Source organism: Variovorax nitratireducens (genome assembly GCF_051216545.1).
Lineage (GTDB): Bacteria > Pseudomonadota > Gammaproteobacteria > Burkholderiales > Burkholderiaceae_C > Variovorax.
In genome coordinates, this window is record NZ_JBPJZO010000015.1 from 1 (window position 1) to 105,647 (window position 105,647).

Below are 105,647 nucleotides of genomic sequence, written 5' to 3' on the forward strand. Positions count from 1 at the left end.
GAGGGCTTCTACAACCGCGTGCGCATGCACACGGCCATCGGATACCTTGCCCCTGTCGAAAGGGAACGCAGCCTCCTGGCTGCGTGACTTGGTGTACGTGGAAACGAGGCAGGGTCAGTGTTGGTGGCTGCCTTCGCCGCGTCAACAGCTCGCGCCGCCAACTGCGCTGCATTCTCCGGCGTGGGGGGCAGCGGAAGACGCAGGGGTCGGTAGCTCAATGGACCGGGTTTTGGTTGGGCAATGCCCGCGAGCGGACTCATCAAAAAGAGCTTCGAAATCGTGCGGCGTAGCTTCATCATCGACGGATGTTACTTGTAGGCGTCGGAGAGAGAACAACGACGATTCCCCGACCGGCTACCGAACCGGAGATGCATGACGAAAGTCTGCTACTGGCCGGTATCAGCCGACGTAGATGTCGCCAGCCGCCGCGCTCCTGAGAAAGTCCAATAGCTCGGCGGACGTCGTCATTCTTGCCGAGTAGCCGTGTTGATCAGGTTCCGCAGTGAGGTGGTCGAGAGCCCGCTGCGCGGCTGCTCCGAACGCAACTCTTTCGTCCGGCGACATGGATTGGAGGTAGACAGGGATCGACTGGCTCAACGCATCGGCATCGTCTGGGTCCAGAGGTCCATCGAACATGAGCAAGCAGAAGTGGTCGAGCGCGATGTCTGCAAGAGTTTTCATGCGAATTGAATTGGATCCGTGAAGGTCTGCTTGTGGCCCGCATTCTGCCGTCTGACGTTCAGCCAAAGTCGATGGACCTGACGATCGCTCTCGCGTCGGCTAGCTCGGCAACGGCATCGCCGCTTGCGGCCGCTGCCACATAGGTGACGAGTGCCACATCGGAGCCGTTGGTCAGGTACCAGGCGCGAATCAGGTCGTCTCCATGCAGGAAGGTCCCGCCGACGTAGTGGCTTGCGGACTTGCCTCGCTCAAAGTCCCCGACCGCGCCAAGCGAACGGGTGTCGGCGAAGTCCTTGAGCAGCGCGGCTAGGTCGTCTGGGCTGACCTGTGGGTTTGCGCCGGAACGGTACCTTCCCACAGAAAACTGCAGCGCCCCAACCCCTTCCGGCTTTGCCAGGGTGGGCGGTGTTCCTTCGGGCATGTCGTCGCTGACATCGACCCAGCCATTGGGGAGGGAGATGCGGACGTCCGCGAAGGTACAGAGTTGGCTCATCGTTTGAGAATCAGAGGGTGGAGTCGCAGGTCCGCTTTTGGCCGCATGCAGGCCTCGTCAGACGGTAGCTGATGCCTCGCCAAAGAAGAAACGCAGAAACTCCAGGAACGACGGGTAGCGAGGCTCGAGTTGACCATTCTTGAGCAGAGTGTCGCCGCCTTCGAAGTCGACGTCGTAGACCTGTTCGGTCGAAATGTCGTAGACCATCACACCCCCACCCAAAAGGCTAGTCAACACCAAATATCGCTCTGGCCAGCCGTATTTGCTACGGACCAATGCTGTGGCAGCCTCGATGGATTCTTGAGGTCGTGCACCAACAACATCTAGCAGTTCGAAGCCCGTGTTCTGACTTGCCAATGGCCCGTTGTATCGAAGATAGAACGATCCAATCTGAGAATCCTCGGCAATGCCGAGACGATTCAATCCGGCCGCTGCATCAGCAACATCTGATCTGAGAAATCCTTCATCTTCAAGCGATGAGACGACGATTTGCATGGCGCCAATTTCTAAAAGTCCGCTTATGGCCGATGTCAGCCGCTCAGATGCTCTTCAAGAACGAATTGCCCTTGCAACCAAGAGACGAATTCATTCTCCGTCAGTGGATCTCGCACCAGTCCCCACTCGTTCCATCGTCTACTGATCATGTCTGTCCAGTCGGCGAGCACCTCTTGAGTCGAAATGGGAACACCTCGTTCTTCAGCGAGTGCGCGAAGACGGCCCACCGTCCCGTTGAGGCCGGCAATTGTTTCCTTTCCTTGGATGTACTCGCGCGCGACAAGGAAAAGATCTTTGAGTTCGGGCAGCGTTGGTGAGGTCATCGCTTCTAGGCTCGTTAAGAATCACACCTGAATGTCTGGTTGTGGCCGCTACCGGGCTCTTCTCGCATACCGTTCAACGAACAGCTCTGCCTCGACCAAGGTTGCTGGGTACTGCACAAGTGATCCGCTTGGCTGTTCGTGCATCGATTGGAAACGGAAGCCGTGATTGAGCAAAAACTCAACCTTGCGCCACTGATCAACATCGGTCATTTTGGGCGCTGCGAACTTGCGGCTAAGCATCACCATCGGTCCGTGACACTGTGGGCAGAGTCGGGTTAGGGTCCGCATGGGCTTCTTGAAGGACTTGCGACAAGCGAAGCAGACGTGCGGGAACAAACGCCGCTGGTCCTGCTCGGGCTTGGAAAAGTACGAATGGTGCGTGAACTTCTTCATGATTGGTGGGGGCGGCGGGAAGGACGGCTCATGGCCGTCTTCAGCCTTGTTGGTTGCTTACCGCCGCCTTCCAGTCCAGCAGGTTGCGGGCTATCGCGCGCTCATGATCCGGTCGCGGCGATAAACCCATGCGCTCGGTCGCGATGCTGCCCAGATGCTCGGCAATTTCGTCTTCGTTGCTTCCGCCCTTGAGCATCCCAAAGACACGGGGAAGATAACCGTGATACTCATCTCGAGCCTCAGGGACGGTGGCGACGCCGATGGGGTCCCATAAGTAGTGCAGTACCTCGTCCACAGCGCGGTAGAGCACGAGGTCGGATGGGCTCAGTCGACTCATGATTCGATGTTTGCTTTGCTTCGGTTCTGCCGCGACTCTGGACGTCGGCTCCTGGCCGACTGTAGCCTGTCGGCTATCAGGAGCTTCGGGCCCGAAGCAGCCAGCGAGCTTGCTTCGAAGCAGCAATTCGTCAGGTGGCGTTGGCTAAACGGCAGCCTCTTGTTCATGGAGGTAGTCCTGGTCAATCTATTCGTCATCAGGCACGCGGCCGGTAACCAAGCAATTTCGAATTCTTATACTGACTAGGCCTTCCTTAGAGGACTTCGTGGGCCTTCCTCGTGGTCACTGGCCGGGCGCCTGGCCTTTGCCACTTGCAGCATCTGCAACCTTGTCAACCAGGGACAGCAAGGCGAGCCTCAGTCTAGGCTGCGCCGATGGCAAGTCCGAGACCAGCCCTTTATAGAGGGGATACACCATTCCCCTCGGGCCATCGTAGACGACGGTCTGGCGCCCCAGAAAGGCCTTCGACTTTGCGTCGTACATGGCCATTCCTACAGAGACGTTCATGCGGTACTCATTCAGAGGACCTGGGGCATTCCAGAAGGCAAGCGGGCTGATCTGTAGCAGCAGGTCCGACTCGGCGGGTTCAACATCGTTGGGCGACTTGGAACGGTAAGGCGTCCCGTCCTCTTTGCTTGCGGGCCAGAGCAAAACGTTAGTTCTACGACTCGCAACCACGGGCTGTAGTCCGCGCTGTCGCAGTGCCGGCAACAAGGCATCAATGAATTCCTGCTGAGGATTCCAGTCCGGAAAGAGCCATCGCACCTCGCTGTCGAAGCCTTGTGCCTTTTTTCGCGTGTCTTCCGCGCTGGCCTGAATCAGTGCGCCGACGAGGCCGGCAGCCACAAGGGAAGACGCTCCGGCACTGCGACTTGCAGGCGGTGAGGCCGACTGTTGGTTCAGGGTGTTCGCGATCGCATCGCCGGCATAGTCACCTCCCATCACATAGTCAGCATCAGAAAAGAAAATGTCCGTCCTGCTCGAAAAATGAAAGTCGAAGTAAGGCGTCATCACGCCGATCAACGCCGCGTTCTTGAGTGGAGGGGTATCAACGATGGTGACAGTTTTCTTTCCACGCACCTTGTCCGATGCGATCTTGGGATGGACCGCACACCCTGTGAGGATGAGCATTGCGAGCAGGCAGAGGACAGCGCGCAGCGGGCCCAAGGTGACGTCGAATAATGAGGCAGGCGATGGTGTCATGACGTTGAGGGTGGTGTTCGGTGCAGCGGCTGTGGCGAAGCGACATGTGGTGCAGGATATGGATGATGCTGAAGTGGCGCGACGATGTTGAAGCTTTAAAGACAAGGTCGGCTCTTGGCCGCCACTGCCAAAACTTCCACCGCGACTTTGCCGGAGGCGACACCGGGGTCGGGCTGCGCTGGGGATACGTGAAGCTCGAGTTGGAAGAACTAAAATCGTTGGGCAAGGCGACCAATGCGCCGTCGGAATGTAACGGATTCTGGTCACGGATTCTCGGACAGAGGCCCTTCGATTCAACGCTTGGGAGGGCGCGGCAGAGAGTCGCTCTGGGCCGGAGTAGCGGCCATTGATGGAATCTGGAGGCCGGGCTTACGGAGAACTGAGAAGGTCATGGCCAACTTCCGGTTTTGGGCGACTGTAGCCTGTCGGCTACCAGGAGCTTTGGGCCCGTTGCGGTCTTACGCAACAGTAGAAGCTGACGTTCGTCAAAGCTGCTAAACGGCCACAAGCGGACGGTCGCGAGAGCGGCGTCTAGCGGCCGCTTGAGCAGAGCGCTGAGCTCTAGCAAGCATTTCCTCGACGACTACTTCGCTGCGCTTTCGCTCGTGACGGTCGAGGCTGGTTACGTTCCAAACGCGCCGCACCTGGCGCTGTACCCGCAAGGGGCGTAAAAAAGCGGGCTGGTGGGCCAAGACGGTTCAGGTCGATCCGGAGGCCAAGCGCGTCGTCGTGCACGAGAAGACACGCCGCCCCTGCGCCGGGCCCGACCGTCAGGGTGCGACGAAGGAGTCGCGCGCGAGCTTGCCGAGGTGCGGATGGTCGGTGAAGAATCCGTCCATACCGAGCTTGAGGAAGGCCTTGATCTGGCCGTCGAGCTTGCCGAAGGCCGCCGGGTCGGTGCCAGCGTCGAACTCGTTCGGCAGGAAGGCGTTCTCGGCGCGGAAGGTCCAGCCGTGCACGATCAGGCCGGCTGCGTGCGCGTCGCTGACGAAGCTCGTCGGCGTGCCGAGCGTGCCGGCTGCGGTGAGCGGAATCATCACGCTGGTGTTGGCGCCGACGCCGTTCGCGTAGCTGCGGATCTCGGCCAGGCCGGCGGGCTTGGCCAGATCGGCGTACGTGCGCGGATCGCCGCTCGCGACGAAATCCCACGGCTTGCCGCTCGCGCTGATGAGCTGGACCAGCGGCACCTGCGTCATGCGGTTGAGCTTGCGCAAGTTGGCGGTCTCGAACGACTGGATGAACACCGGCGCCTGCGGCCCCACGTAGCCGTGGCGCGTCAGCGTGCGCACCAGCGGCTCCTCGAGCGGCAGGCCGATGCCCTGGAAGTAGCTCGGGTGCTTGGTTTCCGGATACACACCGATCGGCCGCCACGCCGCCGGACGACCGCGCCCGGCGTGCACCTCGGCGCGGCGACGCTCGTTGGCCTGCGCGACGAGCTGCAGCACCTCGTCGAGCGTCGGCACCTCGAACATGCCGTCGAAGCGCGTGTTCGCGGTGCGCAGCGCGGGCAGTCGCTCGCGGGCGCGCAGCGTCTTCAGCTCGGCGAGCGTGAAGTCCTCGGTGAACCAGCCGGTCACTGTCACGCCGTCGATCGTCTTCGAGGTCTTGCGCGATGCGAACTCGGGACGATCGACCACGTCGGTGGTGGCTTCACGCACCGAGCCGTCGGCATTGAGGATCGCGATCGCGTTCTCGTGCCTGGCGACGAGCACGCCGTCCTTGGTGATCACGAGGTCGGGCTCGACGTAGTCGGCGCCTTGCTCGATGGCCATCCAGTAGGCAGCCAGCGTGTGCTCGGGCAGGTAGCCGCTGGCGCCGCGGTGGCCGATGACCAGCGGCGGCGCCGGCGGGCGGACGCCGTGCCGTTCACTTGGCTGGGCGCAGGCGGAGATCGAGACGAAGGCGAGAGTGGTGGCGGCGAGCAGCGACAGGAGCTTCATGTGCTAGTCCCATGGTAGGTGGAAAGCGCCAACCATAGGATCCGGCCGTGACTCCACCATGACGCCGCGTTCGTCAGGAGCACGCCGCGACACGTTTCAGATCGGCGAGGCCCCTCGAAGTCGCGGCCGATATGCGGTCCATGTCGAGGTGGTGGTGGCCCGGCTAACTGACCGTGTGGCGCTCAGGCCGCTGTACCTTGGCAGCGTGTTGCTGCAGTACCGGTGCCGCTCTGTCCTCGCGGGCCGACGGCGAGTGACTGCTACCTCAGATGTCCAAGGTCCGCGTTGGGTCGAGAGCGGCGCCGGGCGGCAGCTTTCTGCCATCCATATTGAATGGCTGGTGATGGCCGACTACGGACTAGCGCGGCCAGACCATCGAACCGTCGTGAGTATGCACACCACCTGGACGCCAAGGCGGCCCGGGCAGAACAAGGCTCTCCAAGTCAGGCGTCGCTCTTTCGGCGACGACCGAACAGCATGGCCGCGAGCGGGATGGTGGTCAGCACGCCAACGGCCACCAGCGTCCACCCGATATTCTTGCGTTGCTCTTCGCTGAGCCTGTCGGAAAGCAGCAGGCCCACGCCTGCCCCCAAGGCGCCGCGGGTCCCGGCCAACAAGGCGAGCTCGGGCAAATGAACTTCAGTTGTGAACACGACAGAACTCCTTTCGTGCCGGTAGCAGTCATTCAGTATGCCCTGCAGGGGCCCGTCATGTCTTCGTCCGTGCGCCGATTCCTCCAGGAGGTATCAAGCGCGCGAACCTCCAGAAGGCGGCTCAGCTCAGCAAGGACGCCGACAATCGCCACCTCTATGGTACTGATGAAAGGTGTGTCCCCCGCTGTTCAACTGCGCGGGTTGAACGGGCGAGCGTCCGCTATGAGGCGATTTCCACCGCATTCAAATGACTGGTCCTGGCCGACTGTAGCGGGTTGCGACCGGCGGAGCTTTGGGTCCAATCCAGTCCTCCGCATCTGGACGCTGACTGACCGCGATGTGGGATAGAGCGACCCATCGCCGCTAGCTCGGCTATCCCCGTCGCGACGAACCAGGAACAAGAACGAGGCCGCTCACTCCCTGATCGCAGCACTCCAGAATTCATTCGCCGCCTTCCCCAAGAGCTCGATATCTCGATAGAGCCTGATTTCCAGCGGAACGGCCCACTCGCTGCTCGCTGCGGCGACAAGGCGCCCTTGGCCGATGTCTTCCTCCACGAGGGTCTGCGGCAGCCATGCGATGCCCCTGCCGTCCAGTGCCATCGTCCTGAGGACGGAGGCGAGATGCGCCGTGAAGACGGTCTGTACCGCTTGCGACTCCAGCGGTCGGCTCACTACGGCACGCATGATGCGTCCCAGCCCGGATTCCTCGGTGTACAAGAGTACCGGTACGGCGGATGCGCCCTTGCGTGAAAGCTGATGCAGCGGATTGCCAGAGTCATTGGGTGCGGATACTGCGATCAGCATGTCCCCACCGATCCGGGCTGACTCGTACGTGTCTGCATCGAGCGCGCCATGCGCATCAGGATGTGCGTGGCATAGAACGAACTGAACCTTGCTTTGCAGCATCAGCGATTCGCAACGCTGAAGGACGTCAGACATGAGCTGCACCGGCCCCAGCGTGATGCTTGACTCGAGGCTCCGAATCCATCGCGGCAGGAAAGTCATGGAAAGCGCATGCGTGCACGCAATGCGCAGTGTGACCGAACTGGCCTCCGCGATCTTCCTGGCGTCCCCCGGCACGCGGGCCACCCTCGCGGTCAACTCCTGCGCCACGCCGGCAAACCATTCGCCAACTTCGGTGAGCGTGGCGGGCTGCGTGCTGCGGTCGAACAAGTCGGCACCGATCCACTCTTCCAGCGCGCGAATGCGACGGCTGAATGCGGGTTGAGAGCTATGGCGCTCATCTGCCGCACGCGAGAAGTTCCCCGTTGCCGCCAACGCCAGGAAGTCATCAAGCCAGATCAGGTTCATGTCCGGTTCGTCCAGCGCATAGAAGTTGAGAAATTGAACATTGGCCGAAAAAGACGGTGTAGCCGACCATTCAGTCTCCCACTCACCCCTTCTGGAGACAACCGTGAAGATCGTCGAAATCCGAGAGAAGACTATCCCCATCAGCTCGCCCATTCGCAACGCCTACATCGACTTTAGCAAGATGACGCTGAGCCTTGTAGCAGTGATCACCGACGTGATTCGCGACGGCAAGCCGGTCGTTGGCTATGGCTTCAACTCGAACGGCCGCTACGGCCAGGGCAAGCTGATGCGCGAGCGGTTCATCCCGCGCATCATGGAAGCGAATCAGTCGTCCCTCGTCGACGACAGCGGCAACAACCTCGATCCACACAAGATTTGGAACACGATGTTCACCAATGAGAAGCCGGGCGGCCATGGCGAGCGATCGGTGGCCATCGGCACCATCGACATGGCGGTGTGGGACGCGGTGGCCAAGATCGAAGGCAAGCCACTGTTTCAATTGCTGGCCGACCGCTACGGGGACGGCAAGCCCAATCGCAAGATATTCGTCTACGCAGCGGGTGGCTACTACTACCCGGGGCAGGACCATGGGAAGCTGAAGGACGAGATGCGCAGCTACATCGACCGCGGCTATACGGTCGTGAAGAAGAAGATCGGCGGAGCCTCTCTTGACGAAGACCTGCGCCGCATCGACTCGATCATGGAAGTGCTGCAGGACGGCCAGAAGCTCTGCGTCGACGCCAATGGCCGCTTCGACCTGGAAACCGCGATTGCTTATGCCAAGGCCCTGTCGCAGTACGACCTATTTTGGTATGAAGAGCCGGGCGATCCGTTGGACTTTGAATTGCAAGCCGTCCTGCGCAATTTCTACAAGAACCCGATGGCCACGGGTGAAGACCTTTTCTCGATGCAGGATGCGCGCAATCTGATCCGCTACGGCGGCATGCGCCCGGACCGCGACTGGCTGCAGTTCGACTGCGCGCTCAGCTACGGCCTGGTCGAGTACCTGCGTACGCTAGAGATGTTGAAGGAACATGGCTGGTCGGCCAGCCGCTGCATCCCGCACGGCGGTCACCAAATGTCGCTGAACATTGCGGCCGGCCTTGGCCTTGGCGGCAACGAGTCGTACCCCGACCTGTTTCAGCCGTTCGGCGGGTTCCCGGATGGCGTGAAGGTCGAGAACAGCTTCGTAACCCTGCCTGACTTGCCGGGGATCGGCTTCGAGGGCAAGGCCGATCTGTACCGCGAGATGCAAGCGCTTTCGGCCTGAAGCAGATGGCCCCCAAGGAGACACCACCATGAAAAGAATTTGGCGCTACGGCGCTGGTATCGGCCTGCTCGCTTCGGCCACGCTGGCCTGCGCAGACTTCCCTGACAAGCCGGTCACGCTGGTTGTCCCGTTCGCGGCCGGCGGCCCGAGCGACAAGATCGCCCGCGACCTGGCGGAGGCGCTGCGCAAGCCACTCGGCCAGACCGTGATCGTCGACAACGCTGCCGGTGCGGGCGGCACGATCGGCTCGGCCAAAGTGGCGCGCGCCGCGCCGGACGGCTACACGCTGCTGGTGCATCACATCGGCATGGCAACCGCGCCCGCGTTGTATCGCAAGCTCCCTTACAAGGTGCCCGATGACTTCGAAACGCTGGGCCTGATCAACGAAGCCCCTTCGGTGGTGATCGGCAAGCCGAGCCTGGAAGCCAACAACTTCGCGGACTTGCGCAAGTGGATTGCTGCGAACGGCGCAAAGGTCAACCTGGCCCACGCAGGGCTGGGCTCCGCGTCGCACCTGTGCGGCTTGATGTTCCAGAGCGCCTTGAAGACCACCATGACCCCGGTGCCGTACAAGGGAACCGCGCCAGCCATGACTGACCTCATTGGCGGGCAGGTCGATCTCATGTGCGAGCAGGCCACCAACGCTGTTCCGCAGATCGAGGGCAAGAAGGTCAAGGCCTACGGCGTAACGAGCCTCAAGCGCCTGACGCTGCCATCGCTCAAGGACACCGCCACGCTGTCAGAGTCCGGGCTCAAGGACTTCGACGTGCAGGTCTGGCACGGCTTGTACGCGCCCAAGGGAACGCCGCCCGCGGTGTTGGACAAGCTGAACGCGGCGCTTCGCAGCGCCTTGAAGGATCCGGAACTCATCAAGCGTGAAGAGGCGCTGGGCCTCACCGTGGTGAATGACGACCGCTTGACCGCGGCCGGCCACAAGAAGTTCGTGGAATCAGAGAAGGTCCGCTGGTCGAAGGTCATCAAGGACGCCGGCGAATACGCCGACTGAACGCGAGCTTCGCAGGCGCATGATGATTTTGGTGTCTCATGACGACCTGCGCGGCACGGCCATTACCGTGGCGGCGGCCATGCTCAATGGCCCGCAGGGTGGCGGGCAAGGACATCACCCAGGTCAAGCTGGTCACCTCCGGTGACGGGGGAAGGCTGACGCATCCCGCCACACACTCGACTCTTTGGTACGACCTCTTTTGGCGCTGAGCAGAGCACAGCCATTCATCACGCGACCACGCAAAAGGAGATACACATGAAGATCGGAATCATCGGCGCCGGCAATATCGGCACGCGTCTCGCCCGCAAACTCGCAGCCAGCGGCCATGATGTCAGGCTTGCAAACTCAAAGGGGCCACAAGCCATCCGGGATCTCGCCGACGAAGTCGGTGCCACACCAGTGACCAAGGAAAAGGCGGTTACCGACGCCGAGGTCATCATCCTTGCGATCCCTTTTGCAAGTCTTCAAGAACTCGCGAACTTGTTCGAGAACGTAGCGCCCGAGGTCGTGGTCATCGATACGTCCAACTACTATCCATCTCGCGATGGCGCGATTGCCGAGGTAGACGGCGGAAAGCCTGAAAGTGTATGGAGCCAAGAACAGATCGGACGTCCCGTGGTGAAGGCGTGGAACGCCGTTCTGGCTGCGACCTTGGAAGCGGGAGGGAAGCCAGCAGGTTCGCCCGGTCGTCTCGCGATCCCCGTGGCCGGAGACGATGCGAAGGCAACGGCGACGGCCCGGCAGTTGGTCGATCAAACAGGGTTTGACGCGCTGGACACCGGAAGCCTCAAGGACTCTTGGCGCCAACAGCCAGGGACGCCCGCGTACTGTACTGAGTTGACGATCGGCGATTTGAAGCTGGCGGTTGAAGCCGCAAAAAATAACCGCGCGTCTCAGAATCGAGATGCCTTGATGAAGGAGTTTGCATCAGCAGGCGCTACACTGACGCACGCACAAATCGTAGCGCGAAACCGTAGTGTTACGACATAGGTGCTTTCGTTCTCCGCGAAGGCGCCAGAAGTGTTTGGCTCATCGAGTACTATTTTTCAGGCGCGACATTTTCGATCGACTGGGTTGCGGCTGCGTTCACACGGGGCCAAGCACTGCCGGTACTCGCCGCGCTGTTGTCTGTGATGCGCTTGGCTGAGGTCTTGCAGCGCCTGAGGCGCAGGAAATTGGCGTAGAACGCGCCAAGTTCATCCGGTTCGCAGAAGCCAATGGCACGCACGGCAGCGTCCTGGGAATGCTCTCAAGCACACGTGAATGTGCCAGTCACTACTCGCGGATCGTTGCGAAGGAGTGTCATGGTTTCTGAAAGGAAATCTTCCAGCGGCATGGACTGCTCGTCGTTTTGCTGGCCCAGCAATGTTGTTCGCACGCCCGGTGGCGCTACTTCGATCACTTGGAGAGAAGCGTCGGCAACCTGGATGCGCAGGCTCTCGGTGAAGGGGTGAAGGGCGGCTTTCGTTGCGTTGTAGGTGGGCGTGGCCGGTAACGGGACGAATGCCAACGAAGAGGTGACGTTCATGATCACCGCGTCGCTTTTGCCCACTAGTTGCGGCAAGAAGGCGTAGACCATCCGAATCGCGCCAAGCAGGTTAACCGTGACGGTGTCCTCGGCGATTTGGAGGGAGGTCGGTTCGGGCAGTCCGTGGCGCCAGGAGCCTTGACCCGTCGTGCGGCACACCGCCATAGGCTTGCAAAAGCCGCCGCGCCCTCTTCGCGATGTCAGAGGCCTCCTACATCCGAGTTCTTAAAGCTGCCCGAAACTTCCGTGGGGCGGTGCATCCGAAGAACCGTCAAGACCGACCGCCTGCCAGGCCGAGCATGCTGCCCCGAGAGAACTCATGAATCATCAGACCCACTCGTCAGAGGCTCCACAGCTGACGGCCCCCACGCGCCCCGCAAAAACCCGCTCGGCGAAGCCGGCCGACCCGCTCCTGCAGGATCAGGCTGAAGCCCGTTCTCGACAGATTCTCTCGGCGCTTCAGGCCTTCTCCGCCGGGGATTTCCGGGCACGCTTGCCGCTTGAATGGGCCGGGACGGACGGTCGCATCGCCGAGACGTTCAACCAGACCATCGGGCAGGCGCAACGCCTGACGACCGAGTTCGGGCGTCTGAGCGTCACGGTCGGCAAGGAGGGCAGGCTGGCCCAGCGGATGTCGGCGCCGGGGGCGCAGGGCGCATGGGCAGCGCAGTCCGATGCCCTCAACACGCTCATCGACGATCTGGTGCGACCGACGACGGATATCGCGCGCACCATCGGCGCGGTGGCCAAGGGCGACCTCGGGCAATCGATGGAGCTGCAGGTCGACGGGCGCGCGCTCAAGGGCGAGTTCCATCGCTCGGCGCGACTGGTCAACACGATGATCGAGCAGCTGGCGGTGTTCACCTCGGAGGTCACGCGTGTGGCCCGCGAAGTTGGCATCGAAGGCAAGCTGGGTGGCCAGGCGCAGGTCAAGGGCATGTCCGGGGTCTGGAAGGATCTGACCGATTCGGTCAACCAGATGGCGGGGAACCTGACCGCGCAGGTGCGCAACATCGCCGACGTCACGATCGCCGTGGCGAATGGCGACCTGTCCAAGAAGATCACGGTCGATGTGCGCGGCGAGATCCTTCAGCTGAAAGAAGCCACAAACACGATGGTCGACCAGTTGCGATCCTTCGCTTCCGAGGTCACGCGCGTGGCCCGGGAGGTGGGCACCGACGGTCGGCTGGGCGGACAGGCGGTGGTGCCGGGCGTTGCCGGCACCTGGAAGGATCTGACCGACTCGGTCAACTCGATGGCCAACAACCTCACGTCGCAGGTGCGCAACATCGCCACCGTGACCACGGCCGTTGCACGGGGGGACCTGAGCCGAAAGATCACGGTGGACGTGAAAGGCGAAATCCTCGAGTTGAAGGAAACGATCAACACCATGGTCGACCAGCTCAACGGATTTTCCTCAGAGGTGACGCGCGTCGCGCGCGAGGTGGGAACCGAGGGCAAGCTGGGCGGCCAGGCCCAGGTGCCCGGCATTGCGGGCACTTGGAAGGATCTCACTGACTCGGTCAACTCCATGGCGTCCAACCTGACTGGGCAGGTGCGCAACATCGCGGGCGTCGCCACGGCGATCGCCAAGGGAGACCTGTCTTCGAAGATCACGGTCGAAGTGAAAGGCGAGATCCTGGCCTTGAAAGAGACCATCAACACCATGGTGGATCAGCTGAACGGATTCGCCTCCGAGGTGACGCGCGTCGCACGCGAAGTCGGCACCGAAGGCAAGCTCGGCGGCCAGGCGCAGGTTCCGGGCGTCGCCGGCACCTGGAAAGACCTCACCGACAACGTCAACTTCATGGCGTCGAACCTGACCGGTCAGGTGCGCAACATCGCGGAGGTGACGACGGCGGTGGCCAACGGCGACCTGTCCAAAACCATCACGGTCGACGTCAAGGGCGAAATCCTCGAGCTCAAGAACACGATCAACACGATGGTCGACCAGCTCAACGGCTTCGCCTCCGAGGTCACGCGTGTGGCACGCGAGGTCGGCACCGAAGGAAAGCTCGGGGGCCAGGCGGCGGTGCCGGGCGTCGCCGGAACCTGGAAAGACCTCACGGACAGCGTCAACTTCATGGCCTCCAATCTGACCGGCCAGGTGCGCAACATCGCGGAGGTGACGACCGCGGTCGCACGCGGGGACCTGTCCAAGAAGATCACGGCCGACGTGCGGGGCGAGATCCTCGAGCTGAAGAACACGATCAACACGATGGTGGACCAGCTCAATGGCTTCGCGGGCGAGGTCAGCCGCGTGGCGCGGGAAGTCGGCACCGAAGGCGCGCTGGGTGGCCAGGCGCAGGTGCTCGGCGTCGCCGGCACCTGGAAGGACTTGACCGACAACGTCAACTCCATGGCCTCCAATCTGACCGCACAGGTGCGCAACATCGCCGACGTGGCCACTGCCGTTGCCAACGGGGACCTGTCCAAGAAGATCACGGTCGACGTGAAGGGCGAGATCCTCGAGCTGAAGAACACGCTCAACACCATGGTGGACCAACTCAACGGCTTCGCATCGGAGGTGACCCGCGTCGCACGGGAAGTCGGTACCGACGGGAAACTCGGAGGGCAGGCGCAGGTTCGCGGTGTGGCGGGCACCTGGAAGGATCTCACCGACAACGTCAACTCGATGGCGAACAACCTCACGGGGCAGGTTCGCAACATCGCGGACGTGACCACCGCGGTTGCGCGCGGCGACCTGTCGCGCAAGATCACCGTGGAGGTCAAGGGCGAGATTCTCGAGCTCAAGAACACCATCAACACGATGGTCGATCAGCTCAACGGCTTTGCCTCGGAGGTGACGCGCGTGGCGCGCGAAGTCGGCACCGAGGGCAAGCTCGGCGGTCAGGCACAGGTGCCCGGTGTGGCCGGCACGTGGAAGGATCTGACCGACAACGTCAACTTCATGGCGTCGAACCTGACCGGACAGGTGCGCAACATCGCGGACGTCGCGACCGCGATCGCCCAGGGAGATCTCTCGCGCAAGATCACCGTGGAAGTCGAGGGCGAGATTCTGCAACTCAAGCAGACCATGAACACGATGGTGGATCAGCTCAACGCGTTTGCGGGGGAAGTCAGCCGGGTCGCGCGCGAAGTGGGTACCGACGGCAAGCTCGGCGGGCAGGCCGCGGTGGAAGGCGTCGCCGGCACCTGGAAGGACCTGACCGACAACGTCAATTCCATGGCGTCCAACCTGACGGGGCAGGTGCGCAACATTGCCGAGGTCACGATCGCCGTTGCGAACGGCGACCTGTCCAAGAAGATCACCGTGGACGTGCGCGGCGAGATACTGGAGCTGAAAGAGACCATCAACACGATGGTCGACCAGTTGCGCTCCTTCGCCGCGGAGGTCAGCCGCGTGGCGCGCGAGGTCGGAACCGACGGCAAGCTCGGGGGGCAGGCCCAGGTGCCGGGCGTTGCCGGCACGTGGAAAGATCTGACCGACAACGTCAACTCCATGGCGAACAACTTGACGGGCCAGGTTCGCAACATCGCCGATGTGGCCACGGCCATCGCGCGCGGCGACCTCGGACGCAAGATCACCGTCGATGTGAAGGGCGAGATCCTGCAGCTGAAGGAAACCATCAACACCATGGTGGATCAGCTGTCGGCCTTCGCGGCCGAAGTGACCCGGGTGGCGCGCGAGGTCGGGACGGAAGGCAAGCTTGGAGGCCAGGCGGCCGTGCCCGGCGTGGCGGGCACCTGGAAGGACCTCACGGACAACGTGAATTCGATGGCCTCGAATCTGACCGGGCAGGTGCGCAACATCGCAGAAGTGACGATCGCGGTGGCCAGTGGCGACCTGTCCAAGAAGATCACCGTGGACGTGCGAGGCGAGATCCTGCAGCTCAAGGAAACCATCAACACGATGGTCGAGCAGTTGCGCTCGTTTGCGTCCGAGGTGACGCGGGTCGCGCGCGAGGTCGGCACGGAAGGGCGCCTGGGCGTGCAGGCCGTGGTACCCGGCGTGGCCGGTACCTGGAAGGATCTGACAGACTCGGTCAACACCATGGGCGCCAACCTCACCTCCCAGGTTCGCAACATTGCGGAAGTGACGACAGCCGTGGCGCGCGGCGACCTGAACCGCAAGATCACCGTGGACGTGAAAGGCGAAATCCTCGAGTTGAAGAACACCATCAACACGATGGTCGACCAGCTGAACTCGTTTGCCGGAGAAGTGACGCGCGTGGCGCGCGAAGTGGGTACGGAGGGAAAGCTGGGCGGGCAGGCCCAGGTGAGCGGTGTGGGCGGCACGTGGAAGGATCTCACCGACAACGTCAACTTCATGGCGTCGAACCTCACCGAACAGGTGCGCGGTATCGTCAAGGTGGTGACCGCCGTGGCGGACGGCAACCTCACCCAGCGCCTCACCGTGCAGGCCAAGGGCGAAGTGGCGGCACTTGCGGACACGATCAACGGAATGACCGACACGCTGGCCACCTTCGCGGATCAGGTGACCAACGTCGCGCGCGAAGTGGGGGTCGACGGCCGACTCGGGGGGCAGGCCAACGTGCCCGGCGCCGCCGGCACATGGAAGGATCTCACCGGCAACGTCAACCTGCTGGCGGCCAACCTGACCACGCAGGTGCGCGCCATTGCCGAGGTGGCCACGGCCGTGACCAAGGGCGACCTCACGCGCTCGATCCAGGTCGATGCCAAAGGCGAGGTGTCCGAGCTCAAGGACAACATCAACACGATGATCTCCAACCTGCGCGAGACCACGGAGCGCAACCGGGAGCAGGATTGGCTCAAGACCAATCTCGCCCGCTTCACCGGCATGTTGCAGGGGCAGAGAGAACTCAGCACGGTCGGCAAGATGCTGCTGTCGGAGCTTGCGCCGCTCGTGCATGCCCACCAGGGAACGGTGTACCACAGCAGTGTCGAGGATCGCAGCGGGGGCCGCCTGTCACTGCTGTCGAGCTATGCGCACACCGGCAAGGTTCGCCTGGCGGAGACGATCGGCCTGGGCGAAGGACTGGTGGGGCAGTGCGCGGTCGAGCAAAAGCGCATCCTGCTCACGAATGTCCCGCCTGATTTTGTCGGCATCGGCTCCAGCCTCGGCGAAGCACGCCAGCTGAATGTGGTGGTGCTGCCCGTGCTCTTCGAGAAGCACACCAAGGCGGTCATCGAACTGGCGTCGCTGCACCCGTTCACGGTGGTGAACCTCAACTTCCTGGACCAGTTGGCACTCAACATCGGGGCCGTTTTCAACACCATCGAGGCCACGATGCGCACGGAGGGGTTGCTCACCCAGTCCCAGCAGCTGACGGTCGAGCTGCAGTCGCGCCAGAGCGAGCTGCAGCAGACCAACGAGGAACTCGGCACCAAGGCGCGCTTGCTCGCCGAGCAGAACGCGGAGGTCGAACGCAAGAACGCAGAGGTCGAGCAGGCGCGCGGCGCACTGGAAGAGAAGGCTTCCGAACTGGCGCTGACCTCGAAGTACAAGTCCGAATTCCTCGCCAACATGTCGCATGAGTTGCGCACGCCGCTCAACTCCATCCTCATCCTGAGCCAGCAGCTCGCCGAAAACGCATCCGGCTCTCTCTCGAGCAAGCAGGTGGAGTTCTCCCGCAACATCAATTCCTCCGGAACCGACTTGCTGCACCTGATCAACGACATCCTGGATCTCTCCAAGATCGAGTCGGGAACGGTCACCGTGGATGTGGAGGAGATCAGCTTTGCCGCGCTGCGCGCCAACATCGACCGGAACTTCCGACATGTGGCGGAGGCGAAGAGTCTTCCGTTCCACATCCGGTTCGAGAAGGATCTGCCGCGCTCGATGGACAGCGATTCGAAACGCCTTCTGCAAATCCTCAAGAACCTCCTGTCCAACGCGGTGAAGTTCACGGCCCAAGGCCAGGTCGAGGTGCGGGTGGGACTCGCCAGGACGGGGTGGAGCCCGGATCATCCGGTGCTGCGCCAGGCACAGCAGGTGGTCGCGTTCGCGGTGGAAGACACGGGCATCGGCGTGGCCCCCGAAAAGCAGCGGCTCATCTTCGAGGCATTCCAGCAGGCCGACGCGGGCACCTCCCGCAAGTACGGCGGCACCGGCCTGGGGCTTGCCATCAGCCGCGAGCTTGCCGTGTTGCTCGGCGGTGAAATCAAGCTCACGAGTGTGTTCGGCCAGGGCAGCGTCTTCACGCTCTACCTTCCGTTGCACTACGCGGGGTCGGATGCGACGACTGTCGTGCGCCGGCCTGATGCCGTGGCCGGCGAACCGGGCAGGGCGCTCCTGGCGTTGCAGGTGCTGCGCGAAGAACACATTGCGGACGACCGCGACGCGGTGGCAGCGGGCGATTGCGTCTTGCTCATCGTCGAGGACGACCCCCACTACGCGCGAATCCTGCTCGGGCTGGCGCGGGACAAGGGCTTCAAGGGGATTGTCGCGACCAAGGGCGCGTACGGGCTCGCACTGGCCCGTCAGTACAGGCCCGCCGCCATCTGCCTGGATATTTTCCTGCCGGACATGCTGGGATGGACCGTGCTCAATCAACTCAAGATGGATCCCGCATTGCGCCACATCCCAGTTCAGATCATCACGCAGGAGGAAGAGCGACAGCACGGCCTGGCCCGTGGCGCGTTTGCCTACGTCGTCAAGGAGCCCACCACCACCCATCTGGAACGGTCGTTCGACCGCCTCAAGGCGTTCCTGGTTTCGCGCACCAAGCGGCTGCTGGTGGTGGAGGATAACGACATCGAACGCGAAGCCGTCATTGCGCTCCTGGGCGACAGCGACATCGAGATGGTGGGGGCTTCGACCGGCGCTGCGGCACTGGCCCAGATGCGCCGCCAGCCGTTCGACTGTGTGGTGCTGGATCTGCATCTCCCGGACATGACCGGCTTCGAACTGCTGGAGCAACTGCAGGCCGAGCCGGAACTCGCGTGTACCCCTGTCGTCGTGTTTACCGGCAAAGAGTTGAACCGCGAGGAGCAGGATCGGCTGCACACGATGTCCAAGCGCATTGTGCTGAAGGACGTGCAGTCGCCCGAGCGTCTGCTGGACGAGACGGCGCTGTTCCTGCATCGCGTGGTCACGCAGCTGCCCCCGGAAAAGCAGGCGCTGCTCGAACGCCTGTACAACTCCTCGGAAGTCCTTCAGGGGCGCAAGGTGCTCATCGTCGACGACGACGCGCGCAACATCTTTGCCCTCACTTCCGTGCTCGAGAACCATGACGTGGAAGTGACCAGCGCGACCACCGGCCGGCAGGCGATCGACATCCTGGACCGCAGCGGTGACATCGCGATGATCCTGATGGACATCATGATGCCGGACATGGATGGCTACGCGACGATGCGCGAAATTCGCCGGGATCCGAGATTCCGCCTCCTTCCCATCCTGGCCCTCACGGCCAAGGCAATGAGGGGCGACAGGGAGAAGTGCCTGGATGCGGGCGCGAGCGACTACATTGCCAAGCCCGTCAACACCGATCAGCTGCTGTCGCTGATGCGCGTTTGGCTGTTCCGATGAGACGGAGCCTTCCGATGTCCGCGTCTTTTCAACCCCCTCCCCTGGGCGGCCCGCTGATGGCGGACAGCGGTATGGCTACGACCCCGCCCGGCCTACCCGCAGCCGACCGTGCGGATCATGGCGTGACACGCGCGCTGGCCGAACCGGTGAACGTCCTGATCGTGGACGACGAGCCCAACAACCTGACGGTTCTGGAAACCGTGCTGGACGACTCGGGCTATCGGCTCGTCCATGCCAACTCGGGGGAGCAGGCCCTCATGGCGCTGATGGCCCACGAGTTTGCGGTTCTGGTGCTGGACGTGAACATGCCCGACATGAGTGGCTTCGAGCTGGCCCAGCTCGTCAAGCAGCGCAAGAAGACGGCAAGCATCCCGATTATTTTCCTGACTGCGTATTTCAACGACGAGCGCAGTGTCGTGGAGGGCTATGGCAGCGGCGCAGTCGATTACCTCCACAAGCCAGTCAATGTCAACGTGTTGCGCTCCAAGGTGTCCGTCTTCGCCGAGCTGTACCGCAAGGGCCGTGCGTTGGAGGAAGCCAATCGCGCGCTCGTTGCGGAAATTGCGGAGCGTCGCACCGTCGAAGAGCGCCTGCGCGAACTGAACGAGACGCTGGAACGCCGGGTGCTGGACCGCACCGAGGCGCTCGAGGCGAGCGAAGCGCAGTTGCGCAGTGCAGATCGTCGCAAGGACGAGTTCCTCGCGACACTCGCACACGAATTGCGCAATCCGCTGGCGCCAATTGGCTACGCGGTGCGGCTTTTGGGACTGAAGGGGCCGGCGACCCCCGAGGTCGTGCGCGCCTCCGATCTGATCGGGCGGCAGGTCAAGGCCATGAGCCGGCTGATCGATGACCTCATGGACGTGAGCCGCATCAACCAAGGCAAGATCCAGCTGCATCGCGAGCGCATCCTCCTCGCCTCGGTGCTCCGGGACGCGATCGATGCCGCGCGGCCTGTGATCGACGAGTGCAAGCACGAGTTGCAAGTAGCGCTCCCCGCCCAGGAGGTGGCGCTCGAAGGAGACGCCACGCGGCTCGCTCAGGCGTTCATGAACCTTCTCCACAATGCATCGAAGTACATGGACAGCGGCGGGCAGATCGCCATCAGCGTTCTGCCACGCGGGCAGCAAGTGGAAGTGACGGTGCGTGATACCGGCATCGGCATCGCGGCCGATCGGCTGGAAAGCATCTTCGAGATGTTTTCGCAGGTGGATGCCGCCTTGTCCCGTTCCCGCGGCGGGCTGGGCATCGGTCTTTCGCTGACCCGGCGGCTGGTGGAACTGCACGGCGGCACGATCGTGGCGCGCAGCGAGGGGACGGGGCGCGGCAGTGAATTCGTCGTGTCGTTGCCCATGGTGGATGCGCCTCCCGCAGGCGCTGCCGTCTTTTCAAGCCAGGGCGCCGGTAGCGAGGTGGCACCCTTCTCCGCGCTGCGCGTGCTGGTGGCGGACGACAACCAGGATGCCGCCGAGGCGCTGACCGAACTGCTGCGAGCGATGGGCCATTGCGTGCGGTGTGTGTTTGACGGCGAGGCTGCCGTCTCGGCGACGCGCGAGTTCGACCCCGAGCTGATCCTGCTCGACATCGGCATGCCCAAGCTGAACGGCTACGAAGCATGCCGGGCGATCCGCGCAGACCGAACTGGCCGGCGCATCTGGATCTGCGCAGTCACGGGCTGGGGCCAGCCGGAGGATTTGCGGATGGCTTCGGAAGCCGGCTTTGACCGACACCTTGTCAAGCCACTCGACCCCGATACGCTCCTTCGGTTGATCGGCGAAGTTGTCGCGGGTGGAGGCGGCCAGCGCCTCGGGGCGGGCTGACATCGCAATCGGGCGCTACTTCGGGCGTGGCCTGGCCAGGATCAACACATCGGCAACGGCGGATCCGTGCCTGGGACGCGCTGACTTGATGGCGGGCAGCGTCGCTCCAGCCGGGCACCCCGGGCGCTTCCGGCGCGAGCTCGCCCCCCGCGGTGTTATCGGCGCGAAACAGAACCCACAGAACCCGCAGAACCCGCAGAGCCGCCCGTTCGTTTTGGTCGGGAGTCGCTGACCGGCCTGGCCACCATGTCTGCCTGCAGCCGGCGCGCCCCGGCCGCCCGCGCGGATGCTTCGATGGCCCACAGATCCACCCTGGCTTTCGCTAGCCCCTCGAGCGTCCTCAAGGCCTCGCTCGCCGCGCCGCGCCTTCGCCCGATCGAGAGTCGTCCACGGAATTCCTTCTTGGCGAAGAGGTCGGCGTGCGCGAAGATTCGACCGCCCACCTCTTCGACCCGGAGGTCGATGGACACACCGCGGTAGCGGATGCGTTGGGTTCGCTGTTCGGATGGCTGTGTCTTCATGATGGTCGTCCGAGGGGATAAGCGGTAGTGCCGGTCGAATGCCGGCGCGCGCGCAGCGGTCGGGCGCATGCCTTTTCCGGATACCGGAAGCGGCTGAGTTGCTCAAGACCCTCTCGGGTGATGGCAATCACCTGAGCGCCACGTTCCACGCTGCAGGTGGCAGGGGAGTCCGGGGTGAGGGCGATGACCAGTCCGGCGGCGCGCAGCGCCTTGAGCTCGTCGATTTCTGCAGGTGTACGCAGGGTGACAGGCAAGCGCGATGCTGAGAGCTTGCCCAGCAGTTCCATGGCCATGGGGATCTCCTTTCTCGTTGACCGGGTGAACGGCGAAAAGATAGTACTGGCCGGCTCGATTTTCAAGAGGTCCGTCGCTCCATCCTGCGGCCTTGAAGGCATCGCAGATGCGGCTCCGATCGGGCTTCGGAGGCGTTTGCTCGAACCCTACTTCCCGTTCGTCGGCGCTTGCCAGCTGCTTGAATCGGCGCCGGAAACCCGCCGGCCAGTTCACGGGCCAGATAGCCCAATGGGCCCTGCCGCCGAGCGTGTCCCCCAGCCTTTCCGACGTGGTCGACCATTTCACACCGGGCGGCACGGTGCCCAAAGGGAACACGCTCACCGACAGCGTCGACGATTACTTCAGGCGTTTGTCGCGAGGGTCGCTGTCCGGGCCAGCTCAGTGCCCCTGACACCCGCCGCGTCCGGCGCGCAGAGCATCGAGAGGATCCGAAGCCATCAACGGATTTGCTGGAGGCGCGCGCTTTATGGGGCGAATGGATTTGACGCGCGCGAACAAGCACTCCACGAAATCAAGGAGCTGGAGCGGAGCGCTTGCGTAGCCGCTCGCGCTTCGCTTTCTCGACCGCATCCAACTGCTTTTCGTGCGAAGGTGAGGCCGCCCTCAATGCATCGAGATCAACCGCGTCAAGGAGCTCAATTCCGTGTTCTGCGAGGAGACGCCGACCCACCTGACTGCGCGCGAGTGTGTAGATTCGTTGGATCTTGTTGCCCAGACGATCCGTTGATCCCGAGTCTGCCGCGGTGCGCAACAGGGCTTCGCGGGCCACTTGAATTGCCCACGCGGCTTGGGTAACGACGTGAGGGCCTTTCTCAATGAATAGCCCGACGGCGTTCTGTGCTCGAGATTCAAGCACGTCGAAGGGATCCATGACCCTGATGAACCGCCCTGGCCGCCACTCTGCCTCGACACTGTCTTCGATGACTCGCTTTGTGAAAGCAGAAGACTTCTTCAGCCCGGCCACCGTGTAGAGCTTGTGCAGCACATCGATGTTTCGCTCCTTCCCCTCTGGGGTTGGGAGCCGAAGTTGAGCCACGATGGCTGTACGCCTCGTCTTCTCTGGCAATTCGACGCGCGCCTTCATTGCCTGCCCAAGATCAATCGCCCGAGCCACCTTGCCCAGTGCATCGCCATCGTTCGAAATTGCTATGCCGTCCTGTTCGATGCCGAACCGACTCATCCAGAACGCGAGAGCCTGCCCACCCACAAGCACCATGTCTGTCCCCATGTTGGACAGGAACAGATCGACCGTCTCTTCATCCAGCGGCGCCTCATCTGCCGGAAGAATGGGCTGTGTCGCCATCGCGCTCTCAGTACGGCGAATTGATGAGCTTGAGGTTGCGAGCCTTCCCACCAGAGAACCAGCTCAGGTGATCCTGAGTAGCACGACCTGACCGAGCATTCTCGAGATCCCCTTGCTGTCGCTGGCGTTTGAACGCCCACAACCTTGCATCTCCTTGCTCCTCGGTCTGGCTCTTCAGTAGAAGGGCGACCTGGCCCACTGTAAGACCGCACGCCTCGAGAGCCGCGCCAATCCGGGCCCAGTGCTCAATCTGCTGAGCAGCGGAACGCGACATCAGCTTGCCCTCTTCACGAGCGCTGTCGAAGATCTCGGCGCCAACACGAATGGAATTTGAGGACATGGCGAAATGTGGTAGGTTGTGGCAGTTTACCACAATGTCGCCGCGGCGCCCCGCCGAATTGGAGAGCCGCAGTTGCGGATCCCTGGTCAAGCGACATTGGGAACTGGCGCTCCCCGGGTGGCTGCCAGAAGCAAGGAGCCATGCATGAGCCTGACCAAACAGTTCGTCTTTCCCTTCGCCTCACTGGACGACGAGGCGACGTGGATTCCCGAAGGCGACGGGAAGTGGTCGCGGCCGCTTCGTTTCCTGCAGACCGGGGGTGGGTCGAACTGATGCGCCTGAGGCCCGGTGCCAAACTGGGACCGCACCGCCACACGGGCGAGGTGCATGCATACAACATCGAAGGCCAACGCCGTCTGTGCACTGGCGAACTGGTCGGCCCGGGTGACTACGTGCATGAATCCGCCGGGAACGTCGACTGGTGGGAGGCCGTCGGCGACCGCCCCCTGATCGTGTTCGTCGTGGTGATGGGAGCGGTCGAGTACCTCGGCCCGCATGGCGTGGTCGAGCGCCGCATAGATCCTTCGGATCCTGCCCGAGACTGTCGCCAGAGCTGGCTACCCCAACGTTCAGCCCTTCCCTCGCGGTCGCCTGGCCGCGGACGTCTGTGCGGCCTTCTTCGCGGGAGCCTTCTTCGCCGCCACCTTCTGCGCGACCGGCTTCGCAGCCGCAGCGCGCTTGGGCACCGGGAACAACCGATCCAGTGCCACGCCTTCGAACTTGCCCAGGCTGGCCAGCGCCTTGGCGATATCGGCCCGCAGTGCCGGGCTGCCGACCTCGAGCAGCAGTTCAAACATTTCGCCGATCTCGGCAGCCTGCTTGCCGCTCATCGGCTGTGCGCGTGCCTTCTCGCTGCCGGCCAGTGTGCTCGCCGTTTTCAGGGCCGCGCGGGCGACCTGGAGAACCTGCTTGTTGTGCGACAGCAGCTCCACCAGTTCGCCGGCATTGCGCCGATAAGCCTCGTCCAGGCGCTGCCCCTTGGCCGAGGCTTGCATGCGCTGGTCGCGAAACTCGCGCATCGCCTGCAATGCGAAGCTCTGCGAGGCCGACATCGCCTGCACCGACTCGGCCGGGCAAAGTGTCTGGAAAAGGCACTCCATCAAACCGGCCTGGGTCTCGCTGATGACCTGGTTCTTCTCGGCGTCGCCGGGCTGGAACTCACGCGCCGTCTCGAGGGTGAAGCCGAGGATGCGCCGCCGCCCGGTCTCGACGAACTTGCGTGCATACGCATAGTCGTGCCAGGTGCCGGTGGTGGGGTAGAGATCGATGCTTTGCTGCACCGTGTAGCTGCGCCCGCGCACGGCGGCGATGCCGTTGCGCATGCGATTGCCCATCGCCTGGTGTGCCGAGAGGTCGGCCGCCGGAATGTACTCCTTGTAGTTGTTGCCCGGCGTGCCGCGCTGGCCGTCGAAAGTCGGGTTCTGAAAGTTCTGATTTGGGTCCGTGGTCTGGTTCTGGTCGTCGCCCCAAGGGTAGAGAACGAGTTCGCTGTAGGAGTGCACGTCGACCATGCATGCAAGGCCCGGGAAGCTGTCGATCAGCCAGCGCACGTTGCGTGTCTCGGGCTCAGAGAAGGCGCTCGGCCCCTTGAAGACGTCGTTGCAGTGATCGGCGCTCGTGCCGATGCCGCTGCCCCACAGGAAGGATGCATTGCGGTTGAGGTCCACGCCCTTGCAGGTGAACCCCGTGTTGAGCGCCCGGTTCTTGCGCCACATGGGCGAGCCGCCAGGCACCAGGCAGTGGTTGCGTCCGTCCGGATTGGCCATCGGCAGGATGACGACGGAAAGCCCGTCCGCTGCGAGTAGCACGTCTGTGGCGCTGTAGTTCTTCGGGCCAAAGGCGAGGCCGGTGTTGTTCGCTCGCGCAGTGCAAAACCGCAGCGCAAACTCCACGAGCGTCTCGGGATTGATCAGTTCGCGCGCATGGATGCCGCCAACGAACAGCACGCCGGTGCGGCTGTCAGGCACGCCAGCCGCGCCGCTGCCCCCTGCGATGCGCAGCGCCTTGATCGCGCGGCCCTCCACCGAGCGCTCCGGCAGCACGATCGCGCGGGCCAACGCCGGGAATGTGGTCGCCACGTGGTCGATTGCCGCGTCGATGGCGGCCACGCTCATGTAGGGCATAGGGACTCCCGTTGGATTGGTTTGGAGACAGGCTCGAGGATCGTGGACACCGCGGGACGGCGCGCTGTGGGCCCCGTTTTCCTACTTGACCGCGCCGTCCTTGGCCGCGAGCGCGCGCATGCGGGCGAGCCATGCATCGAACTCGAGCGTGTCGTCCGGTTTGACCGAGCGCTCACCTATCGGCGCGTCGACGTTCACTTCGTAGCCGGCGGCCTGAAGCCGGACGATCTCGGCTTGGTCGAGCAGGCCCTCGATGGCGAATGGACGCGCCATGTGCCCCTTCTTGCGCCGCGCCGTAGCGGCGAAGAGATCCATGCCGTGCACCTGCAAGCGGCGCAGATCATCGGCACCGCGCGCGGAGACGGTGACGAAGAAGCGGGATTGACCAGTGTCATGCATGAAAGCTTCTCCTGTGCGGCGTCACAGCGACTTTGGTCGCTGCTGTCTGATCCCTGGTTCCGATGTTGCGCCTGACCGCGGAGCGGGGCAATGCCGCGCGAACCTCGCGTTCGGTCAGGTCAAGGAGACCGGATTTCACGTCCCGTCGGCACTCGCCGCCTGTCAGATGAATGGCGACGATCACCTTGGTGACCGGAGGCAGGAGGGTTCCGGCAGGCGAAGGCACCCCCGCGCTCGCGGGGATACCCATCGCGGCATGGGATTCGATGGCGGACGCATCGGACATGGAGGCCTCCTGAAACCCAGCACGAGCTGCTGCTGGCGATGAAGAAGACTATTCGCTCCGCTGCGGCTGCGCCTCCCCAGGAACGATGAGATCTGCATGGCGCAGCATCGATGCCATGAGCTCGGGGTTCATTGCCGGCTTGGCTACCGCGGACTACAGGCCTCGTTCCCAGGTGCGTAGCCCCCGATTCCATGCGCGAAGGCGGTCGTCCAATGCTTCGCCACCAGCGTCCGAGCTGGTGGCCGAGAGCTGGTCGAGCAGGATCTGCTGGTCGGTGCTGAGCTGTTGCGGAAATATAGGCACCAGCGTGACCAGATGGTCGCCACGCGTGCCGCGGCGCTGCACCGGAAAGCCCTGGCCCTTCAAGCGGTAAGACAGCCGGTCGCGGCTCACTTGCAGTGCTTGGAAGCCGGTGACGGTCGGCACCTTGACCTCCCGATTGGCGATCCATGCGAATCCGTCGATCGGCATCTCGCATCGAATGGTGCCGTCGTCGTCGAGTTTGAAGAACGCGTGTTCCGACACCTCGACGTGAATCTCGACGTCGGCGGGAGGGCCTTCGGCGCCCACGCGCCGTCCGTCGACATGGAGCAAATCGCCATCGCGCACGCCGTGCGGAATGCGCACGTTCAGCTTGTAGCCGCGCGGCTCCATCTTGCCGACCCCGCCGCACGCCGCGCACGGCTGCCTCGCGATGCCGCCGCCCAAGCAAGCCTCGCACTCGGTCACACCGCTGGGCCATCCGAAAAAGGAGCGCTTCGGGATCGCGCCTGACCCCCCGCACCGAGCGCAATTCCCGCCCAACACCTGGTGCCCGGCGCCCGCGCACGTGGCGCAGACGTCGGTGACCTTGCCCCGCAGCACCTTGATGCATCCGACGGCCGCTTCCTCCAGCGTCATCCTGACCTTGCGGTGCAGCGTCCGGCGCTGCCGTTCCGTGCCGGCCGCGCCGGATGCCGTCGCAGCCTGGTCGGCGTCGAATCCGTCGGGGGTGTTGTTGTCCGGTGCGCCGGGCGTGTCGGCGTCGGCGTTCGCCGGGGCACCGAATCCGGCGCGGCGGATCTCTTCGATTGCCCGGTTGATGCGCTGCATCTTGGCAACAGCACCGGCGCTGTCATTGCGGTCCGGATGCCATTGCGAGGCGAGTCGGCGCCATGCCGCCTTCACCTCGTGCTCGGTCGCGTCAGGTGCCAATCCCAGTTCGGCGAAAGCGCTCTCGGTGTCCAAATTCAGACCTTGTCCAGGGAAGCCGTCCACGATGGAAGCCCATGGAGGCGGCGGCCCGTTAGCGTGAATGTTATCTGAGGGAGCGGCATGCAAGGGGTGTGCCACGCGCGGCGAGGCCGCATTGAGCTGAACAGTCGCGGCTCAAAAGACGTGCGGTGCGCCACGTTGGTTTGTGCAATGTGCGAACGGCTGCGGCCGACAAAGGGCTGCCGCATATAGCTCGGAAGCACCCACTCAGGTGGCGTCGGTGACGTGCGGGTTTATCAGCAGGAACTACGCCATTGGCGTACACTCCAAACATGCTGACCGTCGTTGAAACGCCAACCTTCCAAAAGCTTTGGCCGAACTATTGGACAGAGGAGGAGCGCGGCGAGTTCGCAGCCTACATCGCAGAGAACCCAGACGATGGAGACCCGGTGAAGAGATCTGGAGGCGTGCGGAAGGTGCGCTGGAGCCGAGCCGGTTCGGGCAAGAGTAGCGGCGTGCGGATTGTCTACTTCAATCGCAAGAAGGCCGGCGAAGTTGTTTTACTGTTGATCTACGCCAAAGCGAACCTTGATTCGATCTCTGGCGAAACGTTGAAGGAGTTGCGTGATGCCGCAGAAAAAGCCTCTGAGTGATGCCAAGCTGGCGGCCTTTGAAGCCAGCCAGGACTTCGAGGCCTTGCTCGTTCAATCGGCGCGCGAAATGGGTGCCGGGAAGACGCGCAAGGTGTACACCCCTGTCGTGGCAGCTCGCGAGAGTGCGGGCCTGTCGCAAGCCGGGTTTGCTGAATTGCTCGGTGTCTCTGTGCGCACCCTGCAGCAGTGGGAACAAGGCCGTCGCGAGCCCACGGGCGCAGCGAAGGCGTTGGTAATGATCGCCGCGAAGATGCCAGAAGCGCTCAAGGCAATTGATCCGAATTTCAAGGTGCCAGCCCCACGCCATGCCACTGCCCAAGCGGTTGCCGTGATGCGCAGCGCAATCGCAGCGGCGAACAACGCATTGGAGGCCGTGCAGCGCGCAGTCGATGAATCGACCGTCGCCGTTCATTCCGCAAAGAGGGCGCCCCAAACGCTGAAGGACTCCATCCGCTGAAAGGCGTCGTCCCAACGCGAGTAGTTGCGATGCTGTGCCACGTGTCGTTCTCACATGCCGAACACCCTTCGATCTGATTGCCAACTCGGACAACGGCTTGCATCGCAGTACGGCATCGACGCGGTTCAGTCGCTCGTCAGCAGGTCGCGCTGGGGCTCTGAACTGGGCGTCGCGCGCATGCGTTACGAGTTGCCGCGTCTGTTTGTGCTGGCGCCGCTCCCGACCGAAGACGCATTCCTGCTCAGCGTGGAGATCAATTCGGGCGGCAGCCGACGCATCGTCCGGGAGGGCGATTCCCGACAGCTGGGCCTGCAGCAGGAAGGCGCTTTCCACATCGCCGATCTGTCGCAGCGCGCGTCGGCGTACGTGAGCAGTCCATTCCACTCGATGTCCTTTCACCTGCCACGCGTGGCCAGCGACAATTAACTTGAGCGGCGTGTTGCCTCACGAAGGAATGTTACCCGGCCATTGGTTGTCGTTTGGGCTTCTTTTTTGATTCTTTAGTTGAAGGCTGTGGGCATGTGGGCGAAGGGTGCGGCGGTGGGCATAGCTGTGCGTTCCGCGGGATTTCGAACCGTTGTTGGTCCGCAAGCTCGCGTGACCACAAACGCGACGACGCTCCGACAGAATGCGGCCACAAGCTGGCCGGTCGGGGCCCGCCACAGCCGGAAGAGTCCGGCCTGGGTCTACCTGTAGCAGCCACGGTGCATGAGGAGTAGTGTGAATCAATCAGCTCCTGCCGACACCTTCGACGAAGCCTATTGCCAGCGCTACTACTTCGACAAGAATACTAAGGTGCTGGACCCCCAGCATGTCGAGCGGCTTGTCGCCTTTGTTTGCGCCTACCTGCGATACCTGCGCGTGCCCGTGCGGCGAGTGCTGGACGTGGGTTGCGGCATTGGACTCTGGCGCGACATCGTGGTGCGGCAATTCCCTTTGGCCAGCTACCACGGTGTGGAGTTCAGCGAGTACCTGTGCGGGCGCTACGGGTGGGAGCGCGGCTCGGTGGTGGATTACCAAATCAGGAAGCCTTTTGACTTCGTCATTTGCCAGGGCGTGCTGCCCTATCTCAGCCCGCCAGATGTGAAGCGCGCTCTGTGCAACCTAAGCCTACTTAGTCAGGGCGCCCTGTATCTGGAGGCGGTGACGCGCGAGGACTACGCGCGCGACATCGTGGATGAGGACGTGACCGACCCGCACATCTTTCGCCACCGTGCAGAGATGTACCGGCACGGGCTGTCGCGGCACTTTCAGGAGTTGGGCGGCGGCGTGTGGCTGAGCCGGCAAGCCGAGGTGCCACTGTTCTCATTGGAGTACGTGGCAGAGTGACGGCTCCCTTGGCCATTCGTACGTTTGCAAGGGGCTGCGGATTCAACCGGTCTCTCACGAGCGTCATTGGCTACGCTGAAAGCTGACGCTCGCGCTGCTTTTTGCCTGTCCCTGTTCGGGGCTCCGTGCGAAACGTGTGGTCGAGAGTTACGCCCGGAGCCGGACAGGCGCGCGTCATGCCTTCGCGCCTACGGCCAATATCGCTGCGGCCGGGACCTTGAACACATCATCCTCCCGATAGCGTTCAATTGAGCGCTCGACCGCCAAGGTGAGCAAGGCCCTCTTGTCCTGCGGCAGGGAGCGGATAACGGAAGACATCAGCACCGTGCCATCGGTCAGCAGTTGGATCAACTGGCGTGCTGATTCGATCGACGCGGGCGCTGTGAGCCTGGGCGCGAGACGGGGGCAAGACGAACCCCGAGTCGCGGAGCAGACTCAGGCACGTTTCGATTTCGCAGATGGCACCTGCGGGCGCCGTCGGAAGGGCGGCCGCCGGGTTGCCGAGCTCTCGAACGGCATCGACCACCACCTTCTGGACTAGGTGCTCGTCAATGGGCGCCCACACGGTGAACCCCAAGCGACCTCCTGTGCGCAACACCCTGTCCGCCTCGGCCAGCGCCCGCAGGGGAAACGGGAAATGGTGAACACCAAAGCCGATGACAACAGCGTCGAACGTGTTATCCGCGAACGGCAGCGCTTCCGCGTCAGCCAGCCGGAAAGACAGCGCCGGGTAACCCCTCATCGCCGCATCGATCATGTTCGGCGAGAAGTCAACTGCCTCGACCTGCGCGCCCGATTCCGCAGCCATTGCTGCCATGTATCCACTTCCACATGCCACATCGAGCAACTTGATCCGCGGCCCGGCGCCGACAGCCTCTAGGAGCTGTTTGGCAAAGAGCCTCGTTATGGCCTCGAACGAGCCTGCATAGGACGGCGCCGCGCGCTCCCATCCGGCACGCTCGAATTCACGGTAGGGATGATCTTCCACGTCCAACGGCACGATGATCTCCACTTTCGCACAGCACCCTGCAAGACGTTCGCTCGCGTCCCTCTGCGCAGCGACTCAGCGCCCTCCCTTCTGGCGCCGCACCTCGATCGAGGAATCGAACGAATCGAGGTCCGGTATCACACTTGATAAGTAGCGAATCTATGGTACGGCGGAGCGTCTGTCCACTAGGCAATCCTATTGGGCGAAGCTCTCGACGACCACTGACGGCGCCCCGCTGCTACGTTCGGCGATGCCGTTGAGCACGACGTCAAAGGCGCGTGGCGCAGCTCCTTGGTAGGCGTCTCGGCGGCGTACAAACAGCGTGTCGACCCACAGCGGCTCCGGAGCGAAGGGTTCGATCCGAAGCATTTTCTGTCCACGGTAACCCTCGACCACGCTGCGCGGCAACACTGTCACTCCGACGTTGGCGCCGACGCAGCCCAATATGCCTTCCACCGTGCCGAACTCGAGTCGACGAAACGGCAGCCACCCTCGCGCGGAGAACTGGGCTTCCAGACGTTGCCGATATGAGCAGCCCTGTCGAAAGACGATCGCGGTCAGCCCGCCCCGATCCAATCGCTGACTCATGCTGCCGCTCTCTCGTGCAGCGATCAGGACAAGCTCCTCATGAAAAACGGGCCGCGCGACAAGTTCCGGGTGATTGATCGGGCCAGCGACGAATGCACCGTCCAGCCGATCCGCCAGTACAAGCTCTAGCAGTTCTGCCGTCGGTCCTGTGCGGATTTCGAGTTGCACATTGGGATAGGTTCGGTGGAACCGTCCAAGCACGTCAGGCAGGCGCACCGCCGCCGTGGTCTCCATTGAACCGACGCGCAGACTGCCCCGAACAACGCCGTCGTCACGAACCGCAGCCTTCGCCTCTGCAGCGAGGGCTGTGAACCGCTGCGCATAGGTCACCAGACGTTGCCCGGCAACCGTGAGCGTGACGCCTCGGCTATGCCTCAGGAAGAGCGTCGCGTCGAGGTCAGTCTCCAGTAGCTTCAGCCGCGCAGTGACATTGGACTGCACGGTGTGCAGTTCCAGTGCCGCGGCGGTGACGGAGCCGTGCCGCGCCACTGCCAGGAACGTCGCGAGAGCGGTCGTGTCCATGACGCTGCCATCTGAGTTCTTGAATGCAGCCATCTTAGTTATTCGTTTCAAAAAAAGCCAACGTGGAACTAAGGTATTGGCATCCCTCCAACGAAAGTCTGCCATGCAACTCAAGACAACCCTCACGCAGTGCCTCAACATCGAGCATCCGATCCTGCTGGCTGCGATGGATCTGGTGGCCGACGCACGCCTGACGATGTCCGTCATCGAGGCGGGCGGCTACGGATTTCTGGGCGCTGGCTACGGTGACGAAGCTTGGCTGAAGCGAGAGCTCGCGATACTCGCGCCGGCGGTGCGCGAGCGTGGCCGTGCATTCGGCGTCGGCTTTATCACCTGGAGCCTGGCGCGCCAGCCGCATCTGCTGGATGTCGCGCTCGAGCAGGGTCCGAGCGCAGTATGGCTGTCGTTCGGAGATCCCAGGCCGTTCGCGCAACGCATCAAGTCGGCCGGCGCGAAGCTAGTCTGTCAGGTGCAGACGGAGGCGATGGCCCGGGAGGCCCTCGACGCGGGCGCTGACATCCTGGTGGCGCAAGGCGCTGAAGCCGGCGGTCACGGTGTCAGCCGCGGAACGCTGGCATTGGTGCCGGCGATCGCGGATCTCGCAGGCCCTCGCGTGCCGGTGGCTGCGGCAGGTGGCATCGCCGACGGGCGCGGCCTGGCCGCGTCGCTGATGCTTGGCGCCGGTGGCGTGGCCCTCGGCACGCGCTTCTATGCCTCGGTCGAGGCTGCCGGTTTCGAGGCGGCCAAGAAACGCATCGTCGAGGCCAGCGGCGACGGCAGCCTGCGCAGTGTTGTCTTCGACATCTCGCGCAGGAACGTGTGGCCTGCTCCATTCACAGGCCGGTGCCTCCAGAACGAGCATCTGCGGCGCTGGGCAGGGCGAGAACTCGACCTGATGCGTGCATTGGGGACAGAGGGCGAGCGATACGCCGCCGCAAGGGCCTCGGGCGACTTCGAGACGGCAGCCGTGATTGCGGGAGAGGCTGCGGGACTTATCCACGATCTGCCACCGGTCGGTCAACTGGTTCATCGGATCATCAGCGAGGCCGTCGAACTCGTTAGCGCCGCCCCTCGTTTCGTGATCGAGGAGAGCAAGCAATGAAACCAGGGCGCGAGCCAGTACTGGAAGTGCTCTGCGACCGGCAGCGATTGGAGGCATTCTGCCTTTTGCAGGCCTCACTCGTAGCCACGACCGGCGTACCGGAACTCAGCGAACAGGCGCCAGGATTGTTGGATTTCGGGGCTGGTCGACCATCGAAGCCAGAACTCGAAGCCGACGCCTGAGCCGCTCCCAAGAATTCTGCGATGGATTGGTTCAGCGGCTGTTCAGGTCTGACCAGACCCTTTGCCCGCTGTCGAGTTTGATGCGAGTAGTTCAAGTGACGCCGCCGCCTCGCTGACGACCGAGTCGAGCGGCGCCGGCGCGCGAGTCACTCGCCCGACTGGGCACCACGGGTACGGCAGCCGTCCGGCCCATTCGAACGCCGCGGCACAGAGGGTGGGATCGAAGCAATCCATTCGCTCTATCGTGATCGTGAGCCGCCGCACCAGCAGCTCCACGTCCGGCCGCCATTCCCACGCGTAGCGGCCGAATCCCGCCCGCACCTGTTGCGTTTCCTTGTCGGACATTACGACGAGCCAGCCGCAGTCGAGTCGCAGCGCGGCTGGAGGCGGGGGCTCGCAAAGGCAGAATGTGTAGATGTTCTCGTACTGCTGCGCGAAGCGGCGCACGAGCATCTCGGCAATTGCCTCCGGGCCGTGCGCCCCGGGGTTGAACGCTATCGCGTCGGTCTTCACGACCATCTCGAGCGAAGCCGCCGGTGAAAACACCCGCGACACCAAGTGTGGCCGGTTCGAGTCCTTCGCGCTGATGTAGGCGCTAACCAAACGCGCCAGAGTCATCGATTCCACGTCGGTCCCCTCCTAGCCGTGAGTGCGGAATTGGCGCGACCGTAGTCCAACTCTTCGCTGGTCAGCGTTGGTGCCGCGGAATGTCGAACGAGCCCCGCTGGTGGTCGGCGGCTTTGAGTCACTACCGTCTCGAAATCGGCTCTTGGCGAGCTCAGAAGTTCACAACTTCGGCTTGGCAGGGCGCGGGCCAAGCTTTCGCTGGCATATCGGGGCGTCGCACTGACTCAAGCATCGTTCACCGTTTCGTGCTCAGCTGGCACAAGTATCTCGAGCAGCTCGCAATCGTCTGACCAGCCGACAACGGTGTGGCGGATGTTGGGTGGTTGCACCCAGCTGGAAGCCCGCCACCAGCCGCTGCCGGCCGACGCCCTCGAACTCTGTCTCGAACCATCCCCTCGGGCAGTAGACCATCTGGAACTGCACGTTATGGTGATGTCGGACGCTCTACTCAGGCCGGTACGGCGCGATCATGCGGATTACGTGTGCCTGCGTGAGACCGTTCGTCGCCTCAGCCACGCCCAGATCACGATAGGACGAATAGTCGCGCAGGCCGCCGGTCTTGAAGGCAGCCTCGTCGTGGTGGCTGATGGCGAAGCGCTGGGGCCCGTTGGGCAAGGGAGCTTTCATGCGACCCTCCTGTGAGTGATCGAATCCGCATCAGACCTCGAAACGCCGATGTTGGCAATCCCTCAAAGCCCCGTTGCCTGCCCTCATCGGGAAGCGGCGGCGTGCGAGGTCCACAGTCATGCCCCGGCTATCAAGGGGAGAAAACAGCGGTGACCGTCGGTTCGAGCTTTTTTCAACAGCATCGGCCCAAACTTGTCCTTCGACCTTCTGACCTGAACTTCCGCTCCGCAGCATCGGGAACCGTCCATCACCTCTGGTCTGCGAATCACAGACCCGGCCATGAACAAGGCCCTCATGACCGGCTCCTTCTCGGCGAGGCTCTGGTGAAAATTTTCTGCGTCGCCGAACGACTTCGTGAGCGCGTTGCGCTGGTCAAGCCGAAAGCACCGCGTTCCAGATCGCGGGCGCGGCTTGGCCCACAGTACGCAGCCGGCCCAGATTGAACTGGCCTTTGCGGATGCGATGCAGCAGTTCGACGCCGGCGATCGTCACGGCCGCGCGATCGAAGACCTTGAAGCCGAGCATGGGCCTGATGCGCGACTTCACGCCTCGATGGTCCTGCTCGACCATGTTGTTCAAGTAGCGCGACGCTCGCAGTCGAGTGTCTTTCCAGCGGGAGCTCTGCTGGGGCAGCTCCCGCACCGCGCGATTCGACGCGGCGTAGCCATCGAGCGTGATGGTCACTGGAGGTCGCCCTTGCGTCTTCAGCGCCTTGCGGAAGAACGCCTTGGCCGCCTTTACATCGCGGTTGGCGCTCAGGCGAAAGTCAACTGTTTGGCCTTCGCGATCGACAGCACGATAGAGATACGTCCACTTGCCTCGAATCTTCACATAGGTCTCGTCGACGCGCCAAGATCGACCGGCCTTGCGGGCGAAGCGATTCCAGCGCTTCTCGAACTCGGGCAGGAAACGCTGGACCCAGCGCATGATCGTCGTGTGAGCCAAGGCCAGGCCGCGCTCGGCCATCATCTCCACGAGGTCGCGAAGGCTCAGCTTGAAACGCAGATACCACCGAACGCATAGGACGATGACCTCACGCTCGAAGTGCCGCCCCTTGAAAAGTTCGTCCATGCTTTGCAGCCTCTGCGCCATCGATTCGCCTTCAGTTCAAAGGCCCGAGCCTACCCCGGGGCGCGATTTGCACCAGAGCCTCCAGAACCATCAACACATTCCCGCAATAGCTCATTCGTGTTAGGTCGTCTTGAGGATAGCCAGTGAAGAGTGTCCTTTCTTAGACGGCGCTGCCGAGGACCGAAAGGCGTGCACTTCGCAGCGTCTTGATCGGCGGTGGCGGGCCCGACAGAGCAGCGCACGGGGGTCGAATGGAACGTATTTCGAAACTCGGATGGCCGCGATTCGCGTGCGACTTCATCGCTGTCGCGCTCGCACTCGGCGCCCTCGCCACCTGCCCGTGGACGCTCGCGCAGCAGGCACCCGATGCCGCGGCCAGCAAGCAGGAACAGGCGCGGCTCGCCGACACCGACACGCTGCTCGCGCTCACCAATGATGGCGCGGTGCTCTATGCACAGGACAGCCCCAAGCTCTCGGGATATCAATACTGCAGCCAGGCGGTCGCGCTGGCCGAGGCCGGCGAGTTCCGCCAGAGCGTGCGCGCTGCGAGCAAGGCGATGCACCTGGCCAACACCACGCGCGACCCGAACCTGCTCGCGATGGCGAATCGCGACCTCGCCATCGTCTACAGCTACTCGGGACAGCTCGAGATTCCCTGCAGCGCATGCGACCCGTGAATGCCGCAGCCAGTGCGTGCAGGCTACTTTCAGCTGCCTCGCGTCGGCTTCATCGAGGCCTTCGACCGCGCGCGAGGAACGCCTTGATCGCCTGGTAGAGCCCGGAAGCTGACCAGGTCGACGGCCGCTCGAGTTCGGCATCGAAGCGCGCCATCACGTGGATGCCCTGGTTGCTGACCGCGCCGACTTGGCGCTCGAGGCCGGCGCGCCGGCTCGTCGCTGAATTCGTCCATTGTAGGCAAACCGACACTAGCGTAAGGGGTTAGTTCCAACACCTGGTCAGGATTGCACGGAAATCAACAATACAACGGCTTCCTGTCTCATCTTCACCAGAAATATGTGATAACTTCACATTTCTAACATTCTGCAACATTTACAGTCGGCCGGGATGCTCAGGCATCGAGGCGCCGACAGCGAAGCAAACAAGTATGCGCAGGGCCAATGGATTCACGTTGATCGAGCTGATGATCACGGTTGCGGTGGTTGCCATATTGGCGGCCGTCGCGTTGCCGAGCTATCGCCAGTACGTCGTCCGGTCCAAGCGATCGGCGGCGCAGGCGCAGATGATGGATATCGCCAACCGGCAGCAACAGTTCCTGCTGGCGAACCGCAACTACGCGGACAAGGCGGCCCTCGAGGTCGGAGCGTACGTGCTTCCGGCCGAGGTCAGCGCGAACTACGGCTACGGCATCGTCCTGGCCACCACCGCGATCCCGGCCTATACCTTAACTTTCACGCCGACCGGCAGCCAGGCCGCGGACGGCGCATTGACGCTGAATAGCGACGGCGTGAAAACGCCGCCCGAAAAATGGTAGTTCCCAAGCCATGCCGTCCTCTCCGTCGAGCCGAGGGCGGCGCGACCCTGCTCGAAGTCATGGTCACGCTCGTGATCGTCTCCATCGGGTTGTTCGGGCTGGCAGGCCTGCATGCGCGGCTGCAGGCCTCCGAGATGGAGGCTTATCAGCGCTCGCAAGCGCTCATCCTTCTCAACGACATGGCCGCCCGCATCACGATCAACCGTCGTATGGCGGCCAGCTATGTCGTGAGCGCTCCGCTGGGCGCCGGGGCCACCTGCCCGACTGGCGCCGGCACGCGCCAACAGATCGACGCGGCGGAGTGGTGCAACGCGCTGCAGGGCGCGGCCGAGACCTCCGGCGCCAGCAAGCTCGGGGCCGTGATCGGCGGGCGCGGCTGTGTCGAGGACATGGGGAGCAACGACTACCTGATCACGGTGGCCTGGCAGGGCCTGGTGCCGATTTCCGCTCCGTCGAGCGGCGTGAGCTGCGGCAAGGACCAGTACGACAGCGCCGTTCCCGGCGCTAGCTGTACGAGAGACCTTTGCCGCCGCACGGTGACCACCCTGGTGCGGATCGGATCGCTCTCATGACGCGGCTGCGCCGCCCTGCCATGGGCCGCCGCCCGCCACACCGGCGACGCTTGCTCCAAGGCGTGACTCTGATCGAACTGATGGTCTCGATCACCATCACGCTGATCGTGGTGGCGGCGCTGCTCGCCTTGTTCCTCAACCTGAGCAACGCCCAGCGCGAGATGGTCAGGGTCAACCGACAGATCGAAAACGGCCGACTCAGTGTCTTCGTGCTCGAGAACGAGATTTCGCACGCCGGTTTCTGGGAAAACTACATGCCGCAGTTCGACGACCTCACGGTCACCTCTGCGCCGGAAAACCTGCCGGTCGGTGCTGCCCCCGATCTTTGTCTGGCCTACACCGCGGCCAACTGGAACGACGCGTACAAGCGCAGCCTGCTCGACATGCCCATCCAGAGCTACGAAACGGTACCGGCCGGCTGCACCGACTTGCTGACGCACAAGAAGGCCAACACCGACGTTCTGGTGGTGCGCCATGCGGAAACCTGCCTGCAGGGTGCGCCGAACTGCGAGGCCGACACGGCCGGAAAGCTGTATTTCCAATCTTCGCTCTGCGGTACCCAGAAGCCCTCGGCCTTCGATCTCAGCACCGCCGGCTTCACGACCATGCTGCGCAAGGACTGCACGATGCCTTCACCCAAGCGCAAGTTCATCGCAGACATCTACTACGTGCGCGACTACGCCGAGGTTGTGGGCGACGGCATGCCGACGCTTGCGCGCTCGCGCTTCGACCTGTCCGGCGGCGCGTTGGCGCAGCAGCCGCCGGTTGCCTTGATCGAAGGAATCGACGGGTTTCGCGTGGAACTGGGCCTGGACACGATTGGCAAGACCGGCGCGGCCGTCGACTACACCGTGCCCGTCGCCTGGGCCGACGCCGCCAACCGATCCACGCCGGCCAATCGCGGCGACGGCAGCCCGGACGGTGCATTCGTGCATTGCAACGCGGTGGCGCCCTGCACGGCCGAACAACTCGTGAATGTCGTTGCGGTCAAGCTCTTCGTGCTGGCGCGCAGCAACGAACCTTCGCCGGGCCACAGTGACACGCGCAGCTACAACCTCGGCGCCGCGACGCTGGGCCCGTTCAACGACGCCTACAAGCGGCATGCATTCACCACCACCATCCGATTGAACAACGTCGCCGGACGAAGGGAGACGCCGTGAAACGCATGACGCGCCCGCAAGCCAGGCAGCGCGGCGCCGCGCTGATCGTGGGGCTGATCATGCTGGTGCTGATCACGCTGACCGTGACCGCCGCTTTCACGCTGAGCAACAGCAACCTCAAGGCCACGGGAAACCTGCAGACACGCAACGAGGCCGTTGCCGCGGGCAATCGTGCCATCGAAGAGGTTGCCAGCTCCCTGCTGCTGCCGAACACCGATGGCACGCCCTCGCTGGTTGCGCCGGCTGCCACCGTCAGCCTGATGGATATCAACAACGATGGCACGACGGACTACACGGTGCAGGTTGCCGCGCCCACCTGCGTCCGTGCGACCAAGGCCACGGACACAGGCGGGGGCGGCGCTGCCGGTCCCGGCGGCATCACGGGCGGCGGCTCCAGCAGCGGGTCGGGTCTGGCAGCAGTGCCCGATCAATACAACTCCGTGTGGGACATCAATACCACGGTGACGGATGCCGCGAGCGGCACCGCCACCGCCGTGCGGCAGGGCGTGCGCGTTCTGCTGAGCAAGGCGCAGTTCGAAGCGCTGTGTCCTTAGCACCCGCGACCGCGCCGTCTATCGAGCATCAAAAACAGGTCACATTCCCATGAAAAAAGCCAACTTCCTCAGGCCGTTGTGGGCCGCCCTGCTGCTGATGCTGATGCAGTTGTCTTCGGCATGGGCCGAAGACATCGATCTTTTCACCGGCTACAACCAGACCGTCACGGAAGCACCGAATGTGCTGTTCGTGCTGGACAACACGGCCAACTGGAACCAGCCATTTACCGCGGAGATGACGGCCTTGGCGAAGGCATTCGAAAGCCTGCCGGCAAACAAGTTTCGCGTCGGTCTGATGATGTTCTCGGAAACCGGGGGCAGCAATTCGAACACGGATGGCGGCTACGTGCGAGCCGCAGTCCGACTGCTGGACGACGGCACCAAGGTCAAATATGGAGCCCTCGTGCGCAATCTCGACAAGCTGGCCGACAAGTCGAACGGCGGCAAGGCTGGCAAGACGATGGCGGAGGTCTATCGCTATCTGAGCAGCGGCGCACCGCTGGCGGGCAACAACAAACTCAAGACGGACTATGCGGGCAACGTGTCGGGCACGGCCGCGTCCAAGGCGGTCTACGCGCTCGCCGGCAACGCACTGGCCGCAATCAACAGCTCCACCTACAGCGGTCCCAGCACGACTAACTGCATCGGCACCTACGTCATCTACATCAGCAACGGCGCCGCTCAGGACAATACGAGCGACGGCAAGATATCGAGCGACGCGCTTCGCACGGCGGGCGGCGACGCCACGGCGATTCCGCTGAGTCCCAGCGGATCACAGGACAACACGGCCGACGAATGGGCCAGGTTTCTGCAAGCCAACATGGGCGTCAAGGTCTACACGATCGAAGCCGCAATGGCGACCGGAGGCCAGGGTCCCGGATGGACGGCCTTGCTCAAGAGCATGGCCGTGCAGAGCAAGGGCGAGTACTACGATCTCGCGAGCAGCCCTGATCTGGGCGCAGCGCTGGGCGGAGCGCTCGACGACATCTTCAGCAAGATCCAGTCGGTCAACAGCGTCTTCTCGTCGGTCAGCCTGCCGGTGAGCGTCAACACCCAGGGAACCTACCTGAACCAGGTGTTCGTCGGCATGTTCCGCCCTGACGAAGACGCATACTCGCGATGGAACGGCAACCTCAAGCAATACAGGCTGGGTCTGGACAGCAACAACCAGCTGATCCTGCAGGATGCGGCAGGGGCCAATGCGATCAACAACCAGACCGGCTTTGTGGCGCCCTGCGCGCGAAGCTATTGGACGCCGCTGCCCAGCGACACCGACAGCTACTGGAGCTTCCGTCCATCCGGCGATTGTCTCGGCAAGGAGGCCGCCGACAGCCCGGACGGGAACGTTGTGGAAAAGGGGGCCCAGGGCTATGTGCTGCGGCACATGGCGGTGGCCGACCGCAACGTCAAGACATGCGCACCGGGCGCCTGTTCGGCACTGACCAATTTCGTCGACGCCAACACCAGCATCACCACGTCGGCGCTGGGGGCCCAGACGGACGCGGAGCGGACCGCCTTGATCAACTGGGCCCGCGGCGAGGACAACAAGGGCGACGAAAGAACCGATGCGGCCGGCGCCCCCAAGACGTCGACCGCCATGCGCGCCTCGGTCCACGGAGATGTCGTGCACTCCCGTCCGGTGGCAATCAACTACGGCACCGATGCGCAGCCGCAGGTGGTGGTGTTCTACGGCGGCAACGATGGTGCCCTGCGCGCGATCAACGGCAACCGCAGCGCTGCGATCGGCGCCGCCGCGGCCGGCAGCGAGCTGTGGTCTTTCATTCCGCCGGAGTTCTACGGCAGCCTCAAGCGTTTGCGCGACAACAGCACGCGCATTAGCTATCCGGGTATTCCGGTCAGCGCGGGGAGTACCGCCCCCAAGACCTACGGCATGGACGGCGCGGTGTCTGCCTACCGTCAGGGCAACGACGCCTGGCTCTTCGCCAGCATGCGCCGGGGCGGCCGCCTGCTCTATTCCTTCGACGTGTCGGACCCTGCCGCACCCTCGCTCAAGTGGCGCAAAGGCTGCCCGAATCAGAGCAACGACACCGGCTGCGACACCGGCCTCGAAGCGATCGGACAGACCTGGTCGGCACCCAAGGTGCTGAAGTCGTCTGGCTATGGCAGCGGCAGCATGCCCCTGCTGATGTTCGGCGGCGGCTACGACAAGTGCGAAGACGCAGACCCCAATAGCTGTGCCTCGGGCACCAAGGGCAACAGGATCTATGTGCTGGATGCCCGGTCGGGCGATGTCCTGAAGACATTCAGCACCGACCGCGCGGTGAGCGGTGAGATCGCGGTGATCAATGACAACCTGAACCTGGCCAAGATCGCCTATGTCGCGGATCTGGGGGGCAATGTCTATCGCATCGCCATCGGAGATGCTGCGCCGGTGAACTGGAGCATGACCAAGATCGCCTCGCTGGGGTGCGATACGGTCGACACCTGCACCGCCAATCGGAAATTCATGTTCGGAATCGACGTGGTGGAAGACAACGGCGTGTACGTGCTCCTGCTGGGCTCGGGCGACCGGGAAAAGCCGCTGCGCTCCTACAGCTCGGCGCTCGGCGTGGCCAACCGTTTCTTCATGCTGGTGGACAAGCCCACCGATACCGCGTGGCTGAGTTCCGAATCGGATCGCTGCGGCGGCAGCGCAGTGATGTGCAACGACTCTCTGCTCGCAATCACCGGCGCATCGACGCCGACGTCGACACAGCTGGCTTCCAAGAAGGGCTGGCATCTGGCGCTCATGGGCGGCGAGCAGGTGGTGTCCGCGTCGGTCACGGCGTACGGCACCACGACTTTCAATACCCACATCCCGACCGATCCGAGCGTGCGCCAGTCGTGCAGAGCCGATCTGGGAACGGCCAACGTCTACAACGTCTCCTATGCCAATGCCGCGCCGCAGGGACGCACGCGTTTCCAGAACGTGGTCGGCGGCGGTCTCGCACCTTCGCCCGTGGTGGGGCGGGTGCAACTGGACGACGGCAGCATCCGCGACGTCGTGATCGGCGCCAACCCGGATTCCTTCCTGAGCCCCAAGGGGACGACGCCGAAAGCGGCCTTTCGCCAACCCAAGGGGCGGGTCTACTGGTTCATCCAGAAGTAGATGAAAGGAATCACCATGATGGCCTCTCGCGCGGCCGTGCGCACGCAGCAGGGACCACGCGCCTCGCGCGGCTTCACCTTGGTCGAGCTGATGGTGACCGTCACCATTCTGGCGATCCTGCTGTCGATCGCTGTTCCTTCTTTTGAGGCCGTCCGTTTTTCCAATCGGCTGAATTCGTACGCCACCGCGCTGCTGGCGGGCAGCCAGCTTGCGCGCAGCGAAGCGATCAAGCGCAATGCGCCGGTGACGCTCTGCGCAACCAGCAACGGCAGCAGCTGCAGCAGCTCGAACCAATGGGAAAGCGGCTGGATCGTTCTGAGCGGCACCGCCGTATTGCAACAGCAGCCGGCCGCGGCCGCTGGCTACCGGCTGCGCGAAGCCAGCGGAGCGAATGCCCTGACATTCGAAGCGACCGGCGTCGGCGCCAGCCAGGCCAGCATCACGATCTGCAGCGCCAGCCCCTCGGCCGGAAGCCAGGAGCGCGTTATCAAGATCAGCGCCACGGGCCGCACCTCTGTCAAGCGCACGACGGCCGGGAGCTGCCCGGACTAAATGCGGCCCTTCGCATGCGATCCTCTGTTCCCAAGACCGTAGAAAGCGCACCCAGGCGCCCGTGCGGCGGGTTGTGGCATCCCGATACGCCTGAGAACCGTCAGATGCTTGAAGCAGGACATCGTCGACGCCAACGAAATCTACGGCAAGGGCACGCACTGGATCGAGGAGCGCGAGGCCTGATGCGGGCTCTCATCAGCGAGTGGACTCAGTCTCGATCGCCTCGGTCAGCGGACTTCCGAAAAGCTTGCTGTCCCGTCGCTTCGGCATTTGAGAATGAACGTTAGCACCGCTAGCTGCACCGAACCTCGATGAAGCGGGCGGCGCCGCAATGTACTCCGAGATTCTCGGCCGTATAACTTTGTTATAGGGCGACGGCCTTGCCCTAACACCGGCGAATGCCGCCCTTACACGGCCGCCGTGGGGTTACGTTGTACAGCTCGTCCCAATCTTCGCCAAGCACCCAGCGCAGCGCCTACAGCTTCCCGTTCACCATCCCCCAAGGGTCTGCGCATCGACAAGCCGCCGAAGTCGATCGTCAAGGAGCGGTCGGCGTAGTCGACGACCCTGCAGAGGCCCGCTCTGCGCCCGCATGTGGGCGCGCACATGGTGTTGAAGTCAGCTAAAGCCGCTAGCCAAGTCAACGAGTTGCGCTGGCCGCTCAACGAACTCTGCTAGTGCGGCGACGCAGACAATTTGCGGTCGTGGTCGTCTCTCTTCGCCTCGAGATTTCACGCGCGCATGCTGCAAGTGGATCAATGTGAAGCCTTCGAACCGTCAAGCGGAGTTAGGGGCCCTCAACAGTTGATGCAGGCGGTGCGCTCGGCCTTGCAGCCTTCAATAGGCGATGGATGCACAGCATGCTTTGCTGTTCAACACTCGTTGGCCCACAGCACGGCGTTGGGATCGTTGTCCGGGGTCATGGTCGGACGCACTCCCTCGCCGTGTATTCGGCCTCACCGGCCCGATGCCGTCACTCGAAACCTACGCGCGTTGCGGTCAGCACGCCATCGACGACTTGCTCGCCCTCGATGTTCACTCGGACGCCATTGCCCAGATTCGCCGCGGTGCCGTTGACGAACACGACGCCCGGAACGCTGGCATTCACGGGTTGTCCCCGGACCCGGAAGCTCGAAGGGGACGTGAAATTGCCGATGTTCCCGATCAAGGTGAACGACGCCGGCCCTCCGGTGCCCGGCACATGCCTGATCTTGAGCTTCGTCGCCTTGAGGACGCCGTTGGAGATCAGGCCGCCGACTTCCACCTTCACGCCGTTGCCGATCGAACCCGCGGGTCCGCCGTTGATCTTCGCGGAAGAAGCATCGACCGGCGTACCCAGCACCCGAAGCGAGCCCAATCCTGCGTAGTTGGTGACGATGCCCGCGAGCTGGACTGGCGTCGCGTTCGCGGTCGGCACCGGGTACCACGACTGCACGAGCGTCGCACGCAGGGGGCCAGGCAGTTCGGCATTCGCACGCACGCGCACCATGGTTCCGTCTGCGAGCGGGCGCCCGTCGAGGCTGCCGGTCAGGGTGGCTGCGCTGTAGTCGACGACGGCCCCGCCGAGGGTGAAGGTGCGCCTTGTCGCATCGAGGTTCTGGACCGTGCCCGTGAGAATCGGTGCAGAAGGACTGCGCTGCTCCACGCGCGTCGCCCGGAGCACCCCAGGTGCGGCCGGCAGGCCCCAGACCTGCAGCGTCGCGCCGGGCGGAATGGCTGCGAGGCCGTTCGAATCGGCCCAGACCGTGGCTGGATCTGTCGTGATCGTGGTGCTCAGGATGACGAAGCTGCCCTGGGCCAAGCCGACCGATGACAGCGAGCCGCGAATGTCCGCGGCCGAATCCACCTGGCGCGCGATGCCGCTCGTGAAGTCGGCGTTCACCGGTCCGGTGACCTTCACGCTCATTCCCAGTTGCAGCGCCGAGGCGTCCTCGATCTTCACGACGGCGCTGTCCGTGTTGTAGCGCAGTCCGCTGACGATGATGCTGCCCGCACCATCGACCGACCCGATGCCGGCCGCATCGGCGGTGCTCACGCCGGTACCACCGGACCCGACACCCGAACCGTCATCGCCGCTCGCGGCGGTCGTCGAGCCTCCGGTCGCGTCGCTCGTGCTGGACGCGCTACCGCCCTGTCCGTCGCCGCCGCCGCCGAGCAGGCCGTGTCCCTGGTTCGAATCGGCGCTTGCGGTCGGCCCTGCCGTGCCGGCGCTGTCCAACGCTGCGCCCCCGCCAACACCGCCACCGCCGCAGGAAAGAAGCAACCCGGTCAACACCGCCAGAAGGCAACTGCGCAATACGGTCATAGTCATGATTTTTTGCTCGATCGATTGGGGGGCACAACGGCCAGCGCATCACTTTGCGTGACGTCGCCGTCTTCGTAGTAGGTGTAGATGCCGACCCGAATACGGCCAGATGCTGTTTCCTCAGCGGCTTCGAACGCGCGCGTCATCTCCTGCGTCAACTCGTGGTGAAGTCCGCCCCAACGTTGCCGCACGAGCTGGTGGAGGCGTTCGCAGTCCTCCAGAGAAATCCCAGCGGCAAACACCGACCGCTCCAGCAACGGCGGCTCCGAACCGAGCGTGTTTGCCACGCAGGCGAGTAGGTGGTCGCGCGCGTTGTCGCCCAGGAAGGCGAGCATCCCTTTCAGGTCCTTCGCCGGAACGAATGCGGTGGCGTTGAGTTCGGCGCGGCCGTCGCGCTCGATCGCCATGTTCAAACGCACCAACTCGTCGAGGATGGCACGATGGTGTACGTTGCCGCGGCTGGCCTGACGAGCCACGGACTCGAACGATGGCGCTCGTCCTTCCCCTGCGATCGCGAGGGATTGGTACGCCGCATCGCCGGCGTACAACTGCATCCACAAGGTCAAGGTCTTGGCCGCTCCCGACATCTCAGTGTGAGGCAGCAAATCTTCGACTTCGCGCACCTTGGCGGTCACCGCTTTGCGGTTCAAGCCAGTTGTCACCGACAGTTGGCTGATGTTCGGCTCGGTGCCTTTTTCGAGCCAGGCGCGGCGCGCCTCATCGATGAGGAGGTCCCGCAGCAAACCCTCCAGGTGCGCGTGCTTCACGCCGAAGGTCAACGCGAGCCTGACCAACGGTCGCATGACGCGCGCGCAGGCTTCAAGCACCCACGCAATTTGCCCATCTACCTTCGGCGCCGTTGTGGTTCCCGGGGAAGGCTGGCGGTTTCGATCACGCTTGGCGTCATTCGATCCAGTGTGTTTCGTGACCATAAGTTTGTTACCCACTCTTCAGCCTCGCTGAGCTTGCCTCTGGCAAGGAGCGTGTCCGGAATCCACAAACATCAACGCTGGATGTGTCCATCAAAGTGAGTCATAGGCGGTATCGGCAAGCGAGGGACGAGGGGCTTTCCGAACCTCTCGGCGAAGGCTTGTCACCCAAAGTCGAGCATGGCGTTGCTCGCGGCTTTCGAAGCGCTCGGTGAAGCGACGGATGACGGGGCGATCGATCGCGGCGATCGTCATCCAGTCGGTGGTTCCGAAAGACTCCGATTCGCTGCATCGTTCAACCAGCGCAGGGCGCAGCGCCAGGATTGATTCGACGGGAATGCTCGGGTCAGCATCCAGCATCCGCAGTGCGATCTTTGCGGCCTTCGGGCTGAGCGTGTGTACCTTGTGAAGATGAAAATCCGACTCCATCGCGCGTCCTTATTGGCTTTTGCGGCGTATCAATATACAAGAAGTGGTAAGAAACTGTGACATTTTCACATCTGCGGCTGAGCAGGTCCAACTGCGACCCACCGCGGCGTAGCGTGCGAGCCGCTGAGCGCCAACTGCTCAGCTAGCCAGCGCCTGCGCGGCGGGCGTGCGTGGCTTGCCTCGAGGCATGCGGCGATCAAATCGCCAGCATCCCGCTGGCCTGACAGACAGGGAGCTGGCCGTACTCGAACTGCTTGCGGCGGGGCTGCGCAATAAGGAGATTGCGGTGCGCCTACGCCGGTCGGCACGCCCCGTCGAACACCATCTCGCAGCAATCTTTGTCAAGCTCGACGTGGCGACGCGTGCCGAGGCGGTGAGTGCGGCCTACCGATTGGGCGTCGTCGCAGGAAGCTCGGCGAGCGCCTGAACCTGCTCGTCCAGTTGCAGTCGGTGGTCTTCGCTGCGAGGGCCGTCGGGCGGACGAAGGTGCGAATGAAGGCCGCTCCCTGGCGTGCAAAAGCGCCGCGAAACGCAACTTTTCAGCGGCTTGACAGCTGCGCCTACTCGGGCGCCATCGTTCTGAGCAGCTGGATCAGCCGCCGGGCGGCAGGAGACAGATAGGAATCTTTTCGGTAGATCACGCCGAAGGCACGACGCCACTTCAGGTGCTCGACCGGAAGCTCCTTTACCCGCAAGCGCGGTGCAACGAGTTGCAGAGATCGGCGGGCGTTGAAGCTGAGCAGACGGGTCGATGCACAGATCTGAAGGCGCAGGCGCAGCGGCCGTGCTTCGATCGCAACCCGCGGGGCGGGCAGGCCGCTTGCCTGGAACGTGCGATGAAGGTATTGCACGTTAAGCACCGAAGGGACCGAGAGCGTCCACAGTTCGTCGGCGAGGTCGGCCATCGCCAGACGTCTGCGCTTGGCCAGCGGGTGGTCGCCGGCTGAGCAGACGACAAACACGTCGTCGAAAAGACGCTCCTGTACGCACCCGGCATGCGGTGAATCGGGGAGGACATTGAAGATCAGGTCCAGTTCGCCGTTGGTCAGCGCGGGCACCATCACGTCGTTGTCGGCGACGGTGATTTGCACGCTCAGGGCGGGGGCTTGCTGCAAGAGAGGAGCACAACAGTGCGGCAGGTCCTCGACCGTCGTGGCGCCGACGCCGAGGCGCAGGTGGCCTGCCCGCCCTTCGGTGAGGTCTTCGGCTTCGCGGCGGATATCCATCAAGGTGACGCGGAGCCGATGCACCTGCGCCAGCAGTGCCGCCCCGACCGAGGTCAATGCCACACCTTTGGGCGTCCTCTCAACCAGCTTCGCATGCATCGACTCCTCCAGCCGGCTCAGGCTCTTGCTCAGCGCGCCAGGGCTCAGCCCCAGCGCTTCAGAGGCGCGCCGCAGGTTGCGGTGTTCCGCAATGACGGCGAAATATTCGATGTCCCTCAGCTCCATGCGTTTCCTGAGATTCAATGATTGATGAAAGCTGGATAGTTGCAGGAAACAATGCGCAGGGTCAAGATGCATCCACGTTTTCGTCGGAAAGGGGAAACCGCAATGCGACACATCATCCAGGCGTTGGCCCTCGCGGTTTGTTTGTCGTGTGACGCGGCCGGCCTCGCGTTCGCGCAAACGTATCCGGCCAAGCCGGTGCGGATGGTCGTCCCCTTCCCACCGGGGGGCGCTGCCGACCTCATCGGCCGCGTCCTTGGACACAGGCTGTCAGAACAAGTCGGCCAGCCTGTGATTGTGGACAACCGTGCTGGCGCGAGCGGCAACATCGGTGCCGAGGCCGTAGCGAAGGCGCAAGGCGACGGCTACACGATCTTGATGGGCGCGCTCACCTCGCACTCGATCAACCACACCTTGGAACGCAAGGTTCTCCGGTACGACTTGGAACGGGACCTGAGCCCCGTGTTGATCGTGGCCACGGTGCCGTACGTGTTGGTGGTGCACCCGTCCGTCCCGGCCCAGTCGATGCGGGAGTTCATCGCCTATGCACGGGCGAAGCCGGGGCACTTGACCTACGGATCCTCGGGTGCCGGCGCGCCGCAGCGGCTGGCGGCCGAAATGTTCAAGTTGAAAACCGGCATCGACATGCTCCACGTACCGTACAAGGGTAGCGGCCAGGTCATCAACGACCTCATCGGCGGTCAGGTCCTTGCGGCCTTCGAGTCCGTGCCAGCGGCCCTACCGCACATCCGCGGGGGGAGACTGCGCGCCCTCGCCGTCACGACGACACAGCGCATCCCCATGCTCCCCGATGTTCCGACCGTGGAAGAGGTCGCATCGTTCACCTTCGAAGCGAGCTCGACCTTCGGCATCTTGGCGCCCGCCGGAACACCCAGGGCCATCATCGAGCGTCTGAACTCAGCACTCGCCGACGCCTTGCAGTTTCCCGATGTGAAGGAAAGGCTGCTTCAACAAGGCGCCTTCGCCGAGTCGACGACACCGGAAGAGGCAGCCCGACGAATCCGATCGGAGATCGCCATGTGGGCCAAAGTGATCAACGAAGCTCACATCAAGCCCGACTAGAGCCGTTCACACGGGCCTGAAAGAGCGTCGATGCTTGCCACCGAAGTCTTTGCGCACTACGCCGTGCGCTTTCGCAACGAGCCGCTCCACGAGGACGTGCTGCACCACGCCAAGCGCGCCGTCATCGACTGGTATGCGTCGCTGTACCCAGGGCTCAATGCTCCGGCCGTGCAGGCACTCGAAGGCGTGCTCTCCGACGACCTGGACCGTGGCGCAGCCCGCCTCGCTCGCGGGCGTCCCGCCACGGCACGCGCGGCAGCGTTAATCCACGGCACCGCTGCGCACGCCGCGGAGGTGGACGACAGCTTTCGCGATGCGATGTTTCACCCTGGCGCCCCGACCATCGCCGCCGCGCTTGCGGCCGCGCAGGTCGCAGGGGCCAATGGCCTCGACTTCCTGCGCGGGGTCGTGCTGGGCTACGAGGTCTCTACACGCATTGGCGTCACGATGGGCCGAGCGCACTACAAGTACTGGCACAACACGGGCACGATGGGCAGTTTCGGCGCTGTGGCCGCTGCCGGGGCCTTGCTGGACTTGGACGAGCCCGCCTTCGCGCATGCGCTCGCGATCGCAGGCACTTTCACCGCCGGCCTTCAGCAGGCGTTCCGGCTCGAAACGATGGTCAAGCCACTGCACGCGGGCCGCGCCGCCGAAGCGGGGCTGCTGGCGGCGCAGCTGGCGGCCAGGGGAGTGCGCTGCTCGCTCAACGTGCTCGACGGCGAAGGCGGTTTGGGCAGTGCGATGAGCGCCGGCCCGGACTGGTCGCAGGTCGGCGCGACGCTGGGGCAGGACTTCCACATCATGCGGCTCACCTTCAAGAATCACATCGGGTGCGGCCACACCTTCCCGGCGATCGACGGCGTGCTGGAGCTTCAGCGCCGGCATGGCTTCACTCACGCCGATGTCGAACGGCTGCACGTCGCGACGTACAAGGCCGCGCTGGAGATTGCCTGCCATGCGCAGCCGCGCAGCGGCGCCGAGGCGCGCTTCAGCTTGCACTACGTCGTCGCGACCGCGCTCGTGCACGGCAGCGTGCGGCTGGCCGCCTATGAGCCGGCCAGGCTCGAAGATTCAGCCACGCGAGCAATGATGTCGCGCATCACCGCGGTGGTAGACCCCGAAATCGACGCCGGCTTCCCGGGCCGCCGCGCCGCGCGCGTAGAGGTCATATTGCGCGACGGCCGCCGCTTCACCCACTTCCAGCCCCACCGCAAGGGTGACCCGGAACTGCCACTGTCCGACGCCGAACTCAGCGACAAACTGATAGAACTGACGGCACCGGTGATCGGCGATGGCGCGGCGCGTGCGCTGCTCGACAAGCTATGGGTTCTGGACACCTGCGCTGAGCTGTTATGAGCCACCTGGCGAAGATCTCGGACGAGCATTGCGAGAAGATTCCGGTGCCGGCGTGGACGCACCGACGAGCAGCGCCAGCCGCCGGCGGGATTTGCTTGCAAGACGAAGGCTTCGCCAGTCGAGAGCGTCGTCCCAGCTACAGTTTCGCATCTCACCTCGAATGGACAAGCCACGGTGCGCGATAGCGGACACTCGCGAACGGGCTGCTCGGATGCTGAAACTCAGTGACCGCTTTCCGCCGCCGCGGCCAAAGCCCGCTCATGCCCGGGTCCGGGTGCACGCAAACGTCAGGCGCGCAACGGTGCTGCGTCAAACTAAACTGATATGGCGGGCGGCGTTTGCACGCACAACACCAGGAGTCCCCATGAACGCAACTCGACGTCAAATGGTGATGGCGGCCGGCTCAGCCGTGCTCGCCGGATGCGCCACGCCGATCGGCGACCCAGCCGACTGGCAGCAGTTCAGCGCCGGCGACGGCACGCGCGTCTCCTACCGCCGATGGGTGCCCGCTGGTACGCCCAAGACCGTGTTGCAGGTGGTGCACGGGGCAGCCGAGCACAGCAGCCGCTACGACCGCTTGGCGAAGCTTGCCGTGGCCAGCGGCTACGCGGTCTACGCCACCGATCATCGCGGTCACGGCCGCACGCGGCTGCGCTCTGGCAAAACCGGCGACGCCGGCCCCGACGCCTGGAACCGCATGGTTGAAGACGAGATCGCCTTCACGCAGCGCCTGCGCGCCGCGCATCCCGGTGCCAAGCTCGTGCTGTTCGGCCACAGCCTCGGCTCGTTCATGGCGCAGGACTACATCGAGCGCCGCGGCGATCTGCTCGATGCGCTGGTGCTGAGCGGCACGTCGTACCGTCCGGCGGTGCCGCAGCAGCTGATCGATCTGCTCAACGACGCGGTGCGCAAGGAGCCGCTCGGCGACTCGGCGGTATGGGCGGGCCTCTTCAAGGACTTCAACAAGCCCTTCGGCGGCCCCACAGGCTTCGAGTGGCTGAGCCGCGATTCTTCCGAAGTGAAGAAGTATGTCGACGATCCGCTGTGCGGCTTCGCCTTCAGCAACGAGCTGACGCGCGACATCTTCGTCGGCTTCGCGCGCATGCGCGACCCGGCACTCGAGGCGCGTATTCCCAAGTCCTTGCCGGTGCTGGTGATCCAGGGCGAGCTCGACCCGGTGGGCGAGAACCTCGTCGGTACGCGACGCCTCGTGGCGCGCTACCAGGCGCTCGGGATGTCGCGCATCGAGACCCGCTAATACACGGGTGCGCGGCACGAGTTGCTGAACGAGACCAACCGCGACGAGGTCCAGCGCGACGTGCTGGCGTGGCTGGGGAAGACGATGTAAGGGACTCAGGCGGTTGCTGGCGGCATTATCTAGCTGATGCACTGGAGGCGTCCCGGGCGCTCTGCCACGCTCGGGACATGCCGAAGAACCGCGACTACACCCTCGCGCAGGACATCACGCGACGCCAGCGCTCGCCCAATCCGCACGATTCGCGGCGGCGTTGAGTATGATCCTATCGTGCAGCGCGCCGCCGCGATCATCGGTTCCGCGATCTTCCTGGTCATCGCTCCGGGCACGCTCGCCGTGTACGTCCCTTGGTACCTCACGCACTGGCACTTCGCGCCTCCGCTATTCCCGATCGCGCGCGTGCTCGGCGCCGCCCTGATCGTCGCCGGGTTGCCCATCTTGCTCGATTCGTTCGCTCGCTTCGCGTTGCAGGGCCTCGGCACACCGGCGCCCGTGATGCCTCCCAAGCGCCTCGTCGTCACCGGGCTCTATCGCTACGTCCGCAATCCGATGTACGTCGCAGTCACGGCGTTGATCGCCGGCCAGGGCCTCCTGTTCGGGAGCGTCACGGTGCTGGAGTACAGCGCGATCGTGTGGGCCGGATTCTTCTTGTTCGTTGTCGCCTACGAAGAGCCTGCGCTGGGCGAGCAGTTCGGCGACGAGTACAAGCGCTACCGGGCGAACGTGAGGCGATGGTTACCGCGCATCACCCCATGGCGCGGGTAGGTGGTAAGAACGCTGCGTGCGCGTCGTCGTCCAGCATCGCAGCAGCTACCACTATCCGAGACCGGCGCTGCTAGGCCCGCAGCTGATCCGGTTGCGGCCGGCCGATCACACGCGCGCGCGGATCGAGAGCTGTCAGCTGCTGGTCGAGCTCGCGGTCGAGATCAACGCGATCAATCCGTTCGATTTCTTCATCGACGATCGCGCGCGCAAGGTGGGCGGATTCAACTGGTCAACGCAACACATTCGCTGAACATCTCAGCGGGCGTGTGGAAGCCGAGCGTCTTGCGCGGCCTCTCGTTCAATTGTCGTGCGATCGCGTTGAGTTGAAGCTGTGAGTAGCCCGAGATATCGATGCCCTTCGGCATGTATTGCCGGAGCAGCCCATTGGTGTTCTCGTTGCTGCCGCGGTGCCAGGGGCTCTGGGGATCACAGAAGTAGACCTGGATGTCGGTGGCCATCGTGAATCGCTTGTGACCGTGCATCTCCGTGCCTCGATCCCAGGTCAATGACTTGTAGAGCTCCTGCGGCAACTTACGCGCGTTCCTGATCAGCGCGTTGACGACCGACTGCGAGTCTTTGCCGTCGAGCTTGACCAACATCACGTATCGCGTTTGCCGCTCGACTAGCGTTGCGATCTGGCTGTTGCCGCTGCCGAACACCAAGTCCCCTTCCCAATGACCAGGCACCGCCCGATCCTCGACAGATGCGGGTCGCTCGCTGATCGCCACGGCATCAGCAAACTGCCCATGGATTGCAGTCTTCTGCGTGTAGGAACGAGAGCGTCGCATACCGCGCGTGCGTCTGAGGTGCTCCAGCAGTTCCTTCTTCAACGCGACACGCGCTTGAATGAACAGGCTGCGGTAGATGGTCTCGTGTGACACATGAAGGCTCGGGTCGTACGGATAAGTATGCTTGAGCCAGCCGCTGATCTGCTCCGGAGACCACAGCATTCGAAGCAGGTATGCCACGACACCGGCCAACGCCCGGTTCTTGACCAATTTGCATCGCTTCGGTCGTAGGGCACGGTTCCAAGCAGCTTCATCGGCGACGCTCGCCCGATAACCGTCTTGCCCTGCGTTGCGACCGATCTCGCGGCTGATGCTCACACCTCGGCGCGCCTGCAGGCGGCGGCCGAAGCGGGACAGACTCTGGTGAGTCGGGCGACCTTCCTGCTGACGCAGGGCGAGCGTCCTGGGGCAGATTCACCAATGCCACGGCAATGCGGGCAGGAATCGGCGAGCCAAAGCTGCTTTTTCCCTGCTACGACGGCATGGCGACCGTGTTCCTCGATCAGGGCGATGACGCGCGCGCCGAGTGCTACTTCATCAAGGCCGACCAGGTGTGCGCGCGGGCGGGGGTTGATTGCGATTCGCTGGTGGTATTGCCGTTCCTGTGCTGACTCCTGCGAATGATGTTGGCGCAGCAAACGCCGACGCACGGTTTGCAACCCGGGTCAGCGTTCCAGATTCACGACGCCAGTTTGCCGACGGCAGCGATGATCTGCGCTGGGGTCGGAAAGATGGAGATGCTGTTCGGCCCCGCCGGTGCCTCGATCTGCACCCATGAGACGATGCCGGCCGCATCAACCAGGAAGTGCCCGGTGAGTTGTGTGGGGTGGGTTGCCAGAATCGCATGATCGGCTTCAGACATCTCGAAGCCGTCCTTGGCGTTGAGTGCCGGATTGCACTCCAGCGGATTCAGCGGTTCCGGCAGCTCGCCGGTCGGGTTGACGCGTGACTCTGCGAATTCCGCCATGCTTGCGCGATACGGCCATTCGGGCTTCTCGTTGCTGCCATCAGGGAGGAACTCGATGCGCGGCACGCCGAAGGCCTGGTGCGTGAGGCAATCCGGGTCGCTCAGAAGGGTCACGGGCGTCGGCCGGTAGCGGGAATACTTGCGGGCGTTCTCGATCGGCGTGTTGATCACAGCCACGGTCTCGACCCCAGCGGCGCGCAAGACAGGCTGAACGGCGCCAAGCTGCGCCACCTGACGCCGGCAGAACGGACAATGCAGCCCCCGAAAGAAGCCGATCAAAAACGGGCGACCGCGCAAGCTGGCGAGCGAGACCATGCCTTCGCGGTTGGCCGCGGGAAGCGAGAACTCGGGCGCTGTTTCCCCCGGTTGCAGGGGGCGTTTCTGGTCTCCCACGAAACTTTTTTCCTTTAATTTGTCGTCGGGTGTAAGACGGAAGTTCGACCGTATCACTTGTCGCAGGGAGGCACAACGCCTGATGTGGGATGTCTCGTTCGCTTTTGCTCCAAGGGCAAGCGGGTAGTGGCGATTTCAACACCACCATGTCGACTGAAGACCTACTGGTCGAGTGAGCGGGTTCCGGCAAGCAGTTCGGATCGTTCAATTTCCGTGTTCAGTCTTGAGCTGCCGCCCGCTTTGCGCAGGCGAAGGTCCGCTCTCGATTTGGCGCGGCAAAAGCGGGCGCTCAGACTTCAGCGTGGGCGCGGATCATGTCCGCCGCCTTCTCCACAATCATGATCGTCGACGCATTGGCGATGGTGCCGCCGCTGGCCTGGCTGGCGCCTGTGCTCGACGATGTGGGCGCATTCGTCCGCGCCGCAGAGGAGTAGCATCGGCGCGTGATCGTTGCCAGCCTCGTAATCCCGCGTCGCTTCAATGGCCCGCCACGGTCGGGCAACGGCGGCTACGTGTGCGGCCGCCTGGCGCGTTACCTTGCTGGGCCGGCAAGGGTGCGGCTTCACGCGCCGCCGCCGCTCGAGCGCGAGCTGACGGTCGAGGCCACGGGCGACGAGGCGCGCCTGCTCGACGGCGAAGTCCTCGCTGCCGAGGCGCATCGCTGCGATCTCGAGCTCCTTGTGCCCGCGACACCGAGCTTCGTAGAGGCCGAGGCCGCGTCGAAGCGCTACCCCGGCTTCTTGCACCACCACCTGCCGGGCTGCTTCGTCTGCGGGCCACAACGAGCCGAGGGAGACGGTATGCGCATCTTTCCGGGCCCTACCGCGGCCGACGAATCGGTGTTCGCCGCGCCGTGGGTGCCTGATGCCTCGCTGGCCGACACCTCGGGCCGCGTCGCGACCGAGTTTCTATGGGCCGCACTCGACTGTGCAGGCGCCTTCGCGCTAAGGCCGGCGAACGATGAGCTGATGTTGCTCGGCGAGTTGTCGGCCCGCGTCGACCGCGACGTCCGACCCGGCGAGCGCTGCGTCGTCGTCGCCTGGCCGCTTGCGACCGACGGCCGCAAGCGCTTCGCCGGCACTGCGATCGTATCCGTGGCCGGCGACTTGATCGCCGTCGCGCAGGCCACCTGGATCGTGGTCGCGAGCCTCGATCGCTGAGAGCGCCCATGCGCGCCGTCATCTGCCAAAGCTTCGATGGCCCGCACGCGCTGCGCGTCGGCCAGATGCCCGAGCCGACGCTCGAGGCGGGCCAAGTGCAGGTCGACGTGCATGCCGCGGCGGTCAGCTTCATGGACTACCTGATGGTGTCGGGCAAGTACCAGATGAGACCCGCGACGCCATTCATCCCGGGCACCGACGGCGCCGGCATCGTAAGGGCTGTCGGCCCTGGCGTCAGCCGCTTCAGGCCCGGCGACCGAGTGGCCTGCAGTCACTGGATCGGCGCCTACGCGGAAACGATGGTGGTCTCCGAGCTGAAGGCCGCGCCGCTGCCTGACGGGGTCGACTTCGACACCGGGTCGACTGTGATCCACGCCTACAGGACTGCGCTCTATGCGCTCGAGCAGCGGGCAGCGGTGCGCAGAGGCGAGACGGTGTTCGTCACCGGTGCGGCCGGCGGCGTCGGCCTCGCGGCGGTGGACGTTGCGCGCCACCTCGGCGCGCGCGTCATCGCCGGTGTGGGCTCTGACGACAAGATCGATTTCGTGATGGAGCACGGCGCGATGGCGGCGGTGAACTATCGGGCGGAGCCGCTGCGCGAGCGCATCAAGGCGCTCACCGACGGCAAGGGTATCGACGTCTGCTTTGACAACGTGGGCGGCAGCGTGTTCGCCGAGATGACGCGACTGATGAGCTGGTGCGGCCGGCTGATGCCGATCGGCTTTGCCGGCGGCGAGATCCCGAGCGTGCCGATGAACCTGCCGTTGTTGAAAAACTATTCGATCGTCGGCGTGTTCACCGGTGCCTGGGCCGAGAAGTTCCCGCTCGAAAGCGCTGCCACCGACGCGAGGTTGATGCAGCTCGTCGCGGCCGGCCAGCTGCATCCGCATGTGAGCGACGTACTGCCGCTCGAACGAGTCGCCGACGCGATGGACGCAGTGGCAAACCGCACCGTGCGCGGCCGAGTCGTGTTGCGCTGCAGCAGCAGACTGTAAGCTTGGTGTTCGAGACTCACGGCCTAAGACGCACCAGAGTCAAGAGCGTACGGCGTCATGGTCTGAAGTGGCGCCGTGGTGGCAATCGCCTCTTGGAGTGCAGTTGGCGTGCGGCCGGTTGCTGCGTCAGGGATCCGGCTGCCAACCGGACGTCCACGTAGGCTTCGATGCCGTTGCGAAGTCTTCGTTATCGACGCGAAAAAGGCATAGACTGGAAGACGCTCGGGCGAACTCTTGACGCCCTAAGGAGCCGGTCATGACCAAGTCGTCGTTCGTCCTCGTTGCGATGTTTGCAACCGGCGTGTCGCTTGCCCCACCGGCCTTTGGACAATCGGGCGACGAAAAGCTGGGCAAGGTGCATTTCGAGGCCTCATGCAAGCCGGACGCACAGCGGCTTTTCGATCGCGGCATGCTGTATCAACACTCGTTTTGGTACCGGGGCTCGCAAAGTGTCTTCGAAGATGTATTGAAGGCCGATCCCGCTTGCGGCATCGCCTATTGGGGCATCGCGCTGAGCCTGCTTTGGAATCCCCACATCCCAGCGCCCGCGAAGAATCTCGCCGAGGGCGCCGCCGCGCTGACGAAGGGAAAGAGCATTGGCGCCGCCACTCAGAGGGAACGCGACTACCTCGATGCGCTGAGCGCCATGTACGCTGACTACGACAAGGTCGATCACCGCACGCGCATGCAGGCCTATGCCAAGGCGATGGAACAGTTGGCGCAGCGCTACCCAACTGATGACGAGGCTCAAATCTACTATGCGCTTGCCCTCAACACCTCGGCTTCGCCAGCTGACAAGACGTACGCCAACCAGCTAAAAGGTGCGGCCATCCTGGAGGAGATTGCGAAGCGACAGCCGCAGCACCCGGGAGTGGCTCACTATCTGATTCATCTTTACGACTCTCCGGAGCTCGCGGAAAGAGGACTTGGTGCCGCCAGGCGCTATTCCCAGATCGCGCCCGCGGCGGCTCACGCTCAGCACATGCCGTCGCACGTCTTCACGCGCATCGGCTACTGGAAGGACTCGATTGCCTCCAACGCGGAGTCGGCACGTGTCGCGGCGCAGGGCAAGGAGGGCCATGATCAGCTGCACGCCATGGACTACCTGGTCTATGCCAATTTGCAGCTCGGGCAGGACAAGAATGCCAGCGCCGTCATCGACGAGATGAGCAGGGTCACCGGTTTCACCGAGACTTCTATCCCTGGGCCCTATGCGCTGGCCGCATCGCCGGCGCGCTACGCGGTGGAACGCGGCGACTGGAAGGGCGCGGCGAACCTCCACGTCCGTCCCAGCCCGCTGGCCAATGTGCAAGCGATCACGCATTTCGCACGGGCGCTCGGCGCTGCCCGTTCGGGTGACGCTGCAGCCGCCAATGCGGACATCGCCAAGCTCGCCGAATTGCGAGACAAGTTGCGCGAAGCCAAGGATGCGTATTGGTCCGAACAGGTCGATATCCAGCGCCAGGTTGCAACCGCGTGGGTCCTGTACGCCGAAGGCAAGCATGATGAAGCACTGAAAGCAATGAGTGCGGCGGCAGATGCCGAGGATGGGACCGACAAGCATCCGGTGACGCCGGGTGTCCTCAAGCCCGCGCGCGAACTCTACGGCGTCATGCTGCTCGAGCGCGGAATGGCCAAGGAAGCGCTCGTTGCATTCGAAGCCACGCTGAAGAAGGAACCGAATCGGCTGGGCGCCTATGTTGGTGCGGCGAAAGCCGCCGAAAAGTTGGGCGATTCGAGCAGGGCTCGGGAGCATTTCGGCAAGGTCATCACGATCGCCGATGGCGCTGACAAGACCCGTACCGAGGTTGACGACGCACGCGCGTTCCTGGCGAAGCGGCCATGAGTTTGGTGCCCTGAGAAGATTCTGATGAGGACGTGGTTGGGTCTGATCCTGCTGGCTACTGCAGTGACGCAAGCGGAGGCCGAATCGCTGCAAGTTATCGGATATTCCGGGGAGCTCGGGCAGTGGGACTTGAGCGCGAGCGTTACCGAACGGACCGTGAATCGAACTAGGGAATTCTCCGGGCCGTTGACGATGCGGCACGTGGGTGTCTGCACGCAGGATGGGCCGGAGGAAAGAACAGGTGAGATCCGTTTTCAGTTTTCGAAGTTTCGGTCTGCAATCGAGGCAACCATATTGATTGATGGCGTCGAATGCAGGTACAGCGGACGACTATCAGATCGTTATAGCGGAGCGATGAACTGCCCGGACCGGCCAGCGGTGTCGGTGACCATTTGGCTGAAATAGTTGCGCGTGAGCGATGAGCCACCTCAGTGCGTCCCCGCGGCAAGCGAAGATGCCATTCTCATTGGACGACGTGAGGAGCCATGCACCCTGGTCTTCCGGCTCGCGCGAAATTCCTTGTAGCCCCGGCTGCCGCAGGCCGCACGAAGGGCAAGCCGCGTGTGAGCCCGCCGCGGCGTCTATGAGCTACCAGATAGCTGACATTCGCGACCGTCTGCTGTTGGGCCGCATTCTGACCCTGATTTGCGGCCCGGTCGTCAGCCTGCAGAAGCACCATTTTCTGGTCCGGCCGCCGGCATCCGAAGGTAGTAGTTGTCCCACTCGGCTTCTTCGACCAACTCAAAATTGTGCCGCACATAAAAGCGATTCGATTCGCTCGCCCGCAATGCGCCAACCCGGACGGGCATCCCTTGTGCATCTGCATCGGCGAACACGACTGCAAGGACGGTGGCCCCGATTCCCTTGCCCTGATGCGCGGGATGAACATAGAGGTGGTCAAGGAGAAGATGGCCGCCTTGATGGCGCACCACGACAAAGCCGACTCTATGCCCCTCGATGACCAGTTGTCGGGTGCACGCCGGCGTGAAGTTGGCGAGAAAGCGGTCTCTCGCACGTTGTGGGTCGAAGCGGCCGACCCGTTCGAGACTTGGACGCATGGCAATGACGCGGAGCGCGGCAAGGTCCTCTGCGTCACGCGATGAGGCCGGTTCAAAGTGGACGGGTATGGCGCGCATCGGGTTATGGGTTGAGGGTCTGGTTGACCGACTGTAGCCGTCGCGCAGCCATCCAACTTCGCCCTCAATCTGCTTGCCAAGTTGCTCGGCGGGAGTGGTGCGATTTTTGTCGAGCTAGGGAAGTTCGCTGACGATGCCTATGCCGCCAGCGAAGGCGGTCTTGGTCCGGGGATAGGGTCAGCGCCGCGCTCATCGCTCACGAACCAATTGGGAGTACTGCCAGACTCCCCAGATCGCTCCCACGGTGACGCCGATCCCGACGCTCAAGCCGACCGACAACCCAAACCCGAGGGCCAGGAGCAGCATCAACCCGGCACAGACCAGCCCGATGAAAATTAACGTGACGAAATTGAAGCGCGCGACCTCGAGCGTGTCTTCGGCAACACTGCGGGGACTGCGACCGTGCTTGCTGCGCTGACCCCTGAACACCAAGACATCCATAACAAGGTCGAAGAAGCCGATGCACAGATCGGCCAAGATGCTCCACATTGGGACGCTCCGTTCGGGTGACACCCTGGGTTGTCGCTGTTCTCGTATTGGACCAACGAGGGTGGGGTGTCGGATGACGGCGGAATGTTACCGTGCTTCCGACAAGGGATGCTGTCGCAACTAGTTATCTCGAACGCGGGGTTGACCGTGGTCAGTCAACGTCCGGTGTTGGCCAAGGCTGTGTGGAAACGCCGCTGGCGCCCCCAGTATTCCGAAGCGTCGCGTTGGCAGTGCCCTGATGGCCTCCGTCGGAGGATGAGCGGCGGGCCGTTGCGCGCGACGCATCCGTGGCGCGCTACAGATCGTCGAACTCTGTGCTGCTGTAACCGGTAAGCCAGCCGCCTTGAGTCATCTCAGCGCCAGATGCTTGCCGCGATGAGAAGATGAACAGGATGCCCACCAATGCAACACCAGCCACCAGCCACCAGCCACCAGCCACCAGCGCCCACGCGCCTGCCGTCGAGCGTGTTCACCGAGCACCGTCAATCCACCGGCGTGCAGCCGGGCCTCACGCATGCCTTCGGCGTGCAGTACGCGCCCGACAGCCGCTGGACATTCGGTGCGAACTTCGAGAACGGCACGGTCGGCTCGGAGACCATCGGCGAGGTGCGGTGCGAAGCGGTAGCCTTCACCGCCGGCTATGCGTCGGCCGACATCAAGTACAGCGGCGGCATCGAGTACCGGCGCGACCGCACGCAGCTCGAGGAGCGCAAGAATTGGCTGCTGCGCAATGCGATCAGCTACAAGACCAGCGACGAAGGACGCTGGGTCGGCTATTTCCGTCCGGTGCTGAACGACCGGCTCAACGTGCTCGTGAAGTACACCTACCTGTATGACCTCTCGTCGCCGGGGCAGGTGTCCTTCACCGACACCACGACGCGCCCGGTGTCGACGCTCGGCGTCGACTACCAGCAGAAGAGCAGCGTGTTCGCGATCGACGCGACCTACGACCTCGACAAGCGCTGGACTGTGGGCGGCAAGTACGCCTGGCGCCGCGGCGAGCTCAGGCCCAGCCGCGATGATTCGGCGCAGTGGTTCAAGAGCTCCGCCGTACTCGCGATTCTGCCTGTCGACTGGAAGGTGGTGCGCAACTGGAGCTGGATGGCGGAGCTGCGCTCGCTGCGCGCCAAGGAACTCGGTGACCGCCGCACCGGCTGGCTGACCGCCGGCTACTACCACGTGAACGAAAACATGAAGGTCGGCGTCGGCTACAACTTCACAGACTTGTCGGACAACCTTACCGATCTGAGTTATCGCAGCCGCGGCTTCTTCGTCAATGTGCTCGGGAAGTTCTGAGCGAAGCGCTCGCGGGACGAATCGAGCGTGCAGGGCCAAGATCCCGCCGGGGTGAAGCGCCGCAGCATACTCATGTTGCACGCGCTTTCGCGCTCGGTTTCGAGCGCGGCGATGACGATCCATCTTGCAGGACCCCGCTGGAGATCCTTCGCCAGCGCGCCCGTGTGCGCAGCGCTTGCTCCGACAGCCCGAGCCGGCGCGCCCATCCAGCACACCCCTGAACGAGAATGCTGAGGCCAACGCGATGCCCGTGCGCCGTGGTGCGAGGAGACGAATCCGAATGCGAGTTCGGATTCGAGCGGCCGGGCGCTCTTGCACTGGCAGCTTCTTGCGCGGGCGTTTGCGCATCGTCCTAAGCGAGCGAAATGCCTTACTCGCGCGTCAGCTTCTGCCTGGCGACCACCTGCTTGTAGTGTTGGCGCAATCCCCGCCAACGCGATCTGTGAACGCGGTCTCCGCTGTGGGAACGATTCGCAGCGTTGAGCAGGAACTCTCGGGCGCGCTGCTCGCGCTGGCCGCCGAGATCGAGAACGCGCGCTCAGGCCCGGGGCAGGACGAGACGGAACGCACTGCCGCGCGCCGGCGCACTGTCCAGCAGCACCTTGCCGCCATGCCGTTGGGCCACGGTCTTGACGAACGCCAGTCCGAGGCCCGCTCCCTCGACGTTGTCGCCTGTACTTCCCCTGGAAAAAGGCTCGAACAACCGGGCCTGGAGTTCCTCGCCGATGCCTTCTCCCTGGTCCTGCACCAGCACCGCCCACTCGAGCGGGAGCGGCTCGACGGCGCAGGTGATCGACGATCCCACCTGCGAGAACTTGAGCGCGTTGCCCAGCAGATTGCCGATGGCGCGCGCAACGAGCTCGCGGTCGATCACGCTGTGCGCCTCCTCCGGCGAAGGCGCCATGGTGATGCGCACGCCATGCCGGCGCGTCGCTTCCCACGCATCGTCGACGCACTCGAGCAGCACATCGACCAGGTTGTAGCGCTCGACCCGATAGCTGCTTGACTGCGCCCGAACCAGCTGCGTGAAATCGTCGGCGAGGCCCAGCGCCTTGCGCGCATGGCGCTCGATGCGCTCGTGGAACTGCAGCGGCGTCATCGCCGACGGGCTCTGCCGCTGCAAGCTCTGCAGCGTGAGGATGGAAGCGAGCGGTGCGCGCATGTCGTGGCTCAGGAAGCGCATCGCGTGATCCCGCTGGTGCTGGGCCTGGCGCATCGCGGTCACGTCCACCAGCGAGACGATCCACCCGAGATGCTCGCCGCCGCCGCTGAACGAGGGCGCCTGCTTGACCAGCAGGTCGCGCTCGGATCCGTCGCGGGCGGCGGCCGAGACGGTCGCGGGCGACGCAGCCAGGCTGGCGGCGCTGACGACCGGCTGGTGATCCGACTGCGACAACACGTCCGACATCAGGGCGGGCGCCGGGGTGCCCTGCAGCTCGGCGCCGGAGTCGACACCGAAATGACGTGCCGCTGCGGCGTTGGCAAGGAGCACGATCCCCGCCCGATCGCAGACGAGGGTCGCGTCGGGCAAGCCTTCCAGGCTGTCGCTGACGAAACGGTGCAGGTTGCTCAATTGCTCGGCCGCCTGCCGCAGCGCGTCGATGCGGCGGCCCAGGAAATCGCACGAGGCGGGGGCGCTGCCGGACAGGGCCCCCATGCGCCCGCTGCGGCGCAGCCGGCCGAACTCGTCCGCAAGGTAGCGCGAGGCCACGTCGAGTTTTCGCCAACTCCACAAGGCATAGCCCAGGCCCACGCCGAGCACGCCTGCTGCCGGCGGAAACTGAAAACCCAAGGATGCCGCTGCCGCGGCCGCGGCCAGGGGCAGCGCCATCATCGCCACCGTCAGCATCAGCGCCGGAAAGGGGCCGACGAAGGCCATGCCCACCAGCGCCAGCAGCACGGGAAGGACGTTCAGCGTCGCATTGAGCCATCCAGGCAGCGGGGCCATGCGGCGCTGGCTGAGCAGGCTGTCGAGCACGTTGGCCGACAACTCGACGCCGGACATCAGCTTCGAGCGGCCCGAGACAGGCGTGGTGTACAGATCGCCCAGGCCGGCCGCTGTGGCCCCGATCAGCACGTACTTGCCCTTGAAGGTTTCCGGGGCCACAGCGCCGTCCAGGACGTCGACGTAGGACAGCTGCCGAAAGTGCCCCGGCGGACCCGCGAAGGGCACGATCATCCTGTGCGAGCGTTGCCAGCCGGGAACGCCGTCCGCACCGCTGCTCGCCGCCGCGGTCCCGGCCTGTGCGGAGCCCGTCCCGGCATCGCCGACCTTGCGCATGGCGAGGCTGAAGTGATCCCACTGGCGGCCGGCCAGGCCCTCCTGCAGGTACACGCCGCGGGCCACGCCGTCGTCGTCGACGTCGAGATGGACATGCCCCAGCGCTGCGGCACCGCGGCGCAGCGCGGGCAGCGGCTCGACGATGACGGGCTCCGCATTGTGGCTCTGCATCATCAGCGGGAGCACCACCTTGCCGCTGCGCGACACCGCGGCGGCCAGCGCGGCATCATCGGCGGGGAAGCGCTGTTCCGGCTCGATGAACAGCAGATCCATGCCGATGGCGGCGGGCGCGTCCTCGTCGATGCGGTCGATCAGGTTGGCATGGAAGGAGCGGCGCCACGGCCATCTTCCCAGGGCCGCAACGCTCTTGTCGTCGATGGCCACGATGACCACCTCGCTGCGATCGACGGGGCGCGCCTGCAGGAACATCAACGTGTCCTGCAGCGATCGGTTCGGCTCCTGCAGCCAGCCGCACCGGTCCATGACGGACACCAGGCCCGCGACGACGATCGCCAGCGCCAGCCATTCGAACCGGCGCCAGGGCAGGCGACGACCTGCGGCGAAGAAGTGGCGGTTCAGCATGGTTGCGGCAAGCCGTGGCGCAGCTACTGCCGGTCGATGGGCCGGCCGCTGCCATCGCGCACGGTGCCGCCGCCGGCGTCGCGCAGCACGGCGCCGATTCGCACGGCCTGGGTCGGAGAGAAGGAGCCGGCTTCACCCTGCGGCGCGATCGCCTGCATTCGCACGTAGTAGGTGCCGGGGGGCAGATCGCTCAGTTGCAGGATGCCTTCGGATCCCGTCACGTCGTGCACCAGCTCGGCGAAGTCGCCGCCGCGCGAGACCTCGACGTGATACCGGAAGCCAGGCACCGCGGTCCAGTAGACCTGCAGCGCGCCGTCTTCACCGCCCACCTTCGGCACCGGCGGTGGCTCCGCCACTTCGAAGCGCTGGCTCGCGCTGAAGGGCCCCTGATCCGGACTTCCGTCCGGCGCCAGGCCCACGGACGCCACGCGCCAGACATAGCGACCGGGGGGCAGGGGGGCCGAGCGCCGGCATTCGGAAAGGGCCTCATCGTCGACCAGCAGAGCCTCGAAGGCCTCGTCGCGGGCGACCTGCAGCCTGAAGCGCCGAACACCGGCGGGTTGCGTGCAGCTGAACTCGACCGTGCCGCTCCCGATCTTCTCTCCAGGTGATGGTCGTTGCGAGAGCGGCGCTACCGGCCGTGCCTTGACGCGAAGCGCACGCGTGCTCTCCGGGCCCGAGAGACCTTCCGCGTCCACCGCGCGTGCACCGACCATGTAGGTGCCGTCCTCGAGAGCGGCGAACTGCAGCTCGGCGCCCGCGAACACGCCATTGCGCACCACCTGCTCCACCGCCTCGTCCTTGGCGATCCGTACCCGATAGGCCGCAACGCCAGCGACGGCCGGCAGCGGCAGGCGAACGAAGTCGAGGTCGGTCACGGTTCCCGGCAGGCCTGTCAGGTCGGGCGGGCCCGGCAGCTTGCGCACGGGCCCCACCACGCCGGCGCTGCTCACGCGCGCGCCCTCTCCGGCGCGAAGCCGATGCTGCCGGGTGGTGCGCTGGCGCGCATCGCGCCCGCGGCCTTTCAGATTCACGGCGCCGTGCGTGACTTCGCCGGTGACGGCGGCGTCGGGTTGCAGAGCCACGCCGAACTCGGTGCCGCGCACGCTGGCCACCGCCAGCGGCGTGCGGATCTCGAAGCGGCTGGAAGGGCTGCGCTGCGGCTGCGCGGAGGCATCCACGCGGCCGGCTTCGAGCTGGATGAGGGTCTCGCTGGCCTGCAAGGCCTCCTGCTGCCGCACACCGACCAGTCGCACCTGCGAGCTCGCGGGGATGCGCACCAGCGAGCCGTCGCTCATCTGAAGTCGCACGTAGCCGTCGGCACCGACCTCGATGCGCGTGCCCTCCGCCAATCGTGCGCCCGCCTGCAGCGGCTGCGGCTGCAGATCCTGCGCAGCGATCTGGCGAGCCTCGCCCGTCACGTAGGCCACGGTCGCGAAGCTGGGGGCAGCGGCCAGCAGCACCGCCGGAATGCGCACCCGGGTGCCGGGATCGAGATGATGTGGATCCGCGATGCCGTTGTGCCGCTGCAGCAGGGGCCAACGATTGGAGCGGCCCGTGTAGCGCTCGGCCAGGCCGAACAGGGTTTCGCCCGCCTGCACCGCATGAACCAGATCCGGCAGCGCGACGGCCTGGGGCTGGGAGAAAGCCAGGGCGGAATGCAGCGCCAGCAGCAGGCCCGCGATGCATCGCCCGATGCACCCTGCGTTGCGGCGTGCGGCCCGCGCCGCACGCTCAGCCGGCATGGCTGTCATCGGTGCCGAGCACTTCGAATCGATAGCCCTGTCCGTAAATCGAGGCCAGGCGATAGCCGCTCTCGGGGCGCAACCCGAGGATCGTGCGCACGCGGGAGATATGCGTGTGGAGCGAACGCGACATCAGCTCGGTGCCGGAGGGATTGCTGACGCCCCAGATCGTCTCCAGCAGGTGCTTGCGCGAGATGAGCCGCCCCGCATTGCGGAACAGGAACAAGGCGAGGTCGAACTCCTTTTGCGTCAGCACCACCGGCTTGCCGTCGATTTCGAGTTGCCCGCTCGCCAGCGCGAAGCGGTAGCGTCCCCAGGTCTGCTCTTCGGGCTGGGGATCCGCGTAGGCCCGCCGTAGCAGCGCGCGCACGCGCGCCGCCAGCTCGCCGACGCGCATGGGCTTGACCATGAAGTCGTCGGCGCCCGCGGCCAGGCCCTCGACGACGTCGCGCTCTTCGTGGCGATTGGTGACGAAGAGAATGGGGATGCGATGCTGCAGGTTGGAGCGGACCCAGCGCACGATCTCCGGCCCGGTGATGTCGGGCAAGTGCCAGTCCAGCACCAGCAGATCGAAGCTCTCGCGCTGCAGCTCGCGCCGCAATGCAGCGCCCTCGGCGAAGACATGGCAGTCATGCCCGATGGACTGCAGCGTGCACCTGACGAGGTCGAGCTGATCCACGTCGTCGTCCAGTGCGGCAACTCGCATTTTTCCGATACCCCTTTAGTAAGTGCCGGGCGACGAGTGCCGCGCGCCAATCGACAACAAAGTGTACCGGGGCACCGCGCGCGAATGCCGCCGGAGATTGTCAAGCAATGTCAATTCGCGGCCCTTGGTTGTAGGACAAAACCACCTGTCCGGCTGCCACTTGGACTGCATGACTTCTGCATACCGAGCACCTAGATTCTCATGCTTTGTCAATTCGATTGTGGTGCCCAGGTCGGGTCACTACATTCGCGCTCCATAGACGCACCCGGTTCGGATGCGTAATCCCGAGATCTTTCAACCCATGTACGAGTTTCCTCGCCCCATCGATCTGCTGCAGCGTTTGGCGAACACCAGGCTACCCATTCGTATCGTCGATCACGGTGAAATCGAGACCTTGAGAATCCTGAAGCTGAGCGGCTCCATCAAGGCCGCCATTCCCGACGCAGCACGACCGCCCGGCGGACTCCTGCGCAGCCACGCGCAATCGCCCGCGACCGTCGACGAGATCACCAGGCTCGGACGCATCCTGCTGGACCGCTTCCCTAGTCGTGCCCCAGGAAGAACATCGGCGCAGCCGCGCATGCAGTGCCTGTAGGCGCCACCCGCTCACCGCTCTATGACCAGCATCTTTAATCCGCAAAAGGCCGCGCCATGCGAACCGTCCACGACGATGGATCTCCTGGGCATGGCGCTGAAAAAAGACAACCTGCGCGTCTGGGCGGTGCGTCTCGGGCTGTCGAACGAAGCCTTGCGCACGGCGCGCAGCCGGGGTCGGCTCTCGCCCGTGATCGCGGGTGCCCTGGCCGAAGACCTTCAACTGGACCCCGCCCAGTGGATCATCATCGCCGCGCTCGAAACCGAGCGCGAAAGCGCGTGCAAGACCCGGATGATCCAGCGCTTCAAGAAGTCGTGATCCTGGCCTGCGCATCGCTCTTCAGTCTCACATGTGCGAAACCGGCGAACGGCTCGACGTTCACGCTGCCCATGTCGATCTGGTTGCCTTCTCAGGACAGCCGCTGTGTCGGCAATCCGCAGCGCAGAGCCGTACCCCAACCATGGCAAGTCGACAGGATCGACTATTTTTCTCGAAGTTGAGTCAGGTCGCGACGCTGTCAACCACCGGATCTCGGGCGATACCGGGCTCCAGTAGCCTGAAGAAAATTCGGATGCCGCCCACTCCGTGCGTGTGGTCCAACCACGGCCGCAGCCGTGCCCAAACGGGCACCCGGAAGGATCACTGTCCGCGAATGACGCGGTGGTGCAGGCTGCGCGCTCTCGCACGCTGGTGGGCATCGTGGCGCGCAGCGATCTGATCAAAGCTCCGCTCGCGCACTTCCACGAAGAGGGAAAGCGCGAGAGGCTGCGAGGACTGCCGCCGCAGTCATCCTCGCAAGTCCGCTCCTCAAGGCTCGCAGATCAGCCGGCTGCGGCAGCCCCTCACCACTTGATGCGCACCCCGAGCGAGCCCTGCAGCGCGCTCTTCACCTTCGCGTCGCCGCCCGAGGCCCACAGTTTGCCGACTTCACCGTAGACGCTGGTCGTCTGGTTCAGCGCCAGGGTAAGGCCACCGGCCAGTTCGCTGACGGTAGAGCCGGTGCGGCTCGTGATGTCGGTCGTACCAGCGGCTCCGATGAAGCGAACCACGTCGGTACCGCTGCTCGCCTTGTAGACGTTGAAGCGGCCGTAGGGCTGCAGCGTGCCGAGGCCCGTGGCGATCTCGCCCTTCAAGCGCACGCCGATCCGCGCGATCCAGCCGTCGTCGCTGTCTTGCCGCACGCCCGCGCCGGAGATGGCGATGTCGTTCAAGCCGACGTGCTGGTGGATCAGTTGCAGCTGCGGCTCGATCTTCCAGCCGCTCGCGCCGAGCGCGAAGGCCTGGCCCACTTCGATGGACGCCATCAGGCTGTCGCCCTTGCCCGCGCTGCGCGCGGTCGACAGCGGCTCGACGGTGTAGCGGTGCCGCCCGGCCTGCAGCACGGCATCGGCATAGAAGCCCGAATCAGCGGTCCAGGTGCCGTAGGCGCCCAGGTACTGGCTGCGCAGGTCGTTGGAGCCAACGGCCAGGTTGGCGACACCGCGGGCGAAGCCGCTGACCTTGACGCTGCCGTCCAGCTGGCCGACGTACACGCCGGCACGCCAGTTTGACGTGGCGAGCAGGTCGGTGCCAGCCTGGAAGCCCTTGACGTTGCCATTGCTGTGCGGGCTGACGGTGCCTTGCTGGCGGATGTCGATGTCGGTTGCGATCACACGGCCCCAGGCACGGCGATCGCCGCCGGTCGATGCGGGGCCGCTGCCCTTGACGTCGTCGTCGCCGATGCGCTGGTGCAGATTGCCGATCATGGCCAGGTTCATCTGGCGCACCTGGCTGGGCAGTGCGGATAGCAACGGGACTTCGGCGCGATAAGTGGGCACTTGGACGGCGATGGTGCCGGTGCTGCCTGGGCTGCTCGTGCTGCCTGTCGATCCACTCGAGCCTGGCGTTGCCGGTGTAGGTGTCGTGGTAGTCGATCGCAGGTACCAGTTCTCGCCAGCGCCCGTGGCGTCGGCGGCATGCAGGCGGTACTCGAAGGCGCCCGCATCAACATGGCCGCCCGCAAGCGCGAACGCATCCTTGGTGGTCTGCGCGGTGGTGGTGGCGCCGTTGAGCGCCGAGACCACTTCGATGCCGTTGCCCGTCGTCAGTGCGCCCAGGCCGCCGAGTTGGGTGACCTGCACGCTGGTCCGGCCGCTGGCCGAGGCGCTCGCGCCGTTGAGCACCAGCCGGTCGCTCACGCTGGTGCTGTCGCCCAGGAACGTGCCGAGCCGCAGCACGCCATTGTTGCCGACATAGGCTCCGTTGACGGTGAGGGTGGTGCCCGGTGCGGTGCCCACCAGCGAGACGGTGCCGCTGTTGGTGAGAGAGGCGACCGTCTGGCTAAAGCCCGCTAGATCCATCGTGGCACCGCTTTGCACGGTGTGCGCCGAAGCTGCGCTGAAGGTGCCGGTGGCGCCGGCCTTCAGCGTGCCTTCGGCCACATCGGTCGCGCCGGTATAGCTGTTAGCGCCCGAGAGCGTGAGGGTGCCGCTGCCCATCTTGGTGATGAAGCCGCCGCCGCTGATGTTGCCGCTGAGCGTGGCGCCGAAGCTGCCGGTGTCGATCACCGGGTCGTTGCTGCCGGTCAGCACGACGGCGTTGGCAAGGTTCAGCCCGTCGGCAACGAAGCCGAGCGTGGTGCCGTCGTCCATCGCCAGCGTACCGGTGCCCAGCGCCAGGTTGTTGCCGACGTTCAATCGGCCCTGCTTGAGCGCGGTGCCGCCGCTGTAGCTGTTGGCCCCGCTCATCGTCATGGTGCCGGCGCCTTCTTTCACGAGCGAGCCGGTGCCGCTGATGGTGTTCGATAGCGTATGCGCATCCGAGCGGTTGACGACCAGCGTCGCGTTGTCGACGATGTTGCCGCTCACCGAGCCGGTGGTGCCGCCGTTGCCCAACTGCAGCACCCCGGCGCTGATCGTCGTGGTGCCCGTGAAGGCCTGATCCTGCGTCAGCGTGAGCGTGCCCGCGCCGGTCTTTTCGAGGCCGCCCGTGCCGCTCACCAGGCCGGCGTAGGTTGCGTTGTCGGGCTGGGCGAAGCGCACGAGCCCGTTGTCGGTGATCGCTGCCGGCGCGAACTGCGCGCTGCTCTGCAGCACGCCGCCCGAGCCGACGTTCATGCTGCCTGTGTAGGCACTGTTGTCGGCGCCCAGGATCAGCGTTCCGCCAACAACCGAGGTGCTCGTGATGCCCGCTGGCGCCAGCGCCGGGTTGAAGGTCCAGGTGCCGCTGTTGTTGACCAGCGTTTGGAAACCGCTGAGAGACAGCGGCGCGAAGGTGTCGGCCGCGTTGTTGTCGCTGTTGAGCGTGAGCAGGTTGGCGCCCCCGCCGCCGTTGACGTTGCCGGTGATCGAGCCCCCCGTATACCAGCGCAACGCGTCGTTGCCGCCGGCAAAGGCGAGCGAACCGGTGAGACTGCCCTTGTTGGTGAAGTCGATGGCCATCGTGCCGCTGGCGCCGATGACGGTCGCAGTGGTCGAGCCCGTACCGTCGCCTGCGGTGATCGTGCCGTTGTTCACGACGGTGTTGGCGCCGCTGTTGGCCTGGAACCAGATGGACGCGTGTGCGGAATGGATGGTTCCGTTGTTGATGATGGTGTTGCCGCTGCCTACGGGATTCATGGCCTCGGAATTGGAAGCCGTGCCGGTGGCGGCGACGGTCGCTCCTGCCTCGACGGTGACCGTGCTGTTGTTGTTGATCTCGATCGTGTTCGCGCCGATGCCCCCAAAGGGCGACTGGGCGTTGGTGGAGTTGTTCTGCACTGTGGCACCGCTACGGACGACGATACTGGCCGCGTCGTTGACGCTGATACCAGAGCTGTTGCCTGTGCTGACTGTGGCGCCCGAAGTGACCTCGACCACAGTGCCGGTCGGGGTCGTCGGACCTGTGCCCACGGTGGTGGCCTGGTCGACTCCCGTGCAGGTGATCGTGTTGGTATTCGTGTCGGTGGCACACGCGGCCGCGGCAGGCAAGGAAGCCGTCGCCAGCAAAGTGGCCGCAAGCAGGGCGACGCCCTGCGCGGCGGTGGTCGATCTCGCGTGGCCGCGTCCGAGTTCGGATGCGACGGCCCAAATGGCGAGCGCGTCATTCCAGATGACGCGAAAAATCCTATTCATTACCTGAGTCCTGCTATTGATGGTGCACTCGCACGAGGTGCATGGGCGGCACTCGTGTGACCGGTGCTCTGTATCTCCCTGGAACGGGTCGGACTCTAAGGCAATACTTTTGGAGTAAATAAGGAGCAATTGGCATTGCTCTTCCGAATGCATAATTGTTCACATTCTTTCGTTTTTGTTTGCTTTGTTTCGTTGCGAATGCAGCACACAACTAAGCAGGGCGCGAAAGAGGGTTGCCTGGTCGACCAGGACGCCCTGGCAGGTGGGCGAATACATCAGCCGCAAGCTGGCAGCCGCAGTGGGGCGATGGCGTTGTCGCGCAATTGGCGGGGCACCTGGCCGACACGCAACCGGGACTGCGAGGCTTCACCCGCCCCAATCTTTTCCGGATGCGCCAGTTTTACGAAGCCTACCGTGATGACGAGAAAGTCGCACCGCTGGTGAGACAACTGCCTTGGACGGACAACCTGATCATCACGCGTCACAATGTCAAGTGCGAGAGCAGGGCAACGAAGCTCAGGCTCTTCGATTTTCCCAATTTGCGGCCCATCAGCGATCCGTGCCAACCATCGCCCGTCCTTCCGCAGCCTTCCCCCACTTCCCAGCGAAAACGCCTCATGGCGCAATGCTTTGCAAAGCCATTCGGTTCGAGAAAGCCAACCATGAACTTGCAGCAACGCCACAAGATCCATGCAGCCGGAAGCGGCCCCGCGACCCTTTTCTTTGCCCACGGATTCGGGTGCGACCAGCACATGTGGCGTCTGCTCGAACCCGGATATCGCAAGCGCTACAGGACCGTGGTCTTCGATCTCGTCGGCAGTGGCGGTTCGGATCTGTCGGCCTTCGACCGAGACAAGTACGCGACGCTCGACGGCCATGCCGAGGACATAGCCGAAATCGTGCAAGCGTATCGGGAAGGCCCCGCCGTGTTTGTTGGACATTCGGTGAGCGCAATGATCGGCGTTCTCGCAGATCGGGCGCATCCAGGACTCTTCGCGGCGCACGCCATGGTGGGGCCCTCGCCGTGCTATATCAACGATGGCGACTACATCGGCGGGTTCGAACGCGCCGACATAGACTCGCTGCTGCACACCCTCGAAAGCAATTACCTCGGCTGGTCGAGCACCATGGCGCCGGTCATCATGGGAGCACCCGAGCAACCCGAGCTGGGCGTCGAGCTGACCAACAGCTTCTGCCGTACCGACCCCGAGATCGCGAAGCATTTCGCGCGGGTGACCTTCCTGTCTGACCTTCGCCCCGCGATCGCGAATCTGCGGACGCCCTCGCTCATTCTCCAGTGTGACGACGACCTGATCGCTCCCGTCGCGGTCGGCGAATACATGCACAGGTTGATGCCGAACAGCATGCTCAGGATCATCGAGAACGTCGGGCATTGCCCGCACCTGAGCCGGCCCGGCGCGAGCAGCGACGCGATCGATTCCTTCCTGTTGCAGCACGGGCTGTAGGTGGTTCTGTGTCTACGCTTGACTCGGATCGCGAAGAACTCCTGGATGGAGCGCCCTGCGGTCTGATGCAGACCGATGCGAAGGGTGTCTTCCTTCGCGTGAACCAGCCGTTCTGCCTGTGGTTGGGCTACGCCAAGGAGGAACTGGTCGGCAAGAAGCGGCTCCAGGATCTGCTGACCATGGGCGCACGCATCTTCCATGAGACGCACTGGGCACCGCTGCTGGAGATGCAAGGATCGATCTCAGAGCTCAAGCTTGACGTCAGGCATCGGGACGGCAGCTCAGTGCCGATGGTGCTGAACGTCGTGCGGCATGGGCAGGGTCCGGCGCTGACGGACGAGGTGGCGGCGTTCGTCGCACGCGACAGGGACAAGTACGAACAGGAACTGCTGCTGTCCCGCAGAAAGCTCGAGGCGCAGGTCGCGGAAGTGGAACGCCTCCAGGCCGAAACGAGGGATCGGGCGCTTTTCGCGGAGCAGATGATTGGCATCGTGAGCCACGATCTGCGCAATCCTCTGTCCGCGGTGAACACCGGTATCCAGTTGATCTTCCGGCATGCACCGACGGACAACCAGGCGCGTGTGCTGTCGCGGATGGCGCAATCGGTGGAGCGGGCGAATCGACTGGTTTCCGACCTCCTGGACTTCACGGTCGCTCGCGTCGGAAAAGGTATCGCGATCAACCCCTGCCAAGTCGATCTTCACGAAGTTGTAGCTCAGAGCGTGGCCGAACTCGCGCTGTCGTTTCCCGACCGGACGCTGCGCCACGAGACTCACGGCGACGGCAGGTGCACTGTCGACCCGGATCGGCTGTCGCAACTGGTGGGCAACCTGGTGGCAAATGCCGTGGCCTATGGCGATGCGAGCAGGGATATCACGGTGACGACGACGGTGCTCGACGAGCGAATCGAAATTTCCGTTCACAACTGGGGATCGGCCATCCCCCATGAATTGATTGCCTCCCTGTTTCAACCCATGGTTCGCGGCGCGGCAGCGGCGACCGGCAGAAGCGTGGGGCTTGGCCTTTTCATCATCCTGGAAATCGCCAAGGCCCACGGCGGAACGGTGAAGGTGGACTCGAGCGACCCACTGGGCACAACGTTTACGGCGGCGGTCCGGGCCCGCCCCTGAGCGAGGTTGATCGGCCGAGGGCGCCCCGCGACGCCGCAAGGTTTCTGCCGGCAGCCCTCTCCTGCGATGGTCGCGCGCGATGGCGTCAAGGGCTACGGCATCAGGAGCTTGAACTGGGTGAGCGAGCGCTCAAAGGCATTGCAGCGGCGCATGTCCGCGATGACCTGGTCGAGGTCGTCGTAGCGAAAGCGCGAGCTCCAGTCATGGACATGGCACATGGCCTTGATGAATGGGTCCGGGTCGCCCCCGCGGGTCAGCGCGCGCAGGCAGTCCAGGTACTCCTCGCGATACAGGGTGGGCACGATGATGCGGCAGCCGTCGACTGCGGAAAGCTCGGCGTTCATCACCAGGCGCGCCAAGCGTCCGTTACCGTCGCTGAATGGATGCACCTCGGCAACAAGGAACATGGCCAAGAGCGCACGCGCGGTGCCCGCGGGCACGCCTGGCAGCAGTCTGCTGCCTTCGATCAACGTTCCTCTCACCAGTTGAGGCCGCACAAACTCGGTGTTGCCCGCGCGATTCAAGACGAGCTTGAACTCGCCCGGGCCCACCTCTGGTCGGTTCTCCATCTGCTTGCCGTGGCGCGCGCGCAGTTGCTCGAGCACTGGCTCGCCCGCGGGCAACGTAAGCGTTGACCAAGTGGGACTGAGCGCCTGCTCGAACACGCCGATGATGTCGTGGGAATCCTTCGGCCGTACCGTGATCGGAACGCCCTCCAGCACGAAGCCGCGCGCGTCCTCGACAGAGAATTCGGTGCCTTCGATGAAGTTGGAGAAGTACGACTCCAGGAACGCAAAATTCCGCCGGGCCCGGTGGTTGCCCAGCAAGGAGGGCGGCATGGGCAGAGGGTTGGCGCGCAGGCGCTGCGCGAACCGCTCGAACAGCTCCAGGCGAGCGCTGTCGTAGGGGACGGCCGCGGTGTAGGCCTTGCCCTGACGCGTCGTCAGAACGCTGGGGTGCGAGTTCAGGATGCTGCCCACCAGACCATCAAGTTGCGCAAACTCGCGCTCCAGGCCCAGCCCCGGCGCGACTTCACGCGCGAGCTCCCGCAGCTGACTCAGAGAGGTCTCGCCGCGCGAGTGGCAGATGTCCAGCAACCGTTTCTCCACGGCTTCGGCGCCAACGCTCTTGGGGCTCTTCCCGCGGCTGGGTGACAGGTTCTCGAGCAACACCCGGGGCTCCGACGCGAAGTAGAGCGGCCGCCCCATCATCTGGCTGTCGCCAGCCTGCGGAGGCGGGCCCTTCCAGACCTCGACCGTCAGGCCAGGCAGTTCCATGTTCCGCCGATAGGTGCCTACCAGGAAGACTTTGCCTTGGCTCGGGGCGCCGCCGTCGAACGCGGTGCGAAAGCTCATCACGGTGCCCGGGAAGAAGGCGGCCAGCACGCGGGGACGGTGCCGTGCGACGAGGGCTGCCCAGTCCTCCTTGGGCAGCGAGGATGCGAAGCCCTTGGCCACCTGCTTCAGCTCTCCTGCGGCAAGCCGCCGCTGGACCTGTCGCACCTGCGCCGGCGAGAGTTCCGGGTACAGAAGGACAGTGTCGTCCAGAGCGGGTGTCGTGATTTTCGTGACCAACGGGAGTATCGCTTGAAGGTTTGTCGGATATTTGAGCTATACCTCGCCATAATTGTCGCATTATTGGATTGATGCAGGCTCCCGCATATGTCGCGTTTTTCGAGGGCAGTGGAGATTTCCTCGACAAAATGTCGCTTTTATGCCGTACAAATATATGCCTATGTCGCGAAGTTGATGTTCAGTAGCGCGACATGACGCGGGTAGACCAAGGCCGACCGGCCAAAAAGTGGCTCTTTTTGGCTTACCGCGCTCCCGCCAGAACCCGCGCGGGCTGCGACTGATCCCGTGATGGCGGCGATGTGCCGAGCCGCCGAGCGCCGCAGAAAACAGCAAGTCTCAGAGGTCCGCTGCTGCTTGCAGCTACATAGTCCGCGCTACGAAGGGGTTGCTATATCCGCGTGCCCGACCCGTTCCCCCGCTGGAGTTCGGGCAAGGCTTGTCGTGGGAGCCGCTGCGCATCGAGCGCGTGTGCGAGGTGAAGTACGACCATCTGTAGGGCCACCGCTTTCGCCATGGGACGACGTTCGTACGCTGGCGCCTGGAGAAGCCGCCTGCCGAATGCAACTATGAGCAATTGGAAGTGGCGCCGCCGTACGAGCTTGGGCGGGTGTTCAGTGCGTAGAACGCGAACAGAGCGTCAACCCTGCGGGCATCCACGCCGCACATGCCACCAAGCCAGCTGCCGGAGTTGCCATGGGAGGAAGACGACCAGGCTCCATCTTTTCCCAGCAGCTGCTGAAGGATCAGGCGATCCTCCTGGGCGCGCACCGGCGCCACGTATTGCTTCAACTCCCACAAGGCCAGTTGACTGGTCGATGGGGGTGTCCACTCGGCTCGGACGAGGCCATACGCCCGGGTTTGCTTTCGCCTACAAGAGATACCTGTCCAACCCGACACTGCGATGAGTTCGGCTTCTCCCAAATACCCGTTCCGCAACCGTTGCTCCACTTGAAGGACTGTCATGGCAGACGACGCAAAGACCCCCTCTCAACTTGCCGACGAAGCCCGCCAAATCGGACGAGACGCCTCGAACGCGGCCAGTGGAATCACTGACGAGGCGAAGACGATTGCCAGCGAAACAGTCCAAGCGTTGCGGTCAAGCGCCGCCGACGCGAGGGCGACTGCGGGCGAGGCGCTCGACACGGTGCGCGGCGTCGCCGCCGATGCGAAGGATGTTGCCGCAGACGCAGTAGGTACCGGCAGGATCTACGCGCAGAGTGCGGTCAACAAAGCCGGGAAGAAAATCGTGAGCGTCAGAGAACGGGCTGCCGAATGGCAGGCGTCCTGCGGGAAACAGATCGCAGCCGAACCCGTGAAGTCCGTGTTGGCCGCTGCCGCGGGCGGTGCACTGCTCGCGGGCTTGCTCTTGGCCTTCGGTCGGTCCAGGCCTCGCTACTGCGACTGACGCAGGGGGGTTTACCCGATCCATATGGCGGCATTACGGCGGCCAGAAGCAGCGGAATTCCGTGTGGTTTGTCACTTGGAGTGGCGGGTTTCTCGGCGCAAGATGAGCGCATGTACAAACGTCTCGCTCTGCTCCTGAGTCCCCTGATCACCGTGGGCTTGGTGTATGTGTTCGGCATTGCCGCGGTGATGGTGTGCTTCGCCCTCGCGCTGGGGACGTTGATTTTCTCGACCGGAGAGAGCAACGACCCAATGGCGAGAGAGCGGGAACAAGACTCGTCCTTCGCAGGGACAACGCTTGCAGGCAGTCTTTGAGCACGGGGTCGGAATCGAACCGCGATCACGGCAACGAACGCAATTTTCGCGGGGCTACCTCACCGCAAGGCGAGGAGCCGGGCGCTTGAAGATAGGCGCCCAGTGCCAAGGAAAGACGGGCCAACCCCGGTGGCGAAAGGATTCGCATTGCTTCTCACTGGTGGGATGGCGGCCCTCGGAGGATGAGCCGACGATTCGCCGCCCTGCGGCAACTGTTCAGCGCACTGTCGACATCACGGTGGCGCGGCAGCGGCCCTGATCGCGCCAGGCAAGCATGCTGCAATTGTCCAGCGCGCGTTGCTGCATATCGCTCAGCCGCGGCTGCTCGTAGCCACGGCCGTGCTGCCATTCGCCGGGTCGCTCGTTGACCTGCGGCCGCCCATAGTACGACGGCGCGGGCTGATAGTAGGCGGGCGGTGCCTGGCGATAAACGGGTGGCGGCGGTTCGTAGTACACCGGCGGCGCGGGTTGGTAGTAGACCGGCGGCGGGGGTGGTGCGAGATAGCGCGGCGCGGGTTCATAGTAGGTCGGTGTATCGATGCCGATGGACCAGCTCACCTGGGCGTGCGCAGCGGCACCGGCAGCGAGAGCCGCCGCCGCAATGGCAACGGGCACCAACACCTTGATGCACGAGCGAGGAATGTTCATGGAAGTCTCCTGGGAGGCGCGACGGGCACCAATTCACCCTCCAACGCGGTGCCAGGTGGTTTGGTAGACGGAGCTGTCAGGATTTTTGTGTTCGAGGCGGGTTGATTGATTTGCTCTCGCGTATTTCTCTAATGTCTTCGGGCCCCTGCCAGGCCGCCGGAGGCACCTCCGATTGAGCCATGTATTCATGGTTCAACCTCCTGCCCTGCTGGCGCCGTGGGGCTGCGTGAAGCGATCTTCGTAGAGTATTGCAAACTGGTTTGGCACTCCTGCCATTGCGCTGGTTGCCACCGCTGGCCTCGGGCTTGCTCGCCCCGCTTGGGTAGCCCAGGTGGCCATGTCGCTTTCAGGAGCAGCCCTGCGACGCCGCGGCACGCCAGTGCGCCGCTGATTCCACCAAGTTCTCCAGCCCCGGTGCGCATTCGTCAGTCCGGAGGGGCGCTGGACAACTGGACCTGCGGGGGGCACGCCGCCAGGTGAGACTCTTCGCGGTCAGCTCTTGGGCTTTGCGTATTCCTCTGCGCTCATCATCTCAAAGCCAACGAACGGGTCGTTGCCTTCGACCCATGCGTCGTGGCCCGGCGGAATGGTGTACGACATGCCTTCCTCAATGGCGGTCTTCGAACCGTCATTCATTTGCACGGTGATTCGTCCGGAAACTGCGTAGCCAACATGAGCTACCTGGCAACTGTCCGTGCCGACGACCGGCTTGATGCACTTCGACCAGCGCCAGCCTGGCTGAAACTTGAAGCGGCCCAGCGTGTAACCCTCGAGGCGGACCACTTCGACCCGAGTCTTTTCCGGCTCCCGAACCTCATCCGGTTCGTCATGGGATCTCGTCTGAAGCTTGGTGACATTCATCGGACTTGCCATCACTACTCTCCTTGCACGAGTGAGCAGTTAGTCGCGGCAGCCTCGTGCCAAGCCGCGCGTCGAACGATTGAATACTAGTCCCGGGCCACGCTTGCGGCGACCTATTTTTCGCCAATCCGAAAGGTCAGCCAGGTGCGAGCCGGGCCGGTCGAGCATGGCGGGATCTTGAAAACTGCCGTCGCTCTCGTCCTGCGCGGTGCTGCCATCCTGGCGTCCGGCGCGTAGCGCTCGAGGATCTTCGCCGCCGCTGCGATGTCCCTTGGACTCCTGGCGCCGAAAGACCTCGCAGGCTACGGCGGCCATCAGGTCTACATTCGCAACGCGCAACACCTGCCACCCCCGCGCGAAGGGGTGCGCGAGATGATGTCCGTGATGTTCGAACTGCTGCGCGACGAGCCTTCGACTGCCGTGCGCGCGGTGTTGGGCCATTTCATGTTCGCTTTCATCCACCCGTACATGGAAGGCAATGGACGTCTTGGGCGCTTCATCATGAACACGATGCTGGCCTCAGGAGGATTCCCCTGGACGGTGCTGCGCCTCGAAGATCGCGATCGGTACATGGCGGCGCTGGATGCGGCAAGCGGGCAGGGCAATATCAAGTCGTTTGCGACATTCGTCGTCCAGAGCCTGAACGCGGCGATCAGCGTCCGCGCCGAAACCTGACGATAGTCGCGCCGCGGACGACCGCTGCCGGAAAATCTGAACCGCTGCTCCAGGCCTGTGCTGTCGTCTGCGCATCCGCCTTGTCCGTCAGCCCTGTCGGGCGGATTCAACCGGTCGATGCAACACGCGAGCAACTGCGCAGGCAGAAAGCGTGTTGCAGAAGCACGCGCCGTTCTATTCGATCCCAAGGTCCAGCTTGGAAACAAGCGCTCGACTCTGCTCATTCATTCCCGATACGGCCACCGTGCTGCCATGTTTGCGCAGCCGCTGGCAGATCTTGTCCAGCGCGGTGACCGACGTCACGTCCCAGAAATGGGCCTGACTGAGTTCGATCGTGACGGGCCGGCCTTCGATCTCCCTCACGTCGAATGCCTCAACCAACAGGTCGGCCGATGCGAAGAAGACCTGCCCAGAGACCCGGTAGAGCAACGCTTCTTCTCCCGTCCGGGCCACCGTCAGAAGCCGCGAGACCTTGAAGGTGAAGAACACGCCGCTCAGCAGCACGCCGACCGCGACGCCGGCGGCAAGGTTGTCGGTGGCCACGGTCACGGCAACGGTTGCAACCATGACCAGGCTCGACAGCTTCGGGTGCCGCAACACAGCCTTCGCCGAGCGCCAGTCCAGCGTAGAGGCCGAAACCATCACCATGATCGCCACCAGCGCGGCCACCGGAATTTGCGACACCCAAGGCTTCAACAGAACCATGAGAATCAAGAGGAAGGCGCCAGCGAACAGAGTCGACAGGCGGCCACGGCCGCCGTATCGGACGTTGCCCACGGTCTGGCCAATCATTCCGCACCCGGCGATGCCGCCGAAGAGGCTGGCCGCCACGTTGGCGATGCCGAGCCCGCTGCACTCGCGGTTTTTCGAGCTGGGGGTGTCGGTCAGTTCATCGACGACGCTGGCGGTCATCATCGACTCCAGCAACCCGACCATCGCGATGGCCACGGCGGGCAGTGCGATGAGCCGCAGCGTTTCGATTGAGAAGGGCACCGAAGGCAAAGCAAAGGTGGGCAACGCATCGGGCAACAGACCCAGGTCGGCCACGGTCTTCAACGGCAAATGAAGCCAATGTCCGACGAGTGTCAGCACCACGATGCAGACCAGCGGCGATGGCACCGCCGTGGTGATCCTCGGCAGTCCATAGATCACCAGCAACCCCACGCCGAGCATGGCCCAGGTCGCGCCGTTGGCGCCAATGAGGTGCGGCATTTGCGCCGAGAAAATGAGGATCGCCAGGGCGTTGACGAATCCGGTGCGCACCGACGCGGACACGAACCGCATCAGGACACCCAGGCGAAGCCAGCCAAACAGGATCTGCACGGCGCCGGCCAGGAGGCCTGCCGCGAAAAGATACTGCACCCCGTGCGCATGCACGAGTGGCGCCGCAACCAATGCGACCGAGCCCGCTGCAGCCGACACCATTGCCGGCCTTCCTCCTGCGAAGGCGATCACGAGGCTGATCACGAAAGATGCGAACAGCCCGACGGCCGGATCGACGCCAGCGACGAACGAAAAGGCGATCACCTCGGGGATGAGGGCGAAGGTAGCCACTGCACCCGCCATGAGTTCGCGCGGAATACTGGGTGCCCACTGCGATCGGAAAAAATGTGAGTGTTTGGACATGGGGAAAGGCGAAAGGCAAGCGCCCGGCAGGGAGCGCCCAAGAACGACGTGAACATATTGGCCACGAAGGCGACATCTCCGTGCGCGGCAAGCGAAAGGCGTTGCTGCCCTTTTACGGCAGTCAGCGCGAGCAGCCTGACTGCCGGCGGTGTGCGGCCCGATCGATCCGGGCAAGCGTGAAGCTCTGAAAGCGAGCCGTGCACCAGCCTGCGAAAGCGGCCCCGTGCGGAAGACTGCGGCCAGGCAGTGTCATCCCTGTCAACTGTAACGGACGTGTTCAATAGGGCGCCGGGCCGCCATGAATCGGCTGGCAAGAAAAGTTGCTCGTAACTGCCAGCAAGGAACTCTTGAACCTGAGCGGCCGTCGTCCTATGCTCGGACTGAGTGCCCGTCACCATAGGTTCCGAATCTCCGCTGAAATGGATGCGCATCGAGTTTGATAAATCGAATCGACTGTCCAACACCGGAGTGCCTGCAAGGCGACACTTCCGGAAAATTGGAAAGGTGTGACGAACTTCCGGTATTGCCGCATTCCGACGCTGAGCCGCGGGCCGGTCGTCAGCCTCCAGAACCACCATTTTCTGGTTCAACCGCCGGCATCCGAAGGTAGTAGTTGTCCCACTCGGCTTCTTCGACCGGCTCAAAGTTGTGCCGCACATAAAAGCGATTCGATTCGCTCGCCCGCAACGCGCCAACGCGGACAGGCATCCCTTGTGCATCTGCATCGGCGAACACGACCGCAAGGACGGTGGCCCCGATTCCCTTGCCCTGTTGCGCGGGGTGAACGTAGAGGTGGTCAAGGAGAAGATGGTCGCCTAGATGGCGCACCACGACAAAGCCGACTCTATGCCCCTCGACAACCAGATGTCGGGTGGACGCCGGCGTGAAGTTGGCGAGAAAGCGGTCTCTCGCACGCTGTGGGTCGAATCGGCCTACCCGTTCGAGACTTGGACGCATCGCAATGACGCGGAGCGCGGCAAGGTCCTCTGCGTCACGCGCGGAGGCGGGTTCAAAGTGGACGGGCATGGCGCGCATCGGGTTATGGTTTGAGGGTCTGGTTTTGGCCGTTCTGAGCCGTTTGCTCAAGCAAAGAAGGAGTATCCCGCCAACGCGAGGCAGCCCACACAGAGGATGCCAAAGAGCCAAACTGATTGGCTGAGGTCACCGAGGCCGCGGGCGGCGTTGTACTGCTTTCGGCTCTCTTGCTCTGCGAGTGAGATATGTGCGACTTTCTCACCCCAACCCTTTGCGGTCAGGGAGAAAGGAACATCCTTCGCCGATGTTGAAAGGCGCGCAGCGTCAAAGCTTTTTGGCCGGTGATGGCGGAGTGAAACTGCTGGAGCTGAGCCCGACGACCTCGCACAGCGGGTCGACGCTGGCCTGCCGTTATCGATCACGCAGCCCCCGCCCTTGCAGGGCTCCTGAGCAAGCTCACGACACTCCCGGCCAACGCGGCCAGGGCCGCGAGCGTCAGGCCCCAGTGCACGGCGCTGTGCGGTGACAGCAGCCCGAACATCAAGCTCATTAGCAGGCTGCCGAGGGTCAACCCCGTGAGCCGTGCGGTGCCTTGCGCGCCACCGGCCGCGCCGCTGCGTTCCCTGGGTGCCGACAGCAGCATGCTCTGGTTGTTCGGCGTCTGAAAAAAACCGAAGCCCAGGCCGGCGAGGCTCGTGAACAATGCGATCGGCAAGGCCGGATTGCCGTGCAGCGGCCACAGGGCGCACAGGGCCAGACCGCTCGCGAAGCACGCACTTCCACCCGCGCACAGCCACGCGCTCGGCACGCGCTGGGCCAGGCGCGCCGACAGCGGCGCGGCCACCATCACCGCCAGAGGCCAGGGGGTCATCAAGAGGCCGGCGGCCACCGCGCTTTGACCGAGCTCGTGCTGGATGTAGAACGGCAGCGCCACAAGGCCGGCCATCTGGCCGACGAAGCAGCAGACGGAGGCAATGATCGAGACCCGAAAGGAATGCACACGCAGCAGGTCGAGCGGGATCAACGGCGCCGCCTTCGGCATCTCGCGCCGTACCAGCAGGAACATGCAAATGGCCGACAACGCGAGCAACGCGCCACCGTGCAACGGATGCACCACGAGCCGGTCACTTCCCATGACGAAGGAGGCGAACATGCCCGCGTTGAGCGCAATGCTCCACAAGTCGATGCGGCTCACCGAGCGCGGCGGGCTCGGCAATGCTGCGCAGGCGGCAAGCACGAGGAGGCCAATCGGCAGATTCACCGCAAAGAGCCACGGCCAGCTTGCCGCAGTGAGTATGAAAGCGCCGAGCGTGGGCCCGGACGCTGAAGCGGCCGCGACGGCGAGCGCGTTCCAGGCAATCGAGCGCGCCAGCAATCGACGCGGATAGGTGAAGCGCAGGAGCGCTAACCCAAGGGGCATCACGGCCGCACTGCCCAGCCCCTGAAGGCACCTCGCGGCCACGAGCCACGGCAGCGAGGGGGCCAACGCGCACAACACCGATGCCGCGGTGAACAGTGCGACGCCGCCGGCGAACACCCGCCGATACCCGAACCGCTCCCCGACAGCAGAAGCCGGCAACAGGAACATGACCACGGCCAGCTGGTAGGCGGTGATGATCCAGACGGCATCGGCGGGTGGCACCTGCAGTTGCTGGGCAATGGCTGGCAGCGCGATGTTGGCAATGGCGCCGTCGAGCACCACCAGCACGCCCGCGCCCAGGATCGCGGCGACGGCTGCAAAGCGCCGCGGCAGCGGCAGGCCATCGGCGTCATGCACTGCGTTCACGTCGTTCACCTCTTGGGTTTCGACGGTACGGGCAGTGGTAGAGGAAGAATTCGATCGAAGCGTAGATGACAACATGATTGGACAACTGGAAGAGGCACGCTCTATCGCGCCAAGCCAGCTTAGGATCGCCCGCACGACTTGCCCAGCGCGCGGCGCGCAGCTTGTTCCTGCATGTGGCGCCTGTCGAAATCCTCGCAGCCGTGCTAGGTTTAGTGCATGCCCACAGATGCCGACCTGAACCTGCTGTTTGCGCTGAACGCACTTCTTTCCGAGGGCAGCGTCGCGAAAGCCGCCGAGCGCCTGGGCCTGAGCGAGTCGGCCATGAGCCGGGCGCTCGCGCGGTTGCGGGAATCAACTGGCGACCAGCTCCTCGTGCGAGCGGGTCGCGCCATGGTGCTCACGCCGCACGCGCTGGCACTGCGCGATCGCGTGAGGGACCTGGTGCAGGAGTCACGCGCAGTGCTTCAGCCCGCCGGCGAGAGCATGGACCCTCGCACGCTCCAGCACTTGTTCACGATACGCGCCAACGACGGCTTCATCGAGGCCTTCGCGCATCAGTTGGTGGCGCGTGCCGCGCGCGAAGCACCCGGCGTTCGCCTGCGCTTCGCGCCCAAGCCCGACAAGGACGTTCGACCCCTGCGCGAGGGATTGCTCGATCTCGATATCGGCGTTCTCGGCGAGTCGGGTCCGGAGGTGCGCGTTCAGGCGCTCTACCGCGACCACTTCATCGCGGTGGTGCGACAGGGCCATCCCCTGCTCGCCGAACCCGGGATCACTGCCGAGCGCTACGCTGCCTGCGACCACGTGGTCACTTCACGCCATGGCCGGACTGAGGGGCCGGTGGACGACGCGCTCGCGGTGATGGGCTTGGTGCGCAATACCGCGGTCGTGGTGCCCAGCTTCAGCACCGCCTTGTCGATCGCGGCCGCGACCGATCTGGTGGCACTGATACCGTCCTCGTACTTTGAAGCCCTGAGGGCGCGGGGCACGCTGCGCTCGTTCCCCCTGCCGATGCCTACGCAGCAGATCACCGTGTCGCAGATGTGGCATCCACGTCTTGATCGGGATCCTGCGCATCGGTGGCTGCGTGGGGTGGTGCTGGAGGTTTGCCGGCCGCTGCATGAGCAAACAAGAGCGCCGTGATTGCGTTCGAGCTTCGATCTTGAAGGTCGGCTTCGCAGCGGAACCGGACTGTCGTCGGTTGAGGCTAGACTTCCGAGTTCGGCCAACAGCGGACATTCTCAGCTTGACGTCGCCCAAGGTCGCGCTGAAAATTCGACTGGTCTTAGCCGCTGCTCAGTTTGCCAAGTTATGCGGAGGCAAGGCGATAAGCTGGATAGCAAAGAGGCGAAAGCTACCCTTTGCCAAAACGTGATGCAGACCACGGCCAGCACCAGATTTCATTGCAGCGCCCACTTCGGTGGGCGTTGTCGCTTCAGAAGATTACGCCGTCCCGCCATGGTTGTGGCAACTTCCGCTTGGGGCCCGAAGCTCCGGGTAGCCGACAGGCTACAGTCGGCCAACACCGGTCACTCGTGTTCTAGGCTCAAATCGGACCTCGAATTCACATCTTCAGGCATGAACCCTCTTTCGCAGCTCAGTAGATTGCTCAAGCGCGGTGTGGCCAAGATTGAGGTTCCGGCCTGGAACTGCTGCTCTGAACCTCGTCAGGGTGGCGGATCGGTTGACATGGGACATGCGAACTCATTCGAGATGTCCCTGACGTCTTGCGCTTCCTGCGGTGCCCAGTGGGCTAGCTTGTTCTGCGTCGCGAATGGCAAAAGCGGATGGGAGCGTGTTGCCGACGACGAAGCGAAGCCACTGCTCGCGTCGATACCCGGCGCAGAGCGCAAGGCGCTCCTGCGTACTTGGATTGACAAGAACACGTGAGAGCGCCGGCCGGCTACAGTCGGCCACAACCAGACGTTCACGACAGGGGTTAAAGCCCGCCAGATCGAATGAAACCAGAGGTTCAGTTCAACAAACTAGTCGTCTTTTCCGGCTCGGGTGTCAGCGCCGAGAGTGGCCTGCCTACTTTTCGAGATTCCAACGGTCTTTGGAATTCGTATTCCTGGGAGGATGTGTCAAGTCCGCAAGGCTGGAAGCGCAATCCAGAGGCAGTGCTTGCGTTCTACAACGAGCGACGACTCAAGGCTTGGCACGCAGTACCAAACGCGGCCCATCAGGCAATTGCATCCCTGGAGACCTCCTTCGATGTGGTCGTCATCACACAGAATGTTGATGAACTTCACGAACGTGCCGGCTCAACCAACGTCATTCACGTTCACGGCCAGATCGCCTATGCAAGGGGTACTTCCGAAGCACGCAGGCGCTATCGAATCGAGGGCTTGCCGATCTCCATGGGTCAACTTTGCGATGACGGAACTCAACTCCGACCCGATGTGGTTTGGTTTGGAGAAAATGTCCAGTTCCTTGAAGAAGCTCGGGCACACATCGCGAGTGCTGGGAAGGTTCTCGTAGTAGGCACGTCTCTCTCGGTCTTTCCTGTTGCTTCTTTAGTAAAGGCAGCCAGAGGTAGAGCAGAGAAAGTGCTCGTCTCGTTGAATGTAGAAAAGCCGCCCTACGGCTACACGTGCCTGCGGGGGAAAGCCACCGAAGTGATTCCTACGTTGACCACCAAGTGGCTCGCCGAGGCCAACCGCAGTTCGGATTGAGAACTTATCTCACCAAGGCTTGCTTTGACTACAGTCGGCCAGTTGCGGTCCTTCGCGGCCGCCTCTCGTTTTCCCCGCAACCTCAATGAATACGACGATGAACTCAAGCCCCGATAGCAACAATGCACTTCGACTCGATGCAATGTCGCTTGGAATCCTGCGGGAAAAGGAGACCGCCGAGTTCGTCGACTACGTGTTCATCGCCGACGTTTGGGGCGAGGACCCCCGTGGCAAGGGGCGCCTCATGCTCACCGGCCAACAGCGAGGCCTTTTTCGCGTTGATAAGGCATCATCGCGAGCCACTTTGCTGAGGCCGATGGTCGGCGACGAAGGAGGCAGGCGCTTCGAGAAAGCAGCGCACAAGGTGACAAGCGAACGCCTGCGAACTGGAAGCTTTCCTGAAGCGTCGCAGTATGCAAGTGGCTAAGTGACGACGGAAGCCCGAAGCCGGCCAGAAGCCGACCTCCGAGGCGCAGCTCCGTTACCTTTCTCCAAAATGGAAAACATCGCCATCACAGCCGCTACGCCCGACGAACTCCGCTCCGGCGAACTCGGTCGTAAGTTGCGCCACTACAACTACGGCTTCGTCGGCGAGTATCCCGAGCAACAGTACATCCGGCTCAACGCCAGGGACGGGAACGGCCGATTGCTCGGCGGGCTGCGAAGCTTTGTGTTTCTCTACTGGCTCAACATCGAAGTACTGTTTGTCGAAACCGACGTGCGCGGCTCAGGCCTGGGCAGCCGCCTGCTGGCCGAGGCCGAGCGGCAGGCCATCGAGTTGGGTGCGACGAACGCCAAGCTCGACACCTTCGAGTGGCAGGCGCCCGCGTTCTACCAGAAGCACGGCTACAAGGAGTACGCGCGCGTGGACGACTATGCACCCGGCTTCTACCTGGCCTCCATGAAGAAATCGCTGGCGCGCTGAGCAGCGATACAAGCTTGCTTCGGCTGCCGGCCAACACCGGGCATTCATGACAAATCTCAAGACGCCTGCGCTCGATGGGTTGAAACAGTTCCTTCATCCGCTCGGCTATCGCAAGAAGGCAGGTCTTTTCTCGCGTGAGTTGAAGGACGTCGTTCATCTTGTCGAGGTGCAGGGTTCGCGTAACAGCACTTCCGCGCAGGCGGTCTTCACAGTCAACTTGGGTATCTTCGTTCCAGAACTTGTGTATCCGGATGTCCGAGAGATCACCAAGCCATCGATTCCAGACGCTCACTGGAGGCAGCGTCTCGGCGTTCTATGCCCTGAAAACCAAGACCTTTGGTGGAAGCCAGGAACTCCCGAGCACGCTGTTGAAGCGGCGAACGACATCCTGAACCGCCTGCGACTTTTCGGCATCCCCGTTCTTGAAGCTCTCTCAAACTCTGCCTCGCTAGTCGATCTCTGGAAGTCAGGTCGGAGTCCTGGCCTTACTGAACGCCAACGCGCCAAATTCCTGAACGCGCTTGGCCACGTGTGATGCGATAGGCCCCTCGACCAATGTCAGCTTCGGGGGAGGTTTGACGGCCGGTATGGGCCCGATGGCGACGGTCCGGTGATGCATTAACGTGCGGCAGTTCGGAAGGTACTGGCTTTCTGAATATGTTCAAAGCGTGGCGCATTAACGTTCGAAGGCGATCTTCCGAGCTATGCTGCCGCTGCCTGCAAACCGCTGCAATGCTTCTCGGTTCAAACGCTTGAGCTTTGCCCGGCTCGCAGCATTCCGGCAAGGACACGGTGTTTGGATTGCTCGATGTGCGACATCATCTCGGCCAGCGCGGCTTCGCTGTCGCCACCGGCGAGGGCGTGCAGGAACTGGAGATGTTCACGCATGGCCGGCACGACCTGAACCGGCCGCATGGAGTCGGCGTCGTAACGGATCAGACGGACGTGCAGGCTATTGACCCTATAGATTTCCGTCAAGATCTCGTTGCCGATGGCGTCGACCATCTGGTCGTGCAGACCCCAATCGACTGCCTGCGCATCGCGCTCGAGGTCGTCATCCGGATGAAGCTTGATCGCCCTTTCCAAGATGGCCTCGTGTTGGTCGATGAGCCGCTGGATGGTGCCGGGGCTGGCCACCCGCGCGAAATTGACGACGGCTTCACGTTCAACCATCGCTCGGACCTGCCAGGCATTGCGGATCAGCTTCATGTCTACCGAGGCAATCTGCAGACCACGCTGCGGCACCGTTTTGATCAACCCCGCAGCTTCCAGACGGGGGATCAGCTCGCGCACCGCGGCCAGCGGCATCTGCAGCAGTTCAACGAGTTCGCGCTGTGACACGAACTGGCCGGGGCGGATGCGCGCATCGATGATCTGTTGCCGAAAACCTTGGTAGGCGCGGCTTCGTTGGTTCACATGTTCGCCGTCGGGTCCAGCGGTGGCTGTGACATTCCGGCTTTCCGTGGGGGCAGCGGCAGTCAGGTTCATGCACAGATGGTAAAGCCGGAACGGCATGGTCGCCGATTGACTGACGACTAGGGTTAATACTAACATGCAACTGACATGTTAGGTGGTTTATAGTTCAAGCCAACGCGATAGTCGTCTTCTGCCAGTAAACCGTCTACCGGAGCACATTCATGGGTCTCGATCTCACCGGCGTCATTCCGCCACTCGTCACGCCTTTCACAGCCGATGGCAGCATCGACGAGGCCGCCTACCGAAAGGTCATCCGGTTCAACCTGGACAAGAAGGTACATGGCGTCTGCCCCGGCGGCAGCACGGGCGAGGGGCATACGTTCACCGTGGACGAGTTCAAGCGCGTGATGGAGATCACCACCGCGGAGGTGGCAGGGCAGGTGCCGATCGTGGCGGGCATCATCTCCAACAGCACGAGAGACGCGATCAACCGGGCCAAGGCGATCTCGCACCTGGACATCGCGGCGCTGCAGGTCACGCCGGTCCACTACTTGTTCAAACCCGACGAGCAGGCGACCCACAGCCATTTCAAGGCGCTGACCGAAGCGGTCGACACGCCCGTGATCATCTACAACGTGGTGCCGTGGAATTACCTCAATCCGCCGCAGATGATCCGCCTGATGACGGAGCTGCCCGGTGTGCGGGGCATCAAGCAAAGCCAGGGCGACCTGAAGCTCATGGCCGACCTGCTGCTGGGCGTGCCGCAGGGCTGCAAGGTCTTCTCGGCGGTGGACGCCTTGCTCTATTCCTCCTTCGCGCTAGGCGCGCACGGCACGATCGCTGCCACGCCGGCCGCCCTGCCGGGCGTGTGCGTCAACCTCTGGAACACCGTGCAGGCCGGCGACCACAAAAAGGGCCTGGCCATCCACACCGCCATGCTGACCTTCTGGAACGCCATGGTCGGGGACAACCTGCCGGCCAACATCAAGACGTCTATCGCCCTGCAGGGCTGCGACGCCGGTCTGCCGCGCGCCCCCATGCCGGCCACGACGCCGGCGCAGCGCGAACGGATGAAGGCGACCATGGACGCGGTGCTGCAGTTCGATCTCTGAAGCACCCCCGCGAACCCCAAACGGAGAAAGACAAAATGAACTTCCAACGTCGGCAGATATTGCAAATCGGCGCGGCCGCAGCCGCGGCCAGCGCGCTCGGCACTCCCGCATGGGCCCAGGGCTTTCCCAGCAAGCCGGTGACGCTGGTCGTGCCCTTCGCACCCGGCGGCAACACCGACATCGTCGCGCGGACCGTCGCGGTGGCACTGGGCAAGGTGCTCGGCCAGTCGGTCATCGTCGACAACCGCGCCGGTGCGGGCGGCTCGATCGGCGCCATGCAGGTGGCGCGCGCGGCACCCGATGGCTACACGCTGCTGCTGTGCGGTGCCGGCGTCATCGTCACGGTGCCGGAAATGCTCAAGACCACCTACAGCCGCACGAACTTCGCGCCGCTCGGTCTCGTCAACAAAAGTTCGATGGTCCTTTTGGCCCGAAAGAACGACGCACGCTTCAAGACCTTCAAGGATCTGGCGGCCTACGCGAAGTCCGGTGACGGAAAACTGACCGCGGCGCACTCCGGGCCGGGGACGCCGAACCATCTGGCCCTGCTGCAGCTCGAGAGCCTGCTCAAGACCAAGTTCACGGTCGTCAGCTACAAGGGTTCCGGCCCCGCGCTGATCGACCTGATCGGTGGCCAGATCGATGTGCACTTTGACCAGGTCCCCAGTTCGCTGCAGCACATCAAGGCCGGCACACTGCAACCGCTCGCCGTGCTGGGTCCGGTGCAGGATCCGTTGCTGCCGGGGGTGCAGACCGTGGCCGAACTCGGCTTCGGGCAGATTGACGGCACCACCTATGTCGGGGTGCTGGCGCCCAGCGGCACGCCCAAGGATGTTCTGGAAAAGCTCGACGCCGCGCTGGCCCAGGCAGTGAAGGATCCACAGACCGTGAACAGCGCCCGCGAGCTGGGAAGCGTCGCGTTGTCGAGCACGCCGCAAGAGTTCCAGCGAATCCTCGACGCGGAATACACGCTGGCCGTGCAAGCCACCAAAGACGGCCGCCTCAAGGCCGACTGAGTCTGGGGGTTCGCCCGGCCCCTGTCCGTTTCCTTCGCGCTGCCTGCCCGGCAGCGCGTGCCCTGCCGCGCGTGCAGCAGGGCCCCACCCGCAAGACGAGAAGCCATCGTGAAGAAGATCCTCAACGACCCGAACGCCTATGTCGACGACATGCTCGAGGGCCTGTGCATGGCGCACCCGGAACTGCAACGTCGCGGCGACGGTGGCCGCGTGATCGTCCGCAGCCGGGGTGCCGTGACCGGCAAGGTCGGCATCGCCACAGGCGGGGGTTCGGGACACCTCCCGGTGTTCCTCGGCTACGTGGGAGAGGGGCTACTCGACAGCTGCGCCGTCGGCAACGTCTTTGCCGGTCCGCGAATGGACGACTGCATCGAGGCCATGCGTGCCGCCGACGGCGGCGCGGGCGTGCTGCAGCTGTACGGCAACTACGGCGGCGACCGGATGAATTTCGACATGGCGACCGAGATGCTCGAAATGGACGGCATGCGGGTGGCCTCGGTCCGCGTCGCCGACGATATCGCGAGCGCGCCGGCAGCGCAGCGGGAGAAGCGGCGCGGGGTGGCAGGCCCTCGTCCAGGTCTACAAGGCAACGGGTGCGAAGGCGGCCACCGGCGCCACGCTCGAGGAAGTCGAAGCGCTCGCCCGCAAGGCCAACGACGCCGTCCGTTCGATCGGTGTCGCGCTCACGCCCTGCGTCGTGCCGGAATCGGGAAAGGCATCGTTCGAGATCGGCGAGGGCGACGTCGAGTTCGGCATGGGCATCCATGGCGAACCGGGCATCTGGCGTGGCCCGCTCAAGACTGCCGACGCACTGGCCGACGAGATGCTCGAGCATCTGCTGCCGGAACTGACGTTGAACCAGGGCGACCGCGTGGCAATCCTGGTCAACAGCCTGGGCGCCACGCCGGCCGAAGAGCTCTACATCCTCTACCGCCGCGTTGCCTCGGTGCTGGCGGGCCAGGGTGTGACGGTCGTTCGCCCGCTGGTGGGCCGCTATGCCACCTCGATGGAAATGGCGGGCGCGTCGCTGAGTGTGATGAAGCTCGATGCCGAGCTTGAGGCGCTGCTGGCCGCACCGGCGGACTGCCCGTTCTGGAGCGTCCGGTGACCCGCATCGATGCCATCGCCCTCACGGCCGCGGTGCCGCGCTGGTGCGCAGCGATGCACGCGGCTGCTCCCGAACTCAACGCCCTGGACGGACGGCTTGGCGACGCCGACCTCGGTGCCACGCTGGACAAATGCGCCACCCTGATGGAACAGGCGGGGCCCGAATTGCCGGGCTCGATCGACGGCATCTTCAAACGTCTGGCGCAGGCGTCGGCCAAGGCGTCCGGCTCCAGTTTCGGGACGCTTCTGACCGTCGCCCTGATGACCTCGGCCAAGCGTTGCGCGGGTGCCGAGTCGCTGGACCGAGCGGCCCTGGCCGGCCTGCTGGCCGAGGTGATTTCGACGCTGTCGGCACGTGGCGGTGCGAGCCTGGGCGACAAGACCGTGCTGGACGCGCTGCAGGCTGTGCGCCTGGCGATCGCCGCCGCACCGGATGGCCTGGACACCCGCCGCGTTGCGAGCGACGCGGTGCGCAGCGCTCTCGACGCCTTCCGTGACAAGCCCAACCGCATCGGTCGGGCGCGCATGTTTGCCGACAAGACGATCGGCATGGACGACCCCGGCATGGTGGCCCTGCAGCGCATGGTCGACTGCCTTTGACCGGCCCCAGCGCCTCTATCGATCTGCGGAGACAAGAAAAATGCTCGGACGAGTGATCGTGAGCGGCCTGCCATGGGTTGCATCTACGCGCTGATCGCGCTCGGCTATGCCTGCGTGTGGAGCACGATGGCCATCGTCAATTTCGCCGCCGGCGAATTCCTGACTTTCTCGGCCTTCGTCTTCGTCGCCACCTTCACCACCAGCCGGAAGCTGCCGTTCTGCCTGGCAGCCGCCGTGATGGCGGTGCTGGGCGCGCTGTTCTCGCGTCTCGTGTTCGCACGGCTGCAGCGGCAGAAGGCACTGGTCGCCATCATCGGGGTTCATGGTTTCCGCCAGCAGCGGCACGCTGTTGGCGAAGCCTACTCCCGCACAATGCGGTGCGCGCTGCGCCTCAACTTGTTAAAGTTTGCGCCCTTTCGCGACGCCGTCCAACGTGACATTGCGTTGTTGTTGTTCAGCCAGCCGAAAGCCGCCATGACCGCCGGAAACTCCCAAATCATCTACACCCTCACCGACGAGGCGCCGCGCTTGGCCACGGCCTCGCTGCTGCCCATCATCCAAGCCTTCGCCGCGCCGGCGGGCATCGACGTCGCCACCAGCGACATCTCGGTCGCCGCCCGCATCCTGGGGCAGTTTCCTGAGGTGCTGACCGAAACGCAACGGGTGCCGGACAACCTGGCAGAGCTGGGCCAGCTGACGCTGCGGCCTGCAGTCAACATCATCAAGCTTCCCAACATCAGTGCCTCGGTGGCCCAGCTGAAGGCCGCCGTCAAGGAGCTGCAGGACAAGGGCTACAAGATTCCCGACTACCCGGAGAGCCCGAAGACGGACGAGGAGAAGGACATCCGCGCGCGCTACAACAAGTGCATCGGCAGCGCGGTGAACCCGGTGCTGCGGGAGGGCAACTCCGATCGCCGTGCGCCCAAGGCAGTGAAGGAGTTTGCGCGCAAGAACCCGCACAGCATGGCCGAGTGGAGTCAGGCGTCGCGCTCGCACGTCTCGCACATGCACCACGGCGATTTCTACTACGGCGAAAAATCGATGACGCTGAACAAGGCGCGCGACGTGAAGATGGAACTGATCACCACGAGCGGCAAGGCCATCGTGCTCAAGCCGAAGGTTTCGCTGCTCGAGCGCGAGGTGATCGACTCGATGTTCATGAGCAAGAAGGCCCTGCTCGATTTCTACGAGCAGCAGATCCAGGACGCGCACAAGACGGGCGTGATGTTCTCGCTGCACGTGAAGGCCACGATGATGAAGGTGTCGCACCCCATCGTGTTCGGCCACTGCGTCAAGATCTTCTATCGCGAGGCCTTCGAAAAGCACGCCAAGCTGTTCGAGGAGCTGGGCGTGAACGTCAACAACGGCATGGTCGACCTGTACAACAAGATCGCCACCCTGCCTCAAAGCACGCAGGACGAGATCAGGCGCGACCTGCACGCCTGCCACGAGCATCGCCCCGAACTGGCGATGGTGGATTCCACCAAGGGCATCACGAACTTCCATTCGCCCAACGACGTGATCGTGGATGCCTCGATGCCCGCCATGATCCGCAACGGCGGCAAGATGTACGGTGCCGACGGCCGGTTGAAGGACGTGAAGGCCGTGATGCCCGAGAGCACTTTTGCCCGCATTTACCAGGAGATCATCAACTTCTGCAAGTGGCATGGCGCCTTCGACCCCAAGACCATGGGCACCGTGCCCAACGTCGGCCTGATGGCGCAGCAGGCCGAGGAATACGGCTCGCACGACAAGACCTTCGAGATCCCCGAGGACGGTGTGGCCAACATCACCGATCTCGATACGGGTGAGGTGCTGCTCAGCCAGAACGTGGAAGCGGGCGACATCTGGCGCATGTGTCAGGTCAAGGACGCCGCCATCCGCGACTGGGTCAAGCTCGCCGTCACGCGCGCGCGCAACTCGGGCATGCCGGTGGTGTTCTGGCTCGACGCCTACCGCCCCCATGAGGCGCAGCTCATCACCAAGGTCCGGATGTACCTGCACGAGCACGACACCACCGGACTGGACATCCAGATCATGAGCCAGGTGCGCGCCATGCGTTACACGCTGGAGCGCGTGATCCGCGGGCTGGACACTATCAGCGCCACCGGCAACATCCTGCGCGACTACCTGACCGACCTGTTCCCCATCATGGAGCTGGGCACCTCGGCCAAGATGCTGTCCATCGTCCCTCTGATGGCTGGCGGGGGCCTGTACGAAACGGGCGCCGGCGGCTCGGCCCCCAAGCACGTGCAGCAGCTGGTGGAGGAGAACCACCTGCGCTGGGATTCGCTGGGCGAGTTCCTCGCGCTGGCCGTGAGCCTGGAGGAACTGGGCATCAAGACCGGCAATGCCAAGGCCAAGGTGCTGGCCAAGGCGCTCGACACCGCCACCGGCAAGCTGCTGGACAACAACAAGGGCCCCTCGCCCAAGACCGGTCAGCTCGACAATCGCGGCAGCCACTTCTACCTGGCGCTCTACTGGGCCCGGGCCATGACCGAGCAGACCGAAGACAAGGAACTGGCCGCCTATTTCAAGCGGCTCGCCGATGCCCTGGCCGCCAATGAACAGAAGGTCGTGGACGAGCTCGCCGCCGTGCAAGGCAAGCCGGCCGACATCGGCGGCTACTACCTGCCGGACGTGGGCAAGACGGATGCGGTGATGCGGCCGAGCGCAACGTTCAACGCGGCGCTGGCCGCCGTAGCGGGCTGAGGGCAAGGCGTGGCCAGTGCAAGGTGTCGTGATACGCCCGCACGCTGACCATCCTCCAGCTTCTGTTCCAGAATTGCTCCACCCCCTGGAGGGCAGGCCCAACCCGCAGTTCAGCGCCCCCCGAACACCTCGACCTCGACACGCCGATTCGGTGCCAGGCAGGCGATGAGGTCTGCGCGCCCGGTCTGTGCACATTGCACCTTCGGCTCGGATTCGCCCTTGCCTTGTACCTGGGTGTCTTGAGCCGGCACTCCGGCCTGCACCAAATAGTCCCGCACAGCATTCGCGCGAGCGAGCGAGAGCGCGTTGTTGTAAGTGCTGGTGCCGAGGCGATCGGTATGGCCAGTCACCCTGACGGCGTCCACCGACTTGAGGCTGCTTTTGATGTCTGCGGCCATGGCGTCGAGCTTGCGGCGCCCTTCGGGCAACAGGTCGGCCATCGAGCCGCCGTCGAAACGGAACAGGCCATCGGCACCCAGCGTTGTGCGGCGCGGCGCGGCTGCGCTTGCGGAGGGCGGCCGTTCGACCACCCGCGCGGGTGGCGTCGCCAGCACATCCCCGCAACTGGCTGGCAGCCAGTGGAAGGTTTGCGCCTTGTAGTCCTTGTCAAAAATCGCCTTGTACTGGCAGGTGGTCACGCCACCGCCGGGCTTGCGGAAATGAAAGATGTAGTCCCACTCGCGCGGGCCCGCCAGGCCTTCCCGGAAATGCGGGCGTCCGAGCAGGTCGTACAGCTGATCCTTCGTGACGCCGGGAGCTACGGCGCGCAGGTTGTCCAAGTTGGGGAAGGTACCTTCCTTGAGCCATGCGTCGTCGTCGATGCTCGGGAAGACCACTTCCGTGGCCCTTCCGTCGTCGGTGATGCCCTTGCTCACATAGGCGCTGCAGCCCTGCAGCACCAGCAGTGCGGCAGCCGCCGCTGCAGCGGCCGAGAAGCGATGGAATTGCGTTTTCATGATGTTGTTCCTCTTTCTGTGCAGTCGGCTTACCAATGGAAGCCCGCACCGGCTGCCATGCCGACCTTTCCGCGGGAGTTGGCCGAGCCACTGAACTTCACGACCCACCTGCCGTTGTCCGAGAGCTTGGACACGCCGATGGCGACCGCGGCCTGGCCGTCAAAGCCCGCGACACCCACCGACACCATGCTCTTGCCCGGGATATAGGCCTGCGGCATGTTTGCCATGGCCATCGCACCGGCTGTGCCCGCGCTGGCATCCTTGGCGATGCTGCGGATCTCGCCGCCTAGTGCATTGACCCGTGCATCGGTGTATGCGTTGGCCCCCGCAATGCCGTTGTTGAGCTGATCCACGTTGACCGCATCGGTGCCCGCCACGCCGGGCGCCACGTTGTGCACCGTGACCGGACCGGTCGCGGTGTTGCCGCCCATCGACACGCTGTTGTAGTTGATGGAGCCATCCGGGTTCTTGTCGTACTTGACCGTCGACTGATCGATCACCGCCACCTGGCCCTGCACCCCCCTGAGTTGCGAGACGTTGACCGCATCGCTGTCGGCCGAGCCTGCCGCCACGCCCGTGATCTGGCGGAACTGCCCATTGGCCGCATTGCCAACCGACACCGCTGCCAGCGTGCTGGTTGTCGCGCCGATGGCAATGCGTTGCGCATCCGTCGCGGTGGGCGGCACATAGCCGACCACGCCCGCGCCCGTAGAGGCCACGGAGCCTGCACCCAAGGCCACGCCGCCGGCTTGCGTCACGTTGGTGCCCGCGCCCAGCGCCACGCCCTGCGCCGCGGCGGCCGACGACTGCGTGCCCAAGGCGATGGAGTCGGCCAAGTGCGAGGTCGCCCCCTGGCCGATCGCAATGCCGCCCGGCGCGCTCTGCTGAACCACGGCGCCGTTTCCGATGCCCACACCGTTGTTGCCGTTGACCACCGTCTGCGGGCCGACCGCCACCGACTCCGCACCGATGGCCAGCGAATCGGCCGCGGTGGAATTGGCGTGGAAGTACTGGATCGGCGTGACCGCGAAAGACTGCAGCGCGCCGGACAGCTGCCGCACCGTGACCGCGTCCTGCGCCTGCGTGCCGTCGGCCACATTGGTGATCTGGCGGTAGGTCGTGGCGCTGCCGACAGAGAGGGCGCCCAGCAGCGTGCGGTCGGTGGTGTTGTAGTTGATCAATGAACTGCCCGCCGGAATGCTGCCGGTGGAAGGCGCGACGGCCCGGTCGGAGACGGAGCCCTGGCCGAGTGCAACGGAGCCGCTGACGGTTGCACTGGCATCCTTGCCCGACGCGATGGCGTCGGCGCCTGTCGCGCCGAGGTTGTCCTCGTTGCCGCCACCCGTGGAGTTGACGCTGTAGTACTTGGTCTTGCTGCCGGCCACCGCGGTGTTCAGCTGGTTCAGGTTGACAGCATCCGTGGCGGCCGTACCGGTTGCCACGTTCGTGATCTGCGTGCCACCGGCATTGATGCCGGTGGTCGTTACGCTCGGGCCACCCACGATGGTCAGGCCGTTGTTGTCGATCCTGGTGTTGCCGGTGGTCACGGAGTTGAAGTTCGGATCTGCCACCACATCAACCCTGATCTGGTTGCCCGTGCGCGTGACGGTCGTGTTGCTGCCGTTGGCAAAGTCTGCCGTTGTGCCTGGCGCAATGTTTTGCGGCGTTGCCTCACCATTGGCACTCAGGTTCCAGCCCTTGCCCGCTGTCGTTGCCACCGCATCGATCGCCTGGTTGGTCTGGTACAGCTGGCTGCCGTTGATCGCATCGGTGCTGGTCGCAGAGAGCCGGCCCGCCGCCACGTTGGTGATCGTGCGTTCGGCGCCCACAGTGCCGACGCTGACCGTGCCCACCGGTGCGGTGCCCTGGAAGTTGTAGGTCGTGCCGTTGATCGTCGTGCTGGGCGTGCCGACGGCCCCAGCAGTGGCCGAGCCCGCTCCCAGCGCCACGCTGTTGGCCGTGCTGGCCGTGGCGCCCAGGCCCATGGCTACGCTGGAGGCACCTGTGGCCGTTGCGCCCTTGCCCGACGCGATGGCATCGGCGCCGGTCGCGCCGAGGTTGTCCTCGTTGCCGCCACCCGTGGAGTTGACGCTGTAGTACTTGGTCTTGCTGCCGGCCACCGTGGTGTTCAATTGGTTCAGGTTGACAGCATCCGTGGCGGCCGTACCGGTTGCCACGTTCGTGATCTGCGTGCCACCGGCATTGATGCCGGTGGTCGTTACGCTCGGGCCACCCACGATGGTCAGGCCGTTGTTGTCGATCCTGGTGTTGCCTGTGGTCACGGAGTTGAAGATCGGATCTGCCACCACATCAACCCTGATCTGGTTGCCCGTGCGCGTGACGGTCGTGTTGCTGCCGTTGGCAAAGTCTGCCGTTGCGCCTGGCGCAATGTTTTGCGGCGTTGCCTCGCCATTGGCACTTAGGTTCCAGCCCTTGCCCGCTGTCGTTGCCACCGCATTGAGCTGGCTGCCGTTGACCGCATCGGTCGAGGTCGTCGAAACCACCCCGGGTGCCACGTTGGTGATGACGTTGCCGCCCATGTTCACCGTGGTGCCCGGATTGACCGTCAGGCTGCCGCCGATGGTCGTACCGCCGCTCAGCGTGGTTGGGCCACTCAGCGTCGTCGGGCCGGTGGCCGTCAGGCCCCCGATGGTCACGTTGGTGAAGGTCGGCGTGGCCGAGGTCGCGATCTGCACCTCTGCACCGTTTTGCGTGATGGCGATGTTGTTGCCTGCCGTGTAGGTGGCCGTGCCGCCCGGGGCAATGTTCTGCGACTTGCTGCCCGTCACCGTGCCGGTGCCGGTGGCCGCTGTGGTCACAAACCAGCCCTTGTTGGCCGTCGTGCCCACCGCGTCAATCGCCTGGTTGGTCTGGTACAGCTGGCTGCCGTTCACCGCATCGGTGCTAGCGGCATTGAGCTGCCCTGCCGCCACGTTGGTGATCTGCCGCTCGTTGCCCGCGCTGCCCACGCTCACCACCCCGGCCGGCGCAGCGCCCGCGAAGGTGTAGAGCGTGCCGCCGATGGTTGCACCCGGCGTGGCGACCGCCGTGCCCGTGGTGCTGGCGTTGCCCAGCGCCACGCTGTTGGCCGTGGTGGCGCTCGCGCCGGTGCCGATGGCCACGCTGGTGTTGCCCGTGGCCGAGGCGCCCGAGCCGACGGCGGTGCTGTCGGTGCCCGTGGAGGCGGGCGCCACGTAGGTCGTGGGCGAGCCGATGATCCACTTGTTGCTTGCCGCCGTGACCTGGCCCACGTTCGCCGCGTCGGTCGGGGCGGTGCCCGTCGCCACGTTGGTGATGACGTTGCCGCCCATGTTCACCGTGGTGCCGCCATTGACCGTCAGGCTGCCTCCGATGGTGGTGCCGCCGCTGAGGGTGGTCGGCCCGCTCAACGTCGTCGGGCCGGTGGCCGTCAGGTTGGTGGTGGTCACGCTGGTCGCCACCAGATCCGGGTTCGTGGCAATCGTCAGGTTGGCACCGTTCTGCGTGATAGCGATGTTGTTGCCCGCCGTCGTCGTCACCAGCGCGCCAGGCGCCACGTTGGCCGGGCCGCTGCCCGTCACCGTGCCCGTGCCGGTGGCCGCCGTCGTGGTGTTCCAGCCCAGGTTGGCCGTCGTGCTGACGGTGTTGAGCTGGTTCACGTTCACCCCGTCGGTGCCGGCCACGCCGGGTGCCACGTTGGTGATGACCGTGTTGCCGGCATTGATGCCCGTGCTGGTCACGCTCGGGCCTCCCGCGATGGTCAGGCCGTTGGTGTTCAACGTGCTGTTGCCCGTGGTCACGCTGGTGAACACCGGCGTGTCCGCCATCTGCAACCGCACCTCGTTGCCAACCACGGTCGTGCGCAGGTTGGCACCGCTGTAGGTGCCGGCCGTGCTGCCCACGCCGGTGATGGCCAGCGTCTCGCCCAGCTTCCTGTCCACCGTGCCGGTGTTGCCGGTGAAGGTCAGCGGCGTGTTGGACAGCGTGGTGACCTGGCCCACGTTCGCCGCGTCGGTCGGGGCGGTGCCCGTCGCAACGTTGGTGATGACGTTGTTGCCCATGTTCACCGTGGTGGCCGGGTTCACCGTCAGGCTGCCTCCGATGGTGGTGCCGCCGCTGAGGGTGGTCGGTCCGCTCAGCGTCGTCGGCCCGCTCAAGGTTGTCGGGCCGGTGGCTGTCAGGTTGGTGGTGTTCACGCTGGTGAAGGTCGGCGTGGCCGAGGTCGCAATCTGCACTTCGGCACCGTTTTGCGTGATTGCAATGTTGTTGCCTGCGGTGTAGGTGGCCGTGGCACCCGGTGCAATGTTCTGCACCGTGGCGCCCGTCACCGTGCCGGTGCCGGTCGCCGCCGTGGTGACGTTCCAGCCCTTGCCGGCCGTCGTCGTCGCCGCATCGATCGCGCTGTTGGTTGCGAAGAGTTGCGAGCCATTGATGGCATCCGTGCTGGTACCACTGATGCGCCCCGCCGCCACGTTGGTGATGGTGCGCTCCGCACCCACGCTGCCCACGCTGACGGTACTGGCCGGCGTGGTGCCCTGGAAGGTGTAGGGGGTGCCACCGATCGTCGCGCCGGCCGTACCGACTGCAGCGGCGGTCTTCGAGCCTGCGCCCAGGGCCACTGCACCGGCATTGCTTGCCACGGCGCCCGAGCCCAGGGCCAGGGCATTGCTGGCGCTGGCACCGGCGGTATCACCCAAGGCGACGCCACCGGCGGCAGTCACGGAGGATGCATTGCCCATGGCCACCGCGCCCTGGCCGGTCGCCGTGTTGGCGTTGCCGATGCCGACCGCGCCCTGGCCGGTCACGGTGTTCTGGTAGCCGATGCCGACTGCGCCCTGCGCCGCCGTGCCGGCTGTGCTGACGGCCTGGCCGCCGCCGCCGACCATGTTGGTATTGCCCATCGCAACGGTGCCGTCGCCCGTGGCCGTGTTGTCGAGGCCCGTTGCGATGGCGCCGTTGCCGGTGGCGGTGTTCGGGTCGCCGATCGCCACCGCACCGTTGCCGCTCGCGACGTTGCCCGAACCGATCGAGACCGCGCGACCGCCGGTGGCGGTAGCGTTGGTGCCGATCGCAACCGCTTCGGCCGAATCGGCCCGCGCATTGCTGCCGACCGCGATGGTGTTCAAGGCCGAGGCGGTCGCCAGGCGGCCCATTGCGATCGCTTCCGTCTGGGTTGCGGACGACTCTCCGCCGATGGCGATGGCATTGGTGCCCGCCGCGTTGGCGCCCGCGGTCGCGTTGCCGCCCAGCGCCACAGAGCCGGTGCCCGAGGCGCGCACGGCGGTCGCGACGCTGGTCCCGCCCGAGCCGAGCGCAGTGGCATTGTCGGCAGCTGCGTTGGCCCGGGTACCGATCGCTACCGCATCCGTGCCGGTTGCGCGGCTTACGATCCCCATCGCGACAGCGCGATCCTGCGATGCCGTCACATCCGTGCCAATGGCGACAGCGCCCGCCGCAGTGGCGCCCGTTCCTGGAATCGTGCGCGCGCCAAGATTGATGGAATTTATCTTGGAGGCGATCGACCCGAAGCCAATCGCAATGGCATTCTGGGCGCTCGCGTTGGCGCTGCTGCCTTGCGCGACGGCATCCGTTACGGAAGCGATTGCCTGGGAGCCGATGGCGATTGCCCTGTCCGCGCTCGCACTCGCGTTCAGGCCGATCGACGTCGTCGCGTTGCTCGCGACGCCGATGCCCGCGTTGGTGCCGATGGCGATATTGTCGTTGCCGCTGACCAGGCTGCCTGCCGCAGCTTTCAGGGTGGCATCGTAGGCAACCGTACCGTCGCCAGTGCCGAAGGCGAGGTTGCGCGTTCCCGTAACGCCCGAGCCCGCACCCCGCATCACGCTCGCAGTGCCTCCCCCCAAGGCGGTGTTCAGTGCGCCGCTGACCAGCGTTCCGGCGGCAATGCCCACTGCGACCGAACCCGTATTGGCGATCGTCGAGCCCGCACCGGCACCCTGGCCGACCGCAACGGTGCTCTGCCCGGCAGCAAGCGCTTGCGTTCCGAGCGCCAGCGAACTATTTCCTAGTGCCCGAGCGACGGCCCCGACGGCGGTGGCTGATGCGCCGGTTGCCTGGGCTTGGATCCCGACGGCAACGGTAGCCGATCCACTAGCGGTCACGTCGGTGCCGATTGCAATGGCGCTCTCGGCCAATGCACCTGTCCCGGGGGCGGTGCGCGCACCCAGGTAAAGGGCATTGGTCGCAGAGGCAATGGCGTTGATGCCAAGAGTCGTGGCATTCAGCCCCGTACTGGAGGCGTTATAACCTATGGCAGTGGCTCCGCCTAAAGTCGCTTGGGACTGCTGACCCGCGCACGTCGCGCTGCCGATGTAGTAGTTGTAGGGCGGCAGGGTGCAAATCGCCGACTGCGCCTGCGCCGACGGGCCCCATGCCATCGCGCCCACCGCCAGCAGCGCGGTCATGATCCCCGCGCGCAGGCGCCCCGACGGAAGGGATGCAAGCTCTCCGCCTGCGGAGGCCAGCGCTACGCGGCTACCGCTGCGCTTTCCGCGGGCACGAGTGATCTCGGATGCCGCAACCCAGGCACCAAGGGATTCGTTCCAAAGCGAGCGATAACTTCTGTTCATGTGCTCCATCCATCCAATTTAAATAAACTATCAATGGCCGCGAGACCATTCCGGCGTATGAAATGTTTTGAAATGATTGTTTCAAATAAATCTTAAAAGAAGAGCAAACGATTGCAAACTGACATGTCGCATTTTGGAGTCATCGTGGAGAATTGATTTAAATTTTCAATAACTCGCAACAGGTGAATAGTAATACTAAGTTACTAATGAATTAAATTCCTACCACTCTTAAGGGGCGCGTTCCTGTAGTTATTTGTTTTAATTATTTTTGCGCGATAGTTGTGCCCGCCACCTGGCGCATCTTTCTGGTGCATCGTTAAATGCACTGGGCATTTACTTTTTGACAATTGTTGACAAATAGCCATGCGACCGGTTGCTCGCTGCGACGGCGGTATTGGGTTCGCCCCGCCTATTACCTAAATGAGGTTGGCGTCGCCTTCGTCAAAAGGACTTCCCATGCTCGCAACGATGGCCGTTGCCGTGAGGAGGCCCACGCGAGGAATCTTGGCGACGGTTTTGCAGGCAGGTATCTGGATCCGACGCACCTGTTCATCCAGGCTGTCCATGAGCATTGCTGGCAGGCGGGTCTTCGCGTCGAGCAGTGCGGCGGGCAGCACTTTGAGCAGCGCTGCGTGCTCTTCCGGCAGCACGACACCAAACTCATAGAGCAGCCCGCGCAGTTCGTTCGTTTGCCTGATGCTGGCGCGACGACGTCTTCGTCGTCAAGCGGACGCGGCGCAGAGTGAAATACGAGGCCGTGTACTTCCAAGCCTATAACAGCCAGGTCGTGTCCGCCTCCGCTTACTCTAAGCCGCTGCGGGCAAGCTGGGCTGTTCTGGTCGCCGCCAAACGTAGACGAGCACAGCAAGCATGACGATCGCCACCACAGCCTGGATGCCGCGCGATGGCGTTTCCAGAAATATGAGCGAGAAGCTGGCCACCATGCTGGCCGTGATGACCCATTGCTCGTTCGTCTCTGGCGCTATCTCGCCAGCGGAGCAGCCATTCGACCTTGAGGCCTGTTCAGACTTGCGCGGCCGGCTCTTCGTCGCGCGGGACCAACTTGACGAACAGGCCCCACGCCACCAGCAAAGCTGCTGCCGCGAACGCGATGTACGCAGCTTCCGAAAGCTTCGATGTGTCGTCATGTACCACCTTGAAGATTGCCACCAGCGACTCGATGGCCAGCGAAACGATGACCACCACCAGAAATCGCGACAGCACGCGGCGGGCGCGCGCCGCCGCGCTTAGCGGCGATTCGTCGAACTCCTCCTCGACAATGGTGTGCGCCAGTTCCATGGCGGCCATCGCGATGGTCAGCATCGCAATGCAATTGAGGATCAGGTCGAATCGATTGGTCAAGGTCAGCGCGCCTGCTGGCTGCACTGATCGCCAGAGTTCGATGCCGGCAAACGCAATCAAGGCCATGGCGCAGCATGCAAACATCAAGACAATGACGGCAAAACCTAGGGCGAAGAATTGTTCAGATACTTTGGTGACTTTCATGTTGCCCGGTAGAAGTTGTATGCAGCGTCGACTCGCGCCGTCTTGCCGGTCATAAAGCACATCGGCCCAAGAAAAGGGAAGACATCAACCCGGATGAAGACTTGCGTGGAATTCCAGGGTGCGTGCTTGTCGCTACGTGTCCAATAGGACGATGCTGACCGGATTGCAGTGTGGCCCCCGAGTGTCGCCTCCAATCCTGGCGAGGGCCTGTCGCGCAACTCGACCGCCTCGCGCGAGCCGGTCGATGCTCCGGAGTACGGGCAAACTTAGGGCGCAGCGTGGCTGCCGAGCGTTCAATCGTCGTTCAAGATTTGCACTCCAGTGCGGCGCTTGCAGGCCACAGCCATGGCTGCGAGAGTTTGTTAACGTAAACATTAACGGGTCCCGCAAATGGCATTGCGCACATCAGACATTGTCCCCATCAGCGAAGCGCGTGCCAGACTCACCGAACTGGCCGAAGACGTGGTTGGCAGTGGCTCCGAGAAAGTGCTCACCAAGAACGGTGCGAGCTACGTGGCCTTGGTTGATGCACGTCGGCTGGACTACTACCATGCACTGGAGTCGGAGCACGCCAACCTCGTGCTGGCCGAAGACGCCATCACTGGCCTGCGGGAGGCCCTGGCGGGGCATTTTGTGTCTGACGAGGAACTGGATCAGGCACTCGGCGTCGCATCGGCGCCGTGAGCATTCCCGTCAATGCAAGGGTTCGGGCGGTTGCGAACTTTCTGGTGTGCCTGCATGCCTCCCGTAGCTTCATGGAGGAACAGGACGCCGCATCACGCGCCCTTGCGGCGACGGATCGAGCGGCAATTGACCCTGTGCGCCATGCGCCAGCGCGAGCGGTGCAGGCAGGGCCGCCGCGTCTAGGGAACATCTGATCAAGAGCACGTTTCTTGCATGAAGGACTGAACCTGCAAAGGAGCACGAGCGATGAGCCAGATCAGTTTTGCGGATGCCGAGCAAGCTGGCAAGAGGAAGA

At 64.0% G+C, this 105,647-nt stretch carries 96 protein-coding genes and 3 pseudogenes; 49 read left to right on the forward strand and 50 right to left on the reverse strand.

Going from position 1 to position 105,647, the window contains the following annotated elements; genetic code table 11:
- Positions 1 to 399 precede the first annotated feature (399 nt).
- The 10 genes from ACSFA8_RS24635 to ACSFA8_RS24680 all read right to left on the reverse strand — a co-directional run bounded on the left by ACSFA8_RS24635 (position 400) and on the right by ACSFA8_RS24680 (position 7,831).
- Positions 400 to 681 (reverse strand): hypothetical protein, encoded by a 282-nt coding sequence (locus tag ACSFA8_RS24635; RefSeq protein ID WP_435482101.1) that lies wholly within the window; start codon positions 679 to 681, stop codon positions 400 to 402.
- Between the two features lie 58 nt (positions 682 to 739).
- On the reverse strand, positions 740 to 1,174 hold the full coding sequence (locus ACSFA8_RS24640) for a hypothetical protein (protein WP_435482102.1): 435 nt from the start codon (positions 1,172 to 1,174) through the stop codon (positions 740 to 742).
- 57 nt (positions 1,175 to 1,231) lie between these two features.
- Complete coding sequence (locus tag ACSFA8_RS24645) at positions 1,232 to 1,669, reverse strand: hypothetical protein (protein ID WP_435482103.1); 438 nt, start codon at positions 1,667 to 1,669, stop codon at positions 1,232 to 1,234.
- 35 nt (positions 1,670 to 1,704) lie between these two features.
- The gene (locus ACSFA8_RS24650) at positions 1,705 to 1,992 is read right to left on the reverse strand and encodes a hypothetical protein (protein ID WP_435482104.1); all 288 of its coding nucleotides are present in this window, start codon (positions 1,990 to 1,992) and stop codon (positions 1,705 to 1,707) included.
- 48 nt (positions 1,993 to 2,040) lie between these two features.
- Positions 2,041 to 2,385 carry a hypothetical protein gene (locus tag ACSFA8_RS24655; protein ID WP_435482105.1) on the reverse strand — a complete coding sequence of 115 codons (345 nt, stop codon included), beginning with the start codon at positions 2,383 to 2,385 and terminating at the stop codon, positions 2,041 to 2,043.
- A gap of 40 nt (positions 2,386 to 2,425) precedes the next feature.
- Entirely contained in the window at positions 2,426 to 2,722 is a 297-nt protein-coding gene (locus ACSFA8_RS24660) for a hypothetical protein (protein ID WP_435482106.1), read from the reverse strand.
- A 282-nt stretch (positions 2,723 to 3,004) separates the two neighbouring features.
- Positions 3,005 to 3,925, reverse strand: coding sequence for a hypothetical protein (locus ACSFA8_RS24665; protein ID WP_435482107.1), 921 nt, complete (start codon positions 3,923 to 3,925; stop codon positions 3,005 to 3,007).
- A 770-nt stretch (positions 3,926 to 4,695) separates the two neighbouring features.
- Positions 4,696 to 5,865, reverse strand: coding sequence for a glycerophosphodiester phosphodiesterase (locus ACSFA8_RS24670; RefSeq protein ID WP_435482108.1), 1,170 nt, complete (start codon positions 5,863 to 5,865; stop codon positions 4,696 to 4,698).
- A gap of 443 nt (positions 5,866 to 6,308) precedes the next feature.
- Positions 6,309 to 6,518 (reverse strand): hypothetical protein, encoded by a 210-nt coding sequence (locus ACSFA8_RS24675; protein ID WP_435482109.1) that lies wholly within the window; start codon positions 6,516 to 6,518, stop codon positions 6,309 to 6,311.
- 413 nt (positions 6,519 to 6,931) lie between these two features.
- A complete protein-coding gene (locus ACSFA8_RS24680) occupies positions 6,932 to 7,831 on the reverse strand; it encodes a LysR family transcriptional regulator (RefSeq protein ID WP_435482190.1) in 900 nt (299 codons plus the stop codon).
- A gap of 103 nt (positions 7,832 to 7,934) precedes the next feature.
- Between ACSFA8_RS24680 and ACSFA8_RS24685 the strand changes: the two genes are divergently transcribed.
- The 3 genes from ACSFA8_RS24685 to ACSFA8_RS24695 all read left to right on the forward strand — a co-directional run bounded on the left by ACSFA8_RS24685 (position 7,935) and on the right by ACSFA8_RS24695 (position 11,097).
- Positions 7,935 to 9,101, forward strand: coding sequence for a mandelate racemase/muconate lactonizing enzyme family protein (locus tag ACSFA8_RS24685; protein ID WP_435482110.1), 1,167 nt, complete (start codon positions 7,935 to 7,937; stop codon positions 9,099 to 9,101).
- A gap of 28 nt (positions 9,102 to 9,129) precedes the next feature.
- Positions 9,130 to 10,107 carry a tripartite tricarboxylate transporter substrate-binding protein gene (locus ACSFA8_RS24690; RefSeq protein ID WP_435482111.1) on the forward strand — a complete coding sequence of 326 codons (978 nt, stop codon included), beginning with the start codon at positions 9,130 to 9,132 and terminating at the stop codon, positions 10,105 to 10,107.
- A gap of 249 nt (positions 10,108 to 10,356) precedes the next feature.
- Positions 10,357 to 11,097 carry an NADPH-dependent F420 reductase gene (locus ACSFA8_RS24695; RefSeq protein ID WP_435482191.1) on the forward strand — a complete coding sequence of 247 codons (741 nt, stop codon included), beginning with the start codon at positions 10,357 to 10,359 and terminating at the stop codon, positions 11,095 to 11,097.
- Between the two features lie 49 nt (positions 11,098 to 11,146).
- Here ACSFA8_RS24695 and ACSFA8_RS24700 read toward each other — a convergent pair whose 3' ends face one another.
- Positions 11,147 to 11,335, reverse strand: coding sequence for a hypothetical protein (locus ACSFA8_RS24700; RefSeq protein ID WP_435482112.1), 189 nt, complete (start codon positions 11,333 to 11,335; stop codon positions 11,147 to 11,149).
- Between the two features lie 21 nt (positions 11,336 to 11,356).
- Positions 11,357 to 11,800 (reverse strand): SDR family NAD(P)-dependent oxidoreductase, encoded by a 444-nt coding sequence (locus ACSFA8_RS24705; protein WP_435482113.1) that lies wholly within the window; start codon positions 11,798 to 11,800, stop codon positions 11,357 to 11,359.
- Positions 11,801 to 11,954: 154 nt separating this feature from the next.
- Between ACSFA8_RS24705 and ACSFA8_RS24710 the strand changes: the two genes are divergently transcribed.
- Both ACSFA8_RS24710 and ACSFA8_RS24715 read left to right on the forward strand, forming a co-directional pair.
- Complete coding sequence (locus tag ACSFA8_RS24710; RefSeq protein ID WP_435482114.1) at positions 11,955 to 19,109, forward strand: HAMP domain-containing protein; 7,155 nt, start codon at positions 11,955 to 11,957, stop codon at positions 19,107 to 19,109.
- A 14-nt stretch (positions 19,110 to 19,123) separates the two neighbouring features.
- Positions 19,124 to 20,929 carry a response regulator gene (locus tag ACSFA8_RS24715; RefSeq protein ID WP_435482115.1) on the forward strand — a complete coding sequence of 602 codons (1,806 nt, stop codon included), beginning with the start codon at positions 19,124 to 19,126 and terminating at the stop codon, positions 20,927 to 20,929.
- Positions 20,930 to 21,084: 155 nt separating this feature from the next.
- On the opposite strand, the gene ACSFA8_RS24720 is transcribed toward ACSFA8_RS24715, so the two are convergent.
- From ACSFA8_RS24720 to ACSFA8_RS24735, 4 genes are all read right to left on the reverse strand, one after another.
- Positions 21,085 to 21,450: a hypothetical protein gene (locus tag ACSFA8_RS24720; protein WP_435482116.1), complete on the reverse strand. Its 366-nt coding sequence runs from the start codon at positions 21,448 to 21,450 to the stop codon at positions 21,085 to 21,087.
- A complete protein-coding gene (locus ACSFA8_RS24725; protein ID WP_435482117.1) occupies positions 21,447 to 21,743 on the reverse strand; it encodes a hypothetical protein in 297 nt (98 codons plus the stop codon). The genes ACSFA8_RS24720 and ACSFA8_RS24725 overlap by 4 nt, the downstream gene beginning before the upstream one ends.
- 512 nt (positions 21,744 to 22,255) lie before the next feature.
- Positions 22,256 to 23,047, reverse strand: coding sequence for a hypothetical protein (locus ACSFA8_RS24730; RefSeq protein ID WP_435482118.1), 792 nt, complete (start codon positions 23,045 to 23,047; stop codon positions 22,256 to 22,258).
- Between the two features lie 7 nt (positions 23,048 to 23,054).
- Positions 23,055 to 23,387 carry a TA system antitoxin ParD family protein gene (locus ACSFA8_RS24735; RefSeq protein ID WP_435482119.1) on the reverse strand — a complete coding sequence of 111 codons (333 nt, stop codon included), beginning with the start codon at positions 23,385 to 23,387 and terminating at the stop codon, positions 23,055 to 23,057.
- Positions 23,388 to 23,531: 144 nt separating this feature from the next.
- Here ACSFA8_RS24735 and ACSFA8_RS24740 point away from each other — a divergent pair, with 144 nt between their 5' ends.
- Positions 23,532 to 23,660 (forward strand): hypothetical protein, encoded by a 129-nt coding sequence (locus ACSFA8_RS24740; RefSeq protein WP_435482120.1) that lies wholly within the window; start codon positions 23,532 to 23,534, stop codon positions 23,658 to 23,660.
- A gap of 296 nt (positions 23,661 to 23,956) precedes the next feature.
- On the opposite strand, the gene ACSFA8_RS24745 is transcribed toward ACSFA8_RS24740, so the two are convergent.
- The 4 genes from ACSFA8_RS24745 to ACSFA8_RS24760 all read right to left on the reverse strand — a co-directional run bounded on the left by ACSFA8_RS24745 (position 23,957) and on the right by ACSFA8_RS24760 (position 27,452).
- Entirely contained in the window at positions 23,957 to 25,510 is a 1,554-nt protein-coding gene (locus tag ACSFA8_RS24745; protein ID WP_435482121.1) for a M14 family zinc carboxypeptidase, read from the reverse strand.
- Between the two features lie 81 nt (positions 25,511 to 25,591).
- Positions 25,592 to 25,909, reverse strand: a complete 318-nt coding sequence (locus tag ACSFA8_RS24750) for a hypothetical protein (RefSeq protein ID WP_435482122.1) — start codon at positions 25,907 to 25,909, stop codon at positions 25,592 to 25,594.
- Entirely contained in the window at positions 25,902 to 26,195 is a 294-nt protein-coding gene (locus ACSFA8_RS24755) for a hypothetical protein (RefSeq protein WP_435482123.1), read from the reverse strand. The genes ACSFA8_RS24750 and ACSFA8_RS24755 overlap by 8 nt, the downstream gene beginning before the upstream one ends.
- A 153-nt stretch (positions 26,196 to 26,348) precedes the next feature.
- Complete coding sequence (locus ACSFA8_RS24760) at positions 26,349 to 27,452, reverse strand: DnaJ C-terminal domain-containing protein (RefSeq protein WP_435482124.1); 1,104 nt, start codon at positions 27,450 to 27,452, stop codon at positions 26,349 to 26,351.
- A gap of 269 nt (positions 27,453 to 27,721) precedes the next feature.
- Here ACSFA8_RS24760 and ACSFA8_RS24765 point away from each other — a divergent pair, with 269 nt between their 5' ends.
- From ACSFA8_RS24765 to ACSFA8_RS24780, 4 genes are all read left to right on the forward strand, one after another.
- Entirely contained in the window at positions 27,722 to 28,042 is a 321-nt protein-coding gene (locus ACSFA8_RS24765) for a transcriptional regulator (RefSeq protein WP_435482125.1), read from the forward strand.
- Positions 28,017 to 28,499, forward strand: a complete 483-nt coding sequence (locus ACSFA8_RS24770) for a helix-turn-helix domain-containing protein (RefSeq protein WP_435482126.1) — start codon at positions 28,017 to 28,019, stop codon at positions 28,497 to 28,499. Before ACSFA8_RS24765 ends, ACSFA8_RS24770 begins: the two co-directional genes overlap by 26 nt.
- 54 nt (positions 28,500 to 28,553) lie before the next feature.
- Positions 28,554 to 28,925 carry a hypothetical protein gene (locus ACSFA8_RS24775; protein WP_435482127.1) on the forward strand — a complete coding sequence of 124 codons (372 nt, stop codon included), beginning with the start codon at positions 28,554 to 28,556 and terminating at the stop codon, positions 28,923 to 28,925.
- A 294-nt stretch (positions 28,926 to 29,219) separates the two neighbouring features.
- Entirely contained in the window at positions 29,220 to 29,828 is a 609-nt protein-coding gene (locus tag ACSFA8_RS24780) for a class I SAM-dependent methyltransferase (RefSeq protein ID WP_435482128.1), read from the forward strand.
- Positions 29,829 to 30,072: 244 nt separating this feature from the next.
- Here ACSFA8_RS24780 and ACSFA8_RS24785 read toward each other — a convergent pair whose 3' ends face one another.
- Complete coding sequence (locus tag ACSFA8_RS24785; protein ID WP_435482129.1) at positions 30,073 to 30,840, reverse strand: class I SAM-dependent methyltransferase; 768 nt, start codon at positions 30,838 to 30,840, stop codon at positions 30,073 to 30,075.
- A gap of 171 nt (positions 30,841 to 31,011) precedes the next feature.
- The gene (locus ACSFA8_RS24790; protein WP_435482130.1) at positions 31,012 to 31,959 is read right to left on the reverse strand and encodes a LysR family transcriptional regulator; all 948 of its coding nucleotides are present in this window, start codon (positions 31,957 to 31,959) and stop codon (positions 31,012 to 31,014) included.
- Between ACSFA8_RS24790 and ACSFA8_RS24795 the strand changes: the two genes are divergently transcribed.
- A complete protein-coding gene (locus ACSFA8_RS24795) occupies positions 31,946 to 33,028 on the forward strand; it encodes an NAD(P)H-dependent flavin oxidoreductase (protein WP_435482131.1) in 1,083 nt (360 codons plus the stop codon). The genes ACSFA8_RS24790 and ACSFA8_RS24795 overlap by 14 nt on opposite strands.
- A 224-nt stretch (positions 33,029 to 33,252) precedes the next feature.
- On the opposite strand, the gene ACSFA8_RS24800 is transcribed toward ACSFA8_RS24795, so the two are convergent.
- The 3 genes from ACSFA8_RS24800 to ACSFA8_RS24810 all read right to left on the reverse strand — a co-directional run bounded on the left by ACSFA8_RS24800 (position 33,253) and on the right by ACSFA8_RS24810 (position 35,556).
- Positions 33,253 to 33,837, reverse strand: coding sequence for a hypothetical protein (locus ACSFA8_RS24800; RefSeq protein ID WP_435482132.1), 585 nt, complete (start codon positions 33,835 to 33,837; stop codon positions 33,253 to 33,255).
- A 444-nt stretch (positions 33,838 to 34,281) separates the two neighbouring features.
- A complete protein-coding gene (locus ACSFA8_RS24805) occupies positions 34,282 to 34,464 on the reverse strand; it encodes a cupin domain-containing protein (protein ID WP_435482133.1) in 183 nt (60 codons plus the stop codon).
- Between the two features lie 372 nt (positions 34,465 to 34,836).
- Complete coding sequence (locus ACSFA8_RS24810) at positions 34,837 to 35,556, reverse strand: IS6 family transposase (RefSeq protein ID WP_435482134.1); 720 nt, start codon at positions 35,554 to 35,556, stop codon at positions 34,837 to 34,839.
- A 230-nt stretch (positions 35,557 to 35,786) separates the two neighbouring features.
- Between ACSFA8_RS24810 and ACSFA8_RS24815 the strand changes: the two genes are divergently transcribed.
- The 6 genes from ACSFA8_RS24815 (at position 35,787) to ACSFA8_RS24840 (ending at position 42,422) form a co-directional block, all read left to right on the forward strand.
- Positions 35,787 to 36,212 carry a hypothetical protein gene (locus ACSFA8_RS24815; protein ID WP_435482135.1) on the forward strand — a complete coding sequence of 142 codons (426 nt, stop codon included), beginning with the start codon at positions 35,787 to 35,789 and terminating at the stop codon, positions 36,210 to 36,212.
- A gap of 428 nt (positions 36,213 to 36,640) precedes the next feature.
- Positions 36,641 to 37,027, forward strand: coding sequence for a type IV pilin protein (locus ACSFA8_RS24820; RefSeq protein ID WP_435482136.1), 387 nt, complete (start codon positions 36,641 to 36,643; stop codon positions 37,025 to 37,027).
- Positions 37,021 to 37,599, forward strand: a complete 579-nt coding sequence (locus tag ACSFA8_RS24825; protein WP_435482137.1) for a type IV pilus modification PilV family protein — start codon at positions 37,021 to 37,023, stop codon at positions 37,597 to 37,599. Before ACSFA8_RS24820 ends, ACSFA8_RS24825 begins: the two co-directional genes overlap by 7 nt.
- Positions 37,600 to 37,661: 62 nt before the next feature.
- Complete coding sequence (locus ACSFA8_RS24830) at positions 37,662 to 38,759, forward strand: PilW family protein (protein ID WP_435482138.1); 1,098 nt, start codon at positions 37,662 to 37,664, stop codon at positions 38,757 to 38,759.
- A gap of 5 nt (positions 38,760 to 38,764) precedes the next feature.
- Positions 38,765 to 39,313 carry a hypothetical protein gene (locus ACSFA8_RS24835; protein WP_435482192.1) on the forward strand — a complete coding sequence of 183 codons (549 nt, stop codon included), beginning with the start codon at positions 38,765 to 38,767 and terminating at the stop codon, positions 39,311 to 39,313.
- A 49-nt stretch (positions 39,314 to 39,362) separates the two neighbouring features.
- Positions 39,363 to 42,422 (forward strand): pilus assembly protein, encoded by a 3,060-nt coding sequence (locus tag ACSFA8_RS24840; RefSeq protein WP_435482139.1) that lies wholly within the window; start codon positions 39,363 to 39,365, stop codon positions 42,420 to 42,422.
- Here ACSFA8_RS24840 and ACSFA8_RS24845 read toward each other — a convergent pair.
- A complete protein-coding gene (locus ACSFA8_RS24845; protein ID WP_435482140.1) occupies positions 42,401 to 42,529 on the reverse strand; it encodes a hypothetical protein in 129 nt (42 codons plus the stop codon). The two genes, ACSFA8_RS24840 and ACSFA8_RS24845, sit on opposite strands and share 22 nt — an antisense overlap.
- Between ACSFA8_RS24845 and ACSFA8_RS24850 the strand changes: the two genes are divergently transcribed.
- On the forward strand, positions 42,513 to 42,974 hold the full coding sequence (locus ACSFA8_RS24850; RefSeq protein ID WP_435482141.1) for a GspH/FimT family pseudopilin: 462 nt from the start codon (positions 42,513 to 42,515) through the stop codon (positions 42,972 to 42,974). The two genes, ACSFA8_RS24845 and ACSFA8_RS24850, sit on opposite strands and share 17 nt — an antisense overlap.
- A gap of 973 nt (positions 42,975 to 43,947) precedes the next feature.
- Here the strand turns inward: ACSFA8_RS24850 and ACSFA8_RS24855 are convergent.
- The 3 genes from ACSFA8_RS24855 to ACSFA8_RS24865 form a co-directional block, all read right to left on the reverse strand.
- The gene (locus tag ACSFA8_RS24855) at positions 43,948 to 45,279 is read right to left on the reverse strand and encodes a DUF5666 domain-containing protein (RefSeq protein ID WP_435482142.1); all 1,332 of its coding nucleotides are present in this window, start codon (positions 45,277 to 45,279) and stop codon (positions 43,948 to 43,950) included.
- A gap of 2 nt (positions 45,280 to 45,281) precedes the next feature.
- A complete protein-coding gene (locus tag ACSFA8_RS24860; protein WP_435482143.1) occupies positions 45,282 to 46,211 on the reverse strand; it encodes a DUF6502 family protein in 930 nt (309 codons plus the stop codon).
- Positions 46,212 to 46,301: 90 nt separating this feature from the next.
- Positions 46,302 to 46,637: a hypothetical protein gene (locus ACSFA8_RS24865; RefSeq protein ID WP_435482144.1), complete on the reverse strand. Its 336-nt coding sequence runs from the start codon at positions 46,635 to 46,637 to the stop codon at positions 46,302 to 46,304.
- A gap of 187 nt (positions 46,638 to 46,824) precedes the next feature.
- Here ACSFA8_RS24865 and ACSFA8_RS24870 point away from each other — a divergent pair, with 187 nt between their 5' ends.
- Positions 46,825 to 47,064: a LuxR C-terminal-related transcriptional regulator gene (locus ACSFA8_RS24870; RefSeq protein ID WP_435482145.1), complete on the forward strand. Its 240-nt coding sequence runs from the start codon at positions 46,825 to 46,827 to the stop codon at positions 47,062 to 47,064.
- Between the two features lie 133 nt (positions 47,065 to 47,197).
- Here the strand turns inward: ACSFA8_RS24870 and ACSFA8_RS24875 are convergent, their stop codons facing one another.
- Entirely contained in the window at positions 47,198 to 48,160 is a 963-nt protein-coding gene (locus tag ACSFA8_RS24875; protein WP_435482146.1) for a LysR family transcriptional regulator, read from the reverse strand.
- A 30-nt stretch (positions 48,161 to 48,190) separates the two neighbouring features.
- Between ACSFA8_RS24875 and ACSFA8_RS24880 the strand changes: the two genes are divergently transcribed.
- From ACSFA8_RS24880 to ACSFA8_RS24900, 5 genes are all read left to right on the forward strand, one after another.
- A complete protein-coding gene (locus ACSFA8_RS24880; RefSeq protein ID WP_435482147.1) occupies positions 48,191 to 49,168 on the forward strand; it encodes a Bug family tripartite tricarboxylate transporter substrate binding protein in 978 nt (325 codons plus the stop codon).
- 30 nt (positions 49,169 to 49,198) lie between these two features.
- Positions 49,199 to 50,524 carry an MmgE/PrpD family protein gene (locus tag ACSFA8_RS24885; RefSeq protein WP_435482148.1) on the forward strand — a complete coding sequence of 442 codons (1,326 nt, stop codon included), beginning with the start codon at positions 49,199 to 49,201 and terminating at the stop codon, positions 50,522 to 50,524.
- 364 nt (positions 50,525 to 50,888) lie between these two features.
- Complete coding sequence (locus ACSFA8_RS24890) at positions 50,889 to 51,782, forward strand: alpha/beta fold hydrolase (protein WP_435482149.1); 894 nt, start codon at positions 50,889 to 50,891, stop codon at positions 51,780 to 51,782.
- 267 nt (positions 51,783 to 52,049) lie between these two features.
- Positions 52,050 to 52,544, forward strand: coding sequence for a methyltransferase family protein (locus ACSFA8_RS24895; protein WP_435482150.1), 495 nt, complete (start codon positions 52,050 to 52,052; stop codon positions 52,542 to 52,544).
- Between the two features lie 16 nt (positions 52,545 to 52,560).
- Positions 52,561 to 52,794, forward strand: a complete 234-nt coding sequence (locus ACSFA8_RS24900) for a transglutaminase N-terminal domain-containing protein (RefSeq protein ID WP_435482151.1) — start codon at positions 52,561 to 52,563, stop codon at positions 52,792 to 52,794.
- Here ACSFA8_RS24900 and ACSFA8_RS24905 read toward each other — a convergent pair.
- Positions 52,766 to 53,734: pseudogene (locus tag ACSFA8_RS24905) on the reverse strand (IS30 family transposase); the annotation flags it as partial. The gene ACSFA8_RS24900 and the pseudogene ACSFA8_RS24905 sit on opposite strands and share 29 nt — an antisense overlap.
- An 80-nt stretch (positions 53,735 to 53,814) precedes the next feature.
- Between ACSFA8_RS24905 and ACSFA8_RS24910 the strand changes: the two are divergent.
- Positions 53,815 to 53,943, forward strand: coding sequence for a hypothetical protein (locus tag ACSFA8_RS24910; protein ID WP_435482152.1), 129 nt, complete (start codon positions 53,815 to 53,817; stop codon positions 53,941 to 53,943).
- 68 nt (positions 53,944 to 54,011) lie between these two features.
- On the opposite strand, the gene ACSFA8_RS24915 is transcribed toward ACSFA8_RS24910, so the two are convergent.
- Positions 54,012 to 54,749 (reverse strand): redoxin domain-containing protein, encoded by a 738-nt coding sequence (locus tag ACSFA8_RS24915; RefSeq protein ID WP_435482153.1) that lies wholly within the window; start codon positions 54,747 to 54,749, stop codon positions 54,012 to 54,014.
- 386 nt (positions 54,750 to 55,135) lie between these two features.
- On the opposite strand from ACSFA8_RS24915, the gene ACSFA8_RS24920 reads away from it, so the two are divergent.
- From ACSFA8_RS24920 to ACSFA8_RS24935, 4 genes are all read left to right on the forward strand, one after another.
- Positions 55,136 to 55,852: a hypothetical protein gene (locus tag ACSFA8_RS24920; RefSeq protein WP_435482154.1), complete on the forward strand. Its 717-nt coding sequence runs from the start codon at positions 55,136 to 55,138 to the stop codon at positions 55,850 to 55,852.
- A gap of 8 nt (positions 55,853 to 55,860) precedes the next feature.
- Positions 55,861 to 56,847, forward strand: coding sequence for an NADPH:quinone oxidoreductase family protein (locus ACSFA8_RS24925; protein ID WP_435482155.1), 987 nt, complete (start codon positions 55,861 to 55,863; stop codon positions 56,845 to 56,847).
- Positions 56,848 to 57,103: 256 nt separating this feature from the next.
- On the forward strand, positions 57,104 to 58,693 hold the full coding sequence (locus tag ACSFA8_RS24930; protein ID WP_435482156.1) for a tetratricopeptide repeat protein: 1,590 nt from the start codon (positions 57,104 to 57,106) through the stop codon (positions 58,691 to 58,693).
- 36 nt (positions 58,694 to 58,729) lie between these two features.
- Positions 58,730 to 59,098 (forward strand): hypothetical protein, encoded by a 369-nt coding sequence (locus ACSFA8_RS24935; RefSeq protein ID WP_435482157.1) that lies wholly within the window; start codon positions 58,730 to 58,732, stop codon positions 59,096 to 59,098.
- Between the two features lie 254 nt (positions 59,099 to 59,352).
- Here the strand turns inward: ACSFA8_RS24935 and ACSFA8_RS24940 are convergent, their stop codons facing one another.
- Positions 59,353 to 59,820, reverse strand: coding sequence for a GNAT family N-acetyltransferase (locus ACSFA8_RS24940; protein WP_435482193.1), 468 nt, complete (start codon positions 59,818 to 59,820; stop codon positions 59,353 to 59,355).
- A 198-nt stretch (positions 59,821 to 60,018) separates the two neighbouring features.
- Positions 60,019 to 60,318: a hypothetical protein gene (locus tag ACSFA8_RS24945; RefSeq protein WP_435482158.1), complete on the reverse strand. Its 300-nt coding sequence runs from the start codon at positions 60,316 to 60,318 to the stop codon at positions 60,019 to 60,021.
- A gap of 402 nt (positions 60,319 to 60,720) precedes the next feature.
- Between ACSFA8_RS24945 and ACSFA8_RS24950 the strand changes: the two genes are divergently transcribed.
- Positions 60,721 to 61,614: a hypothetical protein gene (locus ACSFA8_RS24950; protein WP_435482159.1), complete on the forward strand. Its 894-nt coding sequence runs from the start codon at positions 60,721 to 60,723 to the stop codon at positions 61,612 to 61,614.
- Between the two features lie 538 nt (positions 61,615 to 62,152).
- On the opposite strand, the gene ACSFA8_RS24955 is transcribed toward ACSFA8_RS24950, so the two are convergent.
- Genes ACSFA8_RS24955 through ACSFA8_RS24965 form a run of 3 tightly spaced genes read right to left on the reverse strand, consistent with a single transcriptional unit; the run spans position 62,153 to position 66,928 of the window.
- The gene (locus ACSFA8_RS24955; protein WP_435482160.1) at positions 62,153 to 64,477 is read right to left on the reverse strand and encodes a CHASE2 domain-containing protein; all 2,325 of its coding nucleotides are present in this window, start codon (positions 64,475 to 64,477) and stop codon (positions 62,153 to 62,155) included.
- A 23-nt stretch (positions 64,478 to 64,500) separates the two neighbouring features.
- Positions 64,501 to 66,222 (reverse strand): FecR domain-containing protein, encoded by a 1,722-nt coding sequence (locus ACSFA8_RS24960; RefSeq protein WP_435482161.1) that lies wholly within the window; start codon positions 66,220 to 66,222, stop codon positions 64,501 to 64,503.
- Complete coding sequence (locus ACSFA8_RS24965) at positions 66,212 to 66,928, reverse strand: response regulator transcription factor (RefSeq protein WP_435482162.1); 717 nt, start codon at positions 66,926 to 66,928, stop codon at positions 66,212 to 66,214. Before ACSFA8_RS24965 ends, ACSFA8_RS24960 begins: the two co-directional genes overlap by 11 nt.
- A gap of 301 nt (positions 66,929 to 67,229) precedes the next feature.
- Here ACSFA8_RS24965 and ACSFA8_RS24970 point away from each other — a divergent pair, with 301 nt between their 5' ends.
- The gene (locus ACSFA8_RS24970) at positions 67,230 to 67,523 is read left to right on the forward strand and encodes a hypothetical protein (protein WP_435482163.1); all 294 of its coding nucleotides are present in this window, start codon (positions 67,230 to 67,232) and stop codon (positions 67,521 to 67,523) included.
- A gap of 21 nt (positions 67,524 to 67,544) precedes the next feature.
- Positions 67,545 to 67,841: a hypothetical protein gene (locus ACSFA8_RS24975; protein ID WP_435482164.1), complete on the forward strand. Its 297-nt coding sequence runs from the start codon at positions 67,545 to 67,547 to the stop codon at positions 67,839 to 67,841.
- Between the two features lie 524 nt (positions 67,842 to 68,365).
- Here the strand turns inward: ACSFA8_RS24975 and ACSFA8_RS24980 are convergent.
- Positions 68,366 to 71,614 carry an autotransporter outer membrane beta-barrel domain-containing protein gene (locus ACSFA8_RS24980; RefSeq protein ID WP_435482165.1) on the reverse strand — a complete coding sequence of 1,083 codons (3,249 nt, stop codon included), beginning with the start codon at positions 71,612 to 71,614 and terminating at the stop codon, positions 68,366 to 68,368.
- Positions 71,615 to 71,937: 323 nt separating this feature from the next.
- Here ACSFA8_RS24980 and ACSFA8_RS24985 point away from each other — a divergent pair.
- The 3 genes and pseudogenes from ACSFA8_RS24985 to ACSFA8_RS24995 form a co-directional block, all read left to right on the forward strand.
- Positions 71,938 to 72,036 (forward strand): annotated as a pseudogene (locus tag ACSFA8_RS24985) (hypothetical protein); the annotation flags it as partial.
- A 240-nt stretch (positions 72,037 to 72,276) separates the two neighbouring features.
- The gene (locus ACSFA8_RS24990) at positions 72,277 to 73,080 is read left to right on the forward strand and encodes an alpha/beta fold hydrolase (protein ID WP_435482194.1); all 804 of its coding nucleotides are present in this window, start codon (positions 72,277 to 72,279) and stop codon (positions 73,078 to 73,080) included.
- An 8-nt stretch (positions 73,081 to 73,088) separates the two neighbouring features.
- Positions 73,089 to 74,210 carry a PAS domain-containing sensor histidine kinase gene (locus ACSFA8_RS24995; protein WP_435482166.1) on the forward strand — a complete coding sequence of 374 codons (1,122 nt, stop codon included), beginning with the start codon at positions 73,089 to 73,091 and terminating at the stop codon, positions 74,208 to 74,210.
- A 92-nt stretch (positions 74,211 to 74,302) separates the two neighbouring features.
- Here ACSFA8_RS24995 and ACSFA8_RS25000 read toward each other — a convergent pair whose 3' ends face one another.
- A complete protein-coding gene (locus ACSFA8_RS25000) occupies positions 74,303 to 75,784 on the reverse strand; it encodes a Fic family protein (protein WP_435482167.1) in 1,482 nt (493 codons plus the stop codon).
- A gap of 961 nt (positions 75,785 to 76,745) precedes the next feature.
- Here ACSFA8_RS25000 and ACSFA8_RS25005 point away from each other — a divergent pair.
- Complete coding sequence (locus ACSFA8_RS25005; protein WP_435482168.1) at positions 76,746 to 77,189, forward strand: hypothetical protein; 444 nt, start codon at positions 76,746 to 76,748, stop codon at positions 77,187 to 77,189.
- Positions 77,190 to 77,299: 110 nt separating this feature from the next.
- Entirely contained in the window at positions 77,300 to 77,503 is a 204-nt protein-coding gene (locus ACSFA8_RS25010) for a hypothetical protein (RefSeq protein ID WP_286622612.1), read from the forward strand.
- Positions 77,504 to 77,719: 216 nt separating this feature from the next.
- Here the strand turns inward: ACSFA8_RS25010 and ACSFA8_RS25015 are convergent, their stop codons facing one another.
- Both ACSFA8_RS25015 and ACSFA8_RS25020 read right to left on the reverse strand, forming a co-directional pair.
- Entirely contained in the window at positions 77,720 to 78,151 is a 432-nt protein-coding gene (locus ACSFA8_RS25015) for a hypothetical protein (protein WP_435482169.1), read from the reverse strand.
- A gap of 492 nt (positions 78,152 to 78,643) precedes the next feature.
- The gene (locus ACSFA8_RS25020; RefSeq protein WP_435482170.1) at positions 78,644 to 79,024 is read right to left on the reverse strand and encodes a cupin domain-containing protein; all 381 of its coding nucleotides are present in this window, start codon (positions 79,022 to 79,024) and stop codon (positions 78,644 to 78,646) included.
- 252 nt (positions 79,025 to 79,276) lie between these two features.
- Here ACSFA8_RS25020 and ACSFA8_RS25025 point away from each other — a divergent pair, with 252 nt between their 5' ends.
- Entirely contained in the window at positions 79,277 to 79,687 is a 411-nt protein-coding gene (locus ACSFA8_RS25025) for a Fic family protein (RefSeq protein ID WP_435482171.1), read from the forward strand.
- Between the two features lie 174 nt (positions 79,688 to 79,861).
- On the opposite strand, the gene ACSFA8_RS25030 is transcribed toward ACSFA8_RS25025, so the two are convergent.
- The 3 genes from ACSFA8_RS25030 to ACSFA8_RS25040 form a co-directional block, all read right to left on the reverse strand.
- Positions 79,862 to 81,313, reverse strand: coding sequence for a SulP family inorganic anion transporter (locus ACSFA8_RS25030; protein WP_435482172.1), 1,452 nt, complete (start codon positions 81,311 to 81,313; stop codon positions 79,862 to 79,864).
- Between the two features lie 558 nt (positions 81,314 to 81,871).
- A complete protein-coding gene (locus tag ACSFA8_RS25035; protein WP_435482195.1) occupies positions 81,872 to 82,339 on the reverse strand; it encodes a GNAT family N-acetyltransferase in 468 nt (155 codons plus the stop codon).
- Between the two features lie 367 nt (positions 82,340 to 82,706).
- Positions 82,707 to 84,074, reverse strand: coding sequence for an MFS transporter (locus tag ACSFA8_RS25040; RefSeq protein WP_435482173.1), 1,368 nt, complete (start codon positions 84,072 to 84,074; stop codon positions 82,707 to 82,709).
- A gap of 216 nt (positions 84,075 to 84,290) precedes the next feature.
- Here ACSFA8_RS25040 and ACSFA8_RS25045 point away from each other — a divergent pair, with 216 nt between their 5' ends.
- From ACSFA8_RS25045 to ACSFA8_RS25065, 5 genes are all read left to right on the forward strand, one after another.
- On the forward strand, positions 84,291 to 85,217 hold the full coding sequence (locus ACSFA8_RS25045) for a LysR family transcriptional regulator (protein WP_435482174.1): 927 nt from the start codon (positions 84,291 to 84,293) through the stop codon (positions 85,215 to 85,217).
- Positions 85,218 to 86,032: 815 nt separating this feature from the next.
- Entirely contained in the window at positions 86,033 to 86,749 is a 717-nt protein-coding gene (locus ACSFA8_RS25050) for an SIR2 family NAD-dependent protein deacylase (protein ID WP_435482175.1), read from the forward strand.
- Between the two features lie 97 nt (positions 86,750 to 86,846).
- Positions 86,847 to 87,176, forward strand: coding sequence for a hypothetical protein (locus tag ACSFA8_RS25055; RefSeq protein WP_435482176.1), 330 nt, complete (start codon positions 86,847 to 86,849; stop codon positions 87,174 to 87,176).
- Between the two features lie 69 nt (positions 87,177 to 87,245).
- Positions 87,246 to 87,674, forward strand: a complete 429-nt coding sequence (locus tag ACSFA8_RS25060; RefSeq protein ID WP_435482177.1) for a GNAT family N-acetyltransferase — start codon at positions 87,246 to 87,248, stop codon at positions 87,672 to 87,674.
- 46 nt (positions 87,675 to 87,720) lie between these two features.
- Positions 87,721 to 88,209 carry a DUF4304 domain-containing protein gene (locus ACSFA8_RS25065; RefSeq protein WP_435482178.1) on the forward strand — a complete coding sequence of 163 codons (489 nt, stop codon included), beginning with the start codon at positions 87,721 to 87,723 and terminating at the stop codon, positions 88,207 to 88,209.
- A gap of 209 nt (positions 88,210 to 88,418) precedes the next feature.
- On the opposite strand, the gene ACSFA8_RS25070 is transcribed toward ACSFA8_RS25065, so the two are convergent.
- Positions 88,419 to 89,162, reverse strand: a complete 744-nt coding sequence (locus ACSFA8_RS25070; protein ID WP_435482179.1) for a GntR family transcriptional regulator — start codon at positions 89,160 to 89,162, stop codon at positions 88,419 to 88,421.
- Positions 89,163 to 89,311: 149 nt separating this feature from the next.
- Between ACSFA8_RS25070 and ACSFA8_RS25075 the strand changes: the two genes are divergently transcribed.
- The 5 genes and pseudogenes from ACSFA8_RS25075 to ACSFA8_RS25095 all read left to right on the forward strand — a co-directional run bounded on the left by ACSFA8_RS25075 (position 89,312) and on the right by ACSFA8_RS25095 (position 95,637).
- A complete protein-coding gene (locus ACSFA8_RS25075) occupies positions 89,312 to 90,202 on the forward strand; it encodes a dihydrodipicolinate synthase family protein (protein WP_435482180.1) in 891 nt (296 codons plus the stop codon).
- Between the two features lie 35 nt (positions 90,203 to 90,237).
- Positions 90,238 to 91,218 carry a Bug family tripartite tricarboxylate transporter substrate binding protein gene (locus tag ACSFA8_RS25080; RefSeq protein WP_435482181.1) on the forward strand — a complete coding sequence of 327 codons (981 nt, stop codon included), beginning with the start codon at positions 90,238 to 90,240 and terminating at the stop codon, positions 91,216 to 91,218.
- 168 nt (positions 91,219 to 91,386) lie between these two features.
- Positions 91,387 to 92,326: pseudogene (locus ACSFA8_RS25085) on the forward strand (dihydroxyacetone kinase subunit DhaK).
- Positions 92,323 to 92,925 (forward strand): DAK2 domain-containing protein, encoded by a 603-nt coding sequence (locus ACSFA8_RS25090; protein ID WP_435482182.1) that lies wholly within the window; start codon positions 92,323 to 92,325, stop codon positions 92,923 to 92,925. The pseudogene ACSFA8_RS25085 and the gene ACSFA8_RS25090 overlap by 4 nt, the downstream one beginning before the upstream one ends.
- 72 nt (positions 92,926 to 92,997) lie before the next feature.
- Positions 92,998 to 95,637 (forward strand): NADP-dependent isocitrate dehydrogenase, encoded by a 2,640-nt coding sequence (locus ACSFA8_RS25095; protein ID WP_435482183.1) that lies wholly within the window; start codon positions 92,998 to 93,000, stop codon positions 95,635 to 95,637.
- Positions 95,638 to 95,747: 110 nt separating this feature from the next.
- On the opposite strand, the gene ACSFA8_RS25100 is transcribed toward ACSFA8_RS25095, so the two are convergent.
- The 4 genes from ACSFA8_RS25100 to ACSFA8_RS25115 form a co-directional block, all read right to left on the reverse strand.
- Positions 95,748 to 96,593: an OmpA family protein gene (locus ACSFA8_RS25100; RefSeq protein ID WP_435482184.1), complete on the reverse strand. Its 846-nt coding sequence runs from the start codon at positions 96,591 to 96,593 to the stop codon at positions 95,748 to 95,750.
- Between the two features lie 29 nt (positions 96,594 to 96,622).
- The gene (locus ACSFA8_RS25105; RefSeq protein WP_435482185.1) at positions 96,623 to 103,162 is read right to left on the reverse strand and encodes a YadA-like family protein; all 6,540 of its coding nucleotides are present in this window, start codon (positions 103,160 to 103,162) and stop codon (positions 96,623 to 96,625) included.
- Positions 103,163 to 103,578: 416 nt separating this feature from the next.
- Positions 103,579 to 103,812: a hypothetical protein gene (locus ACSFA8_RS25110; protein WP_435482186.1), complete on the reverse strand. Its 234-nt coding sequence runs from the start codon at positions 103,810 to 103,812 to the stop codon at positions 103,579 to 103,581.
- A 373-nt stretch (positions 103,813 to 104,185) separates the two neighbouring features.
- Positions 104,186 to 104,668 carry a hypothetical protein gene (locus tag ACSFA8_RS25115; RefSeq protein ID WP_435482187.1) on the reverse strand — a complete coding sequence of 161 codons (483 nt, stop codon included), beginning with the start codon at positions 104,666 to 104,668 and terminating at the stop codon, positions 104,186 to 104,188.
- A gap of 390 nt (positions 104,669 to 105,058) precedes the next feature.
- Here ACSFA8_RS25115 and ACSFA8_RS25120 point away from each other — a divergent pair, with 390 nt between their 5' ends.
- Positions 105,059 to 105,352 carry a type II toxin-antitoxin system Phd/YefM family antitoxin gene (locus tag ACSFA8_RS25120; protein ID WP_435482188.1) on the forward strand — a complete coding sequence of 98 codons (294 nt, stop codon included), beginning with the start codon at positions 105,059 to 105,061 and terminating at the stop codon, positions 105,350 to 105,352.
- A 69-nt stretch (positions 105,353 to 105,421) separates the two neighbouring features.
- On the opposite strand, the gene ACSFA8_RS25125 is transcribed toward ACSFA8_RS25120, so the two are convergent.
- Positions 105,422 to 105,647 (reverse strand): hypothetical protein (locus ACSFA8_RS25125; protein WP_435482189.1); only part of this gene is annotated, 226 nt, incomplete at its 5' end.

Excerpts from the sequence above, each read along its gene's own strand:
- ACSFA8_RS24635 (WP_435482101.1), bottom strand. The coding sequence starts at position 681 with ATGAAAACTCTTGCAGACATCGCGCTCGACCACTTCTGCTTGCTCATG.
- ACSFA8_RS24640 (WP_435482102.1), bottom strand. The coding sequence starts at position 1,174 with ATGAGCCAACTCTGTACCTTCGCGGACGTCCGCATCTCCCTCCCCAAT.
- ACSFA8_RS24645 (WP_435482103.1), bottom strand. The coding sequence starts at position 1,669 with ATGCAAATCGTCGTCTCATCGCTTGAAGATGAAGGATTTCTCAGATCA.
- ACSFA8_RS24650 (WP_435482104.1), bottom strand. The coding sequence starts at position 1,992 with ATGACCTCACCAACGCTGCCCGAACTCAAAGATCTTTTCCTTGTCGCG.
- ACSFA8_RS24655 (WP_435482105.1), bottom strand. The coding sequence starts at position 2,385 with ATGAAGAAGTTCACGCACCATTCGTACTTTTCCAAGCCCGAGCAGGAC.
- ACSFA8_RS24660 (WP_435482106.1), bottom strand. The coding sequence starts at position 2,722 with ATGAGTCGACTGAGCCCATCCGACCTCGTGCTCTACCGCGCTGTGGAC.
- ACSFA8_RS24665 (WP_435482107.1), bottom strand. The coding sequence starts at position 3,925 with ATGACACCATCGCCTGCCTCATTATTCGACGTCACCTTGGGCCCGCTG.
- ACSFA8_RS24670 (WP_435482108.1), bottom strand. The coding sequence starts at position 5,865 with ATGAAGCTCCTGTCGCTGCTCGCCGCCACCACTCTCGCCTTCGTCTCG.
- ACSFA8_RS24680 (WP_435482190.1), bottom strand. The coding sequence starts at position 7,831 with ATGAACCTGATCTGGCTTGATGACTTCCTGGCGTTGGCGGCAACGGGG.
- ACSFA8_RS24690 (WP_435482111.1), top strand. The coding sequence starts at position 9,130 with ATGAAAAGAATTTGGCGCTACGGCGCTGGTATCGGCCTGCTCGCTTCG.
- ACSFA8_RS24705 (WP_435482113.1), bottom strand. The coding sequence starts at position 11,800 with ATGGCGGTGTGCCGCACGACGGGTCAAGGCTCCTGGCGCCACGGACTG.
- ACSFA8_RS24710 (WP_435482114.1), top strand. The coding sequence starts at position 11,955 with ATGAATCATCAGACCCACTCGTCAGAGGCTCCACAGCTGACGGCCCCC.
- ACSFA8_RS24715 (WP_435482115.1), top strand. The coding sequence starts at position 19,124 with ATGTCCGCGTCTTTTCAACCCCCTCCCCTGGGCGGCCCGCTGATGGCG.
- ACSFA8_RS24720 (WP_435482116.1), bottom strand. The coding sequence starts at position 21,450 with ATGAAGACACAGCCATCCGAACAGCGAACCCAACGCATCCGCTACCGC.
- ACSFA8_RS24725 (WP_435482117.1), bottom strand. The coding sequence starts at position 21,743 with ATGGCCATGGAACTGCTGGGCAAGCTCTCAGCATCGCGCTTGCCTGTC.
- ACSFA8_RS24730 (WP_435482118.1), bottom strand. The coding sequence starts at position 23,047 with ATGGCGACACAGCCCATTCTTCCGGCAGATGAGGCGCCGCTGGATGAA.
- ACSFA8_RS24735 (WP_435482119.1), bottom strand. The coding sequence starts at position 23,387 with ATGTCCTCAAATTCCATTCGTGTTGGCGCCGAGATCTTCGACAGCGCT.
- ACSFA8_RS24740 (WP_435482120.1), top strand. The coding sequence starts at position 23,532 with ATGAGCCTGACCAAACAGTTCGTCTTTCCCTTCGCCTCACTGGACGAC.
- ACSFA8_RS24745 (WP_435482121.1), bottom strand. The coding sequence starts at position 25,510 with ATGCCCTACATGAGCGTGGCCGCCATCGACGCGGCAATCGACCACGTG.
- ACSFA8_RS24750 (WP_435482122.1), bottom strand. The coding sequence starts at position 25,909 with ATGCATGACACTGGTCAATCCCGCTTCTTCGTCACCGTCTCCGCGCGC.
- ACSFA8_RS24755 (WP_435482123.1), bottom strand. The coding sequence starts at position 26,195 with ATGTCCGATGCGTCCGCCATCGAATCCCATGCCGCGATGGGTATCCCC.
- ACSFA8_RS24765 (WP_435482125.1), top strand. The coding sequence starts at position 27,722 with ATGCTGACCGTCGTTGAAACGCCAACCTTCCAAAAGCTTTGGCCGAAC.
- ACSFA8_RS24770 (WP_435482126.1), top strand. The coding sequence starts at position 28,017 with ATGCCGCAGAAAAAGCCTCTGAGTGATGCCAAGCTGGCGGCCTTTGAA.
- ACSFA8_RS24775 (WP_435482127.1), top strand. The coding sequence starts at position 28,554 with ATGCCGAACACCCTTCGATCTGATTGCCAACTCGGACAACGGCTTGCA.
- ACSFA8_RS24790 (WP_435482130.1), bottom strand. The coding sequence starts at position 31,959 with ATGGCTGCATTCAAGAACTCAGATGGCAGCGTCATGGACACGACCGCT.
- ACSFA8_RS24805 (WP_435482133.1), bottom strand. The coding sequence starts at position 34,464 with ATGAAAGCTCCCTTGCCCAACGGGCCCCAGCGCTTCGCCATCAGCCAC.
- ACSFA8_RS24810 (WP_435482134.1), bottom strand. The coding sequence starts at position 35,556 with ATGGCGCAGAGGCTGCAAAGCATGGACGAACTTTTCAAGGGGCGGCAC.
- ACSFA8_RS24815 (WP_435482135.1), top strand. The coding sequence starts at position 35,787 with ATGGAACGTATTTCGAAACTCGGATGGCCGCGATTCGCGTGCGACTTC.
- ACSFA8_RS24820 (WP_435482136.1), top strand. The coding sequence starts at position 36,641 with ATGCGCAGGGCCAATGGATTCACGTTGATCGAGCTGATGATCACGGTT.
- ACSFA8_RS24825 (WP_435482137.1), top strand. The coding sequence starts at position 37,021 with ATGGTAGTTCCCAAGCCATGCCGTCCTCTCCGTCGAGCCGAGGGCGGC.
- ACSFA8_RS24835 (WP_435482192.1), top strand. The coding sequence starts at position 38,765 with ATGACGCGCCCGCAAGCCAGGCAGCGCGGCGCCGCGCTGATCGTGGGG.
- ACSFA8_RS24840 (WP_435482139.1), top strand. The coding sequence starts at position 39,363 with ATGAAAAAAGCCAACTTCCTCAGGCCGTTGTGGGCCGCCCTGCTGCTG.
- ACSFA8_RS24850 (WP_435482141.1), top strand. The coding sequence starts at position 42,513 with ATGGTGACCGTCACCATTCTGGCGATCCTGCTGTCGATCGCTGTTCCT.
- ACSFA8_RS24845 (WP_435482140.1), bottom strand. The coding sequence starts at position 42,529 with ATGGTGACGGTCACCATCAGCTCGACCAAGGTGAAGCCGCGCGAGGCG.
- ACSFA8_RS24855 (WP_435482142.1), bottom strand. The coding sequence starts at position 45,279 with ATGACCGTATTGCGCAGTTGCCTTCTGGCGGTGTTGACCGGGTTGCTT.
- ACSFA8_RS24860 (WP_435482143.1), bottom strand. The coding sequence starts at position 46,211 with ATGGTCACGAAACACACTGGATCGAATGACGCCAAGCGTGATCGAAAC.
- ACSFA8_RS24865 (WP_435482144.1), bottom strand. The coding sequence starts at position 46,637 with ATGGAGTCGGATTTTCATCTTCACAAGGTACACACGCTCAGCCCGAAG.
- ACSFA8_RS24870 (WP_435482145.1), top strand. The coding sequence starts at position 46,825 with ATGCGGCGATCAAATCGCCAGCATCCCGCTGGCCTGACAGACAGGGAG.
- ACSFA8_RS24875 (WP_435482146.1), bottom strand. The coding sequence starts at position 48,160 with ATGCATCTTGACCCTGCGCATTGTTTCCTGCAACTATCCAGCTTTCAT.
- ACSFA8_RS24880 (WP_435482147.1), top strand. The coding sequence starts at position 48,191 with ATGCGACACATCATCCAGGCGTTGGCCCTCGCGGTTTGTTTGTCGTGT.
- ACSFA8_RS24885 (WP_435482148.1), top strand. The coding sequence starts at position 49,199 with ATGCTTGCCACCGAAGTCTTTGCGCACTACGCCGTGCGCTTTCGCAAC.
- ACSFA8_RS24890 (WP_435482149.1), top strand. The coding sequence starts at position 50,889 with ATGAACGCAACTCGACGTCAAATGGTGATGGCGGCCGGCTCAGCCGTG.
- ACSFA8_RS24910 (WP_435482152.1), top strand. The coding sequence starts at position 53,815 with ATGGCGACCGTGTTCCTCGATCAGGGCGATGACGCGCGCGCCGAGTGC.
- ACSFA8_RS24925 (WP_435482155.1), top strand. The coding sequence starts at position 55,861 with ATGCGCGCCGTCATCTGCCAAAGCTTCGATGGCCCGCACGCGCTGCGC.
- ACSFA8_RS24930 (WP_435482156.1), top strand. The coding sequence starts at position 57,104 with ATGACCAAGTCGTCGTTCGTCCTCGTTGCGATGTTTGCAACCGGCGTG.
- ACSFA8_RS24945 (WP_435482158.1), bottom strand. The coding sequence starts at position 60,318 with ATGTGGAGCATCTTGGCCGATCTGTGCATCGGCTTCTTCGACCTTGTT.
- ACSFA8_RS24950 (WP_435482159.1), top strand. The coding sequence starts at position 60,721 with ATGCAACACCAGCCACCAGCCACCAGCCACCAGCCACCAGCGCCCACG.
- ACSFA8_RS24955 (WP_435482160.1), bottom strand. The coding sequence starts at position 64,477 with ATGCTGAACCGCCACTTCTTCGCCGCAGGTCGTCGCCTGCCCTGGCGC.
- ACSFA8_RS24960 (WP_435482161.1), bottom strand. The coding sequence starts at position 66,222 with ATGCCGGCTGAGCGTGCGGCGCGGGCCGCACGCCGCAACGCAGGGTGC.
- ACSFA8_RS24965 (WP_435482162.1), bottom strand. The coding sequence starts at position 66,928 with ATGCGAGTTGCCGCACTGGACGACGACGTGGATCAGCTCGACCTCGTC.
- ACSFA8_RS24970 (WP_435482163.1), top strand. The coding sequence starts at position 67,230 with ATGTACGAGTTTCCTCGCCCCATCGATCTGCTGCAGCGTTTGGCGAAC.
- ACSFA8_RS24975 (WP_435482164.1), top strand. The coding sequence starts at position 67,545 with ATGACCAGCATCTTTAATCCGCAAAAGGCCGCGCCATGCGAACCGTCC.
- ACSFA8_RS24980 (WP_435482165.1), bottom strand. The coding sequence starts at position 71,614 with ATGAATAGGATTTTTCGCGTCATCTGGAATGACGCGCTCGCCATTTGG.
- ACSFA8_RS24990 (WP_435482194.1), top strand. The coding sequence starts at position 72,277 with ATGAACTTGCAGCAACGCCACAAGATCCATGCAGCCGGAAGCGGCCCC.
- ACSFA8_RS25005 (WP_435482168.1), top strand. The coding sequence starts at position 76,746 with ATGGCAGACGACGCAAAGACCCCCTCTCAACTTGCCGACGAAGCCCGC.
- ACSFA8_RS25010 (WP_286622612.1), top strand. The coding sequence starts at position 77,300 with ATGTACAAACGTCTCGCTCTGCTCCTGAGTCCCCTGATCACCGTGGGC.
- ACSFA8_RS25015 (WP_435482169.1), bottom strand. The coding sequence starts at position 78,151 with ATGAACATTCCTCGCTCGTGCATCAAGGTGTTGGTGCCCGTTGCCATT.
- ACSFA8_RS25020 (WP_435482170.1), bottom strand. The coding sequence starts at position 79,024 with ATGGCAAGTCCGATGAATGTCACCAAGCTTCAGACGAGATCCCATGAC.
- ACSFA8_RS25025 (WP_435482171.1), top strand. The coding sequence starts at position 79,277 with ATGTCCCTTGGACTCCTGGCGCCGAAAGACCTCGCAGGCTACGGCGGC.
- ACSFA8_RS25030 (WP_435482172.1), bottom strand. The coding sequence starts at position 81,313 with ATGTCCAAACACTCACATTTTTTCCGATCGCAGTGGGCACCCAGTATT.
- ACSFA8_RS25035 (WP_435482195.1), bottom strand. The coding sequence starts at position 82,339 with ATGCCCGTCCACTTTGAACCCGCCTCCGCGCGTGACGCAGAGGACCTT.
- ACSFA8_RS25045 (WP_435482174.1), top strand. The coding sequence starts at position 84,291 with ATGCCCACAGATGCCGACCTGAACCTGCTGTTTGCGCTGAACGCACTT.
- ACSFA8_RS25050 (WP_435482175.1), top strand. The coding sequence starts at position 86,033 with ATGAAACCAGAGGTTCAGTTCAACAAACTAGTCGTCTTTTCCGGCTCG.
- ACSFA8_RS25055 (WP_435482176.1), top strand. The coding sequence starts at position 86,847 with ATGAACTCAAGCCCCGATAGCAACAATGCACTTCGACTCGATGCAATG.
- ACSFA8_RS25060 (WP_435482177.1), top strand. The coding sequence starts at position 87,246 with ATGGAAAACATCGCCATCACAGCCGCTACGCCCGACGAACTCCGCTCC.
- ACSFA8_RS25065 (WP_435482178.1), top strand. The coding sequence starts at position 87,721 with ATGACAAATCTCAAGACGCCTGCGCTCGATGGGTTGAAACAGTTCCTT.
- ACSFA8_RS25070 (WP_435482179.1), bottom strand. The coding sequence starts at position 89,162 with ATGAACCTGACTGCCGCTGCCCCCACGGAAAGCCGGAATGTCACAGCC.
- ACSFA8_RS25075 (WP_435482180.1), top strand. The coding sequence starts at position 89,312 with ATGGGTCTCGATCTCACCGGCGTCATTCCGCCACTCGTCACGCCTTTC.
- ACSFA8_RS25080 (WP_435482181.1), top strand. The coding sequence starts at position 90,238 with ATGAACTTCCAACGTCGGCAGATATTGCAAATCGGCGCGGCCGCAGCC.
- ACSFA8_RS25095 (WP_435482183.1), top strand. The coding sequence starts at position 92,998 with ATGGGTTGCATCTACGCGCTGATCGCGCTCGGCTATGCCTGCGTGTGG.
- ACSFA8_RS25100 (WP_435482184.1), bottom strand. The coding sequence starts at position 96,593 with ATGAAAACGCAATTCCATCGCTTCTCGGCCGCTGCAGCGGCGGCTGCC.
- ACSFA8_RS25105 (WP_435482185.1), bottom strand. The coding sequence starts at position 103,162 with ATGAACAGAAGTTATCGCTCGCTTTGGAACGAATCCCTTGGTGCCTGG.
- ACSFA8_RS25115 (WP_435482187.1), bottom strand. The coding sequence starts at position 104,668 with ATGAAAGTCACCAAAGTATCTGAACAATTCTTCGCCCTAGGTTTTGCC.
- ACSFA8_RS25120 (WP_435482188.1), top strand. The coding sequence starts at position 105,059 with ATGGCATTGCGCACATCAGACATTGTCCCCATCAGCGAAGCGCGTGCC.